This is a genomic window from Pedobacter antarcticus, from assembly GCF_900112985.1.
Classification (GTDB): domain Bacteria; phylum Bacteroidota; class Bacteroidia; order Sphingobacteriales; family Sphingobacteriaceae; genus Pedobacter; species Pedobacter antarcticus.
This window is the reverse complement of sequence record NZ_FONS01000009.1, coordinates 1-115,343: the sequence shown is the minus strand read 5'-3', so window position 1 is coordinate 115,343 and position 115,343 is coordinate 1. Positions and strand designations below refer to the sequence as shown.

General features: G+C 40.2%; 120 protein-coding genes and 2 tRNA genes. 55 read left to right on the top strand and 67 right to left on the bottom strand.

Going from position 1 to position 115,343, the window contains the following annotated elements; all coding sequences use genetic code 11:
- Positions 1–72: 72 nt before the first annotated feature.
- The 8 genes from BM192_RS16525 to BM192_RS16490 form a co-directional block, all read right to left on the bottom strand.
- Positions 73–636: a helix-turn-helix domain-containing protein gene (locus tag BM192_RS16525; protein ID WP_037438496.1), complete on the bottom strand. Its 564-nt coding sequence runs from the start codon at positions 634–636 to the stop codon at positions 73–75.
- Between the two features lie 106 nt (positions 637–742).
- Complete coding sequence (gene mobC / locus BM192_RS16520) at positions 743–2,737, bottom strand: conjugal transfer protein MobC (RefSeq protein ID WP_037438495.1); 1,995 nt, start codon at positions 2,735–2,737, stop codon at positions 743–745.
- 197 nt (positions 2,738–2,934) lie between these two features.
- A complete protein-coding gene (locus tag BM192_RS21300; RefSeq protein ID WP_002996045.1) occupies positions 2,935–3,141 on the bottom strand; it encodes a GDCCVxC domain-containing (seleno)protein in 207 nt (68 codons plus the stop codon).
- A 6-nt stretch (positions 3,142–3,147) separates the two neighbouring features.
- Positions 3,148–3,741 carry a mercuric transport protein MerTP gene (gene merTP / locus BM192_RS16510; protein WP_002978464.1) on the bottom strand — a complete coding sequence of 198 codons (594 nt, stop codon included), beginning with the start codon at positions 3,739–3,741 and terminating at the stop codon, positions 3,148–3,150.
- Positions 3,738–4,112 carry an ArsR/SmtB family transcription factor gene (locus BM192_RS16505; protein WP_002978466.1) on the bottom strand — a complete coding sequence of 125 codons (375 nt, stop codon included), beginning with the start codon at positions 4,110–4,112 and terminating at the stop codon, positions 3,738–3,740. Before BM192_RS16505 ends, merTP begins: the two co-directional genes overlap by 4 nt.
- A gap of 128 nt (positions 4,113–4,240) precedes the next feature.
- The gene (gene mobB, locus BM192_RS16500) at positions 4,241–5,521 is read right to left on the bottom strand and encodes a conjugal transfer protein MobB (RefSeq protein ID WP_074964052.1); all 1,281 of its coding nucleotides are present in this window, start codon (positions 5,519–5,521) and stop codon (positions 4,241–4,243) included.
- A 2-nt stretch (positions 5,522–5,523) separates the two neighbouring features.
- Positions 5,524–5,961 (bottom strand): conjugal transfer protein MobA, encoded by a 438-nt coding sequence (gene mobA, locus BM192_RS16495; protein ID WP_037438492.1) that lies wholly within the window; start codon positions 5,959–5,961, stop codon positions 5,524–5,526.
- A complete protein-coding gene (locus BM192_RS16490) occupies positions 5,945–6,223 on the bottom strand; it encodes a hypothetical protein (protein ID WP_037438490.1) in 279 nt (92 codons plus the stop codon). Before BM192_RS16490 ends, mobA begins: the two co-directional genes overlap by 17 nt.
- Before the next feature lie 455 nt (positions 6,224–6,678).
- On the opposite strand from BM192_RS16490, the gene BM192_RS16485 reads away from it, so the two are divergent.
- Genes BM192_RS16485 through BM192_RS16475 form a run of 3 tightly spaced genes read left to right on the top strand, consistent with a single transcriptional unit; the run spans position 6,679 to position 8,501 of the window.
- Entirely contained in the window at positions 6,679–7,446 is a 768-nt protein-coding gene (locus BM192_RS16485) for a ParA family protein (protein ID WP_037438489.1), read from the top strand.
- 12 nt (positions 7,447–7,458) lie between these two features.
- The gene (locus BM192_RS16480) at positions 7,459–7,863 is read left to right on the top strand and encodes a DUF3408 domain-containing protein (RefSeq protein WP_026706460.1); all 405 of its coding nucleotides are present in this window, start codon (positions 7,459–7,461) and stop codon (positions 7,861–7,863) included.
- 2 nt (positions 7,864–7,865) lie between these two features.
- On the top strand, positions 7,866–8,501 hold the full coding sequence (locus BM192_RS16475) for a hypothetical protein (RefSeq protein ID WP_037438487.1): 636 nt from the start codon (positions 7,866–7,868) through the stop codon (positions 8,499–8,501).
- Positions 8,502–8,561: 60 nt separating this feature from the next.
- On the opposite strand, the gene BM192_RS16470 is transcribed toward BM192_RS16475, so the two are convergent.
- From BM192_RS16470 to BM192_RS16460, 3 genes are all read right to left on the bottom strand, one after another.
- Positions 8,562–9,356, bottom strand: a complete 795-nt coding sequence (locus tag BM192_RS16470) for a cation efflux transmembrane domain-containing protein (protein WP_026706462.1) — start codon at positions 9,354–9,356, stop codon at positions 8,562–8,564.
- A 3-nt stretch (positions 9,357–9,359) separates the two neighbouring features.
- Positions 9,360–11,531 carry a TonB-dependent receptor gene (locus tag BM192_RS16465; protein WP_037438485.1) on the bottom strand — a complete coding sequence of 724 codons (2,172 nt, stop codon included), beginning with the start codon at positions 11,529–11,531 and terminating at the stop codon, positions 9,360–9,362.
- 85 nt (positions 11,532–11,616) lie between these two features.
- Positions 11,617–11,928 (bottom strand): hypothetical protein, encoded by a 312-nt coding sequence (locus tag BM192_RS16460; RefSeq protein ID WP_026706464.1) that lies wholly within the window; start codon positions 11,926–11,928, stop codon positions 11,617–11,619.
- A gap of 192 nt (positions 11,929–12,120) precedes the next feature.
- Here BM192_RS16460 and BM192_RS16455 point away from each other — a divergent pair, with 192 nt between their 5' ends.
- The 14 genes from BM192_RS16455 to BM192_RS16390 all read left to right on the top strand — a co-directional run bounded on the left by BM192_RS16455 (position 12,121) and on the right by BM192_RS16390 (position 22,806).
- On the top strand, positions 12,121–12,426 hold the full coding sequence (locus tag BM192_RS16455; protein ID WP_037438482.1) for a DUF4134 domain-containing protein: 306 nt from the start codon (positions 12,121–12,123) through the stop codon (positions 12,424–12,426).
- A gap of 11 nt (positions 12,427–12,437) precedes the next feature.
- Positions 12,438–12,770, top strand: coding sequence for a DUF4133 domain-containing protein (locus BM192_RS16450; protein ID WP_037438481.1), 333 nt, complete (start codon positions 12,438–12,440; stop codon positions 12,768–12,770).
- Complete coding sequence (locus BM192_RS16445) at positions 12,767–15,271, top strand: TraG family conjugative transposon ATPase (RefSeq protein WP_037438480.1); 2,505 nt, start codon at positions 12,767–12,769, stop codon at positions 15,269–15,271. Before BM192_RS16450 ends, BM192_RS16445 begins: the two co-directional genes overlap by 4 nt.
- Positions 15,272–15,299: 28 nt before the next feature.
- A complete protein-coding gene (locus BM192_RS16440) occupies positions 15,300–15,932 on the top strand; it encodes a DUF4141 domain-containing protein (protein WP_037438479.1) in 633 nt (210 codons plus the stop codon).
- A 2-nt stretch (positions 15,933–15,934) separates the two neighbouring features.
- Complete coding sequence (gene traJ / locus BM192_RS16435; RefSeq protein ID WP_037438478.1) at positions 15,935–16,930, top strand: conjugative transposon protein TraJ; 996 nt, start codon at positions 15,935–15,937, stop codon at positions 16,928–16,930.
- Between the two features lie 18 nt (positions 16,931–16,948).
- Positions 16,949–17,572 (top strand): conjugative transposon protein TraK, encoded by a 624-nt coding sequence (gene traK, locus BM192_RS16430; protein ID WP_037438477.1) that lies wholly within the window; start codon positions 16,949–16,951, stop codon positions 17,570–17,572.
- Positions 17,573–17,583: 11 nt separating this feature from the next.
- Complete coding sequence (locus BM192_RS16425; protein ID WP_037438476.1) at positions 17,584–18,012, top strand: hypothetical protein; 429 nt, start codon at positions 17,584–17,586, stop codon at positions 18,010–18,012.
- A gap of 23 nt (positions 18,013–18,035) precedes the next feature.
- Complete coding sequence (locus BM192_RS16420; protein ID WP_002978260.1) at positions 18,036–18,323, top strand: hypothetical protein; 288 nt, start codon at positions 18,036–18,038, stop codon at positions 18,321–18,323.
- The gene (traM, locus tag BM192_RS16415; RefSeq protein WP_037438475.1) at positions 18,310–19,659 is read left to right on the top strand and encodes a conjugative transposon protein TraM; all 1,350 of its coding nucleotides are present in this window, start codon (positions 18,310–18,312) and stop codon (positions 19,657–19,659) included. Before BM192_RS16420 ends, traM begins: the two co-directional genes overlap by 14 nt.
- Before the next feature lie 24 nt (positions 19,660–19,683).
- Positions 19,684–20,577 carry a conjugative transposon protein TraN gene (traN, locus tag BM192_RS16410; protein ID WP_037438474.1) on the top strand — a complete coding sequence of 298 codons (894 nt, stop codon included), beginning with the start codon at positions 19,684–19,686 and terminating at the stop codon, positions 20,575–20,577.
- A 20-nt stretch (positions 20,578–20,597) separates the two neighbouring features.
- Positions 20,598–21,158 carry a conjugal transfer protein TraO gene (locus tag BM192_RS16405; protein ID WP_037438473.1) on the top strand — a complete coding sequence of 187 codons (561 nt, stop codon included), beginning with the start codon at positions 20,598–20,600 and terminating at the stop codon, positions 21,156–21,158.
- A gap of 12 nt (positions 21,159–21,170) precedes the next feature.
- Entirely contained in the window at positions 21,171–21,620 is a 450-nt protein-coding gene (locus tag BM192_RS16400) for a DUF3872 domain-containing protein (protein WP_074964051.1), read from the top strand.
- Between the two features lie 102 nt (positions 21,621–21,722).
- Positions 21,723–21,995, top strand: coding sequence for a molybdenum ABC transporter permease (locus BM192_RS16395; protein WP_003002444.1), 273 nt, complete (start codon positions 21,723–21,725; stop codon positions 21,993–21,995).
- 10 nt (positions 21,996–22,005) lie between these two features.
- Positions 22,006–22,806: a TIGR02391 family protein gene (locus BM192_RS16390; protein ID WP_037438472.1), complete on the top strand. Its 801-nt coding sequence runs from the start codon at positions 22,006–22,008 to the stop codon at positions 22,804–22,806.
- Between the two features lie 39 nt (positions 22,807–22,845).
- Here BM192_RS16390 and BM192_RS16385 read toward each other — a convergent pair whose 3' ends face one another.
- Together BM192_RS16385 and BM192_RS16380 are read right to left on the bottom strand one after the other, a co-directional pair.
- Positions 22,846–25,398, bottom strand: a complete 2,553-nt coding sequence (locus BM192_RS16385; protein WP_234797577.1) for a phospholipase D-like domain-containing protein — start codon at positions 25,396–25,398, stop codon at positions 22,846–22,848.
- 98 nt (positions 25,399–25,496) lie between these two features.
- Positions 25,497–27,098, bottom strand: coding sequence for a hypothetical protein (locus BM192_RS16380; RefSeq protein ID WP_037438470.1), 1,602 nt, complete (start codon positions 27,096–27,098; stop codon positions 25,497–25,499).
- A 169-nt stretch (positions 27,099–27,267) separates the two neighbouring features.
- Here BM192_RS16380 and BM192_RS16375 point away from each other — a divergent pair, with 169 nt between their 5' ends.
- From BM192_RS16375 to BM192_RS16365, 3 genes are all read left to right on the top strand, one after another.
- Complete coding sequence (locus BM192_RS16375) at positions 27,268–27,546, top strand: helix-turn-helix domain-containing protein (protein WP_037438469.1); 279 nt, start codon at positions 27,268–27,270, stop codon at positions 27,544–27,546.
- Between the two features lie 13 nt (positions 27,547–27,559).
- Positions 27,560–27,859 carry a helix-turn-helix domain-containing protein gene (locus BM192_RS16370; protein WP_037438468.1) on the top strand — a complete coding sequence of 100 codons (300 nt, stop codon included), beginning with the start codon at positions 27,560–27,562 and terminating at the stop codon, positions 27,857–27,859.
- A gap of 272 nt (positions 27,860–28,131) precedes the next feature.
- A complete protein-coding gene (locus BM192_RS16365) occupies positions 28,132–28,521 on the top strand; it encodes a response regulator transcription factor (protein ID WP_037438467.1) in 390 nt (129 codons plus the stop codon).
- 11 nt (positions 28,522–28,532) lie between these two features.
- Here BM192_RS16365 and BM192_RS16360 read toward each other — a convergent pair whose 3' ends face one another.
- Both BM192_RS16360 and BM192_RS16355 read right to left on the bottom strand, forming a co-directional pair.
- Entirely contained in the window at positions 28,533–29,519 is a 987-nt protein-coding gene (locus BM192_RS16360) for a hypothetical protein (protein WP_037438466.1), read from the bottom strand.
- Positions 29,520–29,615: 96 nt separating this feature from the next.
- Positions 29,616–30,083 (bottom strand): DUF1905 domain-containing protein, encoded by a 468-nt coding sequence (locus BM192_RS16355; RefSeq protein ID WP_037438465.1) that lies wholly within the window; start codon positions 30,081–30,083, stop codon positions 29,616–29,618.
- Between the two features lie 200 nt (positions 30,084–30,283).
- On the opposite strand from BM192_RS16355, the gene BM192_RS16350 reads away from it, so the two are divergent.
- A complete protein-coding gene (locus tag BM192_RS16350) occupies positions 30,284–30,565 on the top strand; it encodes a transposase (RefSeq protein WP_262496547.1) in 282 nt (93 codons plus the stop codon).
- Positions 30,566–30,786: 221 nt separating this feature from the next.
- Positions 30,787–31,974, top strand: coding sequence for a Na+/H+ antiporter NhaA (nhaA, locus tag BM192_RS16345; protein ID WP_002978293.1), 1,188 nt, complete (start codon positions 30,787–30,789; stop codon positions 31,972–31,974).
- Between the two features lie 2 nt (positions 31,975–31,976).
- Here nhaA and arsB read toward each other — a convergent pair whose 3' ends face one another.
- The 20 genes from arsB to BM192_RS16250 all read right to left on the bottom strand — a co-directional run bounded on the left by arsB (position 31,977) and on the right by BM192_RS16250 (position 46,833).
- On the bottom strand, positions 31,977–33,017 hold the full coding sequence (arsB, locus tag BM192_RS16340; protein ID WP_002978295.1) for an ACR3 family arsenite efflux transporter: 1,041 nt from the start codon (positions 33,015–33,017) through the stop codon (positions 31,977–31,979).
- 2 nt (positions 33,018–33,019) lie between these two features.
- Positions 33,020–33,397, bottom strand: a complete 378-nt coding sequence (gene gcvH / locus BM192_RS16335) for a glycine cleavage system protein GcvH (RefSeq protein WP_002978297.1) — start codon at positions 33,395–33,397, stop codon at positions 33,020–33,022.
- Positions 33,398–33,413: 16 nt separating this feature from the next.
- Positions 33,414–34,187 (bottom strand): metallophosphoesterase family protein, encoded by a 774-nt coding sequence (locus BM192_RS16330; protein ID WP_002978299.1) that lies wholly within the window; start codon positions 34,185–34,187, stop codon positions 33,414–33,416.
- 43 nt (positions 34,188–34,230) lie between these two features.
- Entirely contained in the window at positions 34,231–35,358 is a 1,128-nt protein-coding gene (gene chrA, locus BM192_RS16325; protein WP_002978301.1) for a chromate efflux transporter, read from the bottom strand.
- The gene (locus BM192_RS16320; protein ID WP_002978304.1) at positions 35,348–35,779 is read right to left on the bottom strand and encodes a DoxX family protein; all 432 of its coding nucleotides are present in this window, start codon (positions 35,777–35,779) and stop codon (positions 35,348–35,350) included. The genes chrA and BM192_RS16320 overlap by 11 nt, the downstream gene beginning before the upstream one ends.
- 12 nt (positions 35,780–35,791) lie before the next feature.
- On the bottom strand, positions 35,792–36,265 hold the full coding sequence (locus BM192_RS16315) for a DUF6428 family protein (protein ID WP_002978305.1): 474 nt from the start codon (positions 36,263–36,265) through the stop codon (positions 35,792–35,794).
- 66 nt (positions 36,266–36,331) lie between these two features.
- Positions 36,332–36,661 carry an ArsR/SmtB family transcription factor gene (locus tag BM192_RS16310; RefSeq protein WP_002978307.1) on the bottom strand — a complete coding sequence of 110 codons (330 nt, stop codon included), beginning with the start codon at positions 36,659–36,661 and terminating at the stop codon, positions 36,332–36,334.
- Positions 36,662–36,772: 111 nt separating this feature from the next.
- Positions 36,773–38,308, bottom strand: a complete 1,536-nt coding sequence (locus tag BM192_RS16305; protein ID WP_002978310.1) for a SulP family inorganic anion transporter — start codon at positions 38,306–38,308, stop codon at positions 36,773–36,775.
- A 476-nt stretch (positions 38,309–38,784) separates the two neighbouring features.
- Positions 38,785–39,399 carry a PRTRC system ThiF family protein gene (locus BM192_RS16300; RefSeq protein WP_234797581.1) on the bottom strand — a complete coding sequence of 205 codons (615 nt, stop codon included), beginning with the start codon at positions 39,397–39,399 and terminating at the stop codon, positions 38,785–38,787.
- Entirely contained in the window at positions 39,327–39,593 is a 267-nt protein-coding gene (locus BM192_RS21160) for a ubiquitin-activating E1 family protein (protein WP_234797576.1), read from the bottom strand. Before BM192_RS21160 ends, BM192_RS16300 begins: the two co-directional genes overlap by 73 nt.
- Positions 39,593–40,315, bottom strand: coding sequence for a PRTRC system protein B (locus BM192_RS16295; RefSeq protein WP_037438463.1), 723 nt, complete (start codon positions 40,313–40,315; stop codon positions 39,593–39,595). Before BM192_RS16295 ends, BM192_RS21160 begins: the two co-directional genes overlap by 1 nt.
- Positions 40,312–41,478 carry a hypothetical protein gene (locus BM192_RS16290; protein ID WP_037438462.1) on the bottom strand — a complete coding sequence of 389 codons (1,167 nt, stop codon included), beginning with the start codon at positions 41,476–41,478 and terminating at the stop codon, positions 40,312–40,314. Before BM192_RS16290 ends, BM192_RS16295 begins: the two co-directional genes overlap by 4 nt.
- Positions 41,479–41,493: 15 nt before the next feature.
- Positions 41,494–41,712, bottom strand: a complete 219-nt coding sequence (locus BM192_RS16285; protein WP_037438461.1) for a PRTRC system protein C — start codon at positions 41,710–41,712, stop codon at positions 41,494–41,496.
- A gap of 27 nt (positions 41,713–41,739) precedes the next feature.
- Complete coding sequence (locus tag BM192_RS16280) at positions 41,740–42,342, bottom strand: PRTRC system protein E (protein ID WP_037438460.1); 603 nt, start codon at positions 42,340–42,342, stop codon at positions 41,740–41,742.
- Positions 42,343–42,354: 12 nt separating this feature from the next.
- On the bottom strand, positions 42,355–42,537 hold the full coding sequence (locus tag BM192_RS16275) for a hypothetical protein (protein ID WP_037438459.1): 183 nt from the start codon (positions 42,535–42,537) through the stop codon (positions 42,355–42,357).
- Positions 42,538–42,681: 144 nt separating this feature from the next.
- Complete coding sequence (locus BM192_RS21405; RefSeq protein WP_228459901.1) at positions 42,682–42,894, bottom strand: hypothetical protein; 213 nt, start codon at positions 42,892–42,894, stop codon at positions 42,682–42,684.
- A gap of 11 nt (positions 42,895–42,905) precedes the next feature.
- Complete coding sequence (locus BM192_RS16265; RefSeq protein WP_037438458.1) at positions 42,906–43,388, bottom strand: DUF1281 family ferredoxin-like fold protein; 483 nt, start codon at positions 43,386–43,388, stop codon at positions 42,906–42,908.
- 52 nt (positions 43,389–43,440) lie between these two features.
- On the bottom strand, positions 43,441–44,514 hold the full coding sequence (locus tag BM192_RS16260; RefSeq protein WP_037438457.1) for a DUF932 domain-containing protein: 1,074 nt from the start codon (positions 44,512–44,514) through the stop codon (positions 43,441–43,443).
- A gap of 43 nt (positions 44,515–44,557) precedes the next feature.
- On the bottom strand, positions 44,558–44,935 hold the full coding sequence (locus BM192_RS16255) for a single-stranded DNA-binding protein (RefSeq protein ID WP_037438456.1): 378 nt from the start codon (positions 44,933–44,935) through the stop codon (positions 44,558–44,560).
- A gap of 647 nt (positions 44,936–45,582) precedes the next feature.
- Positions 45,583–46,833, bottom strand: coding sequence for a site-specific integrase (locus tag BM192_RS16250; protein ID WP_037438455.1), 1,251 nt, complete (start codon positions 46,831–46,833; stop codon positions 45,583–45,585).
- A 277-nt stretch (positions 46,834–47,110) separates the two neighbouring features.
- On the opposite strand from BM192_RS16250, the gene BM192_RS16245 reads away from it, so the two are divergent.
- The 9 genes from BM192_RS16245 to BM192_RS16205 all read left to right on the top strand — a co-directional run bounded on the left by BM192_RS16245 (position 47,111) and on the right by BM192_RS16205 (position 53,751).
- Positions 47,111–47,497 (top strand): hypothetical protein, encoded by a 387-nt coding sequence (locus BM192_RS16245; protein ID WP_037438454.1) that lies wholly within the window; start codon positions 47,111–47,113, stop codon positions 47,495–47,497.
- A gap of 17 nt (positions 47,498–47,514) precedes the next feature.
- Positions 47,515–48,645 carry a F0F1 ATP synthase subunit A gene (gene atpB, locus BM192_RS16240; RefSeq protein ID WP_037438453.1) on the top strand — a complete coding sequence of 377 codons (1,131 nt, stop codon included), beginning with the start codon at positions 47,515–47,517 and terminating at the stop codon, positions 48,643–48,645.
- A gap of 34 nt (positions 48,646–48,679) precedes the next feature.
- The gene (atpE, locus tag BM192_RS16235; RefSeq protein ID WP_037438545.1) at positions 48,680–48,880 is read left to right on the top strand and encodes an ATP synthase F0 subunit C; all 201 of its coding nucleotides are present in this window, start codon (positions 48,680–48,682) and stop codon (positions 48,878–48,880) included.
- Positions 48,881–48,968: 88 nt separating this feature from the next.
- On the top strand, positions 48,969–49,463 hold the full coding sequence (atpF, locus tag BM192_RS16230; protein WP_037438452.1) for a F0F1 ATP synthase subunit B: 495 nt from the start codon (positions 48,969–48,971) through the stop codon (positions 49,461–49,463).
- A gap of 26 nt (positions 49,464–49,489) precedes the next feature.
- Positions 49,490–50,038, top strand: coding sequence for an ATP synthase F1 subunit delta (atpH, locus tag BM192_RS16225; protein WP_037438451.1), 549 nt, complete (start codon positions 49,490–49,492; stop codon positions 50,036–50,038).
- A gap of 44 nt (positions 50,039–50,082) precedes the next feature.
- On the top strand, positions 50,083–51,657 hold the full coding sequence (gene atpA, locus BM192_RS16220; RefSeq protein ID WP_037438450.1) for a F0F1 ATP synthase subunit alpha: 1,575 nt from the start codon (positions 50,083–50,085) through the stop codon (positions 51,655–51,657).
- A gap of 27 nt (positions 51,658–51,684) precedes the next feature.
- Positions 51,685–52,572, top strand: a complete 888-nt coding sequence (gene atpG / locus BM192_RS16215; RefSeq protein WP_037438449.1) for an ATP synthase F1 subunit gamma — start codon at positions 51,685–51,687, stop codon at positions 52,570–52,572.
- Between the two features lie 98 nt (positions 52,573–52,670).
- Positions 52,671–53,465 carry a 5'-nucleotidase, lipoprotein e(P4) family gene (locus BM192_RS16210; RefSeq protein WP_037438448.1) on the top strand — a complete coding sequence of 265 codons (795 nt, stop codon included), beginning with the start codon at positions 52,671–52,673 and terminating at the stop codon, positions 53,463–53,465.
- A 70-nt stretch (positions 53,466–53,535) separates the two neighbouring features.
- Entirely contained in the window at positions 53,536–53,751 is a 216-nt protein-coding gene (locus BM192_RS16205; RefSeq protein WP_037438447.1) for a hypothetical protein, read from the top strand.
- A gap of 124 nt (positions 53,752–53,875) precedes the next feature.
- Here BM192_RS16205 and ruvC read toward each other — a convergent pair whose 3' ends face one another.
- Entirely contained in the window at positions 53,876–54,439 is a 564-nt protein-coding gene (gene ruvC / locus BM192_RS16200; RefSeq protein ID WP_037438446.1) for a crossover junction endodeoxyribonuclease RuvC, read from the bottom strand.
- Positions 54,440–54,482: 43 nt separating this feature from the next.
- Here ruvC and BM192_RS16195 point away from each other — a divergent pair, with 43 nt between their 5' ends.
- From BM192_RS16195 to BM192_RS16160, 8 genes are all read left to right on the top strand, one after another.
- On the top strand, positions 54,483–55,460 hold the full coding sequence (locus tag BM192_RS16195) for a lysylphosphatidylglycerol synthase domain-containing protein (RefSeq protein WP_037438445.1): 978 nt from the start codon (positions 54,483–54,485) through the stop codon (positions 55,458–55,460).
- Positions 55,438–56,574 (top strand): glycosyltransferase family 2 protein, encoded by a 1,137-nt coding sequence (locus BM192_RS16190; RefSeq protein WP_037438444.1) that lies wholly within the window; start codon positions 55,438–55,440, stop codon positions 56,572–56,574. Before BM192_RS16195 ends, BM192_RS16190 begins: the two co-directional genes overlap by 23 nt.
- 18 nt (positions 56,575–56,592) lie before the next feature.
- Positions 56,593–57,204 (top strand): ribonuclease HII, encoded by a 612-nt coding sequence (locus BM192_RS16185; RefSeq protein ID WP_037438443.1) that lies wholly within the window; start codon positions 56,593–56,595, stop codon positions 57,202–57,204.
- Positions 57,205–57,329: 125 nt separating this feature from the next.
- A complete protein-coding gene (locus BM192_RS16180; RefSeq protein WP_037438442.1) occupies positions 57,330–57,890 on the top strand; it encodes a Panacea domain-containing protein in 561 nt (186 codons plus the stop codon).
- Entirely contained in the window at positions 57,890–58,345 is a 456-nt protein-coding gene (locus BM192_RS16175; protein WP_037438441.1) for a hypothetical protein, read from the top strand. The genes BM192_RS16180 and BM192_RS16175 overlap by 1 nt, the downstream gene beginning before the upstream one ends.
- Before the next feature lie 163 nt (positions 58,346–58,508).
- Positions 58,509–59,711 carry a glycosyltransferase family 4 protein gene (locus BM192_RS16170; RefSeq protein WP_037438543.1) on the top strand — a complete coding sequence of 401 codons (1,203 nt, stop codon included), beginning with the start codon at positions 58,509–58,511 and terminating at the stop codon, positions 59,709–59,711.
- Positions 59,712–59,753: 42 nt separating this feature from the next.
- Entirely contained in the window at positions 59,754–60,833 is a 1,080-nt protein-coding gene (gene gcvT / locus BM192_RS16165; protein ID WP_037438440.1) for a glycine cleavage system aminomethyltransferase GcvT, read from the top strand.
- A 33-nt stretch (positions 60,834–60,866) separates the two neighbouring features.
- The gene (locus BM192_RS16160) at positions 60,867–61,586 is read left to right on the top strand and encodes a 2-phosphosulfolactate phosphatase (protein WP_037438439.1); all 720 of its coding nucleotides are present in this window, start codon (positions 60,867–60,869) and stop codon (positions 61,584–61,586) included.
- Here BM192_RS16160 and BM192_RS16155 read toward each other — a convergent pair.
- Positions 61,583–62,386 (bottom strand): patatin-like phospholipase family protein, encoded by an 804-nt coding sequence (locus tag BM192_RS16155; protein ID WP_037438438.1) that lies wholly within the window; start codon positions 62,384–62,386, stop codon positions 61,583–61,585. The genes BM192_RS16160 and BM192_RS16155 overlap by 4 nt on opposite strands.
- A 319-nt stretch (positions 62,387–62,705) precedes the next feature.
- Here BM192_RS16155 and BM192_RS16150 point away from each other — a divergent pair, with 319 nt between their 5' ends.
- Both BM192_RS16150 and BM192_RS16145 read left to right on the top strand, forming a co-directional pair.
- Complete coding sequence (locus BM192_RS16150; RefSeq protein WP_234797575.1) at positions 62,706–63,368, top strand: outer membrane beta-barrel protein; 663 nt, start codon at positions 62,706–62,708, stop codon at positions 63,366–63,368.
- A gap of 10 nt (positions 63,369–63,378) precedes the next feature.
- Positions 63,379–65,019 (top strand): NAD+ synthase, encoded by a 1,641-nt coding sequence (locus tag BM192_RS16145; protein ID WP_037438436.1) that lies wholly within the window; start codon positions 63,379–63,381, stop codon positions 65,017–65,019.
- 78 nt (positions 65,020–65,097) lie between these two features.
- Here the strand turns inward: BM192_RS16145 and lnt are convergent, their stop codons facing one another.
- The 3 genes from lnt to rsmI form a co-directional block, all read right to left on the bottom strand.
- Positions 65,098–66,723 carry an apolipoprotein N-acyltransferase gene (lnt, locus tag BM192_RS16140; RefSeq protein ID WP_037438435.1) on the bottom strand — a complete coding sequence of 542 codons (1,626 nt, stop codon included), beginning with the start codon at positions 66,721–66,723 and terminating at the stop codon, positions 65,098–65,100.
- A 6-nt stretch (positions 66,724–66,729) separates the two neighbouring features.
- The gene (locus tag BM192_RS16135; protein WP_037438434.1) at positions 66,730–67,386 is read right to left on the bottom strand and encodes a PH domain-containing protein; all 657 of its coding nucleotides are present in this window, start codon (positions 67,384–67,386) and stop codon (positions 66,730–66,732) included.
- Between the two features lie 104 nt (positions 67,387–67,490).
- A complete protein-coding gene (gene rsmI, locus BM192_RS16130; protein ID WP_051759630.1) occupies positions 67,491–68,234 on the bottom strand; it encodes a 16S rRNA (cytidine(1402)-2'-O)-methyltransferase in 744 nt (247 codons plus the stop codon).
- A 31-nt stretch (positions 68,235–68,265) separates the two neighbouring features.
- Here rsmI and serS point away from each other — a divergent pair, with 31 nt between their 5' ends.
- Positions 68,266–69,537, top strand: coding sequence for a serine--tRNA ligase (gene serS / locus BM192_RS16125; protein ID WP_037438433.1), 1,272 nt, complete (start codon positions 68,266–68,268; stop codon positions 69,535–69,537).
- 49 nt (positions 69,538–69,586) lie between these two features.
- Here serS and BM192_RS16120 read toward each other — a convergent pair whose 3' ends face one another.
- The 7 genes from BM192_RS16120 to ileS all read right to left on the bottom strand — a co-directional run bounded on the left by BM192_RS16120 (position 69,587) and on the right by ileS (position 77,130).
- Positions 69,587–70,759, bottom strand: coding sequence for a serine hydrolase domain-containing protein (locus BM192_RS16120; protein WP_051759628.1), 1,173 nt, complete (start codon positions 70,757–70,759; stop codon positions 69,587–69,589).
- Positions 70,737–71,228 carry a nuclear transport factor 2 family protein gene (locus BM192_RS16115; RefSeq protein ID WP_051759627.1) on the bottom strand — a complete coding sequence of 164 codons (492 nt, stop codon included), beginning with the start codon at positions 71,226–71,228 and terminating at the stop codon, positions 70,737–70,739. The genes BM192_RS16120 and BM192_RS16115 overlap by 23 nt, the downstream gene beginning before the upstream one ends.
- A gap of 198 nt (positions 71,229–71,426) precedes the next feature.
- Positions 71,427–71,735, bottom strand: coding sequence for a seryl-tRNA synthetase (locus BM192_RS16110; protein WP_037438432.1), 309 nt, complete (start codon positions 71,733–71,735; stop codon positions 71,427–71,429).
- Between the two features lie 171 nt (positions 71,736–71,906).
- Positions 71,907–72,614 (bottom strand): SIMPL domain-containing protein, encoded by a 708-nt coding sequence (locus BM192_RS16105; protein ID WP_037438431.1) that lies wholly within the window; start codon positions 72,612–72,614, stop codon positions 71,907–71,909.
- A 129-nt stretch (positions 72,615–72,743) separates the two neighbouring features.
- Positions 72,744–73,346 (bottom strand): lipoprotein signal peptidase, encoded by a 603-nt coding sequence (locus BM192_RS16100; protein ID WP_037438430.1) that lies wholly within the window; start codon positions 73,344–73,346, stop codon positions 72,744–72,746.
- Entirely contained in the window at positions 73,346–73,729 is a 384-nt protein-coding gene (locus BM192_RS16095; protein ID WP_037438429.1) for a TraR/DksA family transcriptional regulator, read from the bottom strand. The genes BM192_RS16100 and BM192_RS16095 overlap by 1 nt, the downstream gene beginning before the upstream one ends.
- Positions 73,730–73,734: 5 nt before the next feature.
- Positions 73,735–77,130 carry an isoleucine--tRNA ligase gene (gene ileS / locus BM192_RS16090; protein ID WP_037438428.1) on the bottom strand — a complete coding sequence of 1,132 codons (3,396 nt, stop codon included), beginning with the start codon at positions 77,128–77,130 and terminating at the stop codon, positions 73,735–73,737.
- Between the two features lie 156 nt (positions 77,131–77,286).
- Here ileS and BM192_RS16085 point away from each other — a divergent pair, with 156 nt between their 5' ends.
- Entirely contained in the window at positions 77,287–77,544 is a 258-nt protein-coding gene (locus tag BM192_RS16085) for a hypothetical protein (RefSeq protein ID WP_037438427.1), read from the top strand.
- Positions 77,545–78,015: 471 nt separating this feature from the next.
- On the opposite strand, the gene BM192_RS16080 is transcribed toward BM192_RS16085, so the two are convergent.
- From BM192_RS16080 to BM192_RS16060, 5 genes are all read right to left on the bottom strand, one after another.
- Positions 78,016–79,701, bottom strand: coding sequence for a sodium:solute symporter family transporter (locus BM192_RS16080; protein ID WP_037438426.1), 1,686 nt, complete (start codon positions 79,699–79,701; stop codon positions 78,016–78,018).
- A 30-nt stretch (positions 79,702–79,731) separates the two neighbouring features.
- A complete protein-coding gene (araA, locus tag BM192_RS16075) occupies positions 79,732–81,234 on the bottom strand; it encodes an L-arabinose isomerase (protein ID WP_037438425.1) in 1,503 nt (500 codons plus the stop codon).
- Between the two features lie 10 nt (positions 81,235–81,244).
- Entirely contained in the window at positions 81,245–81,943 is a 699-nt protein-coding gene (gene araD / locus BM192_RS16070) for an L-ribulose-5-phosphate 4-epimerase AraD (RefSeq protein WP_037438424.1), read from the bottom strand.
- Positions 81,944–81,948: 5 nt separating this feature from the next.
- Positions 81,949–83,625, bottom strand: a complete 1,677-nt coding sequence (locus tag BM192_RS16065; RefSeq protein ID WP_037438534.1) for a ribulokinase — start codon at positions 83,623–83,625, stop codon at positions 81,949–81,951.
- Between the two features lie 234 nt (positions 83,626–83,859).
- Entirely contained in the window at positions 83,860–84,567 is a 708-nt protein-coding gene (locus BM192_RS16060; protein WP_037438423.1) for an NUDIX hydrolase, read from the bottom strand.
- Positions 84,568–84,714: 147 nt separating this feature from the next.
- On the opposite strand from BM192_RS16060, the gene BM192_RS16055 reads away from it, so the two are divergent.
- Both BM192_RS16055 and tkt read left to right on the top strand, forming a co-directional pair.
- Entirely contained in the window at positions 84,715–85,893 is a 1,179-nt protein-coding gene (locus BM192_RS16055) for an aldose epimerase family protein (RefSeq protein WP_081857463.1), read from the top strand.
- A gap of 59 nt (positions 85,894–85,952) precedes the next feature.
- On the top strand, positions 85,953–87,959 hold the full coding sequence (tkt, locus tag BM192_RS16050; protein WP_074964049.1) for a transketolase: 2,007 nt from the start codon (positions 85,953–85,955) through the stop codon (positions 87,957–87,959).
- 87 nt (positions 87,960–88,046) lie between these two features.
- Here the strand turns inward: tkt and BM192_RS16045 are convergent, their stop codons facing one another.
- The 5 genes from BM192_RS16045 to BM192_RS16025 all read right to left on the bottom strand — a co-directional run bounded on the left by BM192_RS16045 (position 88,047) and on the right by BM192_RS16025 (position 95,354).
- Positions 88,047–89,261: an efflux RND transporter periplasmic adaptor subunit gene (locus tag BM192_RS16045; RefSeq protein WP_037438038.1), complete on the bottom strand. Its 1,215-nt coding sequence runs from the start codon at positions 89,259–89,261 to the stop codon at positions 88,047–88,049.
- Positions 89,245–93,660, bottom strand: coding sequence for a CusA/CzcA family heavy metal efflux RND transporter (locus BM192_RS16040; RefSeq protein ID WP_037438044.1), 4,416 nt, complete (start codon positions 93,658–93,660; stop codon positions 89,245–89,247). Before BM192_RS16040 ends, BM192_RS16045 begins: the two co-directional genes overlap by 17 nt.
- An 83-nt stretch (positions 93,661–93,743) precedes the next feature.
- Positions 93,744–94,058: a DUF6660 family protein gene (locus tag BM192_RS16035; protein WP_051759522.1), complete on the bottom strand. Its 315-nt coding sequence runs from the start codon at positions 94,056–94,058 to the stop codon at positions 93,744–93,746.
- A 112-nt stretch (positions 94,059–94,170) separates the two neighbouring features.
- Entirely contained in the window at positions 94,171–95,046 is an 876-nt protein-coding gene (locus BM192_RS16030; protein ID WP_037438037.1) for a universal stress protein, read from the bottom strand.
- A 119-nt stretch (positions 95,047–95,165) separates the two neighbouring features.
- Entirely contained in the window at positions 95,166–95,354 is a 189-nt protein-coding gene (locus BM192_RS16025) for a hypothetical protein (RefSeq protein WP_037438036.1), read from the bottom strand.
- A 136-nt stretch (positions 95,355–95,490) separates the two neighbouring features.
- On the opposite strand from BM192_RS16025, the gene BM192_RS16020 reads away from it, so the two are divergent.
- Positions 95,491–97,383, top strand: a complete 1,893-nt coding sequence (locus tag BM192_RS16020) for a M1 family metallopeptidase (RefSeq protein WP_051759521.1) — start codon at positions 95,491–95,493, stop codon at positions 97,381–97,383.
- 46 nt (positions 97,384–97,429) lie between these two features.
- Here BM192_RS16020 and BM192_RS16015 read toward each other — a convergent pair.
- The 4 genes from BM192_RS16015 to BM192_RS16000 form a co-directional block, all read right to left on the bottom strand.
- Positions 97,430–97,504: transfer RNA gene (locus tag BM192_RS16015), tRNA-Val, on the bottom strand.
- A gap of 69 nt (positions 97,505–97,573) precedes the next feature.
- Positions 97,574–97,651: transfer RNA gene (locus tag BM192_RS16010), tRNA-Val, on the bottom strand.
- A 108-nt stretch (positions 97,652–97,759) separates the two neighbouring features.
- Positions 97,760–98,485: a DNA repair protein RecO gene (gene recO / locus BM192_RS16005; protein ID WP_037438035.1), complete on the bottom strand. Its 726-nt coding sequence runs from the start codon at positions 98,483–98,485 to the stop codon at positions 97,760–97,762.
- Entirely contained in the window at positions 98,475–98,834 is a 360-nt protein-coding gene (locus tag BM192_RS16000) for a diacylglycerol kinase (protein WP_037438034.1), read from the bottom strand. The genes recO and BM192_RS16000 overlap by 11 nt, the downstream gene beginning before the upstream one ends.
- Positions 98,835–99,004: 170 nt before the next feature.
- Here BM192_RS16000 and BM192_RS15995 point away from each other — a divergent pair, with 170 nt between their 5' ends.
- The 3 genes from BM192_RS15995 to rlmF all read left to right on the top strand — a co-directional run bounded on the left by BM192_RS15995 (position 99,005) and on the right by rlmF (position 102,284).
- Positions 99,005–100,414: a sugar MFS transporter gene (locus tag BM192_RS15995; protein ID WP_037438032.1), complete on the top strand. Its 1,410-nt coding sequence runs from the start codon at positions 99,005–99,007 to the stop codon at positions 100,412–100,414.
- A gap of 126 nt (positions 100,415–100,540) precedes the next feature.
- On the top strand, positions 100,541–101,293 hold the full coding sequence (locus BM192_RS15990; protein WP_037438030.1) for an SDR family NAD(P)-dependent oxidoreductase: 753 nt from the start codon (positions 100,541–100,543) through the stop codon (positions 101,291–101,293).
- 37 nt (positions 101,294–101,330) lie between these two features.
- Positions 101,331–102,284 (top strand): 23S rRNA (adenine(1618)-N(6))-methyltransferase RlmF, encoded by a 954-nt coding sequence (gene rlmF, locus BM192_RS15985; protein ID WP_037438029.1) that lies wholly within the window; start codon positions 101,331–101,333, stop codon positions 102,282–102,284.
- Here rlmF and BM192_RS15980 read toward each other — a convergent pair.
- Entirely contained in the window at positions 102,281–102,589 is a 309-nt protein-coding gene (locus BM192_RS15980; protein ID WP_037438028.1) for a hypothetical protein, read from the bottom strand. The genes rlmF and BM192_RS15980 overlap by 4 nt on opposite strands.
- A 79-nt stretch (positions 102,590–102,668) precedes the next feature.
- Between BM192_RS15980 and BM192_RS15975 the strand changes: the two genes are divergently transcribed.
- Positions 102,669–103,811 (top strand): putative sensor domain DACNV-containing protein, encoded by a 1,143-nt coding sequence (locus tag BM192_RS15975; protein ID WP_037438026.1) that lies wholly within the window; start codon positions 102,669–102,671, stop codon positions 103,809–103,811.
- Positions 103,812–103,927: 116 nt separating this feature from the next.
- On the opposite strand, the gene BM192_RS20975 is transcribed toward BM192_RS15975, so the two are convergent.
- Positions 103,928–104,086, bottom strand: coding sequence for a hypothetical protein (locus tag BM192_RS20975; RefSeq protein WP_157282749.1), 159 nt, complete (start codon positions 104,084–104,086; stop codon positions 103,928–103,930).
- A 338-nt stretch (positions 104,087–104,424) separates the two neighbouring features.
- Between BM192_RS20975 and BM192_RS15970 the strand changes: the two genes are divergently transcribed.
- Together BM192_RS15970 and BM192_RS15965 are read left to right on the top strand one after the other, a co-directional pair.
- Positions 104,425–104,760 (top strand): PadR family transcriptional regulator, encoded by a 336-nt coding sequence (locus tag BM192_RS15970; protein WP_037438025.1) that lies wholly within the window; start codon positions 104,425–104,427, stop codon positions 104,758–104,760.
- 53 nt (positions 104,761–104,813) lie between these two features.
- Positions 104,814–106,406, top strand: coding sequence for a PspC domain-containing protein (locus BM192_RS15965; RefSeq protein ID WP_037438024.1), 1,593 nt, complete (start codon positions 104,814–104,816; stop codon positions 106,404–106,406).
- A gap of 94 nt (positions 106,407–106,500) precedes the next feature.
- On the opposite strand, the gene BM192_RS15960 is transcribed toward BM192_RS15965, so the two are convergent.
- Entirely contained in the window at positions 106,501–109,221 is a 2,721-nt protein-coding gene (locus BM192_RS15960; RefSeq protein ID WP_074964047.1) for a hypothetical protein, read from the bottom strand.
- 197 nt (positions 109,222–109,418) lie between these two features.
- Positions 109,419–110,054 carry an NAD(P)H-dependent oxidoreductase gene (locus BM192_RS15955; protein WP_037438023.1) on the bottom strand — a complete coding sequence of 212 codons (636 nt, stop codon included), beginning with the start codon at positions 110,052–110,054 and terminating at the stop codon, positions 109,419–109,421.
- A gap of 302 nt (positions 110,055–110,356) precedes the next feature.
- Here BM192_RS15955 and BM192_RS15950 point away from each other — a divergent pair, with 302 nt between their 5' ends.
- The gene (locus tag BM192_RS15950) at positions 110,357–111,571 is read left to right on the top strand and encodes an OmpP1/FadL family transporter (RefSeq protein ID WP_037438022.1); all 1,215 of its coding nucleotides are present in this window, start codon (positions 110,357–110,359) and stop codon (positions 111,569–111,571) included.
- 24 nt (positions 111,572–111,595) lie between these two features.
- A complete protein-coding gene (locus tag BM192_RS15945) occupies positions 111,596–112,900 on the top strand; it encodes an SGNH/GDSL hydrolase family protein (RefSeq protein ID WP_037438021.1) in 1,305 nt (434 codons plus the stop codon).
- 96 nt (positions 112,901–112,996) lie between these two features.
- Here BM192_RS15945 and msrA read toward each other — a convergent pair whose 3' ends face one another.
- Positions 112,997–113,593, bottom strand: coding sequence for a peptide-methionine (S)-S-oxide reductase MsrA (msrA, locus tag BM192_RS15940; protein ID WP_037438019.1), 597 nt, complete (start codon positions 113,591–113,593; stop codon positions 112,997–112,999).
- 242 nt (positions 113,594–113,835) lie between these two features.
- On the opposite strand from msrA, the gene BM192_RS15935 reads away from it, so the two are divergent.
- Positions 113,836–114,798, top strand: a complete 963-nt coding sequence (locus BM192_RS15935) for an isopenicillin N synthase family dioxygenase (protein ID WP_037438018.1) — start codon at positions 113,836–113,838, stop codon at positions 114,796–114,798.
- A 276-nt stretch (positions 114,799–115,074) separates the two neighbouring features.
- On the opposite strand, the gene BM192_RS15930 is transcribed toward BM192_RS15935, so the two are convergent.
- A partial coding sequence (locus tag BM192_RS15930) for an integrase core domain-containing protein (protein ID WP_074964046.1) occupies positions 115,075–115,343 on the bottom strand: 269 nt, incomplete at its 5' end.

The window sequence follows — 115,343 nt, the reverse complement described above, 5'->3', positions numbered from 1 at the left end:
TAACAATACAAAATTGGCAATAACAAAGGGGATTTCTATTGTGAAATTATAGGATTGATTTGTAAGATTTACTTAAACCTTATCCAGTGGCTTGCGTTTGTCTTCCCGTATCTGTTTGAAATGGCTCGGCGTCAATCCTGTTACTTTCTTGAACTGGTTACTGAGGTAAGCCACGCTTGAATAATTCAGACGATCCGCAATTTCACTTAACGAAAGCTCATCATAAACCAAAAGTTCTTTTACTTTTTCTATCTTTTGGGCTATAAAGTATTTTTCTATTGTAGTTCCTTCTACTTCTGAAAAGAAGTTGGACAAGTAGTTGTAATCGTTGTGCAAGGCATTACTAAGTATATTAGAAAGATTGGTTTTAATTTCATTGTCCTGATGATGCACCAAATCAATGATAATGCTTTTTATCTTTTCAATCATACGACTTTTTTTGTCGTCGATGACTTCAAAGCCTAATGGGGCTAAAATTTTGACCAAAGTATCTTTTTCGGCAGGTGTAATTTCCTTGTCAAGGATAACTTCTCCCAGCTTAATATTTTTAGCATTTAAGCTCAGCTTATCCAATTCAGCTTGCACAACCATAATGCAGCGGTCGCATACCATATTTTTAATAAAGAGTGTCGTCATAATTTTTTGCTAACCATGTTTTATTAATTGATTAACAAAATTACAATTTAAAATTCTTACTTCGACCTTTGTAGATTTAATAGAATTATATTGAATTTAATCATCTCTACTGTACCAAATGCTGCAAATCTGGGTCGTTTTTGATACGCTCCAATTCCTTTTCGATAATCTGTACAATGTCTTGTTTTATCTGACGGTAATTGCTGTCAATATCCTGCTTCATTTTATCTTCTCCGTGTTCATCAACAAACGATAGGATTTCCGGTATCTTCTGATAGACTTTAGTTTCTGCGGCAACTTTTTCATTGTCCACTACAATTTCAGCGTGGAAAATCTTTTGGTCGATACGTTCATCAAAGTTATCTGATACAGATCCGACAAACATACCTTGTGTAAGCGTTGAAATTTTGGAAGCCGGAATAAGGCTATCTAACTGTGTGGAAATAGAGGTAGATTTATCATTCCTGTTAATCGTCATACTTTGGCGTTTCTGCAATACTTTTCCGAAACGTTCCGAAAGGCTTTTTGCCGTTTCGCCAACTACCTGCCCGGAGAAAATATTACCAACGGTATTTTGAATTACCTTACTTTCCTTGTCGCCATAATCCCTTGTTAATTGCGAAAAATCCTGAAAGCCCAAACATACAGCCACCTTATTACTTCTCGCTGTTGCGATAAGATTATCCAGTCCTCTAAAATATATCGTAGGCAACTCATCTATGATTACTGAACTCTTTAATTGTCCCTTTTTGTTGATGAGCTTTACAATTCTTGAATTGTATAAACCCAATGCTGCGGAATAGATATTTTGACGGTCAGGATTGTTACCAACGCACAAAATTTTAGGTTCTTTCGGGCTGTTGATGTCAAGTGAAAAGTCATCGCCAGTCATAACCCAATACAACTGCGGGCTAATCATTCTTGACAAAGGGATTTTTGCCGATGCAATCTGTCCCTGCAATTGGTCTTGTGCGCCACCTTGCCAGGCATCCATAAACGGAGAAAGATAGTTTTCCAAATCGGAATATGAGGTCAGAATGGTAAATACGTCCGAATACTTTTTATTCAGCAATTCAATGGCGTGCGGGAATGTACAATACTTACCATCCTCATAGATTTTCAGATACCAAATAATGGCAGCCAATAGGATAATTGGGCTTTCCACGAAAAAATCCCCTTGCTTCTGTATCCAGCTACGGTTGAGGTTCAGCATTATGGTGTAAGCCGCTTCGTAAGCGTCGGAAATGTCTGTCATAAAATCGGGATTGAGTGGATTGCACCTATGGCTCTTGCGTGGGTCATCGAAATTTATCACATAGAATTTTGGTTGAACTTTGTACTTATCCCGATGCTTCAATAAATGATTGTAGGCAATGGTGGAAAGGTCGTCAAATTTAAAATCATATATATACATACTAAAGCCTTTCTCAATCTGCTGCTTGATGTAGTTGTTTACGATGGCATAAGATTTACCGGAACCCGGAGTACCCAACACGATTGATGCCCTGAAAGGATTTACAATGTTTATCCAACCGTTGTTCCATTTGCCTTTGTAGTAAAATTTGGTGGGCAGGTTAACGGAATATTCATTTTCCATCAGCTTTGTTTCCTGTTGAAAGCTCTCGTTCTCGTTGTTGAAAACATCGTCCATTAAGTTGGTACGAAGCAAGCGGCTCATCCATACGCCCGCCATCAGCAAAGCAATATAACCTAACGAGATAGTAAGGATATACAGAAATGTGCCTATTACCGGAGATAGCTTTAACAACGGCGTGTTCAGAAAGAACAGCACAAAACCAACGCCCAAAGCCACGTAGATTTTAGCCCAGGTTATCTTCTCATTCTTTACGCCTTTCGTTCCCAAACAACTCAAAGCAAGCAAAACCAAAGCGAACGCCTTGGTATAAAGGGTATGTGAAAACAAGCCCGCCGTCCGGTCGAAATTGCCTAATATCTTGTTGATTATTTCCAACGTCCAACCACGTTCTAAAAAGAACCCGTAGCAGAACCAATAAAGGTGCATCAGCACCAAAAGAATACTGACTGCCCGCATAAAAGCCATTATTTTGGCTAAACCTCTTAAATCGTCTTCTCCCTGCATTCTTTTTTAGTTTTAATGTTCGGGCGTGAATTTAAAGGCTCTACACAGCGGCTATAAGAATGTGGCAGTCAATGGCGGTGCGTGGCAGTGTTTGGCGAAGTGATAAGAGTTGTAGCTTCTATGATCCTTTTGTATCGTAACATTTATGAAGCATCCAAATAAAAAATACTTTTAGTTGCTCTTCTGTTTTCTGTCCGTCAGCAACATTTTTTGTCCTGCTGAATTGGTGGACAAGGAACACTTCCGTAACTACAATAAACACAACAGTCTCCTTGTTTTGGTTTAAGAACTTGTTTGCATTTTTCACATTCGTAGAAATATTGGCAAGCGTCTGTCGGCATTGTTTCTTCTTTCTTGTGTCCGCAGTTGGGGCAAGTAATTGTTGATTGCAATATGATTTCCATTTGGTTTTATTTTTTGTCGGTTACAGAATATCCTGTTGAGTTAATTGCTTTTTCGACCTCAGAAATATTCGTTTTTGAGTTGTCAAATTCCACGATTGCGTTTCCTTTTTCGTATGAGGCGTTTGAACTTATTATTCCTGTCAATTTATTTACTTCGTGATTTACGTGTTCGCCACAACTTGCACAAGTCATTCCGCTAATCGTAAATTCTACTTTTTGAATATTGGATTTGTCCACCGCTATAATTTGCTTTTCTGTCTTTGGGTAGAAAATGCTTGAGTAGTATGGAAAGGCAAGCATTACGATTGCAAATGCTGTTACAATTCCTAAAAACATTTTTGACTGAATGAATTTTGGTTTTTCTTCTGTCTCACAATTGCAATCTATCTGCTTTTTGGGTTTCAACTTTTGATACCAAGCAAAACCAAGAACCAAAATTGTCAACCCGATAAAATAGGGTCGAAAAGGTTCAAGCCAAGAAAAAGTGGAAGCAAGACCGCTTGTTCCTGCAATAAGAGCCAATACTGGTGTGATGCAACAAAGAGAAGCTGCAATTGTAGTCAAAAGTCCTGCACCAATTAATTTTTTGTCAGTTTTCATATTGTTTCTAATATTTTGTTTTCGTCAAGTATTTTGAAAAATGGTTTCAGCATTTTTTCATACTCTTTAGTCAGTGAGTGAAAAATAGTTTGAGCTTCTCGTTCGGTTTCAATAAGTTTTCTGTCTTTGAGTTTCCGCAAGTGTTGTGAAACCGCTGAAATTGTCATACCAAGAATATCACTTATATCACAAACACAAAGTCGTTTTTCTTCATAAAGTAGAAAGAGTATTTTCAGTCTTACATTGTTTCCCGCTAATTCAAGTCCGTTCGATAAATAGTCAAAAGAACCGTTGAGTTCTGAAACTCGGTCTTTACAGCGGTTTATTTGTTTAATGTCTGCTTGTTGTCGTATGCAAGAATTATTGTCCATAGCACAAAGATAGTCAATTTGTTTATTTAAGCAATTACTTAAATACAACTCAAATTCTTTCAGAATTATAAAGTGACAGCTCAATAAATCTTTTTAAAAACAGATTTTTAATTCCAAAATCTGACCTCTTACAGTCTTCTTTTTTTTTTCTTCTTCATTTTGTTAGCAAAATCCTGTTCCTCGTAATCATCGCCCTGTGCTTCGGGTAACAAACCGCCAAATGCCTCAATCAAACCGTCTTCGTGTTTTTCAGTAGTATTCAGGAAGTCGAACAAATGGTGTGGTTCTTCCGCAGGAAGATCCGCATCATTTGATGTGGATAGTTTGGGTTGTAAAATAGCAGGTTCTTTAATATCGGGTTTGATATTATTGTTCCAATAATCATTAAAGGCATTGGCAGAAAGTTTCTTGCTCAAACGTGAACCGTTCCAAACCGTTTTAGAATTGTGGTCTATAAAAGTCATTCCGTAAATACGCCCTGTGTCATTTCTACGAACCACAACGTTAATGCCCTGTTCGCCTAACTGTTTTTTAAAAGCCTGTTCATCACTTGTGGTTTGCAGGGCAATAGTTACAACAGCTTTAATGGTTGGTTTTGTCGGGTGGTCTTTTAAATCCTCTTTGCATTTTGCAAAATGCAATTCCAAAGCCGGAAGCCCTGCATTTTTACCAAACAACGAAGCCTTGAACGGAAGCCCGGCTCTTTCGCCTTTTTCATTTAAAGGAATGTACAGTAAACCCTGCCGTAGTTGTCCCTGCAATTCGCCCTGCACTTTTTCGGTAGTAACATTGAACAGGGAAAGCAAAGCATTGTATTCGCCCAAAGTCTGAAATTTATAATAATTCGGCAGGTGGCGGACTACTGAAGCAATTTGACTTTTTACATCGCCTGCTTTGTAATCTACCGGACGGAAAACCTTATCATTCTGAGTGCGCTCTTTGTCTGTTGCAGGTATCAGCCCGTGTTGCCTTTCCAGTTCTCGGCATACATTCATTGACCGCATTTTCTCGAATTTGTCCGAAATCTTTTTGCCCTGCTCGTCCACGCAAACCGATACAATGTGTATATGGCTGCGGTCAATATCGGTATGCTTAAACACTACGAAAGGTTGTTCGCCGTAACCCATTTCCCGCATATACTGCTCCGCCATTTGCCGAAACCTGTCATCGCTAACCTTATCTTTCGGGTCGGGATTAAGCGAAATATGCAACGTATGTTTCTCGGTATTACGGTTGGCTATCAAATAAGGGGCAAAAGATTGTGCTAATTGTGCAACAGTATATGCTCCGTTTGACCTTTCGATTATCTTATTTGTGAACAGAATTTTTCCATTTTCATTCTCCACTTTCAGATTGTTATATGCCAATGCTCCGTACAAATTTTCGCTTCTGCCGATTTTCGCTATCATTTCTAAGACTGTTTTTTTAGATGTTTTGCTTCAAATTCTTCAGTTATCTGAATGATTTTTTGGCATAGCATCGCCATTTCAGCCGTCTGTTTTTCCAATTTGTAAAGGAACGCTGCGGCTTTTTTCTCGGAAAAATTCTTGTACAGCAGCTTTACAATCTGGTTATAGTTTACACCAACGGAGCGAAACTGACTGTGAAACGAGGTTAATCTCATATAAAAATCAACCGTTCCCTTGTCAATTTTAACCGATTTCATTTCTTTACTGAACAGCAGAGAAATGATAAACTTTGCTTTATTGGGCATTCCCGATGTTTCAAAAAGCGATAAAAGTTTGGCATTTTCTTCGTCTGTAAGACGGAAAACGTGGCGGTGGATGCTTGGGTCGGTCTTAGCTCTCCGTCCGCCCTTATTCTGTTTTTTGTTATTGTTCTCGTTCATCACTAATCCATTTTAAATCCACGCAAAACGCTGACTTCGGAAGACGTTTTTCAAGCTCCCAGTAGGGCAAGTTGTTTTGAGGCACTAACTCGGTTTCGAGTGCCTCAAAACACAACTTGCCGTGTTCTGTTGAACACAAAAATCCGTCCGCCAAAAAAGGCGGAACCGGATTAAATGTAACAGGGAAAAACGGCTCGATGCCGTTCCCGTTACCCTCCGATTTGTCAAAAGTGTTTTGCATAAATCCATTAATAAAAATCATTGTACAAAGTAAAGCCCTGTTTACGAAAGCATTGTATTGTATAACAGTGCCAAACACTGCCTTTGAACGCCAAACACTGCCACACCGCAATCAGAGGGCAAATCAATCGCTTTATTTGCCGTATAATTTTAGTGCAGGTAGTAAAAAATGTATCTAAACAAAGAAGAAAATAAGGTTTGTAAACAGGCAGTTTGGAATAAAAGCATAAGGTTTTAAAAGCATAAAACAATAAAAGTGTAAAAGCATAAAAGCATAAAAGCGGTAAAGCAATTTACCTGTTGCAAGGTTTGCCACTTGCCAAAGAATGTACCTGACAAGGCAAAAATGAAAGCAGATACCTGTGCAGGAAAGTACCCAAAAGGGAATGCAGGAATATAGGAATGAGGTAATAATCAGATAAACCAATATTCAATCCTGCAAAACAAATAAAGTGTGTAACAATAAATTTTTAAATAATGGAAACAACAAAGAAAACTTTAAAAATCAGCTTCTCCACCCAAAAAGGCGGTGTGGGAAAATCTACAATGACCACTTTGCTGGCAAGTGTACTTCACTACCGTTTGGGTTTTAATGTGCTGGTGATGGACTGCGACTTTCCGCAACACAGCCTGACCAATATGCGTGAACGGGATAAGAGAACCATAATGCAGAACGGCTACCATAAAAAAGCGGCAATGAAGCAGTTTCAAGCCATCAACAAAAAAGCATACCCGATTATTAAATGCAAAGCTGAAACAGCTTTGGAGAAAGCATCGGAATACAGAAGCCAGTCGGTGGTTGTACCGGATGTTATTTTCTTCGACCTGCCGGGAACTGCCAATACCAAAGGCGTACTGACTACCTTAAAAAAAATGGACTTTATCTTTTCGCCCATTACTGCCGACCGTTTGGTAGTGGAAAGTACATTGGGCTTTACCAAAGCCTTTCTCGGACTTCCCCAAACGGACGAGGGCAATCCCGAACAAGAGATGTGGCTGTTTTGGAACCAAGTGGACGGCAGGGAAAAAACAGGTTTGTATGATGCGTATCAAAGTGTCATCAAAGAACTCAACCTGCCTATAATGGAAACAAGAATAATGGATAGCAAGCGTTTCCGAAAGGAAACAGACGATACAGGTAGTTATGTATTCCGGTCAAGTTTGCTGCCTGCCGAACCACAGTTAATGAAAGCAACCAAAATGGATTTGTTTGTCGAGGAATTTTTAAAAATCACTCATCTATAAAAGCATTAAACTATGAGTTCAGATAACAAAAACAACGATTTTGAAAAGCCCAATGTTGATGAGGAATACCTTATGAACGTCATAAGCGGCGATGAGCCTGTTGCTCCACCGACCATTAACAAAAAGCAGGACGTACCAAAAGAAAACAAGCCCAGGGAAAAAGCCCGTAACAGTTTATCAAAGAAAGCGGACTATGAGGAAACGTTTTTGGTCAATCGGTTTCCGTCCGGTCGTAACGGCAAGGTCGTTTACATACGCCCTGAATACCACGAAAGATTGCTGCGTATTGTACAATTAACAAGGGAGGAAAGAACAACGCTCTACTCATACATTGACAATATTCTTGACCACCACTTCAAGGAGTTCGGGGAAGATATTACAGATTATTTCAACGACCATTTTAAACCCATTTTGTAGCTATGGAAATAGTAATTGTGATATGCCTGCTGATAGTCATTGTCCTGCTTTTACAAGATAAGATTGTCATTCATAAAAGGTCAAAACAAGAACCTCCGCAGAAGAAAGTCAATCCGAACCTGCCCGATATTATGGGGCAACCCAAACCTGTAGAACGCCTTTCAGTGCCAAACACTGCCAATGAACGCCAAATTGAGGAACCGGAGATAAACCCTGCTAATTTAGACATTGAATACGACGAAAATGAAAACGTAAGTGCTCAAATTCCGCAGGAAGAGCTGGACGAAGTTTTCAGAAATATGCCTGATTTGGAGGAAGAGGAAGAAGAATGGAACAGGTACGGAATGTCTGGTGGTGATAACGGTTTTGCCCAAGGGGTTACCTATGACGAACTAAGCTCCGTGGGGGTGTTGCTCCAAAAAGAAGAATTGGAACCAGCCCAAAAGGAAACAGCGATAGCGATAGTGCAAAAAATACAGGGGACTGAGTTATTCAACCTATTGGAAAATTCTATGGAAGATGCTTCCCGAAAAATAGCCGAGCTTTTGGATAGCACCCTTTCATCTGAAACGGAAGCCGGTTCTTCCACTTTGCGGAAAAGTGATTTGAGTGATTTTGACATTGGGGAGTTTGTGTAAAAAAATAGAAGATTTTAAATGAGCCTGAAATTTAGTTTTTCAGGCTCAATTTTTTCTCACTCATTTCGCCAACTTCAATATTCTGTATGCCCCCCTTGCCACAACTAAGAATACAATTGCTCCGATAATCAAATCGGGATAGCTTGAATTGAGCCAATGAACCAAAAGCCCTGCAACGATAACACCCGAATTGATAATAACATCGTTTGATGTAAAAATCATAGTTGCCTGTATGTGGGCTTCTTTGCTTTTGTTCTTTTGCAACAGGTAAAGACAAAATATATTTGCCATTAGTGCCAAAACAGAAACGATAATCATAGTTTGAAAATCGGGCATTTTTTCAAAGCCTAAAAAACGCCTGATAACTTCAACAAAACCAATAACAGCCAATAGGATTTGAAAGTACCCTGCAAATTTGGCGATGTTGTTTTTCCTTGCTATTGTTCCACCCACAGCGAATAAAGCCAAAGCATAAACGATACTGTCCGCAAGCATATCCAAACTATCAGCTACCAAACCCATTGAATTGGAAAAAATGCCAAACACCATTTCCAATCCAAAGAAAACGAAATTAATAATCAGTACAGTCCAAAGTAGTTTCCGTTGGTTATTATTTGTATCTGTTTCAAAAATTGCATTGCTTTCTTCAGTTGAAATCAATGTAGTATTCAGGTTTAGTGTTCCCAAAGCCGTTAAAATCGGGTCGGGATTTCCATTGTGATAAACGTTCAGCTTTCTGTTTGGAATATCAAACTCTAATGATTTTACCGTATCAAAGTTTTGCAGTTTCATACGGATTAACTGCTCCTCACTTGGGCAATCCATTTTTGTAATATTGAATATTGTTTTGTTCATCTTTTAAAGTTTAAATTTTATTCCTCCGTTAATTACAAATCCGTCCAATGGTGAATAAATATCTTTAAAAACAGGGTTGGTTATAGTACCTGTATAAATGTTATCAAAACGTGTCTGTCTTGTATCAAGGAAGTTTTCAAAGTTGATATATAAAGAAAATCTTTCCCAAATCTTTTCAGCCATAAAGCCACAGGTCCAATAATCGTTTCCTATTGTTCCGTCATTGAGCTTTTGCGGACTGAAATAATAGGCTTCTAAACCAATCTTCCATTTATCCTCAATTTCATACATCAGTACAGAGTTAATACGGTGTTTTGGGGTTAATGGATTTTCGGTAGTTGTTCCGTTTTCAATCAATCGGGTATCGGTAAAGGTGTAGCCCAGAAACAGTTTCAAATCATCATATCCTATTTTTACGTTGGTTTCTGTTCCTTTAGTATGAATGTAGCCCGATGAATTGATGAACTGATAAAGATTAGCAGATGGATTTTGAAGCAACAAAGGATTATCCAGATAAGTATAAAAAAACAATTGGTTTATGCTGAATGTCCAATCATCGCCTATATTAGTACGGTAGTTGATGTCTGCATTTGCTCCGTAGCTCCTTTCTAATTTATTGGTTTTATCGTTAATAGGCATTACGTTTTGATATTGTATGCGTTCGCTTTCTTCGGTAAAAATGGTTGGTGTTTTGTAGCCAAATCCGCCCCCGACACGTGAAGTCAATCCATTTGCAATCTTAAACAATGCCGATACTCTTGGCAAAAAAACAGCTCCATAATCAATCACATAATCCGTCCTTAAACCTGCTTCCAATTGAAGCCAATCGGTAGCCTTAAAAGAATTTTGAACGAAAGCCCCGAATGTGGTATGAGTATAATCCCTCAACGGAAATGCAGTAATCTGTTTTTCTTTAAAATTATCAGTCCAAATATTAACGCCTGTTACCCATTCCGATTTTTCTTTGCTGTGCGTATAGCTTGCTTCCGTAAAAGTAGCGGTCTGCGTTCCCTCAAATTCGTAATTCGGAATAGCCGTATTGCGGTTAAAATAACTTACGCTGTTTTTGAATTGTACAAAACTGTTTTCGTTTACAGTATGGTCAAAAACAAATTGAGTGGAATAACGCTGTGTTTTGTTTTCTTCAAAATATTGATGGGTGTTATCTCCTTTGCCTTTGATGTAGAGCATATCGCCACCCAAACGGTTTTCAATGGTGGTGTTAATACCAAAGTTCATTTTTGTTTTATCATTGAAGTAAACAAATAATTTAGGGTTCAGTACATACCTTTCAAATTGGGGAATTGCAGAAAGCCCGATTTTTGCAGGGTCGTAAGCTCCGTTGCGATTATGCGAAGCAAATATTGTCGTTCCGATTTTCTTAAACTTCTGTCCGTAAAAACCGTTGATGTCTAAACCTCTGCCTGATGTTCCGTTTAAATGAAAGCGTAAATCCCTTTCTTCCGTTGGTGTTTTGGAAATCAGATTGACCAGACCTGCTATTGCTCCACCACCATACAGCGTGGAAGTTGAACCTTTGATAACTTCCACCTGCTTTAAGTCAAGGGGTGGGATTTGCAACAAACCTAACCCACTTGAAGCACCCGAATAAATCGGGAAACCGTCTTTTAAGATTTGCGTATATCGTCCGTCAAGCCCTTGAATACGAATACTTGCGTTGGCACTTGTGGGCGATGTAGTTTGTACATGAATACCTGTACTCTCACTCAAAAGCATACGAATATCCCCTGCTTTCATATTGCCTTTTTCGTCCAATTCTTCACCTCCGATAAATTCAATTCTTGTAGGGATATTTTGGATAGTTCTTGTACTTCTTGTTGATGAAATAACGATTTCTTCCAAATCTTCCGATTGTTCAGAAAGTAGGATTTCAATCGGGGTTGTATCTTTTAACGGAAAATTAAAGCTGTCGGTACGTTGGGCAAAACCAACATAACTAAATTGAATTTCCTGCAAACCGTTTGGAATACCTGTTAATATGATTTGTCCGTTTTCATCTGAAGTTGTTGCGATTGTAGTTCCCGTAACCTGTGCGGTTACGCCCATTAAAAGCTCTTTTTTTTCACTGTCTTTAATTACAGCTTTGAACGTATTTTGTGCATATACACAAAGGTTTAGTGCCATAAAAAATGACAAAATGAGTATTTTTTTCATTGTAAAAATGATGCTTAATATGAATAAATGAATGATAGCGGTGCTATGCACCGCAGGTAATAAACTGTGCTGAAGGCACTACATATTAAACAAGCTGTGGGGGATGCCAAACGGAAAAGGGAAAATCAGAAACAGGCGGTGTTGGCATTGTTCCTAATTTTCTTTGGGGTTCTTTTACTGAATGTGTAACCGAAAAATGAAAAGTAATTAAAACAAATCCCGTACAGGTATTACAGCTAAAAAAAGGCGAACAACAACCCTTATTGCAATCTTGGTCTTCCTGTCCGTTTTGTCCTTGCTCGGTTGTATGCTCCTGCATACATTTATCCTCAATAAAAGTCGGTACTGCTGATAACAGCAATACATAAACGGCTAATATTAAAGATATAAATTTCATTTTGCGAAGATAGTAAATAAACATTGTCCAATAAATATATATATCCTCTTTTTTCCATCTCTATAACGCCACTCACCGCCAAACAATTCCACTGACTGCCACTTTGTTATAACGCCTTCATTTCTGAAACATCTTTGTCTTGAAAGCCCGCAAGGTGCGGGATAAACAGTAACAAATTAATGTGTTTCAATTATGGAAAAACAGAGAAAAAAAGTTTTGCTGGCAGCCGTAGCTATGCTGTCAGGAATTTATGCGTTCGCACAGGGAAACGGTTCGGCCGGTATCAACGAAGCTACCCAAATGGTAACAAGCTATTTCGACCCCGCAACCCAATTAATCTACGCCATCGGTGCGGTGGTTGGGCTCATAGGAGGCGTTAAGGTGTACAACAAATTCAGTTCGGGCGACCCCGACACATCGAAAACTGCGGCGAGCTGGTTCGGTGCGTGTATCTTCTTAATCGTGGCGGCTACCATCCTGCGTTCATTCTTCCTTTAATCCTTTGCTTTATGAACAGTTACAACATAAACAAAGGCATTGGCAGGACGGTAGAATTTAAAGGGTTGAAAGCACAATACCTATTCATTTTCGCAGGTGGGCTGCTCGGTACGCTTATCCTCGTGATGATACTGTATATGGCAGGCGTAAACTCTTACATCTGCCTGTTCCTCGGAGCAGGCGGAGCTTCGCTCATTGTATGGCAAACCTTTTCACTGAATAGGAAATATGGCGAACACGGATTGATGAAGATAACCGCCAATAAACGGCATCCCCGTTACATCATCTGTCGCAAGCCTGTACACCGCTATTTAAAATTCACTTCTAAACAGAATGCCGTATGAGAAATGTAGCAAAGACCACCACATTGGAAAGCAAGTTTCCTTTGCTGGCAGTAGAAAACAACTGCATTCTTTCCAAAGATGCAGACATTACCGCCTGTTTTGAAGTGCGTTTACCGGAACTATTTACGGTAGCCTCTGCGGAATATGAGGCCATTCATTCCGCCTGGCACAAAGCTATCAAGACTTTGCCGGATTTTACGATCATCCACAAACAGGATTGGTACATCAAAGAAAGTTACGCTCCCGATTTGGCAATAGAAGACCAGAGTTTTTTGGCTAAATCTTATCAACGCCATTTCAATGAGCGACCGTTTTTAAATCATTACTGCTATCTCTTTTTAACCAAGACAACCAAAGAGCGTATGCGTTTGCAAAGTAATTTTTCATCACTTTGCAAAGGTTCAATAATACCAAAGGAAATCAGGAACAAGGAAACGATACACCGTTTTATGGAAGCGGTGGCACAGTTTGAACGTATCGTAAACGATAGCGGTTTTGTAACCCTAAAACGCCTGACCGAAGAAGATATTATCGGTACGGACGAAAAACAGGGATTGCTGGAACAGTACCTTACCCTTTCGAGGGAAGCCGGAACACCGATGCAGGACATCGCACTCGGAACAGAAGAAGTCCGTATCGGGAACAAAAGGTTGAGCCTGCACACTTTATCCGATACTGACGATTTACCCGGAACGGTATCGGCTGATACCCGTTTTGAAAAGCTATCTACCGACCGTAGCGATTGCCGTTTGTCATTCGCCGCACCTGTGGGCTTGTTGTTAAACTGCAACCACATTTACAACCAATATTTATTTTTGGATAACAGCGAAGCCAATCTACAAAAGTTTGAGAAGTCCGCAAGGAATATGCACTCACTGGCTCGTTACAGCCGTGCCAACCAAATCAACAAAGAGTGGATAGAAAAGTACCTCAATGAAGCACATTCGTTTGGTCTATCTTCCGTAAGGGCACACTTCAACATTATGGCGTGGTCGGAAGACCCTACTGAACTGAAACAGTTGAAGAATGATTGCGGTAGTGCTTTGGCTTTAATGGAATGCAAGCCACGTCATAACACTACAGACGTAGCTACTTTGTATTGGGCAGGAATGCCGGGCAATGCTGGCGATTTTCCGAGTGAGGAAAGCTTTTACACGTTCATAGAGCCAGCTTTGTGCTTTTTTACAGAAGAAACCAATTACCATAATTCACCATCGCCATTCGGGATAAAAATGGCTGACCGATTAACGGGGAAGCCTATCCATTTGGATATTTCAGATTTGCCGATGAAACGTGGAATTATTACCAATCGTAATAAGTTCATACTCGGTCCATCAGGTTCTGGTAAATCTTTCTTCACAAACCATATGGTACGACAGTATTACGAACAAGGCGCTCACGTTTTGCTTGTTGACACTGGTAATTCTTATCAAGGATTATGCGAACTCATCAAAGGTAAAACCAAAGGCGAAGACGGTGTTTACTTCACCTATACCGAAGATAATCCGATTGCTTTTAATCCTTTCTATACCGATGATGGCGTGTTCGATATTGAGAAGCGTGAAAGTGTCAAGACTTTGATATTGACGCTTTGGAAACGTGATGATGAACCACCAACTCGCTCAGAAGAAGTAGCATTATCAAATGCTGTATCAGGCTATATCGAACGCATCAAACAAGAAGATGTTTACCCATCATTCAACGGCTTCTATGAGTATGTAAAAGGCGATTACCGAAAGGTACTCGAAGAAAAACAGGTAAGGGAGAAAGACTTTGACATTGCCAATTTCCTGAACGTACTCGAACCCTACTACAAAGGTGGTGAGTATGATTATCTGTTAAACTCTGATAAGCAGTTAGACTTGTTGAGTAAGCGTTTTATCGTATTTGAAATTGATGCGATTAAAGACCACAAAATCCTCTTTCCCATAGTTACCATTATCATTATGGAAGTCTTCATTAACAAGATGCGTAGGCTGAAAGGTATTCGCAAACTCATCTTAATTGAAGAGGCTTGGAAAGCGATTGCCAAAGAAGGAATGGCAGAATACATCAAGTACCTCTTTAAGACTGTTCGCAAATTCTTCGGAGAAGCGATTGTCGTAACGCAAGAGGTCGATGATATTATCCAATCGCCCATCGTCAAAGAAAGTATCATCAATAACTCTGACTGTAAAATCCTCTTAGATCAACGCAAGTATATGAACAAGTTCGATGATATACAGGCGATGTTGGGGCTTACAGATAAGGAAAAAGGGCAGGTACTTTCTATCAATATGAACAACGATGCAAGCCGACTTTACAAAGAGGTTTGGATAGGCTTAGGTGGTACGCACTCGGCAGTCTATGCCACCGAAGTTAGTTTGGAGGAATACCTTGCTTACACCACCGAAGAAACCGAAAAAATGGAAGTGATGCAGCTTGCTGCTGAACTGGACGGCAATGTAGAACTCGCCATCAAGCATATCGCAATGCAAAGGCGTGACAAAATAAATCAATAATCAATTAACATTTTAAAATTTAGAAGCAATGAAAAAAATCTTTTTTACAGTGTGTACGGCATTAATGCTCGCCGTAGCACCGTCAGCTAAAGCCCAATTTGTAGTAACTGACCCTGCAAATCTGGCATCAGGAATTATCAACAGTGCGAACGAAATCATACAGACTTCTTCCACCGTGAGCAATGTGGTAAAGAACTTCAACGAAGTGAAGAAAGTGTACGACCAGGGCAAGGAATATTACGATAAGCTGAAAGCTATCAACAACCTTGTGAAAGATGCCCGTAAAGTACAGCAAACCGTATTGTTGGTAGGCGATGTGTCCGAAATATATGTTCAGAACTTTGGAAAAATGATGAACGACCCCAATTTTACACCACAGGAATTGGTTGCAATCGGCAACGGTTATTCGGCACTGCTCAATGAAAGTACCGAACTGCTGAAAGAATTGAAGCAGATTATAACCTCGTCAAGTCTTTCCCTGAACGATAAAGAACGTATGGATGTAATTGACCGTGTGTACAAAGAAGTTAAGGATTACCACAGCCTTGTTCGCTACTACACGAATAAGAACATTTCTGTAAGCTATCTAAGAGCGAAAAAGAAAAACGACGCACAGAGAGTGCTTGAACTCTACGGAACTTCTAACCAAAAATACTGGTAAAAATGGAATGGGATAATCTTCACGAACTCCTTCGTTCACTTTACGATGATATGATGCCACTTGCTGGTGATATGGCGGCTGTGGCTAAAGGATTGGCTGGATTGGGTGCGTTGTTCTATGTAGCATTAAAGGTTTGGCAGGCTTTAAGCCGAGCCGAGCCTATCGATGTATTCCCGTTGTTGCGTCCGTTCGCTTTGGGGCTTTGCATAATGTTCTTCCCAACCATTGTGTTGGGAACCATTAATGCAGTATTAAGTCCGGTGGTTACAGGAACCCACGCCATACTCGAAGACCAGGTGCTTGATCTCAACAAACTGCAACAGCAGAAAGACCAATTAGAATACGAAGCAATGGTCAGAAATCCCGAAACCGCCTATATGGCATCAGACGAAGAGTTTGATAAAAAGCTGGATGAATTGGGCTGGTCGCCATCGGACGTTGGTACAATGGCAGGAATGTATATGGACAGGCAAGCCTACAAGATAGAGAAAGCAATAAAGGATTGGTTTCGCAATTTATTGGAAATACTCTTTCAGGCGGCGGCTTTAGTTATTGATACCATACGAACATTTTTCCTGATAGTCCTTTCGATACTGGGGCCAATAGCTTTTGCTATTTCCGTTTGGGACGGATTTCAGTCCACGCTCACTCAATGGATCACGAGGTATGTTAGTGTTTACCTGTGGCTTCCTGTTTCCGATTTGTTCAGTTCGATGTTGGCAAGAATACAATCCCTCATTTTAGAACGGGATATAGCAATGCTTGCCGATCCAACTTACATACCCGATACAAGCAATACGGTGTACATCATCTTTATGATTATCGGTATCGTTGGCTACTTCACAATTCCAACAGTAACAGGTTGGGTAATCCAAGCCGGAGGTGCAGGAAACTTTACTCGTAATGTAAATCAAACAGCGATGAAGGCAGGAAACCTTGCAGGTGCTGGTGCAGGATCTACAGTAGGAAACATTGGCGGTAAACTGATGAATAAATAACAATAAATCATTAAAAAAATGGAATTTAAAACGCTAAGAAATATCGAAAACAGCTTTAGGCAGATAAGATTATATGCCATTGTGTTTGCGGTTCTCTGCATTGGCGTGGTAGGATATGCCGTATGGCAGTCCTACCGTTTTGCAGAAGAACAACGCCAAAAAATCTATGTATTGGATAACGGAAAATCTTTAATGCTTGCCTTATCGCAGGATGCGAGCATCAACCGACCTGTAGAAGCAAGGGAACACGTCAGACGTTTTCACGAACTGTTCTTTACACTTGCTCCCGACAAAAACGCTATAGAAAGCAATATGAGCAGGGCATTCAATCTTGCCGACAAAAGTGCCTTCGACTACTATAAAGACTTATCGGAAAAAGGCTATTACAGTCGTATTATATCAGGAAATGTACAGCAACGCATCGAAGTAGATAGTGTGGTCTGCAATTTCGATACACATCCTTATGCGGTACGAACCTATGCAAAACAATTCATCATTCGGTCAAGCAATGTAACCAGACGTAACTTAATTACTTCCGGCTACCTAGTCAACTCCGTTCGCTCTGACAACAACCCACAAGGCTTCAATATCGAAAAATTTGCAGTCGTGGAAAACAGGGATATAGAAGTCATCGAACGCTAAAAAATAATCTTATGGAAGCATTATCAGATTTAAACACGTTCGCAAAAACCCTTACAGAAAAAGGATATAACGGCTATTTCCATACGCAGGGTGCGTATGCCGGAAAGTTGAAAGACAGTATCAGCGATTACCTTGAAAGCTGCCAAAAAGGTGCAGATACTTTGCCTAAACAAGACTTGTTGTTGACAGGCTACCTACAATGGTCGGGAGAAGACAAGCCAAGTGTAGAATGCAGTATGTGGGTAAATTATCTGAACGGCAAATTCTCACTCAACAGAATGGAGGTGGCAAGAAAAGACCAATTTGGGCAATTGCTAAAAAAATCGGAACTGACAAACCTCTCTTTAATAGTCGTACCCAATGCAGTTGAGGTAATTGCTTTGGTTAATGATGAACAAAAGCAAAATGTGGGTAAAATCTCCAAGCGGTTCAAGCTCTAACATCATCATAAAAAATTAAGAGTATGAAAAAACTAAGAGCAAATATGGATAGGTATTTTGATAAGCTCGACGAACGTTGGCAGGCATTGCCAGTGCGCAAGCAGCACCAATATACCCTGTACTTTTTTGTGGGATATCTACTGCTTACCGCAGGTGTAATTTTCAAAGTCTGGTACGATACCTCAAAGTCTGGAAACGATATGATCATAGAGCATATCGAAAATCCTGTCCTCAAAAAAAATGGAAGTCCTGCAAGATTGCAGGATAGTGTATCAACAATTTTAAAAAATCAAATTTATGAAAGAAAATGAGAACAAAAAATCGGTTGTTCGGGTAACGGAGGGGAACTCGACAGCAACTGCTGATGTGTTGCAAGACGGCACACAGAATAATAAGGAGAAGCTCAAAAAGCCCTTAATTTTCGGCTTAATGGCGATTGTTTTCGTGGGTTGTATGTACCTCATATTTAAACCATCCGAAGACAAAAAGACAATTGAAAATGTAGGGCTGAACGATGCGGTACCAGAGGCTACTGGAACTGGAATGCCTGCAGACAAAGGCAAGGCGTATGAACAGGAAATGCTCGAACGCAAAGAGCAGGAAAAACGCAATGCATTGGCTACACTTTCAGACTACTGGAATACAGAAGACAAAGAAGAGCCAACCGACGAACCGTTTAATGAAGAAGAGGAAAACAACAGCTTTGGCGGTAGTGGGAGAAATTCGGCAAGAAGCAGTAACCCTGCTTTGAACAGCTATCGAAATAGCCAAAGCGCATTGAGTTCCTTTTATCAAGATGATAACGCTGAAACAATGGAACTGCGTAAGCAGGTGGACGAATTGAAAGAAAAATTATCAGAAAAGGATGTGCCACCTGTGGCCACAGTTGATGACCAATTGAAGCTAATGGAGAAATCCTATGAAATGGCAGCAAAGTATCTGCCAAAAAATGCGAATACCGAAAATTCAACACCTGCTAATGGTGCTGTTCCGGATGCTATTAGTGCTATGGCTACTAACCAAAAAGAGCATTTTGTATCGTTCACATCAGCAAGAAAAAATACAGTATCAGCCCTTTACCGTGAACCATCGGACAGTGCTTTTTTAGCGGATTGGAGCGAAACAAAGAACCGTGGGTTTTATACCGCTGGCTCTTTGGAACAAATGGCACAACCCAAAAACAGTATCAAAGCCTGTGTACACGATGCCCAAACAGTAGTTGGCGAAACAGGTGTGCGTTTACGATTATTAGAGCCTGCAAAAACACCGAGCCGTACCATTCCAAAAGGAACGATTTTAACGGCTAATGCGAAATTTCAGGGAGGGCGTTTACAACTAAAAGTTACCTCGATAGAACTGGAGGGCAATATCATCCCGGTAGATATAACCATTTACGATTTGGACGGACAGCAAGGCTTGTACGTTCCGTATTCGCCGGAAATGAATGCCCTTACCGAAATGGCAGGCAATATGAGCCAAACTGGTGGAACGAGCGTAATGCTCACGCAGAATGCCGGACAGCAGGTTGCAGCAGATCTTAGTCGTGGCGTGGTACAGGGAATTTCGGGCTATTTTGCTAAAAAGGTAAGAACCCCAAAAGTTACGCTGAAAGCAGGACATCAAGTCTTCTTGGTATCTAAACAATAATGTTGAATTCAAACAAATAAAACAATGAAAAATATTTTAAAAACCTTTTGGGCTATTGCCCTCATACTCGGCTTTGCCGTACAATCTTTTGCACAAGACAGCATCAGAACTCCGCTTGCATTAGGCAAGATAGAACCGTATAAAATGGAAGTTACCTACGATAAAACTTCGCACTTGATTTTTCCGACCGCTATCCGTTATGTGGATTTGGGAAGCGAATATCTAATTGCAGGAAAAGCAGAAGATGCGGAAAACGTGTTGCGTGTAAAAGCAACGGTAAGGGATTTCGAACCTGAAACCAATTTTTCGGTCATTACGAATGACGGACGTTTTTACAGCTTTAATGTGTATTACAGTTCTTACCCGGAGGCAATGAGCTACGACCTACTTACAATGCAAAAGGCAGTGGATAAAGCCAATGGAAACGATGTGCTTTTTGAAGAATTGGGCAATAATTCGCCTTCACTAGCAGGCTTGCTATTAGAAACAATTTACAAAAATGATAATCGGATTGTAAAGCACATTGGGGCTAAGAGTTTCGGCATTCAGTTTATTCTCAAAGGCATTTATATCCACAACGGCAAATACTATTTCCATACGGAATTGAGAAATAAAACCAATGTGCCTTTCCAGATTGATTTTATCAATTTCAAAGTAGTAGATAAAAAGGTAGCCAAACGTACTGTGGTACAAGAACGCCCGATGATACCCCTCAGAACTTACAAGCCTTTGGACGAGATTGGCGGGAAACTAACCGAACAAAACGTGTTCCTGTTAGACCAATTTACCATTGCCGATGACAAGGTACTGTTGATTGAGATTTTCGAGAAGAACGGTGGCAGACATCAAACTTTGCAGGTAGAAAATTCGGATTTGATAAAAGCTCGTTTAATAAACGATATGCACCTAAAATTTTAATAACATTTTAATCCAATAATATGAAAAAGTATATCTATACCGTGATGCTCATCTTGATGGCCATCACGGTTACACAGGCACAAAGAATGCTCCCAAAACAGAAAGGACTGGAAGTAAGTACAGGTGTAGTATCCAACGATAAAATTGGCAATGATTATTACCTCAATATTGGAATGACCGTGAACGGTAAAAACGGGAACTATCAGCTTTGGGCATTGGAATACACCCACCAATACCACGACTACAAAGACCTCCGCATACCGCAGGAAACCTACACTTCCGAAGGCGGCTACAGTTTCTTCCTTTTGGGCGATACTCGTAAAAACATTACGCTGAACTTCGGAATAACAGGTGTTGTCGGTTATGAAAGCATCAATCGTGGCGAAGCGATGTTGTATGACGGAGCAAAGATTTTGAGCGAGGATAACTTCATCTACGGAGCTGGTGGACGGCTCACTCTTGAAACATATCTATCAGACCGTTTTGTGTTAATCCTGCAAGGACGCACAAAAGTATTTTGGGGTACAGACTTAGAGCAATTCCGACCATCCGCAGGTGTGGGATTAAGGTTTAATTTTTAAAAACTTAAAACAATGATAGCAATATTTAATAAATTCAGAATAGGATTAGTGCCGATATATGTAATGCTGGCAATCCTAACAGCTTCGGTAACTTTAGTATCTTGTAGTAAAGATGATGAACTCGAAATACAGAACGATTTTCCTTTCGAGGTAAACGTGATGCCAGTTCCAAAAGATGTAGCCAATGGACAAACGGTAGAAATACGCATTGCCATACAGCGAACAGGCAATTACAGCAACACACAGTATTTTCTTCGCTATTTCCAATTTGACGGACAAGGCACATTGCGGTATTACGATGAGCAACCATATTTACCGAACGATTTATACCCATTACCCACAGAGCAATTTCGGTTGTACTATACTTCAACATCTGCCGTTTCGCAATCCTTTGATGTTTGGATTTCGGACAGCTTTGGAAATGAAAAACAGATAAGTTTTCAGTTTAATAGTGCTGATTAAAAACAATGAAATCCTGCCACAAAAAGCAGGATTTCTCTTTTTAAGGGATATTAAAACTGTTTTTTTTTGTAAATTTAAAAAGTAGATTTTAAGTGTTTTGTTATGGTCGCATCATTGGTTATAGGAATAATATTTTTGATTGCAGGTTTAGGACTTCGCTATTGGCTTAACCGACGAAAGTTTTACAGGCGTGGTCCGATGGGAGCCGAAGGTTTTTCATCTTATGAAAGTTCGGTTTTCATTAAATTTATTGAAAAGGTTGGTAAATGGATAGCTTATGGATTGATTATATTTGGACTTTTATCACTTTGGGTTTATTCTCGTGAGAAAAAAGATAGGGAAATCCAAAACATGGAAATCCAGAAACAGAATTAATCATTTTTAAATGACAAAATCCTTTGATGACATAACCTTGCGAAATATATCTGACATTATATCAAATCTATTAACGCATACAAAAATCACAGAACATTTAGCTGGTGCTAATATTTCTCAATCGCAAATTGGTACAAACAAAACCGACAGACTTTTTTATGCATTAAAAGAAAAGCAAATACAAGACAATTGTGGAAATAATGTATTGGCATTTGTAGTTAGGTTATTAAATCCTAAAAGATATAATTCCGAAGACGAATTTGAAAGAGACAGAACAACTATCAATGAAAAATTAGTTTACGAAGGGATAGAAATTGATAAAACCGGACAACCCCGACTAGTTGAAAAAGCTAAAACCATTTCAGAAGCTAAAAGCAGGTCACTTAAAATCAAAGAAAAAGTACACGGTATCGGAGTTCATTCAGAAATTTTACCATACTGCGAAGCCGAATGGCTGAAAGAAAATTATTTTCACTCTATACTAGAAATCACAAAAAGTGTTGCGGAAAGACTTAGGCAGAAAAGTGGCTATACTTCAGATGGAGCAGATCTGGTTGATGATTGTTTTGCTTTAGGAAAAGACAAAAGACCTATGCTTGCTTTTAATATGCTGAATAATCCAAGCGAAGAAAGTGAGCATAAGGGTTTCGGCAACTTCTGTAAAGGATTTTTTTCTATGTACCGAAATCCAAAAGCGCATAACCCGAAAATATTAGAAGACACTCAACTTTCAGAAATGACTGAAGTATTGGTTGTAGCTACAATTATTCATAACAAACTTGATTACACTTATAAAACAGGACTTAAATAGCGCAAATCGGATAACCCAAAAGTTATCCGATTTTTTAACTTACAAATCGGTGCATATAAAAGATGAGAGTTTTAGAGGTAAATAAATTTCGTCTGGACTGTGTTTTATGTAATCTTCTTTATCATAGTCCCACATAAAGCCAGGTCTGATTAAAGTAAAATCGTTTGTTTTATTTACGTACTGAACGTAGCTATAACCCCAAGGCGATTTGTAAATAATTTGCCCGTTAACTGCTGATGTATCAAAGTTCTTATCTTCAATCTGTTCAATCACTTTTATAAACGAAGGACATAGTCTTTCGTAAAATATCTCTAAGTTTTTTTCAAATACTTTTGTTCTGTTTTTCAGCTCGGAAATTCTAATATTAATTTTGGATTTTAATTCTACAAAATTGCTATTGAAATCATCTACATTCCTACAACCTAAATAATGAAGTGCATTTAAAGCCATAGTAAAAAAGTAATGTAATTCATCATCTTTCCATCGATTGTTAATTAAGCAAACAATTGTATTTATGAGTGCCTCTTTTTTTAGTTCCTCGATTTTCTTTTTTGTATAGTCAAATTCATACGCTTTAAATCCGCTTCTTGCCAGCATCAAAAAGTCGCCAATTAAATTTAAACAACAATCCTTTACATTGTTATTGTCATAATCGTCTACAAATGGTAAATAACTGAAAAAATGGTGCGTGTCTTGTTCGTCATACTTTGCAGATTTCCCTCCGTATTCACTTATCAACTCAAGAGCGATTAAATATTTAGTCAAATCTGTAAGTGTAGGCCTATATGTTTTTGGTCGACTATTCCCATAGAGAATTTCTTGTTGGTAATTGTAAAGGTTATCAAAGTAGTTCATCAACTTTCTTTTTTCAGATTTAAGAATGACAAAAGAGAGGTTACGAACCGTTGCCACTTCTCCTTCCTCATTTCCATTTATGTTGCCTAAATCGTCTTCTTGCTCATCAATACTTATATCAGCTTGTTTATTTGTTGAATTTCCATTTAAATTGATGAACTTCAAAACATCTAAAACACGTAGGGAAAGAGAAGAGAGTAGAAGGTTTTTTTCAAATCCAGAATTTTCTATTGCTTTATAGGAAGAGAGATCGTAAAGTTTTTCAGGTTCTTTGTCATCATTCAGCTTTGTAAACGTGCTTCTCCTACTATCTAAAAAGCTGGCTCCTGTTTCATTTTCTGTTTCATCAAAGATTGCATAATGCAACAAGTCGAGAACTTTGCTCAGCTCTCCATTTTGGATTTCGCTATAAATTTTTTCAATTTCCTCTGTCTTTGGATTAGGATGCGTTTTTGCCAAGAGGAAATAATCTGAAATCAAAAGTTTATTAGAGATAATCTCTTCACTAATATTTGTCAATTGCACATATTGGAAAGTGCCTAATTCTAAATTGAGTTTTGTTTTTAGTTCTTTCTCATAATTTGAGAATGTTTTGGAATACAAAAATCGGTTTTGTTTATCGAAGAAAACAACCTTAAATTCATCGGTATAGGTGCCATTGGAATGAAGTATAAATTCATCATAAATCAACTCTGCCGATAGCAGTTGTAGTTTAAATTGATTATTCTCGATTATAGTTTCATAAATTGATTTACTTGTAGTCGTTGTAAATTCATCAAGGGTTTTACTATTGCTTGTTTTCAGTTTTATGCCTAATTGATTTAACAGTCCACCTTTTTCTGACTGAATAAGAAGTGAAACTTCTGCATTTGAATTTTTGCCCAATAATCCCAATCCTGCAGGTGTAATATTGGCACTACCGAACAAGCAAAACTCTTTTCCATTTTTTGTCTTGAAATGAATAATCTTCCCGTGAAGTTTTGATTTTGAGTTTCCAGATTTTGCATATTGGATTTTGCTTACGCCTGCATCACACCAATCGTAAAATGTAAACGCTTTGCTCACTTGCATTGCAGAAGGGATTAAACCACTTTCATCCAATATGACTTTTACTATGGCTGAAGGAAAAAGAGAATTAAGTTCTTGCAATACTTTCCCATTTTTGTCATAATATGGAGAAATGGTAGTTATTTCTACTACTTTCTCATTGCTAAGATGTTTTAAAAGTTCGTTCCAAATAGAAGTTGTTTCAGTATTAAACAGGAAAGCAACCTTCTCTTTTTGCGACGTTTCGAAAAATTGAAATGGTTTTGTCTTTGGCAATTCATTCAGCCATTTAGAATGTTCAAGTATCCATTTTGTAGTTTTTTCATTCATCTGTCCTTTAACTGACGATGAAAGAATTGATAGATAATCCCAAGCTGACGAAAAGACTGATGAATTTTCGGTTGAACGAATATCAAAATGAAATGCTCCCCAAATCTCATCATTGTTGCCATTTCCAGAATTTGTAAGGTTTCCAGAACCAACAATAAGCAATCCTTCTTTTTCACCAAACAACATCCAAATTTTTGGATGGAATACTGACTTTTGAAAAACAGGATAAAGTGAATAACCGGCAGAAAGTTGCATTTCTTCTCCTGTCGCTTGTTGCATTAACTCTGAATAATAATGTCCATCAATAAAAACGTTGATGTTTCTCACGCCACAAGAACGCAACCATTTCATTGCTTTCATTTCAAAAAAATAAAAGTCAAAGCTGAAGGTAGTAAGAATTGCAGAATGATATCTTCTGCTTCCTATCAATGTTAGTATGTTTTCTCTTTCTAGTATCATCAGTCAATCAAAAGTTTCTTATGTAATGGCGATAAAACCCTTTGGTCGTTGATTACCTGTAAATCAAACATTATGTTTTGCAAGGCGTTCATTCTTGGCGATGTGTTTCTTGGAGGAAATGTATCTATGAAACGGATGTATTGTTCCTCAATAAAAAATTTGTGAGTAGCCTGTGAGCCGTTGCCCATTTTTCTGAGTGCAACCATTGAGTGCCTGTAAATAATTTTGCGTAAAATAAATTGTTCAACAAAATCTTGAAGTGTATCGTTTTCTGCTGTGTGAACTGTCAAGATACCATCAACCATATTCCCATCCCTTTCTATCTTTTTTCTGCTCATAAATTCTTTCAATGGATGAAGTTGCTCTCTATTATTTTTGAATATTTGAAGCAAAAGAATAAAGCCATATTTTGCTACTATAACAGGGTCGTTTGTTCCATCAATTTCCTTTTTGATGTTTTCCTCATCTTCTGTGTCAGGGATTAACTCCAAAATTTCTGCAAGTGAACTTGTTGGCTCTGTAGCTTGCTTTAGCTCTTTGCATATTTCATTTGTAATACTGCTTGAAAATTTCTTTACAAACAATGGTAGATATTGGTCTTGTTGGAAATCGTAAAGATGTTGTAATACAGCCCAAAACATCGTGCCGCAACTGTACTGCCAATACTCATTTAATTGATAGCAGTACCAACCAATATTAGTTTCCGTTTCAGGATAACCATTTGTTCCCAATTTCTTTCGGTAACTTTCCAATAGAAATCTATACCAGTCGTAATTATTTTCATTTTTAACAGCTGTATTTAAGAGCGACAAAATTGTTTCCCTTCTGTGAAAAGTAAAACGTTCTTCCATTTCTTGACTTGGTTCGTCTTTGTCCAAAAGCATTTCCACATATAGTTGCCATTCGGCATTTTCTGTTTGTATCGTGTCAATCGCAAAATATTTTATCAGTTCTGAAATATCAGAGTGGTAAAGTTTTCCTTTTTTAATATTACTATAAAATAACTCTTTTATTTGTGGTGACAATGAAACTTCAAAAGCCTCGGCTAATTGTTCCCCAGAAACTTTTTGTCTTGGGTGTGGTTTACTAATGTTGTAAATAACATCTCCATCATCATTTATTGCTGTAATAATTAAGGAAAGTGCCTGCATTGCTCCGTAATAATATTGTCCGAATGCACCGGACGGATATTTCCAATAAACATTTTTATCGGTATTGTCCTTGTCTGCTCCTTCGGCTAAGTCAAAATAAGTTTCCTCAGCTGTATTTATTAGGTTTGAAGCAAAGTTACTTCCTGTTATCTGTTGAACTCCTTTACGCTCGCTTTGCATAATTATGGCAATCATCAATTCAGCTCTGCGGATAAAACGATATTGTTCTTTTGAGTTGCCTTTCTTCTCGGTCTTGAAATAGAAGTCTAAAAGCCAACAATAAAACCCATAATAACGGAGACGATTAGTCAAATTGGAAATTCCAGGCAACATAGTGGCGTAAGTCGCTTCTGAGGTTGTTTGAAGGCCTAACGGGTCAAGTCCAGTGATTAGATTTATTGATGCTCCCCAAAACGGATAATTTGAATTGCCTTTTTGTAATACTGCCATTTAAAATTAATTTATCAGTAACCTATATTCTTCAAATTTACAAAATAAACTATCTTGAAATTTATATCGTGGCGACAAATACTACCTTTCAACGACAATCAATACAACATTTTCCAAGCCTTTACAAATCCTTGATAAATTCGACTTCCACAGCAAAATTGAGCAAAAAATGGAAGTTATCGCAATACAAAAATCCGTATTGGACGGAATGAAAAATGAACTGAAAGCACTTTTGGAATTGACCGAAAATGCCACACTGAAATACACTTCAATTTTTAAAGAAGAAAAATGGCTCGATAACCAGGAAGTGTGCCTGATGATGGATATTACCAAACGGACTTTGCAGACCTACAAGGACAAAGGCTTATTGCCTTATTCCAAACTAAACCGGAAGAATTATTATAAACGCTCGGATGTACAGGCTTTGCTCGAAGCCCACCAACCTTAAAATACCAATGACAATGGATTTATTGACGAATGAGAATGAAGAAATCATTTCCCATCAAGAAATGATTTTGATGTTGAGAAACCGTATTGAAAGCATATTAAAAAACTATCGTCCTGTAATGAATGGAGAAATTTATTTGTCGGGCGAAGATGTATGCAAACTGTTACACATTAGCAAACGCACTTTACAGCAATATCGTGATGATAATATCCTGCCTTATATTCAGATTGGTGGCAAAATTATTTATAAGGAAACAGATTTGATGACAATATTGGAGCAGAATTATATCAATCACAAAACTAATTCAGACTAAGCTTTTTTGTTGCATTAATACATCTAATAGCAAGAGTTTAGTATCTTTGCTATGTAAAATATAGAAATACTTAAAGTGTTTTTGCTTTAAGTCCCACATTGAAAACTGGTAATTTTTAGACAACGGGACAATAAGGAAGAACGCTCATGCCATAGGCGTGGGCGCTCGCTTATTCGTTGTCGGGTATACCAGTGCCTCAATGTGCGGTAAGTGTAGTTGCCTGCGCTTTCTTTTTGTGCAGGGCTACATCAACTTTAAAAAAGTATGATGATATGAAAACTGGTACATCCCAACAAAAAATTACACTCGCCTTTATCAATGATAAAAGCCCAATTTTAGATTTCATTTGTAAAGACCTCATTGCTTCAGGAACTGAAGTCTTATTTCGTTCGGAAAGCATTGAAGATGGACTATCACAATTATCTTCATTAAATGAACTCCCAAAAATTTGTATTATCGACCTTGATTTTTACAACAAGAATGTTTTTGTTGAACTTCAAGAATTAAGAACAAAATATCCAACTATAAAACTTATTGCACATAGTGATATTGATGATGAGAAAGTGGGTAAATATCTTTTAGATATTGGTTTTTCAAGTTACTTGCTGATTGGTAATGATGCGGAATATTTTAGAAAAGTAATAGAAGCCGTTATCAATTAGGATAAAATTCACTAATTCTCATACAAAATACTAGCGATTTTTTTATCATTTAGTACAAACCTTATCTGCTCATATTTTTGAATAGGGAGCATATCCTGTTCTGTAGCTGGCGGAAAATATTTTATTCCAATAGTCACGTTGGGTAAACTAAAACTCCAAGATGACCTGATTTTAAAATTCTTACCACACAATTGTTGATCGGATGAGTTCAGATACTCTTTGAATTTTGAAAGCCCTTCGATTTCAAATAATGTTTTCCAGTTTTTACGAACTTCAAAAATGATATTTTCGTCAAGATTTTTCAGGATACTACTTTCATCGGAACTGTTAAAGGCGTTTATAAAATCTCTGATGATTTTTCGTGGTTGTTTTTGAATTTCTCTGATTTCTTTCTTTTTGTTTTCAAGATAAGTGCTAAAATCCTTGTCAACCAATTCAGATAACTTATAGTATCCTGAATGAAAAGCTTCTAATGGAGATTTGTATAATCTATCAAAAAATGTTGCTTCATCCGTTTCATTGGTTTTAAAATGATCCAGAAGCAAAAAACCTTTTTCTTCAGTAGCACTGTTAACACCATCTGCAATATTTACAAAGTAGTACTGCTCTTTATCTTCAAACAAGACTTTGATTTTAGGGTTGAACTTTTCAGGATTATTTACCGATGCTTTTACAAGATATTTCGTTTCATCCAAAGGATTTTCAATCCGTCTTCCCCAGCCATCAGTCGATAATTCTGATTGGTATCGGGATATTTGAACCCGTATTTCCTTCCGTCCTTTTTCAAGGTCGGTGGTAAATTCATATCCAGGAAAAGAATTGAGAATAGCCGTGTCTAATTCCCATTCCTCATAATCACTTGTAAAATTTATTTGATAGCTAAATTCATATTCCCGAATGTAAACCGGAAATTGGAACTTGTTACCGACGATTGTTTGCTCTAATAAGGTAATATCGGATTTCCTGTTTACGGTTATTGAGATTTCAGTTTCAATCATTTTGAAATTTATTTTTACTGACAGTTTTAAAGTAATGCCATTTTTTTGTTCAAACCATTGTGCTTGAGAGTAGAAAGGAAATCAAGTGAAGACTGCTTAATCATTGTCGTCACCCAATTGGTCAATGTATTTCAAAATTAGATTTACTTGTTTGTCCTCGGATTTTGTAGAGGATATTTTTTCAATAATTTTGATCCTATCTTCTTTTGGTAATTTATTGAACGATTTTAAAACACCCGAATTTCTAAAAGTATCTAATATTTCTTTTTCTGTAATCGGCTCCTTTGAAGTCAATAAGTAAAGTGTCACAGTTACAGTGTCGCCACCACTTTTGCTGATTGCTTTCCTGATTTTGTCATTAATTGAAATTAGCTTGTCTTGTCCTCCAATCGTAAACAAATTAATACTGTCAATTGTGTAGTTGTCAATTGTACCAGATACTTTCAATGAGCCCCATTTTCCTACGATATGTTTAGTGTTAGGTACTTGGATGTGATATGTCCAAGCACCTTTACCTGCTTCATATTTCAATTCGAGCTCCTTGTTCTTTACTAAGTATTTCATCTTTTATGACCTGTATTATAGCTTTACCGCTAACCCCTTAATTTAGAAAATTTGGGTATTTTGTTTAGGAATTAGTCTATTTGTTTTAAGGACAAATTTAATGAATTAGATGCTAGGGTTATGGCAAATATTCTATTATAAACCATCATTAATCAGGCGACGTTCTTTTGCTTCTCCTATGTTTGTATAATATAATCTAAGTGAAGAAGGGCGAGAGCAGATTTTGCTTTAAATCCAAGCGGGGTAATCGGAATTTAAGGAAAGTAATGCACTTTCCGGCACTGGCTGCAATCAGGACTGATGAAAGATTCAGAGATATTTTCTTAAGAATAGTTTCAAGGCATGGGATTAAAATGAAGGCTATAGTTGCCATCCAAAGGAAATTATTGGAATTGACATACATATTATGGAAAAGTAATGCCTATTATGATTCAGAATATGAACGCAAAATAATCTCATCAGAAGTTATAACATTACCATAATTAAGGAAATAGCCCCAACACAGTTCCTTACAATTTTAAAGTGTATTAGCTTACTAGCTATTATGTCAGGATTTTACATGCATAATTTTAATAGATCTTCACTACAAAGTGACACGGATTTATTACCCAAATTAAGCTTATTTCATAGATTTAGAACCCATCTATGAGGCAGAGTAAGTTAATATTGGTAAATTGCGATATTTAACTTTTACATTTAAAACATGAAGGATAAGATCAATTTAAATATTTTCAAAGACTTTGTTCAATCAAGTAATTTTGGAGGTTTCCTCCTTTTTTTATGCGTAGTGATTTCAATGATAGTGGCAAATACATCAATGGCCGTTCCGCTACAAAATTTATTGGACACAAAGCTGGGGTATGAAAATGAAGCCATACACCTCAATTATTCCGTAAGTATGTGGATCAACGACGGATTGATGGCAATCTTTTTTCTGTTGGTAGGTCTGGAAATTAAGAGAGAAATTGTTGAAGGAGAACTCTCTTCTCCTAAAAAAGCAATCTTGCCTATCCTTGCTGCTATCGGTGGAGCAGTTGTCCCCGCATTGATTTATTTATATTTTAATTCAGGAACCCCGACAGCTTCCGGCTGGGGTATTCCCATGGCTACCGATATTGCTTTTGCATTGGCCGTAATTTCGCTGTTAGACAAAAGAGTACCAACCAGTTTAAAAATATTTTTAGCGGCTTTGGCGATAGTGGATGACCTCATAGCTATTTTAGTAATTGCCATTTTCTATTCATCCGGAATTGAGTTAGGCTATCTAGGCTATGCCGGAATTGGAATACTAGTACTGATTTTGATGAACCGATTCAATATTAAGAATCCCTATCTATATCTAATACCAGGAGTGTTTATATGGTATTTTGTGCATCATTCTGGCATTCATGCCACTATAGCAGGTGTACTGGTAGCGATGACCTTGCCAACCAATGATACAGAAGTTGAATCTCCGTTAGAGAAACTAGAACATGCACTTGTAAAACCTGTTAACTTTCTAATTATTCCCATTTTTGCATTCGCCAATACAAATATTACAATTCATCAGGAAATGATAGAAGGACTGACTTCCCCTTTAGGTTTAGGTATTTCACTGGGATTGATTTTTGGTAAGCCCATTGGCATTGTTGTAACCTCTTTGATATGCTCTAAATTAGGGATAGGTCAACTTCCTGCAAACAGTAACTTTATTCACATTATTGGCTTAGGATTATTAGCTGGAATAGGTTTTACAATGTCCATATTTATATCTATGCTTTCATTTGACAATCAGGTTTTCATTGAAGAGGCCAAGCTATCTGTTTTAATAACATCACTCATTGCGGGTATAATAGGATATGTGATTTTGAATTTATCAAGTAGAAGAAAGAGTAAGAAGACTGAAATTTAAATTCAGTCTTTTTTACTATAATATTTCTCCTTTAGCCATAAACTTGCCTTTACCAATAATATCAGTACCGGAACTTCTACCAGTGGGCCGATAACACCCACAAATGCCTGTGGCGAATGAATGCCGAAAATCGATATTGCTACGGCTATTGCTAATTCAAAATTGTTTCCTGTGGCTGTAAATGCGATGGATGCGTTTTTGTCGTAAGGAACTTTAAGAGATTTATTGATAAAGAAGCTCACGAAAAACATCAACACAAAATAGATGATTAGCGGTATGGCTACTTTTACTACATCCATTGGTAATTCCAATATTTTATCGCCTTTCAAGCTGAACATTAATACTATCGTAAACAGTAAAGCGTACAAGGTAATTGGCGATATTGCGGGGACGAATTTTCGGTTATACCATTCTATACCTTTTGATTTTATAAGGAAGTAACGGCTTAAAAAACCTGCTAGGAATGGAATACCTAAATATATCAATACGCTTTCGGTAACATCTTTCATGGATACGCTTACATTGAAATTGGCTAATCCTAATTTTGCAGGTAATACGTTGATGAATAACCAAACTAAAAAGCTGTAAGTAAATATCTGGAAGATGCTGTTTAATGCAACTAACATAGCTGTATATTCTCTGTTTGCTTTAGCTAAGTCACTCCAGACGATGACCATGGCAATACATCTTGCCAAACCGATAAGAATTAAGCCTGTCATATAATCGGGTTCGTTACGTAAAAACAAAACCGCTAATCCAAACATCAATAGCGTGCCGATTACCCAATTGAGCAATAAGGATATGCCAATTACTTTTTTATCTCTAAATGCTTTGGGCAATAAGGAATAATCAACCTTTGCCAAGGGGGGGTACATCATTAATATCAATCCTATTGCCAATGGAATATTGGTAGTGCCAACAGATAAGCTGTTGGTAACATTAGAAATATTGGGAAAGAAATGACCCAAACCCACGCCAATTGCCATTGCAAGGAATATCCATAAAGTAAGGTATCTGTCTAAGAATTTTAATTTTGGTTGCATTGCTAATTTGTAAGTTCTTTATATTGGTTTGATGTCAATAAGTCTTCTAATTCTGTAATGTCTTTTATTTCAATTTTAATCAACCAACCGTCTTTATAAGGATGGTCGTTTATGAGTGTTGGTGCTTTCAAAAGTAGTTCGTTCGTTTCAGTGATTTTACCCGATACAGGCATAAATAAATCACTGACCGTTTTAACTGCTTCAACAGAGCCGAATACTTCGTCCTGCTGAAAACTATATCCAACGTTTGGTAAATCCGCATATACGATTTCGCCCAATTCACTTTGCGCAAATTCTGTAATGCCTATTGTACCTGTGTTGTCCTGTATGCTTATCCAGGTATGTTCTTTTGAATACTTTCTTTCGGTTGGAAATTCCATTTTTATAAATTTTAGATTAGTAACCTCTTCTTAAATTTTCTGCGTATTCGTTTGGTAAAATGCTTTCTTCAACTGCTTTTGCAGCCCTTTCAATATCATAATCAAAGCGTATAAATTCTACACTGATACTATCTTTGTCCAACACAGAACTGTTTTCATTAATCGTAAACATTACATAACCGCCTCTTACATCGCTGTCCTTCGGTTTACCAACCGAACCGATATTAATGGCGTGTCTGAAATGATTTTGACCGTCAATACCCGAATTTAAAACTCTGTGATAAGGTTTGTGTGTGTGTCCGAAGCACATAATGTCTGCATCGGCTTGCTCCATAATGCGAAGCATACTTTTTTCCTCACGGTCTTCAAAAAGATATTCGTTTATTTTTCTCGGACTTCCGTGTACCAAAAGCAAATTCAATTTATCTTCATTCAGTTGAAATTCTACTTTGATATGGGCTGGAAGTGTACGCAAATACGCTCTTTCTTCATCTTTCATCAAAGAATTTGTGAATGAAATAGAAATATTTCCGTTATCTTTTTCACTGTCTGTTTTGTAGGCACAACCGCATTCGTTGCTCATTCTGCCAATGCCAAAATCGTAATTTCCGGCAATGGTTGGTATTCTCCTTTTACGGATTTCGTTTACCACTTCGTTTGGCCAAATATTATAGCCCACCAAATCGCCCAAACAATAAATACTGTCTGGTTTTCTTTTTTCAACATCTTCAAAAAATGCTTCTAATGCAGGTAAATTGGCGTGAATATCACTGAATAATGCTATTTTCATTTTGTCTAATTTTTATTGTTTAAATATTTTGTTTAAGATAACTTTAGATAAGATTAAATAAATACCCTAATAATGCTCCTCCAATAACCACAAAGGCACTATTTATTTTTTTGAATTTGAAAACTACGATCGCACTTATCATTGCAATTAATATCGTCCGCCAATCAGTAATAGTTTCTTTGCCCATTGTAAGACAAATAGCGGCTATGATTGCAACAGATGCCACATTGACCGCATCGAGAAAAATGGACAGTCCTTTAGATTGGCGCATTTTTTTCATCAAGGGATTTAGCAATGCTACTAAAATAAACGACGGCAGAAAAATAGCAATCGTAGAAATAACTGCTCCGGATAGTCCGTTGATTTGATAGCCAATAAACGTAACTGAAGAAAAAACAGGACCTGGGGTAAACTGTCCAACAGCAATAGCATCCATTAATTGCTGCCGGGTGAGTAAGCCCGTTGCAACTAATTCCGTATCTAAAAAGGCGAAAAGAACATAACCGCTTCCGTAGAGGATAGCACCAATTTTCAGGAATATCCAAAATAATTTGGTATTTGTTTCAGACAGTAAGGGGCTTTGTGCGATTTGTAAGAATGCGAGCGGGATAAAACTTTGGAGCGTATTTTTTGTATCCTGAAGGTAATACAAGGCCATTGCCAGCAATCCCGCTCCAAACATCAAATAGATTTCACTAATGCCGAATAATGACAGTACCAAAACAAGAATACCTACAACCGCCAAGAATGTGGACTTTACTGATTTCTTTGCTAATGGAAAAACAGCTCCTATGATAATAGCGATGATTGCAGGTTTGATACCGTAAATAAAGGGCTGTACTTCGGGCAATTGTCCGTATTGCTGATACAACCATGCAAATATCCCGGTAATGAAAACCGCAGGTAAAATAAAGCATAACCCTGCAAAGATTAATCCTTTCCAACCGCCTTTGTCATAGCCGATGTGTATCGCCATTTCTGTACTGTTGGGGCCAGGAATGAGATTAGTAGCTCCCAACAAATCCAAAAAATGCTGTTCGCTCATCCATTTTCTTTTCACTACTACCTCCTGCTGCATCATAGCAATATGAGCCGCGGGACCTCCAAAACCAATAAAACCGAGCTTTAGAAAGAGTTTGGCAATTTCCTTTATTTGAATATCACGCTCCATTTCTCATTACGATTTTATCAATAGACCAATTACCTCCGCCTTTGATTAACAAAAACATACTTCCCAAAAGCATCGCCCAATCCGTACGGCTGCCGTGCAGCAATTCCCAAATACCCTCGCTAGCCAAAATAGATGTTTTGGTCGTGGCAATGGCAACCAGCATAATGATGATGAGCGGAATACTTGCTAACCTTGTAAGCAACCCCAGCAAAATAAACGCTCCGCAAAGGATTTCAAATATGCCTACAAAACTTCCAAAAAATTCAGGCGATGGCAAGCCAATTTTTTCAAACCGTCCCGCTCCACGAATGGCAGGAAACAGCAATTTTTGAATGCCCTCCGATAAAAAAACACCTCCAACAATCAGTCGGATTATGATTGTTGTCTTTGAATTATCTGTATGAATGATTTTTGAAAACATAAAAATTCAATTTTAACAACATCCGCCACCTGGAGTACAAGCATTAGCATTATTTACAGGCAGTTCTGCCAAATTTTTCTTTACTTTTTCGGAAGGAATACCGCAGGCATCTTGAGCCAAACAAGCTGTTGTTTTATTTTTCAGTACAAATGTATCTCCGTTGAAATCCAAATCATACTTACCAATCGTTTCGCTTTGGTATTCCACTTCAATTTCCGCATCTTCTATGCCCAATTTTTCTTCGGATAGCTTGATGATGTTTAATAGCTTAGCTGGCTTTAATTTGTGCTCGAAATCGTCTGCATTCCATAATTGGAAGTTTACAACTTTTTCCGAACGGATTACGCCACCACAGTCTATAAAGTTTTTAGTAATTTGTCCCACTTCGGTAACGTGGAAATGTTCTGGAACTAAGGTTCCGTTTTCTAATTGAAATCCAACATTTACTAATGTTGGCAGGATTTCTTTAATTTTTGATAGCTTCATATTTCTGATATTAACTCAATAAATGTTATATTGCAATGTTACGATGATTTGGTGTTAAAAAAAAGCTTAACAGCATTCTTTACTATTTACATTCTCGACAAAAAAGCTATTGAGTTCCTTCTTAATCTCATTCCAGACTGTTTCATTAATACAGTAACATACACTAGTTCCTTCTATATTTCCTTTAATGATACCAATATTTTTCAGCTCTTTCAAGTGTTGTGAAATTGTCGCTTGTGCCAATCCCAATTCTTCTACAAGATCATTACAGATGCAGGCATTTTGTTTAATGATATGTTGCAGTATAGCTATACGAGCAGGATGAGCCAGTGCCTTTAAAATACTAGCTAAATGGTTCTGCTGTTCTGTAAAAATTTCGGTTTTTGTGACACCCATCAGTTTTATAAAAATAAATATATCGCAATATTACGATAATAAATTTAAACAGCAATAATTTTTTTTAAAATTATTGCTGTAGTTGTAATATTAAACTTGGGTATTCCGATGCTATTTATTAGTCATTACTTTGTAGGTAGGATCTTCAATAATATTCACATCAATAACTGTTTCTGCATTTTTAAGTAATTGCCTGCAATCTTGGCTTAAATGACGTAAATGTAGTTTTTTACCTTCCTTGTGATACTTCTCCGTAATTTTATTTAAAGCTTCAATAGCAGACATATCAACTACTTTACTTTCCTTAAAATCAATTACAACTTCATTCGGGTCATTTAGTACGTCAAATTTTTCAATAAATGCGGCAGTAGAACCAAAGAAGAGCGGCCCAAAAATTTCGTAATGCTTTACACCATCTTCATCTACATATTTTCTTGCACGTATTCTTTTAGCACTCTCCCAGGCAAATACTAGAGCCGAAATGACTACACCAATCAAAACCGCTAAAGCTAAGTTGTGCAATACTATGGTTATAACTGCTACCAACATGCCAATAAAAATATCGTGTCGAGGCATTTTATTAATAATTCGAAAGCTGACCCACTCAAATGTACCTATAGCTACCATCATCATCACCCCGACTAATGCCGCCATTGGAATTTGCTCGATTACAGGACCAGCAACAAGAATGATCAATAAGATTGCTATGGCTGCAACTATTGAAGAAAGTCTGGCTCTTCCTCCAGCTCCTACATTCACTAAAGTCTGGGCAACCATTGCACATCCACCCATTCCTCCGAAGAAACCGTTGGTGATATTGGCTATACCTTGTGCGGCAGCCTCACGGTTAGATTGTCCTTTTGTGCCGGTTATTTCATCAACCATATTAAGCGTTAACAGACTTTCAATCAATCCAACCCCTGCCATTACCAAGGCATAAGGGAAAATAATTTTCAATGTTTCCAGAGTAAAAGGAATAGCAGGGATGTGAAATGAAGGTAAAGAGCCTCCTACAGAGGCGATATCAATAACTTTTTTAGTATCGATGCCGAAAAAATATACAATACCAAAGACAACTATTATTGCTACTAAAGATGCAGGAACCGCTTTTGTAAATTTTGGCAATATAAATACGATGGCTATAGTTAATAATGTCAATCCAGCCATTAGATAAAGCGCCGGCCCCTGCATCCAACCTTCTATCCCGTTTTCTACAACTTTAAATTGAGCTACCTGTGCCATGAAAATGATTACTGCAAGGCCGTTTAAAAAACCATACATTACTGGTTGTGGGATCAGGCGGACAAATTTACCCAGTTTAAAAATTCCTACTGAAAATTGCAGTACACCTGCTAATATAACCGCAGCAAAAAGATATTCCACACCGTGTGATGCTGCCAATGCGATAAGTACTACTACCGTTGCTCCGGCTCCCCCAGAAACCATTCCGGGTCTGCCTCCCAAAATTGCAGTAACAATACCCATTAAAAAAGCTGCATAAAGCCCTGTCAAAGGCGAAAGCCCTGCCAGAATAGCAAAGGATAAAGACTCAGGTATCATGGTCATAGCCACCGCAAGACCCGCAAGAATTTCGTTTTTGTAATTAATTTTCTGTTTGAAATCAAACAGATTAATAACTTTCTGCATAAAAAAGTATGTTTAAATATTAAAAATGTAAATAAAAAAGAGATGCACCAAAAGAAAAAACCTTTGGGTACGATAAAAAAGCCAATAAATTAAAATTGGGAAATATAACAGTTAGCCTAAGATCAAGGCGGAGTAACTTGGGATGATATTTGTACTGTTCTTTTCATTGAGTGGTGCAAAAGTACAATTTATAGTTATTGTACACAATTTAACACCAAAAAAACTAAAAAAAATTGTTTTACAACACAGAATCTTTTCTTTGGTCGCTGTGTGAAAAGAAAAGAAGTCATTACCAAAAACAAAAAATGGGATACTGAATATCCCACGCAAAAAACTCGCAACCTGTTTGGTAAAATGTAAGGAAATGGAATTGTGAGCCGGTGCATTTTTGCAAAGTGATTGCATCCGCTTTAAACCGCAAAAATGCGTTTCCGACCGTAGGGAGGAATTGCATTTTTGCCCGCCGATTTCGGCTTTTAGGCAACTTTTATCGGGTGGGTGCGGAAATCTTTCAGATTGTGAAAAAATCCTTTGTATTCAGTCATTCCCCTGCGAAACAAGTTCCATAACAAAGAACAACCCATTTGTGTAAGCGATGAATTGATAAACAAATCTTGGTGTTCCAACGCTTCAGCAAGTGAGCAACTTGGCGTGCTGTCCTCTTGTTCAGATTGCTTCAATAGTTCGCCAAATTCATCGGTAACAAATGGCAGGCTTGCCACCGTTTCGTACTTTTCAGAATTTGGTTGTTTTATCTCTCCGATGGTGGATAATATAACTTGCCCTGTGTGTTGGCTATTTCCAAAGTCAACCCAATATTTTGGCTCATCTTGATAGTGTCTGCGGTAGCTTATTTCTTTTAAAATTTCAGCAACGCCAAACCTTGCCTGTACGCCATCCACACAAGTAATGGTAATAACTGCCCTTGCTTCTTCGGGCAATCTGCCAAAATTATCTTTTTCAAATTTTACCGTTTCGGCTTTCCAATTTGTACCTGCCCAACGGTTGCATCGGTTGATTAAAGCAACGGATTTGTATAATCCTGTTTCACTTTCTGCAAAACGCTGTCTGCCCAAATTGGCACTTGTGATAACATCATCATCCCAAAGGCGGACACTTGTAACCCTGCGTGTTCCAATGCTATCAAACTTTCGTTTATTTCCATTAAGGCGGTCAATACTTTTGAACCTGTGCCACCTGCTCCGATAAGGTTTACCGAAATCGGATTGGTTGGATTGAGCAGGTAATTATCTGTAAAATGTACTGCTGTTTTTGCTGTATTCATCACAATAGATTTTTAAGGGTTTTATTGTTCTTTTTCAATACCTCTTTACGAAAGGGTTTATCTGTGTTGATAAGGTCTTTCCAAAGGGTTACAATGTTTTTTCTTGTCACGTTTTCGCATAATGAATGACTGAAATAGGAATTGAAAAAATAATGTTCCCACGCCTGTATAAATTCCTCAACCGAAGCCGAATTTTTGACGTCAATACCCACAGTACCCATACATACATTGCCTTTTTCGTAGATATTGAAGAAAGGTGCATAATGCAAAGGCGTTTTCTCGGTGGGTCTTCTGTCGTTTGCCAAAGCAAATACAGAAAGGCTGTTTTTGCTTGCCAACCAAAGCATTGGCGGTACTTGTGCTTTTCCGTTGGGTATGCCCAAACTGTCCACAAAATAAAGTTGTCTTTGCTTTGCTTTCGTGTACCATAATACCGTGGCTTTTTCAGCACTCGGATTGATATGCAGAATATTAGTGGGCAATATCCCTTTTGGTTTTAAAAAAGCTTGGTTCTTTTCATCATCGGTCTGTAAGGACTTAGCCAATACATTGGCTTCTTTTACAGTTAATGGATGCGCATTGATAGGTATTCCATTGTTGTCCATATCAAAATGCTCCACGAACATATCGGTATCTTTTCCATTGGCTTCGTAGAAAACTAAAGCAGATTTTGGATGGTACAATGTGCCGAAGTCTTTGGTTATGTCGTTTAAGGTGTTCATTTTTCTATCGTTTTGTATTCATATAATAATCCACTCAAATCATTCAATAAACCAAATAAACGGTTCTCAAAATCAAGGTTTGCTGTTGGTATTTCACTTCCGTCAAATCGCTTGGAAATAGTAGGTTCTGCCATTGCTCCGTACTCGTTAAATTCATTGTTGATGGTATCTGAAAGACTTTCGTACAACCAGCCTTTAGTATCTGCAATAAATGAAATGTATTTTTCCATTCCGATTATTTCATTCTCGTCATCATCATTATAAGGGTCTTCTTCGGATATTGGTGCGTTTCGGAAAATGCTTGCATTCGGATATTCAGTAAAAAGGTCAAACGCATTACAAGCCACTTGCCAGCATCCGTTATCGAACGCATCAGCAATTTTAAATCGGTTCAAACGCTGTTCAAATACCTTTAGATTGATACGGTTAAATAGCTTTTTTTCTATTTTATCGCCAATGTATTCGGCATTTCTCAATTCACGTTTGTTGGTTTCGGTTTCTGCCGTTTCCTCGTCTTGTTCCACCCAATCTGTCATCATTTCGTACAACCAATATAGATAACTTTCTTCCTGCCTGTAATACGGAATTTGAGCGATATGATACAGATAACTACATACCGATAGTAAAAGCTGTGCGGTCTTTTTACGCTTTGGGTCTTTGAGCATTTTAAAGAGTGGCACAACGGGAATGTAATACAAGGTTGTTCCTGTGTTGTATCGTTCCTCGCCTATAAAATAGGTTTTCCTGCTATCCTTTACCAATCTGAAACCATCCCAATTGCTGTTGGTACGCTTTACTTTGTTTTCCATATCCCACATAGCCAATGTTATATTGTAGGGAAACTTAAAACTGTTGGTCTGCATTGGTTCAATCCTGTAATGCTTGGCAAGTTTGGAAAGGGACTTGTAAAAATCCCTCTCCGTTTTCTGACAAGCCTGTACGGATGATGCCGTTTTTAGTTTGGGCAGAAACGTACACTTTAGAATACCATTGGTAGCATTGCTATTGGTACGGATTTCTGCTTGTCTTTCTGCACTTGGTTTGCGTCCTTTGGTCTTTGCATCAAATTGGCGAACTCGCCCAACTGTCGGTGCAATTGCCGTTGTCGTTTCTGTTCGGGTATGCTGATAGTTCCCGATATGATGTTGCGTTGCATAATTCATCGCTTTAATATTTGGTTAACCTTTCGTACCCATTACACTCTCAAACTTGTACTCGACTGCATCGTCTTTTATTTGTGGTGCAGATACTTTTGCCGTTGTCAAAATCGGGTACATATTGGCGTAAAAATTCATTACGGCTTCCACGCTCCAACGTGGTTCGGGGTCGGTCAGTCTGATGTCCTGTCCTTTATCTTTGAGTATAAACACTCGCTCTAATTGGGTTGCTAATAACATAACTTTCTAATTTTGGGGTTAACACTTTTATTCTTCTTCGTCCGCTTCATCAATAGGATAATCGTCCGCAACTGCTTCCGCTTGTAGAAGTTTGGGTTTTGTTTCGTCAATTGCTCCGAAAAGGCTCGGCGTGGCAAACTTGTCTGATAATGAGGTTTTGCGTTTGCGTATCTCGTCTGCTTTTTCGGGAAACTCCGTTATATCGGGAACTTTTATCCACGCTTCACGGAATTTGCCCTCTTTCTCCAACTCGTCCGCCTTTGCCATTGCATCTTTAAACTTCTTGTCTTTGACTTCTTTTTCTTTTTTCTCTTTTTCGGTTTTTGCTTTCTCGATTGCCGATTGTGCTTTGGCTTCATCAAGTTGCTTTTGAAATTTCTCCATATCCACCATTAAGCTCGATACCTTTTGTATAGGTGTGGTTATCTGCTCAAAAAATCCCTCGTCAAACTCCTGGGGTGTGGCGTTAAAGGTCAATGGTGGAATTAGGTTTTTTGCACTATCTCCGCATTGTTCGTTATTGAGCAATACTGTTACAATTAGGTTGCTTTCTATTCCTTTTGAAATGTTCAGTTGTAATACTCCTGTAAAGTCTAACTGCTGTATCTGATTGAAAAAATTGGTGTTCATCGTTCTAAAATTTTAATTGTTAATACTTTTTTCTTTTTTAAGTTTCTCGTGCATATCTGCCCAATATTCCTGTCTTTCCTTGTCTGTTTCTGTTGGTGGGTCGTGCTGATATTCTTTATACCAACCTGTTTGTTGAATAGCTTTTATGAGGTCGGTAACTTCAATCCAATTCCCTTTTTTATCTATGATTTTCATCGTACTTGGCTTTAAGTGTTATTTGCTGATTTCCGCTATTTGGTCAATCCTACCATAAATGATACTTCTAAGACTTGTTTTGTCGGGAGCGTTGTATTCTGCCCAACTGCCGTACTGCTTTACGATATAGGATTTTAAAACATCCTAGAAACCAAAACGATAACCCATAAGCGGGACGGCTCTTTTGAAATAGGCGTTTCGGTTTACTGCTTCGGCAAGCCAATTTTTTTCGGCTCGGTTCAACTTGTCGCCTTTGTTCAGTTTTTCCCTTAATAGGTAAACCTTTGCATTTTGCAGGGTTGCCAATTCGGGTACATCTTGGCGTACAAACTTTGTAGCTATTGTTCTTGTTTCCATTGCCTTTGGTTTTAAGTTTCTTGAATTTTAATTTTCCGCTCCAACAAGTTTTCTAATATCTCGTAATCGCTTTCGTAATCATTACCCTCAAAATGGTAGGTTTCGTTTTCTTCATCAAATTCGTATTGCTCAAAATCCACGTCTTCCAAATAAACATCTGTGAGTAGCTTGTCATAAAATGTTGCCCTGCCATATACAAGATTGCCCATTTCTTCATAGTCGTGTGTGAAATTCACTTCGTAATGCTCCGCTATCTTTTGAATGATTTCCATATTTGGTGACCACTTTGTTTCATATTGAAATTGTCCTTCATCGCCTTCATTCCAATAGATATTGAAGAAATAACCACCATTATCTTTAGAAATAAATTCGGGTAATTGTCCTTCTTCGATTTTTTCTTCCTTTTCCTTCATTGATTGAAAAAGTTCCTGTATTGCTGTGATTGTTTCGGGTTTCCCCTCGAATACAACTGTATTACTGCACCAATTTGCCATAACTTTTGTTTTTAGTAGGCTACCACCGATTAAAGCGGTAGCCTGTTGTTATTTAATTAAGGTTTAGGGTTTCTGCACCATCTAAAGCAAAACCATTACACAATTCAAATGCTTTCTGTGATTTGAGTTGAGCAGTGCCACCCAATACAATGCTCTGCAACTTGGCTTCATCATTCTTGTAATTTCTTACGTTCTGATAGTAACCTGTAACCGCATTATAAGCTCCGAACAATGTTCCTTTTGTCGTATCCATTTGTTGGGTGTCGCTTATCATTGCGTATGCAAAAGCATCTTCAACGGTGTTTTTGAACACGGTTGAAATTTCATCTTCCGCACCTTTTTTGATTAAATCAAAGGTTTCCTTATTCGGGCAAAGTGCCAATTGAATTAGCTTTTTAACCTCTCGGTCTGTTACCTTTACTTTTGCCCATTCATTGAAAATTCCCTCTAATTGGTTGCTCAATGTGTTGGCAAGTCCCATAATCTTGTGAGCGTTCTCGATACGTCCTTTTGCTCCCGAAGTGTGTTTGATACGGACAACATTGGTCATATTGCGTAATGAAGCGTTTAAGGTATTTTGGCAAACGATACGGATTGGTGTAAATGCGGCTGTGATACTTCCGCTACCATCATGCGAAGTGGTTAGGAAAATGTATTTTTCCGTAACATCATCGCCATTGCCTACACGGATATAGTCAGGCAGTTTGGCTGTGATAAAAATACGTTCTCCGTTGCCTAATGCTCCTGCGGTTTCGTACAGAATGCCCTCGCCACCACCTACAATAGCATCAAAGAAATTAAAGGCTTCACGGTTTTGTACGATATGGTAATCCTTGCCGACTACTCCCAATACCTTATTGTTATCGGTGCGAATGTTGGCGAAATAGTTAGGAACTTCTAATTCTCTACTGCCTATCTCTATACCGTTAGCCGTTTCGATAATGCCCGAACCTTTGGTAAAAAGTGGGGATTTTACGACTTCGTAATCTAACCCTGCGTGTTTGATAGCTTCCTCGCTTGTCGGGTATTGCTTCACGATTTGCCCCAAGTTGTGCCATGCTTTTTGTTGTACGCTAAAAAATGAATAACGTCCTGTTCTCTCGTTAAAATTGATATTATGTGCCATAATGTTAGAAATTTTGATGTTAAAAATGATTGAATGTTCTTGATTAAAATGGGAGGTCGTCTTCTGCCTTGCTATTGTTTGTGCTTGTGGTAGCTTGTGCCGTTTCCGATTTTTTGCCACCTCCGTGCAATTTGATTTGAGAGGTATGGAAATTCAGTCCTGCTCTTGGTTCTCCATCATTACCTGTCCACGCTCTTGTGCTTACTCGTCCCGATAGTTCTACCAAAGTACCTTTTGTGAGTAGCTTGGCTACATTCGGGGTTATCCAATAGGAGCAATCGAAATAGGTTGTTTGCTCTATGCGTTCGCCCTGTTTGTTACGGTAGCTGTCGTTGGTCGCTACTGAAAAGTTTACTACTTGTTTGTCCTGTGACGTTATGCGTACTTCCGCATCCCTTGTCAATCTTCCTGTGATGTTCATATTCTTTAATTTTTAGTTATTGATTTTGATTTTTTTTTGATTTATTCGGCAATGAGAGGAGGTGCTGTTTCGTTTCATTACCATTTCCAATGTTTTTAATCTTCATATCTGACATTTTTTTTTATTCGTTTAAAGAGCCGGAGTATGCTATGTTTCGTTTCACGAGCATAAAAGGTTCGTGTTTAGCATCACCAAGGTTTTGGAAAAAAATACTACCCAACGGGTGGAGATTATTTTCCAAACTTGCTTGACCTTTGTGATGCGTTAAGAACACGGAAATACCTTTGCTCTTGAAATGGGACAAAAAAGCATACGGGTCTTTGGATAAAATGAATGTGGAAGCCAAGAAGATGGCATTGAGAAATGGTTTTCAGTGAATTGAAATAACACTTCCAATTCGCTGAATTTTTAAAACACTTTTTTAAAGCGGTGGGTTATCAAAGCCACACTAGCAGAGGATTAGAAAATGTATTTGTGTGGGAGGCGTAGATGGCAACATTTTTTAATCTTCTGTTCCAGAAGTAGCCGAAAAGCTCTTTTACAGAAAGGGAATAGCAGAGCGAAGTAAATGTGCTTTGGCTATAAAATATGGGCATAAAAAAAGCAGAACCGTTAAGTTCTGCTAGTAATTATCAAATTGTGATTAACTATATAACCTGTAAAAACGCTTCTTCAATCTCCTTAAATTTAGGAGCTACTAAATCCATATCCTTACTAATCTTTTGGCTGGTAATTTTAGCATAAATCTGTGTAGTTGAAATGTTTTTATGTCCCATCATTTTGCTAAGGCTTTCAAGAGGTACGCCTTCGGTCAAAAACATCGTTCCAAATGTGTGTCTTGCGGTGTGAAAAGTTACTTTTTGTTCTGTAATAATTTCAGCTTTTTCAATTAATTTGCCAATGTGAGTATTGCAGGTTACATTAGTTGGAACTGGAAAGATAAACTCATTACGAGTGCTACCGAGGTATTTTTCTATAATACGTTTTGGGATTTCCATTAATCGAACATTAGAAGCAATATCTGATTTTTTTCTTCTGCTGATGATCCATTGATGGCCATCGAAGAAAGACTGAATATTGTTCCTTGTTAGTTTTTTAATATCCGCATAAGCAAGTCCGGTAAAACAACTGAAAATAAAAAGATCTTTCACAAGCTCATACCGTGGGTGGGGCGGTGCACACATCATCAGTTTTTCTACATCTTCTTTAAGAATATAACCCCTGTCGGTTTCTTCCATATTAATTTCATAATCTTGAAACGGATTATCACGTATCAAACCTTTTTTTATAGCCAATTCTACCAGACTTAGTACGGGCATCGTGTAAACCCAAACCGTATTATGTGTAGATTGTAAATCGTACCGAAGATAAAAATCGAATTCCCTAATAAAATCTCCAGTCAATTCCCGAAAGGCCATATCATCACGATGATAGCGTTCTTTGATAAAAGTGGTAAGATGATTATAAACCGTGATGTACTTGTTGTAGGTGCTTTGTGAACGTTCTTCCTTGTCAACTAATTTTTTAAAATCCTCATTTTTATCGTTAAAGACTTTTAGAATTGCATCATCCATTACACCAACACCCAAGAATGAGAGCTTTACTTTTTGGGAAGTAGCAAAGCCCTCGTGTTTCAGCATATCTTCATAAATTTTGTCGATACGCCCACGTATGTTATCCAACTTTTTATTAATATTTAAAGCTGTTGCGCTTTTGCCCTCAACTCTTCCATATTTTAGATCCCAATTGCTAGGGTCAATTTCTAACTTTGTCCCAAAAGTTTTAGGTGTTCCGTCAATGGTAATACGTGCCATAATTGGAGCATTACCATTTTTTTTCAGTTCGTTCTTTTTCAAGTAGAAAAGCAGTTTGAACGTTGATTTTTTTGTCTGCGTCATAACTCAAATGTTTAATGTTTAAAATTAATTTACATTGAGTTACAAGGAAATATAAAAATAAGTGCAAAACACTGAAATATAACCGTTTAAGCTATTAAGGAACCTCTATTAATCGGTAACGAATTAGTAACTTAACTTTGTCATTTCAAGCCCAAAACCTATCTGACACCGAGTTCCAAATAAAGACTACTTCTTTATAAAACATTGTATAGCAACGGATTTAATCGTTTTGCTTAACTTTGCTTTTTACTAATCTTTTTTATTAAAAATAATTATTTTGACACTCCCCCGATTTACTATCCTCTATCTGATCTATGGTCTCGTTCTGGCCGGGGTCGCTGCTGCTCTTCCATTTCTATTTCCGGATACCAGATTATTGGTAGATAAATTCTGGTTATTGTTCGGATTCCTCGGCGGGCTTACATATATCGCGTATTTAACTGCATATATCGGAATCAAAATGGACCCTCAGGCCGGTGTAGTGGCTATTATGGGTTCGATTGTACTCAAAATGATTTTTTCATTGGCTTTTGTGCTGATTTACAGCCTGAACAGCAAAGAAAAGGGGGTAGTTTTTGCACTCAACTTTTTTTCTTTATATTTATTGTTCAGCTTCTTTGAAATATACTCGCTGTTGTGTAACTTGCGCCACCAAAATAAATAGTAAAAATCTGCCAGTAAATGGATTGTAGCCACGTTTTTGATTTTAAAGTTAATAGGTTAACTGTTGTATTTGCGCTTTTTTTAGCGTTTTTCTTTGTAACACCGGTGTTATACGCACAGGAAGACACATCGAACGTAACAGCGACCGCTCATGCCGAACCAGAGGCAGAGAAGAAGTTTAATTTAGGGAAGTTTGCCCTGCACCATATTGCGGATTCGCATAGCTGGCATGTAATCGGAGATACCTATATCGGTCTTCCGGTAATGCTGTATACGAATACAGGTCTGGTTGTTTTCAATTCCAACGATTTCCATCATGATGATGAAGCGAAACTGGTTGTTGAAAAAGGTGGTCAGCGTTTCGTGAAATTGCATGAGAAAATTTATTATGCATCTGAAGCGGCAAATGAGCACGGTCAGTATGTAGAGGTAGATGAAAATCATCATTCTTTAAATAAACGTCCACTTGATTTCTCTATAACTAAAAACGTTTGTACACTGTTCATCTCTGTTTTGGTTATCCTTGCGGTATTCCTGAAAGTAGCCAACGGTTATAAAGTAAGAAAAGGTTTATCTCCGAAAGGATTGCAGTCTTGGATGGAGCCTATCATCTTGTTTGTACGTGATGATATCGCTAAGCCAAACCTGGGCCATAAATATGAAAGATTTATGCCTTACCTGTTAACTGTGTTTTTCTTTATCTGGTTTAACAATATGCTTGGTCTGATTCCTTTCCTTCCAGGAGGAGCCAACCTGACTGGTAATATTGCAGTAACGGTAGTTTTAGCTTCGATTACTTTAATCCTGATTCTGGTTAACGGTAACAAATATTACTGGAAACATATCTTCGCCCCGGACGTTCCATGGTGGTTGTATATTGTTCTGGTTCCGGTTGAGATTATCGGTATCTTTACTAAACCTATCGCTTTGGCTATTCGTTTATTTGCGAACATTACTGCAGGACACATTCTTGTGCTGGCGCTGATCGGATTGATCTTCGTTTTCAACTCGGTGTACGTATCCTTCGTATCTGTTCCTTTTGCCCTGTTCATTGGTGCTATCGAATTACTGGTTGCATTTATCCAGGCATTTATTTTTACCATTCTGTCTGCCCTGTTTATTGGTATGGCGATAGAAGAACACCACTAATTAGAATTTTTAACAATTAATATATATAATCATGATTACAGGAAGTATTGCTGCAATTGGTGCTGGATTAGCTGCTATCGGCGCAGGTGTTGGTATCGGAAAAATCGGTAGTTCAGCTATGGAAGGTATTGCCCGTCAACCGGAAGCTGCCTCTAAAATTCAAACTGCGATGTTAATCGCTGCTGCATTCGTTGAAGCAGTTGCGCTTTTCGCAGTAGTAGTTGCATTAGTGTAACTAAAAGATAATAGTATTGTACTTTGCAGGGTTGCTGCAAAGTACAATCTATCTAACAAGAAATTAGAATTAACCTATATATATTGAGATGGAATTATTAGTACCGGAAATTGGTTTAGTTGTTTTTCAAACAATAGCTTTTCTATTGTTGATGTTTATTTTAGCCAAATTCGCATGGAAACCTGTGCTGGCGGCTATTAAAGAACGCGAACAGACAATTGACGAAGCTTTGAACAAAGCTGAGCTGGCTAAGCAGGAAATGGTTCGTCTGGCTGCGCAAAATGAGGAATCCATGAAGGAAGCCCGTGCAGAAAGAGACCTGATCCTTAAAGAAGCTAAAAACCTTAAAGACACAATTGTTAATGAAGCAAGAGTTCAGGCACAGACTGAAGGCGCTAAATTAATCGAGAAAGCAAAAATTGAAATCGAGAATCAAAAGAAAGCTGCTTTAGCTGAATTGAAAAATCAGGTTTCTTCCCTGTCACTGGATATTGCTGAACGTGTATTGAGAAGCCAGTTAGCAGATCAAGCTAAACAACAGGATTTAGTTGCAGCACTGTTGAAAGACGTTGAATTGAACTAATTCCTTGCCATCAAATTAAAATGAACATGTCAGAAAATAAAGCAGCATCAAGATACGCCAAATCATTAATTGACCTTTCTACGGAGCAAAACTCTTTGGAAGAGATGAAGAATGATATGGTTTTGATTGAGCAGGTTATTGACCAGAATTCTGTTCTGGAGGCTATCCTGCAGAACCCGGTTATTCCATTGGATAAGAAATACGCTATCCTGAATGAAATCCTGAGTAAAAGTGTAAGTCCGATTACAAGTTCATTCCTTAAACTGATCGTTAATAAAGGACGTTCTGCCATTTTATTTGATACGACCAAAGCTTTCATCAGACAATACAATGTAATTAAAGGTATTGTAACTGCAGAAGTTTCTTCAGCTACACCGTTAACTCCGGAGAGCAAAGCAGAAATTGTAACTGTTGTGAAAAGGGAAACCGGTGCAAATGAAGTAATCGTCAACGAAAAAGTTAATGAAAAACTTATTGGTGGTTTTATTCTTAAAGTTGGTGATAAACAATTTGATGCCAGCATCGCTGGAAGTCTAAATAAATTAAAAAAGGAATTTGCCCAGGGTGTGGTTTAATTCCATTATTCAAACAAGAATTACAAAAGAAATAATATAAAATTATGGTAGAGGTAAGACCAGACGAAGTATCGGCAATTATCAGGCAACAATTGTCGGGCTTTAAATCAGAAGCCGAACTTGAAGAAGTTGGTACCGTATTACAAGTGGGTGATGGTATTGCCCGTGTTTATGGTTTAACTAAAGTTCAATCAGGTGAGCTAGTTGAATTTGAAAACGGCTTGCAGGGTATTGTTTTGAACCTTGAAGAAGATAACGTTGGTGTGGTACTTTTAGGCCCGTCAAGCAATATCAAAGAAGGGGATACGATTAAACGTACTAAGAAAATCGCCTCTATCAAAGTTGGTGAAGGTTTACTTGGCCGTGTTGTAAATACATTAGGTGAGCCGATCGACGGTAAGGGACCAATCATTGGTGAAACTTACGAAATGCCGATCGAGCGTAAAGCTCCGGGTGTAATTTACCGTCAGCCGGTTAATGAGCCATTACAAACTGGTATCAAAGCGATTGACGCGATGATTCCAATCGGCCGTGGTCAGCGTGAGCTGGTTATTGGTGACCGTCAAACTGGTAAAAGTGCCGTTTGTATTGATACCATTATCAACCAAAAAGAATTTTATGAAGCAGGTAACCCTGTTTTATGTATATATGTAGCTTGTGGTCAGAAAGCAAGTACAGTAGCAAACGTTGTACGTACTTTAGAAGAAAACGGTGCAATGGCTTATACTGTTGTTGTTTCTGCTTCTGCTGCTGATCCTGCTCCACTACAGTTCTACGCACCTTTCTCTGGTGCTGCTATTGGTGAGTACTTCCGCGATACAGGTCGTCCTGCACTGATTGTTTATGATGATTTGTCTAAACAAGCTGTAGCTTACCGTGAGGTTTCCCTGTTATTGCGTCGTCCACCAGGACGTGAGGCTTATCCGGGTGACGTGTTTTACCTGCACAGTCGTTTATTAGAGCGTGCGGCTAAAATTAACGCGAATGATGAGATCGCAAGAAACATGAACGATTTACCTGAATCCCTGAAAGGTATCGTTAAAGGTGGTGGTTCATTAACTGCTTTGCCTATTATCGAAACTCAGGCTGGTGACGTATCTGCATATATCCCAACTAACGTAATCTCCATTACTGACGGTCAGATCTTCCTGGAGTCTAACTTGTTTAACGCAGGTGTTCGTCCGGCGATCAACGTAGGTATTTCTGTATCACGTGTAGGTGGTAATGCACAGATTAAATCAATGAAAAAAGTTGCTGGTACTTTAAAACTAGATCAGGCACAATACCGTGAGTTAGAGGCTTTCTCTAAATTCGGATCTGATTTAGATGCTGCAACCAAATCTGTACTGGATAAAGGTTCAAGAAACGTGGAGATTTTAAAACAGGGACAATTCTCTCCAATGACTGTAGAGAAACAAGTCGCTATCATTTATATTGGTACTAAAAACCTGATGCGTTCTGTACCGGTTAACAAAATCAGAGCTTTTGAAGCAGAATACCTGCAACAACTGGAACAACGTCACCCACAAACATTAGCTGCTTTAAAAGCTGGTAAACTGGATGATACTATTACATCTGTATTGGAGACCGTAGCTAAAGAACTTTCACCTAATTACTAATAACAAAAGGAAGAAGATTAAAAAAGAATGGCTAATTTAAAAGAAGTAAGAATTCGTATATCATCGGTACAGTCTACCCAGCAGATTACCAAAGCCATGAAAATGGTTTCGGCAGCAAAACTGAAAAGGGCTACTAATGCGATTATACAGTTACGTCCTTATGCGACCAAGCTTAAGGAAATCTTAGGAAATCTTTCTGCCAACCTGGAAGGATCTTCATCGCCTTTTATTGAAGAACGTGAGCCGAACAAAGTACTGATCGTTGCTGTTTCATCTAACAGGGGACTGGCTGGTGCATTCAACATGAATGTTATCAAAACAACCAACAACCTGATAGCTGAGAAATACAGTAAACAATTTCAGAATGGTAATGTAAGCATTGTAGCTATTGGTAAAAAGACTCAGGATTTTTACGAGAAACGTAACTACAAAGTGATCGGTAACCACAATGAGGTTTACGCAGCCCTTACTTTTGAGAACGTAACCAAAATCACCGATATGATTATGGACGGCTTCAAACAAGGCAAATATGATCGTGTAGAATTGGTTTATAACCGCTTTAAAAACGCTGCCGTTCAAATTTTAACCACAGAACAATTGTTGCCTTTACCTAAAAATGAGCAGCCTGTTGTACAAACAAATGTACACCACCAAGTAGATTATATACTGGAACCTTCTCAGGAAGAAATTGTGAAGGAGTTAATTCCTAAATCAATTAAAATCCAGTTATATAAAGCTGTTCTTGATTCTCATGCTTCTGAGCATGGTGCAAGGATGACCTCAATGGATAAAGCAACTGAGAATGCGGGAGACCTGTTGAAAGCGTTAAAGCTTTCTTACAACCAGGCTCGTCAGGCTGCAATTACAACAGAGCTGACAGAAATTGTCAGTGGTGCAGCAGCACTGAACGGATAATAACCGTAAACATATTTTGGAAAAAGGGCTTCTTTATGGAGCCCTTTTTTTGTGCCCGTATAATTTCTTTATTTTTGCACCGGTAAAAGAATTACAATATGAAACAAATGCTTAGAATGGCAGCACTTGCCTGCTTTTTTCCTTTAACACTGGCAGCGCAACAAACAACAGTTGCTTCGCCCGCTAATGATTATGCAATTGCCGTGGCCTGGCAACAGCACTCAGGTGAGTTCAGGGCCTTGTCTTTTCAGGCATTTAACTTTGCAAGGTTATCGCTGGTAAACAGACTGACATCGGCCGATCCGGCTAAAAAGAATTGTGTCATTGTAGATATAGATGAAACCGTACTCGATAATTCACCTTTTCAAGGTCACGAAATACAAAAAGGGATTAGTTACAATTTGAAAGACTGGGGTGAATGGACCAGCCTGGGGGCGGCAGATACTATTCCGGGGGCTTTAAGCTTCCTGAAATTTGCAGCGGACAAACAGGTGGAAACATTCTATATCAGTAACCGTACAGCAGCTGAGCATGCAGGTACCCTAAAAAATCTCCAGAGACTGGGTTTTCCTAATGCAGATGAAGCGCATTTGCTGTTGAACACTGCAACTTCAGATAAAGAGCCCCGCAGACAGATCGTGCTGAAAGATTATAATATTTTACTGCTTTGTGGTGACAATCTGAGTGACTTTAGTAATGCGTTTTACCGCGAGGGCAAGGATACCCGGGAACAGGTAGATGCTGCATGGCAGGAGTTTGGTAATCATTTTATCGTTTTACCGAATCCGATGTACGGTGACTGGGAGAAAATTCTTTATAAAGGTTCGGGGTTAACAGAGGAAGAAAGATCCGCACAGCGTGTGCAGGGTTTGAAGGGGTATGAAATTAAATAATTCTCTTTTAATCATGCCGTTTTAAAAGAAATAATCTTAATTTTGCTAGCAAATTATAAAACACACAAAAATGGAGCAAACGCCAAAACACAATACTAAAAGCATGCAAAATGCAAATGAAACTTCAATATATAAATTATTGATAGTCGGTATCGTTGTCAGCATCGTGGGAGTTTATCTGCGTTTTGCAATGGATTCTACAATACTATCTTTGGTTTCCTGGATAATTTTATTCCTTGGTGCTTTTATCTGCTTCAAAGCGGTATTTAAAATTCTGAATTCTTAAGACAAAATACCGGTTTATAATTCCGGTCTTTATATTTATAAGAAAAGCCCCTGATCGTACTCGTTCAGGGGCTTTTTGCGTTTAAGCAGGTAATCCATTAATGATTACCTGCTTAAACGCTGAATTATTTAACTCTTTTCTGATTGTCTTTTGCAAAAGCTTCCCAGCCGGAATAGGATTTTCCGCTGCCGCTAGTACTCACTCGCTGAAAGGAATGACAGACTGCAACTGCAAGTCCGTCGGTTGCATCCAGGAATTCTGGTGTCTCCTTGAACTTGAGTAGTGTCTGCAGCATTGCAGCGACCTGCTCTTTACCGGCATTTCCATTTCCGGTAATGGACTGTTTAATTTTTCTGGGTGCGTATTCGAAGATTGGAATGTCTTTGGATAGCCCTGCCGCCATAGCAATACCTTGTGCACGTCCGAGTTTAAGCATAACCTGGATATTCTTCCCGTAGAAGGGTGCTTCCAGTGCCATAACATCTGGTTTGTATTGTTCTACAAGTCCTACAGTTTTGGCAAAGATCCTTTGTAATTTAAGGAAATGGTCGTCCAGATGGTCCATCCGTACAATTCCCATACTGATCAGTTCTATTTTGCTCCCCTTCTCCAGGATCACGCCGTACCCCATTACCGAAGTACCCGGATCGATCCCCATGATTACCCTTTCCTTTTTTCCAACCAACATACCGCAATATTAAGCATATTTGCATAATATAATTTAAAGCAATTTGATATCTAAGTATAAAACCATAGTCTCCACACTGCTCAAAGTTAGTATTGTCACCCTGGCGTTCTGGATGATCTATACCAAACTAAGTTCAAACAGTAACCTGAAAGACTTCAGAAAATTGATTGAAGCCATACCGCAGCCGGAAATTACGATGGTTTTGGGTATCGTTGTCTTTTTGATGCTCGTTAACTGGGGACTGGAAGCTTTGAAATGGCGCCGGCTAGTACGGCCGATCGAAAAGCTTAGCCTTTGGAGGTCGCTGGAATCTGTATTCTGCGGACTCACCTGGGCGGTGTTTACGCCGAACAGGATCGGGGAGTATGGAGGGAGGGTGTTTTTTCTCTCACCTAAACGCCGGATTATCGGGGTAGTGGCTATGGCCGTTGGCAATATTGGTCAGATGGTACTTACCAATATCTTCGGTGCCATTGCAATCTGTATATTCCTCTATCGTTTTGCAGATCTGGATTATCGGCTTGAATATGCGCTAATAGCGCTATCTACCATGTTTTGCCTGTTTTTTATTATCTTTTATTTTAATATCCGCTGGCTAAATGGTATTCTGCTGTCTATGCGGTTTACCCGTAAATACAAGAAGTTTTACAGTATCCTGGGGCGTTATCAGAAAAAGGAGCTGTTTAAGATTCTGTTGTTTTGCGTGGCTCGTTATTTGGTATTTAGCACGCAATATTTTATTCTTTTCTTCTGGCTGATTCCTGATTTGTATTATATGGATATTCTGATGATGACCTGTATCTTGTTCTTCGTGCAAAGTACTTTGCCTTCATTGGACTTGTTTGATATTGGTGTCAGAAGTGTAACGGCATCTTATTTCTTTAGCTATGTCACAGATCAGGATGTAGCTGTGATTGCCTGCACGGCAAGTATCTGGCTCATCAATATTATTATTCCTGCTATATTAGGCTCTTATTTTGTTTTTAAACTGAACTTTTTTGGAACTCTTAAACGTAATTAATACGATATCTGTTATTTTAACGCTGGTTTATCTGGTCGTTGTCTTTGGATTTATCCGGGGCTGGGGCAAGCTGATCAGTTTTAAACCGGCGGGTATAAAAGCCCGCACAATGGTTTCGGTAATAATCGCTGCGCGTAATGAAGCCGGCGGTATTAAACGAACTATAGAATGCTTGCTGGCACAGGATTACGATCCGGCGTTAACGGAGCTCATTTTTATTGATGACCATTCTACAGATCGTACGGCAGAGGTGGTCTTGTCTTATGCTTCCCGTGGCGTAAAGTTAATTTCCCTGAAAGCTGATGCTGCGACAAATTCTTATAAGAAAAAAGCTATCCAGACTGCTATAGGGCAGGCAAGTGGTACATTGATTATCACTACTGATGCGGACTGCCGGATGGGTAGCCGCTGGTTGAGTACTGTAGTAGCGTGCTATGAAGAAAAAGGTTATAAAATGATATCTTCTCCGGTGGTCTATGATGAGGAGCGTAGTTTCTTCGAACGTGCACAAAGCCTGGAGTTCCTCTACCTGATCGGGTTGGGTGCTTCCACGATCGGTAATAAAAAACCTTCGACTTGTAATGGTGCTAACCTGGCCTATGAAAAAGAAGCGTTCTATGCCGTTGGCGGCTTTCAGGGGATAGATGACCTGGCTTCTGGTGATGATGAGCTGTTGCTGCATAAAATGGCCGCTGCTGATGATAGTTCAATAGGGTTCCTTAAAAATAAGGACGCAATTGTCTATACCCATGCCAAACCTAATCTGCGGGAATTTCTGCAGCAGCGTAAACGCTGGGCATCTAAAAGTACCCGTTATAAGAATAAGTCTATTATTGTGCTTGGCGTATTTGTATGGCTGTTCAATCTCAGCATTCTGATTAACCTGATTACTGCACTGTTCATGCCGGAGTTCTGGCCGGTACTGGTCTGCCAGCTGCTCCTGAAGATTGGAATAGAATATTATTTCCTGCGGAGTGTCACTGCTTTTGCAGGCAGGACGTCTTTACTTAAATTATTACCGGTCCTCAATTTGTTCCATATTCTATATATCATTTACATCGGTATTGCTGGTAACTCGGGTAAGTACGAGTGGAAAAGCAGGATTGTCCGCTGATATTTTTAAATTTGCAACATGTTATTGAATTGTTTTCAAATAGAACACCTGGAAGCCGGTTGTGATGAAGCAGGCAGAGGTTGTCTTGCCGGACCTGTTTTTGCAGCTGCAGTTATTCTACCAGCCGATTTTATTGCCGGACAACTGAATGACTCCAAAAAACTCACGCATGCACAAAGGGCTGCGCTTCGTCCCTTAATCGAAAGAGAAGCATTAGCCTGGGCGGTTGCTTCTGTAGACAATATCGAGATCGATGAGATCAATATACTCAATGCCTCGTTTCTGGCCATGCACCGGGCTATCGAAAAGCTTCAGCTCAGACCTGGCTATTTAAGCATTGATGGTAACCGTTTTAAATCATTTCCACAAATTCCGCATAGTTGTATTGTAAAGGGAGACGGCAAATATTTAAATATTGCTGCTGCTTCTGTACTGGCCAAAACCCACCGCGACGAATACATGGAAAAGCTGCATCTGGAATATCCGATTTATGACTGGAAACAAAATAAAGGTTACCCCACCAGAGTACACCGCTCTGCAGCTCTGGAACACGGGCTTACGCCATATCACCGTCAAACATTTACTATTTCTTCACCAGACTTCTTTAGCTTTTCCGATAACGATGGGTAATAAACAGAATGGTGCATGAAATATTGGTTAAGACCTGATAAACAGTATTTCCGATTGACTTACGATAAAAGTATTTGCTAATTAGTTTAGTATTTTTATTCGGAAATATTAATTAACTTTGTATTATGCAGGCATTTAATGTAGATAAAGAGAAAACGCTTAACGCTGCGCTCCTTATTCTAAATAAACTTGGTAAGGCAGATTACCATAGGGTTTTTAAAATCTTGTATTTTGCTGAACAGCAACATCTAAAGAATTATGGTCAGCCGTTAACTGGTGACGTTTATCAGGCGATGCCTTACGGTCCCGTTCCGTCGTTTCTTTATGATATTTTTAAAGCTTCAGAAAATCAGAGTTCACCATTCCATGAGGCATTGGAGTTGTCAAAAGCTTTCACTGTAACCCGCAATGAAAAAATTCCTTACGTCACACCCAATCGCGAACCTGATATTGATGAATTATCAGAATCCAATATTGATGCGATTTTAACCTCAATTGATGAGAATCAGCAGTTGAGTTTTAGAGAGATTACCGATAAATCTCATGATTCGGCATGGGCTAAGGCGGAAAAATCCAGTGAAACAGAAATGTCTTATTTAGATATTGCAGAATCTGTTGAGACTGCGCCAGAAATGCTTCGTTATATTTTGCTCAATGCTGAGAATAATAATCTTAGAGTTTCTTAATGTCGCTTTCTGACTCTTTCCCAGCAAATTTTAGACAAGAATTTGTTCAGAGGAATCTTAAAATTGGTTCAGTTATCCGTTTATATGTCAGGGATACTAATCCTCCAAAACAGAAACGTTTTGTCTTAGTTGGACAGTCTTACGACAAATTAATTTTTGCAGCCATTTTTATAAATTCCGAAATAAATCCAAATGTATTTCCTACTCAGGAGCTTAGAGATTTAAACTTAGAATTAACTGCGAAGGACAGGCCTTATCTATCTCACGATTCTTATGCAGATTGCTCAAGTATATATAAACGAGATGCAGATTGGCTATTAACTATTATCGGTGAAGATCCAACAAAAATTATTGGAGAAGTCTCCGGGTTTGACCTAAAAGAGATAAGAGAAAAAATTAAGGCTGCTCGAACTATCACTCCGGCCATCAAGAAAACTTTTGGATTGTTTCTTTAAGTTCAGAGTTTATCGGAAGTTTTACGTGATGTCAACCTAAATTGGCATAAACAAGATGGTTATCGTTGTAAAATACACCATATCACCGTCAGACATTTACTATTTCTTCACCAGACTTCTTTAGCTTTTCCGAAAACGACAGATAATTTGTATTTTGATCGGATTGAAAGCACTAATTCTCAGTAACAGGGTTCCTTTTCCTCCAACCAGTGGTTATCCTATCGTTGTTTACAACACAATGAAAGGCTTATTAAATTTGGGGGCAGAGATTACTTTGTTCTGTATCAACCCAAATTCTCACCGTGTAGATGTGGATGATATTTATGATCCGGTGTTTGAACAGATCAAATTTCATTCTTTTGAACTGGATACGGAGGTTAATCTCTGGGACGCGTTTTTCAATATTTTCAGTAACGATTCTTATAATGTTTCCCGGTTTTATGATGACGATGCAGCTAAGATGTTAGAGAATCTGCTCCGGGAAACTGAGTTTGATGTAATACAGTTTGAGGGGCTCTTTGTTGTACCTTACCTGGATACTGTTAAGCAATATAGCAATGCCAAACTGATTTACCGGGCACATAATATAGTTTTTGATGTCTGGGAAAGACTGGCAAACAGCGAGCGGTTTACACCCCGGCGCCGATACCTGCAATTTCTTGCCCGCCGTCTCAAAACTTACGAAACTGAACAGTTTAACCGCTTCCACCGTATTTTTGCAATCAGTGAACCCGACCGGCATAATATTCTGCAGTTTGGTTGTGAAATACCCATAGATGTTTTCCCGGTTGCACTTGACTTTGAAAAATACCTTATTGATATATCCAAAACGAGCTTTCCAACATTATTCCATATTGGGGCGATGGACTGGCGGCCAAACAAAGAAGGATTGGAGTGGTTCATCGAAGAGATCTGGCCCGATATAGAAAAACTGAATTCTGAGCTCCGGTTTTATATTGCCGGAAAGCGGATACAGCGGCATTTCTATGAATATGATTCCGAAAATCTGGTGATAGAGGGTGAGGTCTTCGATGCCGTTGAATTCATGAATTCCAAAGCAATTATGATTGTGCCTTTGCTCTCGGGAAGTGGGATGCGGGTAAAGATCATCGAGGGAATGGCCATGAAGAAATGTATTATCGCAACCAGTTTCGCCGCAGAAGGGCTCAATTGTAAAAATGGTTATGACATCCTGATTGCCGATACGCCCGATGAATTCTACCGTTGTATTCTGCAATGTCTGACCCGGCCCAACCGCTGGCGGGAGCTGGGTGAAAATGCACGAAAAACTGTAGAGCGTGATCATGATCTGCGGGGTATTTCCAAAAGGATGCTGAATGTCTACACTCAATTAGTAAATGGATAAAAATTATGTACTTTTGCCCTCAATTTTTAAGAGTAAAAGCGCATGAAAAACACCGCATTAACAGATAAACACATTTCATTAGGAGCCAAAATGGTTCCATTTGCAGGATACAATATGCCCGTTCAATACGAGGGCATCAATGCAGAACATGCTACAGTCAGAAAAAGCGTAGGCGTATTTGACGTAAGTCATATGGGTGAATTCATTATTAAAGGTGACAATGCGCTGGATCTGATCCAAAGAGTTGTCAGCAATGATGCTTCTAAATTATATGACGGTAAAGTGCAATATGCTTACCTTCCGAATGAAAATGGCGGTATCGTAGATGATTTACTGGTTTACAGAATCGACGAGAAGACTTATATGCTGGTTGTGAATGCTTCGAATATTGAAAAAGACTGGAACTGGATCCAGAAGTTCAATACTGACGGGGTGGAAATGCACAATATCTCTGAAAAAACATCTTTATTGGCGGTACAAGGTCCGAAAGCTGCTGAGGCTTTACAGTCACTGACTGAAATTGACCTGGCCTCTATGGAGTATTATACTTTTACCAAAGGAAAGTTTGCAGGTGTTGATAATGTGGTCGTTTCTGCTACAGGTTATACTGGTGCAGGTGGTTTTGAAATTTACTGCGATAACGAGCATGCGGAAGCAGTTTGGGATGCTGTATTCCAAGCTGGTGCCGATTACCAGATTAAACCTATTGGTTTAGGTGCGAGGGATACATTGCGTCTGGAAATGGGTTTCTGTTTATATGGTAATGATATTGATGACACAACTTCGCCAATTGAAGCTGGTTTAGGCTGGGTAACTAAATTCACGAAAGAATTTACAAATTCTGCTGCGCTTAAAGCTGAAAAAGAAGCTGGTGTTAAACGCAAGCTAATTGGTTTTGAAATGATTGACCGTGGTATTCCGCGTCATGACTATGAGATTGTTGATGCACAGGGAAATGTAATCGGTAAGGTAACTTCCGGTACGCAATCTCCATCCCTGCAAAAAGCAATCGGTATTGGTTACGTAAATAAAGATCAGGCGAAAGAAGGCAATGAGATTTTTATCAGCATCAGAAATAATGCGATTAAAGCCAAAGTTGTAAAATTCCCTTTTTATAAATAATTAATTATTGCAAATAGCTGCCTCCCTCTTTTTATGCAAAGAAATATTGAAGTCTGCCTGACACCTGCCCTGATCGGTCTATATGATATCACAGAAAGTATAGTTGTGGTGATTGACATTTTAAGAGCTACCTCTTCGATTGTCTATGGGATCGAAAATGGTGCCACCTCCATTATTCCGGTGGCCCAGGTGGAGGAATGTCTGAGTTATGCAGATCAAGGCTATTTATTGGCAGCGGAGCGAAACGGAGAAGTTGTCCCGGGTTACGACTTTGGCAATTCTCCGTTTTCCTATACTGCAGAAAAAGTATCCGGTAAAACTGTTGTCTTAACGACAACTAATGGTACCAAAGCTCTGCAACTTGCCCGGCCGAATGCGAGTCAGGTGGTTATCGGAGCCTTCCTGAACCTGGATGCGCTGTGCGAATGGCTAAAAACACAGGATAAAAACGTGCTTTTGCTATGCGCGGGATGGAAAGATCAGTTTAATTTAGAGGATACTGTTTTTGCTGGTGCAGTGGTTAGTGCATTAAGGGACACTTTCAGCATGGCAGATGATGCAAGTGTTGCAGCAGCAGATCTTTATCAGTTAGCTAAGGACGATTTGAGAGCCTTTATTGGGAAATCGTCCCATTCTCACAGAATGGCAGCCTTAAATATAGAAAAGGACGTAGCGTTCTGCCTTCAGCTGAATACCTGCCAGGCAATACCTGTACTGGAAGGTGAGCGTCTGGTGCGGTTGAAAACGGTCTAATTCTTCGTTTTACTTCTATTCATATTATTAAGCAGCTGCTTGAAACCCAGGTCCTGCTGAATGGTCTTTAGCGTTTCTTCATAGGCGAGCCAGTAAATAGTTTCTGCTTTTTTCATATCGAAAGTGCTGATTTCGCCCATTCCTTTGGGCTCAATCATGAGGTCACAATATCCTGCTTTGCGCTCCATATCTTTATTGACAGACATCATACCGGTTCTGGTCATGAGTTTACGCAGATTGGTAATCTCACCGACTGGTTTAAGGTGGTTGCAGGAAGAGCCAATAATAAAGTCACAATCTTCGAGCAGGGGTTCCACAGGAAAGTTATTTAATATCGCACCATCCACGTACATCTGTCCATCAATCATAATTGGTTTAAAAATCCCCGGAATACAGCTGGAAGCTTGAATTGCACGAATTAAAGGGCCTTCACTAAAATATACGAGTTTACCTTCGCTGAAATTGGTTGTGGCAATAGTCAGCGGAATCTTTAATTTCTCTATCCGGTCTTCGGGAAAAAATGTTTTGAGCAGCTCAGAGGTATGTTCAATATTAATCAGTCCGAGTGTCCCTAATGTTAAAGCGGGGCGAATAAAGCGCAGTAATTTGGTTTCCATAAAGATATAAAGTGCTTCTTCGGGGTCTATGCCTGCCGCATAAAATGCACCTACTATAGAACCTGCACTCGTGCCGCTGATATGGCTGAAGGTAATGCCCGAATTAATTAATGCTTTTAATACACCGAGATGGGCAATTCCCCTGATACCTCCTCCGGATAATACAATTCCTACTTTAGTCATATCTGCTCTCTTTTCTTGCTGCTTTTATTCTTGTTAATTCTTCATTACTATCAGGATACTGCTATTGTCAATGGTGTATCCTGATTTTCATTAGTAAGCTATTTATGACACGGAATAATGTTTGTAACTGGTTTATTCCCCCGTCTGCCCGAAATAAATGACAGGACAAATAGAAAAAATAGATAGATTTGAACTCTATTAACGTTATTCATGACTAACAAATATAATCAGAACGTTGCGGAAACCTCAATAGCATCCGGCTAAAATGTAAGCATCCGCATCCTGATTATTACAAAATCTTAAATATTGTAAATTACACATGATGAAAAAATTACTGACTATCCTTTTATTTTCCCTTCTTGGTAGCGGCGTATTTGCACAAAATTTTACGGGTCCGGATTATGGTTTCCGTTTAGGTCTTACTGCCCACCCGAATTTCGGCTGGTATAAGCCAGAAACTGGTAAAAGTAACGGGGTTAATGTAGGGTTTGCCTACGGTATGATGGCCGACTTCAATTTTGCAGAGAATTATAGTATCGCTACCGGTATTACAATAACCACAATCAACGGCAGGACAACGGAAGTTGGGAGAAACACCGCTTTTGCCGACGGTTCTCAAAACAGGTTATTCGACCTGAAATATATGATGCAGTATGTGGAGGTTCCGTTGACAGTTAAATTAAAAACTGATAAAATGGGAGAGTCACGCTGGTATGGACAGTTTGGTTTGTCGAACGATTTTAAAACTAAATCCCGCATGGATACCAGACCGGATCCTGTCGATAAAAGAGAAATAAATCAGGGAACAAAATTCTACCGTGCTGGTTTAATCATTGGTGGTGGTTTGGAATATGATATCGCAAACCATACGAGCGTCGTGATCGGATTAACTTTTAATAACGGATTTACGAATATAACTTCTGACAGTAACCGTTCTGTAAAGAACCATTATTTCGGACTTAATTTAGGGATGTTTTTCTAAGTAGCAAATCATGAATATTACCCTTGCACAGCTCAACTACCACATTGGTAATTTTGAGCAGAATACAAAATCAATTATAGAGCAGATCAGCGCTGCTAAAGCAGAGGGTTCAGACCTGGTTGTTTTTGCGGAACTTGCTGTTTGCGGTTACCCGCCCCGGGATTTCCTTGAATTCGAGGAATTTATTAGTCTTTGTGAAGCTGCAGCTACGCAAATAGCCGCTGAGTGTATGGGGATTGCCTGCATTATTGGATTGCCGGTTAAGAATGTGCAGCCTGCTGGTAAGGATCTTTATAATGCAGCTTATTTTATTGAAGATGGCAAGGTTAAAGCTATTGTTAAAAAGGCTTTGCTGCCTAATTACGATGTTTTTGATGAATACCGGTATTTTGAGCCGGCTACTGAATTTGACTGTATCGAATACAAAGGTTACAGAATAGCGCTTACGATTTGTGAAGATCTCTGGAATATTAATAATAATCCTTTATATATCTCTAATCCGATGGATGAGCTGATTCTACAACAGCCAGACCTAATGATTAATATTGCAGCTTCTCCGTTCTCTTATCTTCACGATGAGGAAAGAAGGCAGGTACTGTCAGATAATGCAGCAAGGTATAAATTGCCGCTGTTATACGTCAACCAGGTGGGTGCACAGACAGAGCTGATTTTTGACGGCGGTTCTATGGCCTATGACAGTCAGGGGCAATTGCTGGATGAAATGCCTTATTTTGAAACTGCTTCCCGAACTTACCGTTTTGACGGAAAAGGTTTTCCTGATTTAAAACCGGTAGCACACCAGCCTGTAAGTGATATTGCACAAATCCATGATGCGCTGGTAATTGGTATTCAGGATTATTTCCGCAAATCTGGTTTCAGTAAAGCAGTACTGGGTCTTTCTGGTGGAATTGATTCTGCGATCGTATGTGCGCTAGCCTGCAGGGCACTGGGACCCGAAAATGTAATGGCTGTTTTAATGCCTTCTAAATATTCTACGGATCATTCGATTAAAGATGCGCTGGATCTGGTAGAAAACTTTGGGTGTATGCACCAGATCATTCCGATTAAGGAGGCAGCCGACGCATTCGACCTAATGCTGGCACCTGCTTTTCAGGGTTTACCTTTTAACCTGACGGAAGAAAATATCCAGGCCAGAACCAGAGGTGTAGTCGTAATGGCTATGTCTAACAAGTTTGGTTATATCCTGCTGAATACATCTAATAAAAGTGAATGTGCAGTTGGCTATGGTACTCTATATGGTGACATGTGCGGCGCAATTGGTGTCATCGGTGATGTTTATAAAACGCAAATCTTTGAGCTGGCCCGTTATATTAATAAGGATAGGGAGTTTATTCCTGAAAATACGATAGTTAAGCCGCCTTCTGCTGAGCTTAGACCTGATCAGAAGGATTCAGATAGTCTCCCTGATTATGATACGCTGGATGCGATCCTTTATCAGTTTATTGAACTGCGTAAGACGTCTGCCGCAATTATTGAACAGGGGTATGACGCAGAATTGGTCAGAAAGGTTATAAAAATGGTAAATGGTGCAGAGTTTAAACGCTACCAGACCCCACCCATCTTAAGGGTGTCTCCAAAGGCTTTCGGACAAGGCAGAAGAATGCCTCTTGTCGGGAAATATCTTCCTTAAACCGGAATTAAATTTACGAAAAAAGCTCATCAGCAAACCATTATGGAATGTCGATGAGCTTTTCTTATTAAGGGTGTTTTATGCTTTTTTTCTACTGAATGCTTTCAAGGGAATCAATAGTGCCAGCCCGATGCCGCAAAGGCTGAGCAGCTGAGCGATGATATCTCCGCTTTTGGTATAAAAGGTGAGCTGGTCGTTCAGATTCACATCCATCTTCAGCGCATCTCTTTTCCACCATCCTGATTGTTTAACAACGTCCCCGCGCTGATCAATAAAACCTGAAATACCAGTGTTAGCAGAGCGGACTACCCAGCGGCGGGTTTCTATCGCTCTTAGTTTGGCATACAGGAAATGCTGATCTTTTCCGGAAGTATTTCCCCACCAGCCATCATTAGTGATAATCGCAATAAGCTGCGCACCGTCTTTAACGGATTGACCGATCCAGCTACCCCAAAGTGATTCATAACAGATAACAGGGCTTACGCCTACGCCACTCTGTGAATAAAAAACGCCAGGATCGTCCTGCCATCCCCAGCCGGATACTGTCCCGCCCAGGCCTGCGAATACAGGGGAAAGGAACGATAATAATTTAGGGAAAGGCATTTTCTCAACACCAGGAACCAATTTGGATTTATGATAAAACTGCACATTCGGGGAATTCTCTAACTGTACAGCAGTATTAAAATGATCGTAATAACGTCCGCTGTTTGGATCCAGGGATGATGAAATAGTTTTTTGCTCGTTATAAAAACGCATGGTTTCCATCCCGGTTATCAGGGTACCGTTTTTATACCGGTTTAGAAACTGCTGTAAGCTGTGGAACTCACGGCTGTCTCTGATCTTCTCTTCGTCAACATAGCTAGGGAGTGCCGTCTCTGGCCAGATGAAATATTCTGTATTGACCTGCGCAACTGAATCGGATAATTTAGTTAAGATATCTAGCTGGTTGGCCGTGGACATACCACCCATTTTCTCATAGGGGTCTATATTGGGTTGTACCACAACAACATTGACCGGCATCGGTTTTTCCTGGTAATTGTAATATTTGGCCAGTGAAATTCCTACTGGGATTAATACGAGCAGCAACCAGCCAAGTCCAGTCCTGATTTTCAGGTAACCGGTATTTTGCTGATAACTTTTCCAGGCTTCAAAAGCGAGAATATTACTCAGAATGATCCATACGGAACCGCCATACACACCGGTAGTTTCATACCATTGTGCAAGCTGATGCATTCCTGCGAGTCCATTACCCAGAGTCATCCAGGGGAAGGCAAGGTCCCAGGATGCATGGAGATATTCCATACTTACCCAAAAGCTGACCAACCCGAAATATGCTAGTTTTGGGCTGGCTGTAACTAATTTAAGGCGGTAGAACAACCAAAAGGCAAAGGTCATCAATAGGGCACCCAAACCATAGGGAATGAGTGACACCAGAAGGGCTACCACAGGATTGTTATAAGCACTTATGGCGTTATATACCCAGTAAATGCAGGCTGTATTCCAAACCAGAAAAGTTAATCCTGCTGTCAGGAAAACCTGCTTTCCTTTTTTCGGGCCTGGTTCTGACATAATCCTGCTGATTGCTATAAACAGGGGAACCAGGGCAACTAATAATAAAGGGGTCGTGTAGGGAATTGGTGGCCAGGCCAGCCAAAGTAGAAAAGCACTGGATAGTGCCAGTGCATAATTTGATTTTATCTTCATCAGAGACTATAGATCAGCTAAAATACTTGCTTTCTTGGCTTCGTATTCTTCCTGGGTGATCAGTTGTTTATCGTAAAGTGTTTTGAGTTTTCGGAGTTTCAGCGTGGTTTCATCTTCTGGTTCCGGGGCAGGTTCAGGAGCTGGGATGTAAACTACGGGTTCTGGTTCCGGAATACTTTCCTGTACCGGAATTTCTGTGATAACCAGCGGTTGCTGTGGTTGCTGCTGCTGTGCGGCACGTCTTTCTTCCAGTTCTGTATTTCGCTGCTGTTCTTTAAAAGCCTCAAGCTGCTCGTAGGCGGCCTGGTAAAGTTTACGTGCCTGTACTTTTGGGATGTATTCTGTAATGATATTCTCTCCGTGCTGCGGTACACAAATGAACTTAGAACCGAAGAGTTCTTCTTTAAAGGACACTTCTTTAATGCTTTTCCAGGAAATATCCTTGAAGTTCATAGTGATACCGAAATTAGCTGGTTCACAATAAAAGATCCTTTTATTACTTACTACGATGCAGTCGGGAAGCAAGTTTACTGCTGGTTTTTTCTGTACAGCCAGATAAAGAAGTTCTTCGCCGGTAACCAGCATATCACTCAGTTTGCCTAATACTTTTTCAACAGCTTTAGGATCTTGCTCATCATTTAAAAATCTTTCGGTTATATTCATTTTATACCTTTTTATCTGTTTACCCTGTTTTTAATTTGTTTACCTGTTGTCCCATTCGGAAATTTGATTCTTCAGGGAATTCTCTGCAAAGGCTTTTCTGGATCTTAATCTTCGTCTTCTTCGGGCTGATCTTTACGGTAACTTCTTTTCTCCTTTTTCTGAGGCTCCCTGCCAGCGACACAAATTACGAATTCACCCTTTAAGATATTGTTTTCGAAATGTGATTTTATTTCAAGAATCGTACCTCTTACTGTTTCTTCATACATTTTTGTCAGTTCCCGGCTCACGGATGCCTGGCGGTCTTCACCAAAATAAGTACAGAATTCTTCCAGAGTCTTTAGCAGGCGGTGCGGGCTTTCGTATAAGATGATAGTCCTTTCTTCTGCAGCGAGTTTAGTCAGTTTAGTTTGTCTTCCTTTTTTAACTGGCAGGAACCCTTCAAAAACAAAGGAATCAGTCGGCAGGCCTGAATTAACCAGTGCAGGGACGAATGCTGTTGCGCCAGGCAGGCATTCTATTGGTAAATCGTGCTTGAGAACTTCCCGTACGAGGAAAAAACCGGGATCAGAGATTGCCGGCGTCCCCGCATCTGAGATCAGGGCTACTTGTTTACCTTCCTTCAGAAAACGTATAATTTCAGCAGTAGCCTGGTGTTCATTGTGCTGATGATGGGAGTAGGCTTTCTTGTCTATTCCGAAATGTTTTAGCAGTGGTGCGCTTGTCCTGGTGTCTTCTGCCAGGATCACATCAGCTTCTTTCAGGATACGTATTGCTCTGAATGTCATGTCTTCCAGGTTCCCGATCGGTGTCGGTACCAGAAATAGTTTGCCGCCTGTGGTATTCTCCAAAACTTGTTATATTTGCTGAAAAAAATAAATAATGCTGCAAGTTAACTATATCCGCGAAAATAGAGAGAAAGTTTTAGAACGCTTAAGCGTGCGTAATTTCAAACAGCCAGAGCTGGTTGATGAAATTATCAGAATTGATGAAGAACGCAGACAAACTCAAACTTCACTGGATAACCTATCTGCTATTGCAAATTCAAGCGCCAAACAAATTGGTGAACTGATGCGTAATGGTAAGAAAGAGGAGGCAGAAGCGATTAAACAAACTACATCAGCTAACAAGGAACAGATTAAACAGCTGTCAGAGCAATTGTTAGCGGCCGAACAGCAGTTGCATCAGGCTCTGGTTCAGTTACCTAACCTTCCAGCTGAAGCTGTGCCTGCAGGCACTACGCCGGAAGAAAATGAAGTTGTTTATACACACGGAAGCCCTGCTGTATTACACGAAGGTGCTGTTCCGCACTGGGAACTGACGGCTAAATATGATATTATAGATTTCGAACTTGGTACTAAAATAGCCGGCGCAGGATTCCCGGTTTATAAAGGAAAGGGAGCACGTCTGCAAAGAGCGCTGATTAACTTCTTCCTGGACCGCGCGACGGAAAGTGGATACCGCGAAATGCAGGTACCTTTAATGGTAAACGAAGCTTCTGGTTTCGGCACCGGACAATTACCGGACAAAGAGGGGCAGATGTATCACGTAACTGAAGATAATCTGTACCTGATCCCTACTGCGGAGGTTCCTGTCACTAATTTGTACAGGGACGTTATTCTAAAAGAGGAAGATCTGCCAGTCAAGAACACGGCTTATACACCATGTTTCCGCAGAGAGGCTGGTTCTTATGGTGCACATGTGCGCGGATTAAACAGGCTGCACCAGTTTGATAAGGTGGAGCTGGTACAAATCGTTCATCCTGAGCAATCTTACGCAGTATTGGAAGAGATGAGCCTGTATGTGCAATCCTTATTAAAGGAGCTTGGACTGCATTATCGTGTATTACGTCTTTGTGGTGGTGATATGGGCTTTACTTCTGCTATGACTTATGATATGGAAGTGTGGAGCGCTGCACAGCAACGCTGGCTTGAGGTTTCTTCTGTATCTAATTTTGAGACTTATCAGACGAACAGACTTAAGTTGAGATATAAAGGTCATACGGGTAAAACTCAATTGGCACACACGCTCAATGGAAGTGCATTGGCTTTACCACGTATTGTCGCTGCTATTCTGGAAAACTGTCAGACACCGGAAGGTATCATACTGCCGGAAGTATTGGCTGCATATACAGGATTCGACAGAATTGATTAATAATCACTCCTAGTTTAAAGGGCATTCATTTTTGGTGAATGCCCTTTTTTTATTTAGAGACCGCCAGCTTTCCGGTATTACCGAAGCGTTCTGCGGATTCTGCATAAACACCTTTTTTGAAAAAAGCTTCAAGTTTTTCGTTGAATTCCCCACCATGGTTTGAATTAGCAAAAAATACATAACCGTCTTTACGCTCCATATTTATCCGGTAATAGGATTGGAAATTTCCATTATCTCCGCGATGGTTATTATCTGGTGTAGTTAAACCTGGTCTGACGGATAGACCAAGACACCAGGCTGTGTCGCCGTCATGATCTGCAGGATCAGAGAGTACGACCTGAGCTTTAAAGAATTCTTCTATGCTTTGACGGGAAAGGCCCGAGTCATTCATGAGTGCTGTCAGAAATTTAGCATACGTAAGGGCCTCTGTATGTAAACCTCCGGCCGCACCAAACCAAGTTGAGTCCTGGCCGACTATCGAAGCTGGCCAGTTGTCGCGTGCCTTCTCATCGACATAACCTGTAACTTTGTGTTTGGTAATGAAAGGGTTGGTGCTAAACCAGGCATATGGTAAACCCATAGGTGCCGAGACTTCCCGCTGGAATAATTTATCGAGTGTCTGCAGACTATTTTTAGTTAATTGTGCAATAACCTTGGCCAGATAATAATAGCCTTCTCCGGAATAAGAAAACTCTGTTCCCGGTTTAAATTTTAAATACAAGTCCCCTTTTGGGATATTTCTGCTACTATCGGCGAAATTGCGCGTTCGCCAATTTGGAAACCCTGCAGTATGGCTCAATACCATACGTGCCGTGATTAATTTATAACGTTCGTCGTATGCAATATCAGGATAGGGCAGATAGGTGTGTAAAGGTGTATCCAGACTCAGAATGCCCTTATCTACGAGTCTGAGTACAAAATATGTGAACATAGTTTTAGATAAGGACGCGGCCTCAAAAATGGATGATTTGTTTATCCGTGTATGTTTAGCCAAATTGGCGCTGCCAATTGCACGGTGAAATACAATTTTCCCATCATTGATTACTGCTATGGATAAGCCAGGAACTGCGCCTGAATCTATTTGTTGTTTTAGAAACTCATCCATTGCCTTCTCTGAAACATAAGTTCCATTTAATGTTCTGATTTGCGTGTAAGCATTTGTCCATAATAGGAGCAAAAGGATCAATGTGAAACCTGTTCTAATCATTGCTGACGTTCTCATGGCCATAACTGATTACCCGGGCAAGTTTCCACAAACCGTCTTTAAATTCCCAAACCTGTACAAATTTGTATGTTCCGCTGATCTTTTCCTCCTGGCCTTTATTGGTATGGTAAAAACGATGGGTGCCGATTTCAACTGCTCCATATCCTTTTAGCGGGTGTACTTCAAGACTGCTTTTTATAAGCTCACGGCGAATGTGGTTACCTCTTTCACACATTTCTTTAATAGATAACATTTCATTGGCAGCTCCTTTTGTGAAGCCCCCCAGATCATGGTAAAATTCCAGGTCGTCTTTTATAAACTTCCGGTATGTAATGCTGTCACAGTTATTGAAGGCCTGAAACATCAGGCTGTCTGCTTTAAAAATTTCCTGATATAAAGGGGTCTCTGCAGTTTTATTCTGTTGAGAAAAGCCTGCATGTGCGCAAAGCGTCAATAGGCCAAGCATAATGGTTTTACGGATCATCATCGATAAGTTTTTGTAATGTTTGATGAGCCTATGCCAATCCAAATGCCATGATAGAATACCCTTATCAGGGGTTCTTAAATGCGGATTTTGCGCTTGAAGTGTTCATTAATGAACATATAGATGTCCGTTAATATTCGATGTAAAATAGAAAAGGCGTTCAATAACTGAACGCCTTTTATTATAAGTTTTTGGTGATTCTTACAGAACCAGGATCAGTACCAGGATGATAATGATAATAGCACCCACAGAAAGATAAACACCTCCGCCTAAAGCACGGGCCTGATGTTTCATTTCCTTAAGTTCTTTACGCAGTTCTTTTTTCTCTGCTTTGGAAAGATTAGACTTATCCATGGATTTAATTTCTTCCACACGATTTGTAATTCTTTCTAATTTTGCCTTCTGCTCGACGGTCATTTCTACCTTATCTTTAGTAGTCGCAGCAGAAACTGTGTTGACACTGATACCTAACATGAAAATCAGCGTAAGGGAGTAAATTAATTTTTTCATAGTTCTAAATTTTTGATTGGAGATGATTGTTATTTCTGGATAACAAAAAACCTACCAATTTCCTGGTAGGTTCTTTTTAAGGGTGATAAACATCCTTTTTCAATCATTATACTGATTCTATTGCTACTATAACCCCGATTTATCTGAAGGGAGTGTAGTTTACAATAGGCATTATTTAATTTCGAATACAGTATTCATCTGGTAGTTTAATTTGATTTTTTTGAAGTCAATATCCGGGGATACCATTCCACCAGAAGAATCTTCAGCCATTGATTTCATCATCATTGGGCTTGAACGGTAGTTCATCTGTGGAAATGACTCATTATTGATCTCCTGGATGTCTAGTGGCGCACCAAGCTGAGAACCTATTGCTTCAACCAGATATTGAGCTTTCTCCTTAGCGTTCTGTAATGCTTTAATTTTTAATTCCTTTTTTAGTGCTTCTATTTTGGAGTAATCAAAGCTTTCAATGTTAGTATAAGCAATGCCTTTTGGGTCAATCGCTGCCATTAGCTGGTTCCATTTGTTCAGGTCAGTTACTTTTAGTCGGTATTGTTTACTTACTAAAAAGTCAGGGTTTTTCTTTTTCTCAGCAATTGTGTTATAGCTGGATAAATTATTGATCATCAGGTTTTCCGATGGAATCCCCGCTTTTTGTACGGCATTAAAAAGCTGTGTTTCTAATTCGTTAATTTCAACTTTTTTCTTGCTGTTTCCATCTTTAAGATACTCCTTAAGTGAGATGCTCAGGTAGATGATATCCGGGGTAACTTCGGTCTCAGCAGTACCGTTGACAGATATTTTCTTACGTAAATCGGCTTGCGCCAGAGCATTGAAACTGAAAAGGGCAACGATAGCCAGGGTTAATAATTTTTTCATGATACTAATTTTTGTGTGTTTAATGAATAGATGTAAAAATCGTGCCGTTTCCATAACACTAGATTTAAATTCACAAAAAAAGCTATCCTACAGGAGGATAGCTTTAGTCTATAAGTGTTTTTAGTGTGTTTAGTCTTCCAGTAATTCGTTGTTAGGACCAATTTCTTCTGTGACTTCTTCCTTGAAGTAAGTTTTTTGAAAAATCAGGATTGTAACTACACCAATAAATATGGCGGAATCAGCAATATTGAATACCGGACGGAAAAAGATGTATTCTTCGCCTCCCCAGATTGGAACCCATTTGGGAAATACACCCTCCATTAAGGGGAAGTAGAGCATATCTACTACCCGTCCGTGGAATAGTGTAGCATAATCATAGATCCTTCCGTAAAACACAGAATCTATAATGTTGCCTAATGCACCTGAAAAGATCAGTGCCACATTTAGGATGAGCCCTCTGTGGTACTTATGTTTAATCATATAATGAAGCCCGTAACCAATACCTGCAACGGCTAAAATACGGAAGAGTGACAAGGCAAGTTTTCCGAACTCCCCGCCAAACTCCATACCGAATGCCATACCGTTATTCTCTGTGAAATGGATAATAAACCAGTTGCCGAGAATTTTATATTCCTGCCCGATAAACATATTGGTTTTAATCCACGTCTTTGAAAGCTGATCAATCAAAACCACAAGTAATATCAGAAGTATCGGTTTAGTATAGCCTTTCATTATGCTTGTTTCAATTTAGCTTCCATACTTAAAGTTGCATGTGGAACTGCACGTAATCTTTCTTTCTGAATCAGTTTGCCGGTTTCGCGGCAAATACCATAAGTTTTATTCTCGATGCGTACCAATGCAGCTTCCAAATTCTCGATGAATTTTTTCTGACGGGCAGCAAGCTGGTTCAATTGTTCTTTCTCTAAAGTAGCAGATCCATCTTCAAGCGTTTTGTAAGTTCCAGAGGTATCTTCAGTTCCATTGGAATTAGGGCTGCTTAAGGAATTGGTCAAAGACAAGAATTCTTCCCTCGCCATGCGTAATTTTTCCTGGATCAATTCTTTGAACTCCTGAAGCTCCTGGTCTGAGTAGCGTGTTTTCGTTGGTTTTTCCATAGTAATTATTGTTTTGCAATCAAAATTTGTAGTTCAACATCATCGATCACTATTTTGTTTCCTCCATCCAGAGCAGTCTGTAGTGAAATGTTATCGGCAAGAATTTCCGCGCAAATGTAGTCTTTATTCTTTTCTACTGCAGTACTTATCAATGAATGCTGTTGTAAACTTACTGTAATGCGGTCTGTAACTTCAAAATTAAGCTCTTTTCTCAGGTTCTGAATTCTGTTAATCAGTTCCCTTGACAAGCCTTCTTCTTTAAGCTCTCCGGTAATGGTAACATCAAGTGCAACCGTCAGGCTGCCCAGGTTAGTTACCTGCCATCCGGGAATATCCTCCGCGATAATTTCTACGTCTTCCAGCAGGATTTCATAGCTGGTTCCAGGGACTTTAAATAAGCCATCCTTTTCAAAGACAGCCAGTTCTTCCGGGCTCAAAGCAGTTAGCAGAGCCGCTACAGTTTTCATATCCTTACCAACTTTCGGGCCTAAAGCCTTGAAATTTGGTTTTAACTTCTTTTTAATAAATCCGGCAGTGTCGGTAATGAATTCAATGTCTTTGATATTTGTCTCGGAGAGAATGATATCTTTCACCTTTTCAACTTTTTGCTCAAAACCTTTATCCAATACAGGAATCAGGATCTTGGCTAATGGTTGACGTACGTTAATACTCATCTTCTTTCTCAATGAAAGTACCATTGAAGAGATCTGTTGTGCAAGTTCCATTCTTTCGTTCAGGTCCTGGTCGATCAGTGTGGTGTTGCCAGATTCCCATAGGCTCAAATGAACAGATTGTTCTGCAGTAACAGCCTTACCTACTGATAGGTTCTGGTATAACCAGTCTGCAAAGAATGGTGCTACGGGAGACATTAGCTGAGAAATGCGTACCAAACAAGTATACAGCGTTTCATAAGCTGCTTTCTTATCGTCTGTCATTTCACCTTTCCAGAAACGACGGCGTGATAAACGGATATACCAGTTACTCAAATGCTCATCTACAAAAGTCTGGATTGCTCTGGCTGCTCTTGTTGGTTCATATGTTGCGTAGCTCTCGTCAACTTCATTGATCAGCTTTTGCAGTAGAGAAAGAATCCATCGATCTAATTCACTACGGTCTTGAACAGGTGTCTCATTTTCCGGATCGATTTCGAATTTGTCGATATTTGCATACAGTGCAAAGAAGGCATAGGTGTTATATAAAGTACCGAAGAATTTTCTTCTTACTTCGTCCAGGCCTTCTGTGTTAAACTTCAGGTTGTCCCAGGGAGAAGCATTACTGATCATATACCAGCGTGTGGCATCTGCACTGTAAGTGTCAATCGTATGGAATGGATCTACACCATTGCCGAGACGTTTAGACATTTTATTGCCGTTTTTATCCAGTACGAGACCGTTAGAAACAACATTTTTATACGCGATTCCACCGTTACCCACACGAGCATTCACGGCTTTAATTTCTTCACTGGTTTCGCTCAACATCACTGCTATAGCATGTAAGGTGAAGAACCAACCACGCGTTTGATCTACACCTTCTGCAATGAAATCTGCAGGATATGAATTTTCAAACTCTTCTGCATTTTCAAACGGATAATGCCACTGTGCATAAGGCATAGCTCCACTGTCAAACCAAACGTCAATCAGGTCTGCCTCACGGAACATACGTTCACCTTTTTCTGATTTCAGGATCACATCATCTACAAAAGGACGGTGCATATCTTTCAATTCAAAAGCGGCATCCATAAACCCAGCCTCAACAGCCATTTTAATTTCAGCATTCAGCTCTGCAATTGAACCGATACATTTCTCTTCCGTTCCATCCTGAGTTCTCCATATTGGAAGCGGTGTACCCCAGTAGCGTGAACGGGAAAGGTTCCAGTCTACCAAATTTTCCAGCCAGTTCCCAAAACGGCCTGTACCGGTAGCTTCAGGTTTCCAATTGATGGTTTTATTCAATGCCACCATTTTCTCCTTTACCGCAGTCGTTTTAATAAACCAGCTGTCCAGTGGATAATAGAGGATCGGTTTATCAGTTCTCCAGCAATGTGGATAACTGTGTTCGTATTTTTTAACGTCGAAGGCTTTATTATCTTCTTTCAGCTTAATCGCGATTAATACATCGGTCGGTTTGAAATCGGATGCCTGACGCTCTTCGTCTGTATAATATTCCTCCTTGACATATTTCCCAGCGAAATCTGTTACTTCGTCTACGAATTTACCTAGTTTATTCACTAACGGAAGTTCATTGCCTTGCTCGTCTTTCACCATAACTGCCGGTACGCCATTCTCTTTGGCAACCCGGAAATCGTCTGCTCCGAAAACAGAGGCAATGTGTACGATACCTGTACCGTCTTCTGTGGTTACATAATCTGCGGGAATTACACGGAATGCTTTTTCTTCCAGTTCCGGATTAGTTACATAATCCAGTAACTGATGATATTTCAGGCCACAAAGATCTTTACCCGTAAATTCAGCTGTAACTGTCCAGGGGATCAGTTTATCGCCTCCTTTATAGGCCGTAAAATCAAGGTCTTTCGCATCAGCTTTGAAATGTTTGGCAAGTAGATCTTTTGCGAGCACCAGGCTAACGGGTTTGAAGGTATAAGGGTTGAAAGTTGCCACTTTAATATAAGCAATTTTCTCACCTACTGCCAGTGCACCGTTGGATGGTAAAGTCCATGGTGTAGTTGTCCAGGCGATAATCGCTGTTTCTTCCTGCTCATTACTGAACAGAACTGACATCAGTGGATGTTCCTGATCTTTTTTAATAAAGAACTGTGCCGTGATCGAAGTGTCTTTCAACATTTTGTAGGTTCCTGGCTGATTAAGCTCATGAGAGCTCAGGCCAGTACCTGCAGCCGGGGAATAAGGCTGTACGGTATATCCTTTATAAAGCAGTCCTTTATTGTAAAATGTCTTTAAGATCCACCACAGTGATTCGATATACTCATTTTCATAAGTGATATATGGTTTTTCCAGGTCTACCCAGTAACCCATCTTTTCAGTCAGGTCATTCCAGATATCTGTATAACGCATAACTTCTTCACGGCAGGCAGCGTTATAAGCTTCCACAGTGATTTTAGTACCGATGTCTACCTTTGTAATACCTAGTTTCTTTTCAACAGCAAGTTCGATTGGTAAACCATGCGTATCCCATCCGCCTTTACGTTTCACCTGGAAACCTTTCAGGGTCTTGTAACGGCAAAAGATATCTTTAATAGCACGGGCCATAACGTGGTGGATACCAGGCATGCCGTTTGCGGAAGGCGGACCTTCATAAAAAGTAAATGGGTTAGCTTTAGAGCGGGTAGAAATACTCTTCTCAAAGATATTTTCCGCTTTCCAAAATTCCAGTATCTCTTTACCTATTTTAGGCAGTTCTAATTGTTTAAATTCCCTATACATCAATCCAGTATCTTAAAAAAATAAGGATGCAAAGTTACGTATTAAGAATGAAAAATAGTAGAAGTGTCAAGAATTACATTGGAACTCAGATTCTTCAGCTAGTTTGATTTTTGATATATATATTTACTGCCAGAAATTAACCTCAACACCTGCATCATGATCAAAACAATGAAACTTCAAAAAGCTTTAATTGCTATTTTATTGGCTGTTGTGGCTCTTGTGACATATTTAATGAGCGATGAGGATAGTAGCTGGAGTAAATACCTGCTTGAACTTTCAGGTTTTTTGTTCATGCTAGGAGGGTTCCTCTTTCTTTATCCAATCTTGTTTTCACGTAAGGATAAAGAAGGCTGTGTGGAACTTGACCCTGAAGTTCCGGTACAGGCTGAAGAAAAACAGAATTTACAAGAATAATGTAAACCTGTTCTAAAATATATAGAATTTCAATTAAAAATAAAGGCTCCGGAATAAATCCGGAGCCTTTATTTTTAATTTTCACAATTAGTTCTTTAGGCCATAGCAATGTTTGAACTTAAGATCTGCCTAACCTTAACCATGTTGTTCATTCCTGAAATAAGTATACCGGTTAGCTTGCTTTACGCTAAAAGGCTATTGAGCCGGTATTGACAGGGTATTCAGTCGGTAATTGGGTATATCAACACCGACTCAACACCGTATCAATACCCTATCAACACCGTTTTAACCTTTAACGATATCCGAATGTGAATGCAGATTCCATACTTTCTCAACGAAATAAAAAAGAGCCCGGTGGAATACCGAGCTCTTGCACAAAAAACTTAATTTTCTAATCTGTCCAACTTTTGGGGTTTACTTCAATGATACAGGCTCTTTTTTATTTCGTTGAAATTTTGACAGTTTGAGCCTTTACCAGAATTTTACGTAAAGGGCAGTGATGATTAAAAGCGTAAGGATAATCAATGCCATGGTTGAAGGTTTAACTTTAAACATGGATTTGTCCAGTTCAAATGCTTTCGGATTAATTTTAGGTCCTGCAAAACTCATCACAATCATAATCAGCATTGTGAAGCCGAACGATAATCCCATACAGATGTGAAAAGGAATTTCATAACCGCCGTTTCCATTCGGATATGCAGTGTAGAGTATATTTTCATTACCCATCACCGCAGGGGCAAACTCGTTGAAAAACACAGAGAAAATGAAACCCGCAAGGACGCCGGCAATAGCCGCAGAACCAGTAGTTCTTTTCCAGAACATTCCTAAAAAGAACATAGCAAATACACCTGGGCTGATAAATCCTGTATATTTCTGTATATAGGTGAATCCACCCACACCGCCAATGCCCAGGACGTCATTCCAAGTGAAAAGTATTGCCAGAATCAGCCCCGCAAATACGGTAGTCCTTCCCACCAATACAAGTTCTTTTTCATTCGCATCTTTTTTGAAATACTTTGAATATACGTCTAATGTGAAGATGGTTGAGATACTGTTTACCTTTCCGGCAAGAGAAGCTACGATAGCAGCTGTAAGTGCTGCCACAGACAGTCCTTTCAGTCCGGTAGGGAGGAACGTGAGTACTGCAGAATATGCACCGTCCTTGCCGCCTATCAGCTGCGGGAGATGGCCGCCTTTGTAAAGAACATATGCAGCTATACCTGGAAGCATCACTATTAAGGGCATTAATAATTTAAGTAACCCTGCGAACAGAATTCCCGTTCTTGCAGTATGCAGATCGGCACCCAGCGCGCGTTGTGTAATATACTGATTGCAGCCCCAGTAATTTAGATTGATGATCCAGATTCCTGCAACATAAGAAGCCAGTCCGGGGAACGTCAGGTATTTGCTGATCTCGTTTTGTGTCGATTCTGCAGTAGGCTTTGGAATAATCATTTTAAAATGCTCCGGAGCTTGTTCCATCAGCACATTAAAACCAGCAATTGCATTGCTGCCCACGCCGAATTTCTCACCAACTACTGTTAATGCGATATAAGTGGTAACTAATCCGCCCAGAATCAGAACGCCCACCTGGATTACGTCTGTGTACGCCACTACTTTCATTCCTCCTAATGAAATAAACAGTGCGAAGACAGCCAGTGCAATCATAATGATATGCAGATAACCTCCTCCTGTCAGGCCATTAATGGCGACTGCACCGAGATAAAGAATGGACGTCAGGTTAACAAAGACATACAAAAATAACCAGAAAATAGCCATAATTAAGGCTACGGATTCATTATACCGGGTCTGGAGAAATTGTGGCATGGTATAAATCTTATTTTTGAGGTAGACCGGGATAAACCAGACAGCCACAATAATTAGGGCAATGGCTGCAATCCACTCATAGGCAGCTACAGCAATACCAAGGAAAAATCCTTCGCCACTCATACCGATGAATTGCTCAGCCGATATATTGGATGCTATTAGTGAAGCTCCGATAGCCCACCACGTTAATGTGCCTTCAGCCAGGAAGAATGCTTTCGCATCCTGTTCATCTTTTTTCCTTTTATGGTATATCGAGTAGCCGTATCCTGATACAACCAGAAAGTAGATAATGAAGACCACATAATCTGCAGTCACTAAACTATTGCTCATAAAGTATATTTGGTTAGGTAATTCCTGGATTTATCTGTTTAACTGGTAATAGGCATCATTCCATCTAAGGTCATTCTGCAGTTGCTGAATTTGCGTATGGTTATCGATACCAACGTATTCAATGCCCGCCATGCCCGCGAAATCGGTTAGGTGTTCTGCAGTCAGGTTTTCGCTATAGCAGGTATGGTGTGCACCTCCGGCGTAAATCCACGCTGCGCACCCCGTTTTCATATCGGGTTGTGGTTTCCACAATACTCTGGCAACCGGCAGTTTTGGCAATTCATGCTCCTGCTGGACGCCATCAACTACATTTACGAGCATTCGGAACCTGTTACCCATATCTACTATAGAAGCATTTAATGCCGGACCATTCTCTGCGTTAAAGATCAGTCTTACCGGATCTGCTTTCCCGCCTATCCCCAATGGATGAACTTCACATTTGATCGGTCCTTTAGCTAATGCAGCATCAACTTCGAGCATGTGTGAGCCCAGGACAAAAGAGTTGCCGGGTTCAAAATGGTAAGTGTAATCTTCCATGAAAGCATTCGCACCTTTAAGACCACTGCCCATTACTTTCATGGTTCTGACTAGTGCTGCCGTTTTCCAGTCTCCCTCACCGGCAAAGCCATAACCTTCACTCATTAAACGCTGTACTGCAATTCCAGGTAATTGGCTAATGCCATACAAATCCTCGAAAGTGTCGGAGAATCCCTTGAAATTTCCGTCTTGCAGGAAGTTACGCAGACCTATTTCAATCTTGGCCGCTTCACGTAAAGAAGCATGCTGTGCAGCTCCTTTTTGCAGGTTTACAGCCAGTTCATAGGAGTCGGCATATTCTTTAACCAGACGGTCAATATCTGCATCTGAGGTCTGGTTTATAACTTTAACAAGATCGCCGATCCCATAAGTATTTACGGAGTAGCCAAACTTAATCTCTGCCTCAACCTTATCGCCCTCAGTTACCGCAACGTTACGCATGTTATCACCAAAACGTGCAAATTTTGCTCCCTGGAGGTCTGCCCATCCAGCCGCAGCCCGAAGCCATGCACCTACACCTGCCCGTAATTCCGGATCTTCCCAGTGACCTGCAACTACTTTTCTGTTAATGCGCATTCTGGACATGATAAAACCGAATTCGCGATCTCCATGCGCACTTTGATTCAGATTCATAAAGTCCATATCCATCGTGCTCCATGGAATATCACGGTTAAACTGGGTATGCAGGTGTAAAAGTGGTTTTTGCAATATTTTTAACCCGCCTATCCACATTTTAGCCGGTGAAAATGTATGCATCCAGGCAATAATGCCTATGCAGTTTTCTGATTGATTGGCCTGTTGACAGACCTCATAAATTTCCTCATGTGTCTTAACAGTTGGTTTAAACACAATTTTTACGGGTATTTCCGATGCGTCATTAAGCGCGGCTGCAATTTTCATGGAATGTTCAGCAACTTGTCTCAGTGTTTCCTCACCGTATAAATGCTGGCTTCCTGTAATGAACCAGGCTTCTGATTGTTTAAGATTTATAGTCATCTGATTTTTTTTATTGGCCGTAGTATGAGTCCGAGCCGTGTTTTCTTTCGTAATGTTTTTTAATTAATGCTGCTTTCATTGGCTGAACAGCAGGGTTTATCTGCATAGTGAGAAAAGCCATTCTGGCCAGTTCTTCTACAACAGCGCTATTGTAAACGGCTTTCTCTACAGTGCTACCCCAGGTAAAAGGGGCGTGGTTACCCACTAGAATCATTTCCGTTTCCTTATAGTTCAGTCCTGAAATTTCCAGGTGTTCCATAATCTGGAAGCCAGTCTCATATTCATAATTACCACTGATTTTTTTATCATCCATCGGCGGCGCGCAGGGTACTGCAAGTGTCGTGTGGTCAGCATGAGTGGTGCCAAAGACCGGGATTGGTTCCAATGCCTGGGCCCAGGCTGTTCCGTAAGTAGAATGGGTATGAACAATTCCGCCTACTTCCGACCAGTGCTTATAAAGTACGGCATGTGTCTGCGTATCTGAAGAGGGACGTAGATTCCCTTCGACAGTTTGACCGTCAAAATCTACGATAACCATTTTTTCCGGTGACAATTCTGAATAAGGAACCCCGCTTGGTTTAATCGCAAAAACTCCTTTTTTCCGGTCTGCGGCACTGGCATTTCCAAAAGTAAAAAGTACTAGTCCAAAGGCTGGCAACTGCATATTCGCTGCATAGGCCTCTTCCCTGATATCTTCGTAGTTATTCATTTGATTTAAGGTTGATGTTGTTCAATAAAATTTCCCAAAGCCAGATACTGACCAAATCTGGACTCATAATACCCCACCTTTTCTGGTTCTGGTTCATAGACTGCGTCGAATCCACTTCCCATGCCCTTCATCGCCTCTTCCACAGTGGGATAAATCCCGGCAACTACTGCGGCAAATATGGCGGCGCCTAATGCGCAGGTATGTTCGAACTGATGAATGCGTATTGGCATATTGAGAACATTAGCCATCATCTGCATAATATAAGGTGACTTCTTCGCCACACCGCCGATGCCTATAATTCCCTTTACGGGGATACCTTCGCTGGTAAAACGATCTACAATGTTTTTGGCACCGAAACAGGTGGCTTCCGCTAGTGCACGGAACATTCGGAGCGCATCGGTGCCCAGATCCAGGTTAATCAGTGCACCTTTTAATTCCTGATTGGCATCTGGTGTCCTTCTTCCGTTAAACCAGTCCAGACCAAGCTCATCGTCAGCAGATAATGGCAGTAGCGCAGCCTGTCTGCTTAATTCAGGAATTAGCCGGTCAGTCAATTCCTGTTCCAGTGCAGCAGCAGTTGCCGCATCGATCAAGGTTGATTGCGCAAGCAGGTTTTTTAATGGCCATGACAATAGTTGTCGGAACCAGGCATAAGTATCACCGAAAGCCGATTGCCCTGCCTCCAGACCTGTCATTCCGGGAATCACAGATCCATTGACCTGGCCGCAGATACCGTGGATAAGTTTACCGTTGATATCAGCCGCAGGGGCGACAAGAATATCACAGGTTGATGTACCCATTACCTTACTGAGATGATAAGGTTCGATTTGCCCACCAACAGCACCCATGTGTGCATCAAAAGCGCCTACGCCGACCTGAACTGCAGTGTGCAGGCCTAGCTTTTCTGCCCATTCTTCTGAAAGGGTACCGGCAGAGATATCGGAAGTATATGTTTCTTTGAATAATCTTGAGGTGAAGCCATTTAATAGGGGATCCAGTGAACTGAAAAATTCTTCAGGTGGCAGTCCCCCAAATTCCTCTGCCCAAAGTGCTTTGTGTCCTGCAGCACAGCGACTTCTTTTCATGCTGGTTACGCTGGTTCCTCCGGTTAGCAGAAAAGGGATCCAATCACAATGTTCTACCCAGGAATAGCAAGCTTCACGAACCGCTGCGTCTGCGCGTAAGGTACGGAGCAGTTTTGCCCAGAACCATTCCGAGGAATAAATGCCGCCGCAATAGGAGAGGTAATTTGTATCAAATTTGACTGCATGCGCATTGATTTGTGCAGCTTCTTTAACAGCAGTATGGTCTTTCCATAGTACGAACATAGCATGAGGATTATCTTCAAATCCTGGTAATAATGCGAGTGGGACCCCGGCTTCGTTCACTGCTACGGGTGTCGATCCGGTTGTATCTACTGCAATAGCCCGTACGGCCGAGGCAATATCCTTTTCTTCCGCCTGTGCCAGACATGATTTTATCGTATAGATGAGTCCTTCCGTATAATCCAGCGGATGCTGGCGAAACTGGTTGCCGGAGGGGTCACAATATAAACCCTGTTTCCAGCGGGGATAGTTGAATACCGAAGAAGCAATTTCTTTTCCGTTCGTTGCGTTGATCAGGACGGAACGGACAGAATCTGAACCGTAGTCAACCCCGATAACATATTGGTCTGTTTTCATCAGTTTTATAATTTGGTTAGCTAATGGATATACCATCAGATTTATAAATGTCTAATTAACGTTTATTTATTTGGTAAACGAAATTATTTGAGAAAAAAGCAGATAATTTTTTTTCAGTGTCGCAAGAGAAATGCGGCGGACTGGTAATCAAAACTTGTCTGATTACTGTTTCAGGAAAGATTATGGGATGAAATGACGAAAAAAGAAATGGCCGGCGATTGCCGGCCATAAAGATTAACTAATCAGGTTTTCCGGATTAGGAATGAAATTCAGAAAAGCCTGGAACTTGGCTTTATATTTTTTCTTGTCTAGTTTGAAATAGAAAGCACCTTTTTTAGAGTTAGATTTATCTTTCTCTTCCAGCTTGATCAGCAGGCCTGTAGAAGTTAGTTTACGTATAAAATTACGGTTGTCAATTTTCGTATTGTATACGCCTTCGTATAAACTTTGCAGCTGCGGGATAGTGAATTTGCGCGGTAACAGCTCAAATAACAGCGGGTGGAGTGCAGCTTTATACCTGATTTTCTGTTTGGCAATTTCCACCATTTCATCATGATCAAAGATCAGCTTCGGCATTTCGTTAATCAGAAACCATTCGGCATGGTACTGGTCACTGAGTTGTGTCTCATATTTATGAATATCAATTAAAGCAAAATAGGCTACAGAAACTACACGTTCCATCGGGTCACGGTCTGGACGGCCAAAAGCATGTAGTTGTTCCAGATAAACTCCGTCCAGTCCGGTCAACTGAAGCAGAATCTTGTTGGCTGCCTCATCCATGCCTTCGTCGGGATTAATGAAACCACCCATCAGACTCCATTTATCTTGCTCGGGTGCAAAGCCCCTTTTGATCAGCAGGATTTTTAAATGTTCACCATCGAAACCGAAGATGATACAATCTATAGCAACAAGTATGCGTTTTTTATTCGTAGCGTCGGTCATTAGTGGTGTTTTAGGCTAATTAGATATAATGACTAAATTTGATATTAATAATTTTTACGCAAAATATGAAGAATTTATATTAATTGTTGTTATGACAGTTAATATAAATTTGACTAATTTGCTTTTGCTAAATATAAACATGTAATTATGAAATTGAACCGTTACGTCTTTCCTGCAGTGGTATTATTTGCAGGATTATCTACTGCCTGTACTTCTGAACCCGCTAAGCAATCAGCGGTAGACTCGCTGAACCATAGTTCTGCTGCAGTAGCTCTGCCCGATTCGCTGGCTTTTCAGGGAAAATATAATGAACAGGCAACTCATTTATACGTATTAAAAAATAAAAGTGGCGATGAAGCCGCAATTACCAATTATGGTGGCCGGGTAGTGTCGCTGCTTGTAAAAGATAATAAAGATCAACTCGTCGACGTAGTCCTGGGCCATGATGCTATCGGACCTTACCAGGAACAACCGGAATCTTATTATGGCGCCCTGATCGGCAGATATGGGAACCGTATAGCAAAAGGGAAATTCACCCTCAATGGTAAGAGCTATCAGCTGCAGGTAAATAATGGCTTAAACTCATTGCATGGTGGAACTGATGGTTACCAGGCCAAAGTTTGGACCGGCGTGCAGGTAGATCCGCAAACCCTGGAACTTAGTTATACGTCCAAAGATGGCGAAGGCGGTTATCCTGGTAATTTACAGGTTAAAGTTACCTATACGCTACAGGATGATCATTCTTTAAAGATCGCTTATGAAGCAAAAACAGATAAAGCCACGCCAGTTAATCTCACTAATCATTCCTTTTTTAATCTGAACGGCGCTGGTGATCCATCGGTATTGGACCATATCGTTCAATTAAATGCTGATGAATATACACCTGTTGATACCGCTCTGATACCAACCGGCAAGCTGGCTAAAGTTGTGGGTACACCTTTCGATTTCACCAAACCAACGCCAATAGGAGAGCGGATTGATGCAGACGATGCTCAGCTTAAAAATGGTAAAGGATATGATCACAATTTTGTATTGAGAAAAGGGGCAGGTCTGAAGCAGGCCGCGATAGTAAGCAGCCCAAAAACAGGGATCGAAATGGAAGTGCTTACCGACGAGCCAGGCGTACAGTTCTACACCGGAAACTTTATGACGGGTGAAAAAGATAATGGAAAAGGAAAAGGCCGTTACGGATACCGTTCTGCTTTCTGTCTGGAAACACAGCATTTCCCGGATTCACCGAATCAGGCATCATTTCCCTCTACCATTTTAGAGCCAGGTAAAACACTTAATTCCACAACTGTCTATAAGTTTTCTGTCAAAAAATAAACCTTAGAAAACAAAACAGCGCGAATGTGATTGTTTAATTGTACACCTAATTATTTGATATGGAGTCAGAAAACAACTTAGAACAACAAGCGGTCGATACGATTCGCGTGTTATCAATAGATGCAGTGCAGAAGGCTAATTCCGGTCACCCCGGAATGCCTATGGGAGCTGCGCCAATGGGTCATGTGCTGTATGCACATACGATGAATTATAATCCTGGAAACCCTGAATGGGCAAACAGGGATAGGTTTATCCTTTCTGCTGGTCATGGCTGTATGTTGCAGTATAGCTTATTGCACCTAACCGGATTTGATGTCAGCATAGATGATCTGAAAAATTTCAGGCAGCTGCACAGTAAAACTGCCGGACACCCCGAACATGGATTGATCGATGGTGTGGATGTCACGACCGGTCCGCTTGGGCAGGGGTTTGCTAATGGAGTCGGTTTTGCCATTGCGCAGAAGCATTTGGCTGCCCGGTATAATAAACCAGGCTTCCCGATTTTTAACTATAAAATATACGCCATTTGCAGCGATGGAGATATGATGGAGGGAGTAACTTCGGAAGCAGCATCGCTTGCCGGGCATCTTGAGCTCGGTAACCTGATTTATCTGTATGATGACAACCATATATCCATTGAAGGCGATACAGCAATATCTTTTAATGAGGATGTCGCTAAAAGATTTGAGGCTTATAACTGGCATGTTCAGGTGGTGGAGGATGGAAATGATCTGACAGCTATTCAGAATGCGGTTCGTAATGCACAACTCGAGACACAGAAACCATCCCTGATTAAAGTCCGTACACAGATCGCTTATGGTAGTCCGAATAAAGTAAATACTGCCGGAGCACATGGTTCGCCCCTTGGTCCTGATGAAATTAAACTGGTCAAAGAAGGTTTCGGTTTTGACCCTGAATCCTTTTTTGAAGTTTCTGCTGAAGTTGCAGATTTTTATAAAAAAGCTGGAGACAAAGGTAAAACGACTAATCAGAAATGGGATGAACTCTTTGCTGCCTATGAACAGGAATTTCCCGACCTGGCTGCTGAGTATACACTTGCCAGAAAAAAACAGTTGCCGGAAGGTTGGAAGGATCAGCTTCCTGTATTTGAACCATCCAAAGATAAAATGGCTACCCGTGTAGCCTCAGGAAAAGTTTTGAATGCGATTGCTGATAAGCTGCCGGGATTAATTGGTGGCGCGGCTGATCTTGCACCGTCCACTGAGACATTATTGAAGAAATTCACCAGCTTTAGCAGCGAAGACAGGGGCGGGAGGAATCTTCATTTTGGAATCCGGGAGCACGCTATGGGGTCGGCACTTGTGGGTATGGCACTAACCGACGGTGTAATTCCATACGGAGCTACATTTCTAATATTCTCTGAATATATGCGTCCTCCGATCAGGCTGGCCGCCATTATGAAGATCAGACCTATATTTATCTATACACACGATAGTATAGGTTTAGGAGAGGATGGCACAACTCACCAGCCTGTTGAGCAATTAATCGCATTACGAGCAATTCCCAATATTACTTTAATCAGGCCTGCAGATGCAAATGAAACTGCACAAGCATGGAAGGTTGCGCTGGAACATAATGATGGTCCGGTGGTACTGGTCTTAACCCGTCAGGGTCTTCCCGTCTTGGATCAGCAGAAATATGGAAAAGCAGAAGGATTGGAAAAAGGAGCTTATATTCTTTCTGAAGCATCTGCCGAGGCGAAACTGATACTGATTGCTACAGGTTCCGAAGTTGCGCTTATATTGGAAGCACAACAAGATTTGGAAGCTGCCGGAATTCCTGTTAGAGTAGTAAGCATGCCTTCCTGGGAGTTATTTGAAAAGCAGGATGCTGCTTATAGGGAGTCCGTTTTTCCGAAAAATATCCGTAAAAGACTCGCCGTTGAGACCGGTTCCCCTTTAGGCTGGCATAAATATGTTACAGATGAAGGAGATATCCTGGCTATGCATACCTTTGGTGAATCTGCTCCGGCAGAGGATCTGTATAAGGAATTTGGTTTTACAAAAGAGAATGTGATCAACAAAGCGAAAGCACTGCTGGATTAACCATTCGTAATAAGGTGAAAGGCGCTGAGACAAAATCTCAGCGCCTTTTTTAATTATATATCTTTGTTAAGATAGCTACCTCACCCATTAGTGAGAATCACTGCCGCCGGTAATTTTTGAAAGCAGATAAAATGCACCTTTAGTTGCGATCCTTGCATCTTCAGAAAGCGTTTCAAGCGGACTGATCTGGATAAAGCCCAGTTCGGCAGTGCCCGTTTTCACTTCAAGTTTTCTGAAATGAACTTCTTTCGAACCTGCTTTAGTTTCGCGCTTACCTTGATCCTCTTTCTGATGATTATCAACTACAAAAATATATTCACGTCCTGCCGATCTAACTACAGCATCCTGTGGAACGGCTGTGGTGTGCTCTTGCCCGATATTAATTAATGCGGTTACATACATCCCCGGAATAAGATTCTTTCCTGCCTGATTATCTATAACAGCATGGACAGTTACGCCCTTACTTTCATCTTCAAAAGATTTGTTGATACCGGTAATACGACCCGTTACCTGCTGATCATCCTGATTAGTAAGCTGAAAGTTTACTTCCTGACCATTTTTAACTTTCATCAGATCCTTTTCGAACACAATCAGGTCACAATGAATCTTGGAATTATCAACAACTTCCATTACTGAAGTGCCAGGCTGAATAAAAGAGCCGGTATTTGCAGTGATCTTCCCGATGGTACCCGAGATTGGAGAACGCAGTGGAAAACCATGTTTCATTTTTCCTGCAGAAACCTCTCCCGGAGAAATACCTAGCTGGCGTAATTGATTTTCAATTGCAGCAATACCAGACTTTTCAGATAAGTAGGCCGCTTCTGCAGACTGAAAGAATTTGCCGGTACCCGCCCCAGCCTGACGCAACTGCTTTTGCCGCTCATATTCGGCAGACGTATAACTAAAACTGTTTTTTGCAGAAAGGTAGTCCTGCTGTATTTTTAGCAGGTCTTGATTCTCAATACTGGCAAGGAACTGTCCCTTACGCACTTGTTCGCCTTCCAGCACAGAGATATTACTGATTATCCCACCTGATAATACACTTACATTTGCCCTGTTTTGCGGCGGAACTGCAAGCTGTCCGTTCGCTTTGACTACGGTATGTAGGTTTTTCATAGACACAGTGCCTAGTTTTATGCCAACAGCTTTCATCTGCGCTTCATTCAGCGCTATTTCTTCTTCCTCATGCCCATGTTCTTCATGAGAAGCTTCTGCATTTTCTCCTTTTCCCTGTTGACAGCTTTGCAGTAAGAGGAAGGGAACGAAAAGCAGGAGCAGGGTGACTTTAATTAGATGCTTCATTTTTTTCTCCTTTTAAATAGTGTAACTGAATAACCGATTGATTGCTGCGGTCTGCGGCTTCCAGATAAGACAGTCTTGTCTGGACCACTGCAGACAGATGTTGCACATATTCCATGTATCCGATTTCTCCCAAACGGAAAGATACCTGGGCAATACGCAGCTGTTCCTCTGCCTGAAGTAGGCCCTCAGATAAGTACCATGCCAGCTCTTTGGCAGAAAGTTGGGCTTGTTCCTGCTCCTGTACATATTTGAGTTCCAGCAGCGACCTGTCTTGCTCCAGTGTTTGCATGGCAACCTGCAGTGCAATTTTCTCACTACTAATCTTTGATTTGCCTGCTTTAAACCAAAGTGGGACTGCAATTCCTGCCTGGAAGCCTGCTATCCTGGTCCCTGGAAAATAGGTTCTGGATATATTAGCCGGGTTAAAGCCTGAAATAAGCATTTGCTGGCTGTAGCCGACATTAAAATCGGGCATAAGCCTGGCCTTTTCTACTTTTATTTTTCCAGATATGACCTCAATCTGCTGTTGTGCATACAGCAGCTGCGGATTATTGCTTAAGACTTCCTTACTGACAGATTTGTATTGTAATAAAGGTAAACCTGCAGCCGGCAGTCTGATTGATAAAGATTTGCCTGTCAACTGTTCCAGAATACGCTGCTGCTGATCTTTGGCAGCGATAGTTCTCATTAATAACAATCGGATTTCCTGATATTTTTGTTTTGCCGTCATCAATTCCAGGCTGGAGGTCTCACCCGTTTTAAATCTGGAAGCCGCCTTTTCCCGAAAATCCTGGTAGATACTATCCTGATAATTTAGCAAGCGGATAGTTTCCAGCTCATGCAGCAGACTGTAATATGCCTGGGTAATTGCTTTGCGCACTTCCATTGTCGTCATTTTGCCGGCGTTAACAGCAAGACCCGTCTGACTTTCCAATAGTTTATGCTGACTGGTATATAATCCTGGCCATGAAAATTCCTGGCTGATGCTAATCGCATTGTCATTGTTTCCGCCGCCAGTTGGGTCTTGACTGAGAGTGAATACAGTTTTAGGGAGGTCGGTTCCGGAACCTTGCAGGGCTTTGGCCTGTTCAATGGTTAAACCGGCCTGCTTAAGCTGCCGGTTACCGGTTGCGGCATCTTCCAGCAGCTGGTTTAGCTGCGTATCCGCAGCTAGTTCTGTCTGTACAGGTTTAGAGCGGAAATCCTGTGCCTGAATTGTGCCCGTACCTGCCAGCACAAGAAATAATACTGCCAGGGTTTTACCTGTTTTACCCAGCCCTTTACTCTCGTCTTTTCCGCTGAACAGGATATAAAGGCAAGGTAGAACGAATAGTGTCAGAAAGGTAGCCATTAACAGTCCTCCGATAACTACTGTGGCCAGTGGGCGTTGTACTTCTGCTCCTGCACTACCTGATAAAGCCATAGGCAGGAAGCCAAACGAGGCTACGGCTGCGGTCATTAAGACAGGTCTAAGTCGAATCTTCGTACCTTCCAATACCCGCTCGTAAATATCGGCTACACCCTCTGCTTTCAATTGGTTGAAAGAACCGATCAATACAATTCCATTTAGTACTGCGACGCCAAAAAGAGCGATAAAGCCAACTCCTGCTGAGATGCTGAAAGGCATATCCCGCAGGTGCAATGCAACAATACCGCCCATTGCGGCAAGAGGAACGGCGGTAAAAATCAGCAGACTTTGTTTCACCGAACGGAAAGTCAGGTAAAGTAAGGCAAGAATTAAAAGCAAGGCGGCAGGAACTGCAAGTGATAACTTTTGCTTGGCTGCCTGGAGGTTTTGGAACTGGCCACCATAGGTAATGAAGTATCCAGTTGGCAGCTTCACTTTCTGATCAATCAGCGTTCTAATTTCTTTCACTGTACTCTCTACATCCCGGCCACTAATATTAAAACCTACGAAGATCCGGCGTTTGCCATCCTCGCGACTCACTTGAGCCGGAGCTTCCTTGAAGCCGATATCTGCTACCTGGCTTAGCGGGATGCGATGTCCGGAGGGCAGCGGAATCAGCAGGTTTTCTACATCGGTAATATTATTCCGGAGTTCCTCTTGCAGCCTTACGACCAGATCAAACCTTTTCTCCCCCTCAAAAACAACTCCGGAGACGCTCCCGGCAAATGCAGTTCGCAGGATCATATTCACATCGCTGATATTCAATCCATACTGGGCAATCTTATTCCGGTTATAGTTAACCGTAATCTGGGGCAGGCCACTTACTTTTTCGATATAAGGCTCTGATACACCTTTTACAGGTGCGATAAGTTTAGAAATTTGTTCTGCCTGGACAGCCAGAACATCCAGATCTTCCCCAAAAATTTTAATAGCAACATCCTGGCGGATTCCAGTCATGAGCTCGTTAAAACGCATTTGCATTGGCTGAGTAATTTCTACTTGAATTCCAGGAATCAGTTCAAGCTCTTCCTCCATCTTTTCCATCATCTCGTTGCGCGTCTTTGCAGAAGTCCAATCTGATTTAGGTAGCATAGACAACATCATATCGCCCCTTTCCAGTGGCATAGGATCTGTCGGAATCTCCGAACTTCCGATCCGGGTAACCGCTTGTTTAACCTCGGGGAACTTAGCTTTCAGTAAGGCCTCTGCTTTGCCAAACGTACTTACGACTTCGGATAATGAGGTACCCTGCATCATCGAAATTTCTACGGTCAGATCGCCTTCTTCCAGAACAGGAATAAATTCGCCGCCCATCCGGCTGAAAAACCAGATTGACAAGACGAAAAGCACTAAAGTAATCGAAACGATAAAGGTTCGGATACGCAGAACTTTAACTAATGCGTTGTGGTAATACCGCTGTAAATGGACTATCATACGATCAGACCAGCTCTCCTTATGTACGGTGTTTTTGCTGAGAAACAAGGCGCTCATCATTGGTACATAGGTAAGTGAGAGGATAAATGCTCCTAAAATGGCGAATACGACAGTTTCAGCCATGGGACGGAACATTTTACCTTCTATGCCCATCAGGGCAAATAGCGGCAGATAAACAATCAGAATAATCAGTTCACCAAAAGAAGCGCTGGTTCTTATTCTGGAAGACGCCTGATAGACCTCTTCATCCATTTCTTTTTGTGTAAGCCTGATTTTTCCGCTTTCATTTTTTCGGGTGCTTAGACGGAAGACTATAGCTTCAACGATAATGACTGCGCCATCCACGATTAACCCAAAATCTATAGCACCAAGACTCATCAGGTTCCCGGATACACCGAAGAGCCGCATCATAGCGAAAGCAAAAAGCATGGCGAGCGGAATAACAGAGGCAACTACAAGTCCTGCCCGCAGATTACCCAATAACAAAACCAGAACCAGGATCACAATCAGCGCGCCCTCCATCAGATTGGTTTTTACGGTGCTCATGGCACGGCCGACTAACTCCGTCCGGTCAATGATCGGTTCAATAACGACACCTTCGGGAAGTGATTTCTGGATTTGTGCCATACGGGTTTTTACAGCCTTAATGACATCATTAAAGTTTTCACCCTTCAGCATTAAAGTAACCCCTGCTACTGCTTCACCTTCCCCATTCCGGGTAACCGCGCCATAACGGGTGGCGCTTCCAAACTGAACTTTAGCAATATCACGGATTAAAACCGGCCTGCCGGCAATATTCCTGACGACAATACTTCCGATTTCCTCCAGGGAAGCAACCTGACCGGTGCCGCGGATGAAATACACATTATTCTGCTGTTCAATATAGGAGCCGCCCGTGTTTTCGTTGTTCTTTTCCAGTGCGGTGAATATCTCTGGAATGGTCAGGCCCATTGCATTTAGCTTGTCATTGTCAAGCGCAACTTCATATTGCTTCACAAAGCCGCCCCAACCGCTTACTTCGGCTACGCCCGGTGTTCCTGCCAGCTGGGTTCTCACCAGCCAATCCTGCAGGGTACGCAGATCGGTCGCACTATATTTTCCCTCGTAGCCCTTTTTAGTGTGGAGGACATATTGGTAAATCTCTCCCAATCCCGTAGTTATGGGAGCCAAGATGGTCTTGGCGAGAGCTGGCGGAATATTGGCCTCCGCCTCTTTTAATTGTTCATTGACCTGTTGACGTGCCCAGTAGATATCAGTTTCATCCTTAAAAACAAGGGTGATTACAGAGATTCCTGAGCGGGAAACAGATCTTTTTTCCAGTATGCCCGGAATATTGGCCATGGAAAGTTCGATAGGAGCGGTAATATATTGTTCTACTTCCTGTGCACCCAGGCTTGGTGCCTGGGATATAATCTGTACCTGGTTATTGGTAATATCCGGCTGTGCATCTATCGGTAAATGATAGATAGAATAAATGCCCCAAAGGATGAGTCCAAAGGTCATTAGCCCGATAGCTACCTTGTTCCTGATAGAGAACGAGATAATACGGTCAAACATAAAAATGGTTATAATAGCAGCCAGAAGGGCTGCAATAAGCAAAAAATAACAAGATAAGCCAATGAATTGGCTGGATTAGATGCTTAGGCTATTTGCGGCGGCTGCCAGACGGGCATACTGATTTCGATATATTTTCCTGCCTGGTAAGGACGTGTATTAGTCTGGTGTTCCTTCACCGGAGTAGAAGTGAGGCTCATAATTTTCGCAATACTGGACGTTGCACAGCAGGTGCAGTTGCAAAAGGGAGAACAGTGATCTGCAGATAAGGCGTTTTCATGGTTTTGCACAGCGACCTTGAGGGTTACTTCTATGCCTGAGGGTACAGGTTGCTCATCGGCACAAGGCACGAAATTCAGCAAGCTGACCATCATTAAACAGAAAAGTGCAATTATCCGCATAAAACAATATTTATGAGCTGTTTATATTCAGCACGACAAATATATCTGATTTAAGCCGGAATGCTAAAATACGATTGTCTTTTAACTGTCAGATACTGTATTTTGTTTTAACTTAAAAAACAGGTAGATGAATTGCCGGGTCTGGATAAACTAATAAAGGTAACCTGGTCTCGCTGGCAAATTTGCTGGTGTCGCTCTTTCCAAAGAGATTTTCCAGGAAAGTTTTTTGTCTATGTACCATCACCAGAATATGGCAGCTTACTTCTGTAGATAACCAGCTTAGTCCTTCTTGTAAATGCTCTTCTTCTACACTGCGGTAGTATACTTTTGGATAATTGATATGTGTAGCTACCTCTTCCAGAAAATTTCTCACCTGTTCACCTGGTTTGGCGTTTACTGTTAAAGGGGCATGAATGTGTGCCAGCATGATTTCTGCTTTAGTATGTGTAGCCAATGTCGCGAGGGAAGAAATTACGGCAATATCACTGTGGCTTAAATCTGTGGCAAAACCGATTTTACAAAGTTTGCTATAAACGGCATGCTCAGGCACTATCAGCACAGGTCTGTTGGTGCCTTCCATTACGGCCGCCATATGATTTCCCCCGATCAGGCCTGATAATCCTTTTTTGTGACTGCCCATTACCAGCATCAGGTTATTGCGGTCTGTGAATAATTTATCGAGTTGAAGAAACAGGGGGCCATCCTGGAACTGGTAAGTGATTTTCGGTTTATAGGTGGTGTCAGTCAGCGTAAGCAACGTTTCCAGTTTCTTCGCCTGTAAAGTAAGTTCACTGATAGCACTTTCTCTGAATTCATCATAAACTTCCGGCGGCCAGGCCACCGGCATCCCCATGCTTTCTGCGACCGGCAGTTCAAAAGCATGAAACAATAATAAATCCGCGTGAATAGAAGCAGCCATATGCAAGGCGTAGATTGCTGCATTTTCTGATCTTGGAGAGAAATCGGTGAGTACGGTCAATGTTTTCATGATTGCTGTATTTTAGCAGGTGCATATCCGCTGAGACGTGCTACCATACTATAAAGTTATAAAACAGCATTTGTTTGTTGTTGATTTCTGTCAGTAATATAAGTGATGCTGATCAGGTTTTATTCCTGATCAGCGGATTCCTCATCCTTTTTGATAATTAGGGAACTTCCGTTAAACACTTCTCTGTTTGATCCTGTACCTGTTGTATCTGGAAGAGCCTCTTCAGCCTGTTCTTTAACAAGTTTATCAAACTGACTTGTTGGGTTCACATCTTCCTGATTTTGTTGTGCGTTCTTTTCTTCTTCCATAATAACTCTTTTAACATTTATGATCTCGATGTGTTTCAAATTTTTAAAAACCAGTGAAAGAGCTAAAACATTATTATCGGGATAATCCTGCTGAATGTTTAGTTTTATACCAGGTTCAATTAAAATCTTATGAATTATGAATAACAGCAATAGGAGTCGTGTTTTTGTTGCCGGATTGCCGTTGTTGCTGCTCTTTTTTGTTACGGGTTATGGCGCGGTCTCCCAAACTGTACTGCCTATTCCACCAAACATATCTTCAGCTTATAAAAAAGGCACGAGAGATTTATCCGGTGCCGCCGGTAAAAAATACTGGCAAAATAGTGCAGATTATCAGTTAAAGATTGAATTTGATCCAGCCAGCCGTTTGTTGAAAGGAAAAGTAGAAATCGATTATATGAATAATAGTCCGGATACCTTGCGGCAACTGGTTTTTAAACTCTATCCGAATTTATATCAGAAAGAGGCGATGCGGACCGTTCCGGTTTCTGCAAAAGATTTGACCAGTGGCGTGAAGATCGATGCTGTTACGATTAATAACCAGACGCAGGACAGTACAAAGCGGAGTATCAGAAGTACAAATATGTATGTGCGGGGTGTGAAAATACCTCCTCATGAAAAGGTACATGTAGAAATTGATTACAACTATATTTTAAACGAAGGCTCTTTTGTCAGGACAGGCCAAGTTGAGCCGGGCGCCTTTTTTATCGCTTATTCTTTCCCGCGCATAGCAGTTTATGATGATATAGACGGCTGGAATGAATATCCCTATACCGGGCGGGTCGAGTTTTATAATGATTATTGTAATTTCAATGCAGAGATTACCGTGCCCGGAGATTATCAGGTATGGGCGACAGGCGAGCTGCAGAATACAAATGACGTTTATTCGGAGAAAACTGCAGCACGCATAGCCGAATCTGGAAAGAGCGGCGAAATTCTTGATATTACTACGGTACAGGATCTTAAATCCGGTATGGTGACCAGAAAAAATAAGACTAATACCTGGAAGTTTAAGGCCAGCCATGTAACTGATCTGGCATTTGCAATAAGTAATCATTATGTGTGGAAAGCGTCGAGCCTGGTCGTCGACCCGGTTACGCAGAGACGTACAACCGTGAATACGGTGTTTAATCCAGAACATAAAGTTTTTGAACCGGTAATTAATTATGCCCACAAAACTGTCGCTGCAATGAGCTATCAGTTTCCGGCTCTGCCTTTCCCTTATCCCCATATTACGATATTCGAAGGTTTAGATGCCATGGAGTATCCGATGATGGTAAATAATTTGCCTTTTGAAGATAAACAGGAAGTCATTCAATTTACTATGCATGAGATATTTCACACACTGTTCCCTTTTTATGTCGGAGTAAACGAGACAAAATATTCTTTTATGGACGAAGGCTGGGCTACGCTATCTGAGTTTCTGCTCTATCCTATGGTTGATACCGGTCAGTTTAAGCACGATATCAGTGATATCAATAAGTATTCGGGCACTGAGGAAGATCTGCCGCTAATGACACTTACTTCTCAGCTTTCCGGTAAGGCGAGGTATATGGACAAAGATCTGAAACCAGCCCTGGGGCTCCATTATCTGAAGGAAATGCTCGGGGATAAAATATTCCTTAAAGGACTGAGACACTATATTAAAGAGTGGGCAGGAAAACATCCGACACCTTATGATTTTTTCTATACGATGAATACCGGTACTGGCGTAAATCTGGACTGGTTTTGGAAAAGCTGGTATTTTGAAAAAGGAGTTCCTGACCTGGCTATTAGTAAAGTTAGTAGTAAGGGCGCCAGTCATAAAGTCGTTGTTGGTAATGTAGGTACATCACCAATACCCATACATCTCACTGTTTTATTTAAAGACGGAACTACCCAAATTCTTAATGCCAGTATAGCCTGCTGGAAGGATGGTAAGCGAAGTGTCACTTTTAATTTCTCTGCAAAAAAGCAATTGAAACGAATTGTGCTGGGTGATAATTTTGATGCCGACGTCAATCCGCTCGATAATATGTGGGAGGCCAGATAAAAACCAGGCATAAAAAAAACCTTTCAGATTCTGAAAGGTTTTTTTGTGGGAGATACTGGGTTCGAACCAGTGACCCCCTGCTTGTAAGGCAGGTGCTCTGAACCAGCTGAGCTAATCTCCCTTTGGTTCTGCCATTTATTATACAGGACCGGCTGTCCTGATTTAAATAATTACCTTTCGGTTATTTATTTGGTGGGAGATACTGGGTTCGAACCAGTGACCCCCTGCTTGTAAGGCAGGTGCTCTGAACCAGCTGAGCTAATCTCCCCTTGGTTCTGCTCTTTGCGCCTTTTGGCTAGCTGAGCAAGCTATTCCCCGTTGTTGGGAGTGCAAATATACACCTCTAATTTAAAACACCAAAACTTTTTTAATATTTTTAAGAGAGAACATCTTCCAGGATTTGATGAGATTTAATTTCTCCAAAAGAAGCAGTATGTAAGTTGTAGTAAACCAGTATTTTATCAAGGATAATTCTCCGGGTGGCATTATCTATTTTTATCTCATTTAAATTTTCGAAAGAGGTTGTGAAAAGCTGAATAAACAGTAAAGCCTCCTTTTTCTGAATAAAATACGGGTGTAAAGGAGGGAGGGATTTAAATTCACCTTCTTGTAGGTCGAAGTAACTTTGATCTGTTTTATGCTCCATACTTGGCGCGAAACCAAGAAACCTGGTCAATTTCAATAAAAAAGCGAGGTGAAAACTCGGATTTGCCTGTGCCGTTTCATCAATCCAGCACAATGAGTTAAAGATGTAATTAAATAAATGCTCATCTGCATGCTGTTGCCGGATACTTTTATACAGCACTTCATTCAGGAATATGATCATTGCACTTTTAATCAGATCATAAGGGATGCTGCGGAATACCGGGGTAGGCAGCAGTTCTGAAATCCGCTGAATCCCGATATTGGGCTTATGGTACACGACCAGATCCGCCAGATGAAGAGATTGAAGCATATTCATCCTGATCTTTGCTTTCGGTTTTTTCACGCCGTTGATCATATAAGACTGGATACCGAATTTCTCCGTGAACATTTGTACCACCACACTGGTTTCGCTGTAAAGTGTCGTTTTTAGTACTATTCCACGCGTCTTATACAACATAGCAGATGATTTTTGGAATGAAAATAACCGCACCTGTCAGGATTGCAATAACAGCAGCTATCAGTACAGCGCCGGCAGCTATATCCTTTACACGCCCGGCTTTCTCGTTGTAATCCGGAGATACCAGGTTAACCAGAACCTCAATTGCTGTGTTCATGAGTTCTGTACAGAGTACTAAGCCACTTACTAATATTACCGAGAACCATTCAGCCGTACTGATTTTCAGAAACCAGCCAGCTAAAATAATTGCAGCTGCTGCAAAAAGATGAAATCTGAAGTTAAGCTGGGTGCGGACGGTATAAGCAATTCCGGAGAATGCATAGCCAAAACCTTTGATGAATTTGTGCATAGCATAAATATTGGTCAAACATATAAATTAATAAGCATATTTGCTATATGAGATGAATAGGTCATTTTGTACCTTGTGCCTCCAATTATAGAAGCCTGAAGCACGTTTAGAAAGCTCCGTTCTTCTTAATTAATATTAAATAATTATCAATTTCAACGATTCAATCCAATATGGAAAGTAAGTTAGCCGAAAAAAAACCAAGCTCTGTTATCCCAATGATTACTATGACCCTGCTGTTCTTTATGTGGGGATTTATTACCTGCATGAATGATATACTTATTCCGCATCTGAAACAGCAGTTTCAATTGAATTTCCAGCAGTCCATGCTGGTTCAGTTTGCTTTCTTTGGCGCTTACTTTATCGGATCAGTAATCTATTTTATGATCTCTTATTATAAAGGTGACCCTGTTAATAAAGTAGGTTATAAAAAAGGAATTATTGCCGGCGTGTTATTATCGGCAGTAGGTTGCTGTCTTTTCTACCCTGCGGCATCATTCTCTGTTTACGGTATTTTTCTAACGGCTTTGTTCGTTCTAGGACTGGGCTTTACTATTTTGCAGATTACCGCAAACGCTTATGTTACGCTTCTTGGAGATGAAGAAGGTGCGTCCAGCAGATTAAACCTTACGCAAGCTTTCAATTCATTCGGAACTACAATCGCTCCGGTACTTGGTGGTCACCTGATTTTTACGCTGTTCACTCAGAACGGACAGGTTACTGCAGATTCTACGCGAATTCCCTACCTTATTTTCGCAGGTATCCTGGTTTTACTAGCTATAGTGATCAGCCAGGTTAAATTGCCTTCGTTCAGTACTGATGCAGAAGAAGAAAGAGGATTGGGTGCTTTAAAATTCCCTCAACTGAAATTAGGTGTCGTAGGTATCTTCTGTTATGTAGGTGCCGAGGTTGGTATCGGAAGTTTATTAATTGCATTTATGGAGAAACCCGATACAATGGGCCTGCCAGAAGTTGTTAGTAAAAACTATCTCGCTTTATTCTGGGGGGGTGCTATGATTGGTCGTTTCCTGGGCGCGATTTCATTAAGTAATCTGGCACAGGCTAAAAAGATACTTTATATGATAGTCGCGGCAGCGGTAGTTTACCTGGTTATTTTTAGCATCGTCGACCTCACTTTTGCACAGACGAGTTTCTTCCTTGTATTTATCGTATTAAATATCCTGGCATTCTTTGTAGGCCGCTCTGCACCTGCACGCACATTGGTGTTGTTTGCCGTAGTTAACGTGATCTTACTACTTGTTTCTATTTTTAGTAAAGGTGAGATGGCAGTGTATCCAATTTTAGGTATTGGATTATTCAATTCGATTATGTTCTCTAATATCTATACCCTTTCTATTGCCGGATTAGGTAAATATGTGAGTCAGGGATCTTCGTTACTGGTAATGGCTATTTTAGGTGGTGCAATCTTACCTTTGGTACAAGGAAGTCTTGCCGATTCTGCCGGTATACAGGATTCCTTCTTTATTCCTGTTGCCTGCTATATTTACATCCTGATCTTTGGATTATACTGTATGAAAAAGGTTAAAGTAGACCCCGATCTGAAAGTGAATGTAAACCATTAAAAAGTTATATAGCGGAAACGCGTGAGAAGAGCCTGGTCAATGAAAGTTGAACAGGCTCTTCTGTTTTATGGAACCTTTCGAACTCTAATTTGTTATTCTTTTAGAATACAATCATAATTAAGATCCATGAAATTATTAGAGAATAAAGTAGCTATAGTTACAGGTGCTGCCTCCGGTATCGGAGAAGCCGTCGCCCATATTTTTGCTGAGGCTGGCGCCAAGGTTGTTGTATCTGATGTCGACCAGGAAAATGGAGAACGCGTTGTCGCAGAACTTAAGTCGCAGGGGGCAGATGCAATTTTTGTGCAGGCTGATACCTCAAAGCCAGAAGACAATGAAAAATTAGTTAAAATTACAATCGAACAGTTCGGTGCATTACATATCGCTGTAAACAACGCCGGTATCGGTGGACCTGCAGCCCGGACAGGAGAGTATCCGGTTGACGGCTGGGATAAGGTAATTGCCATTAATCTCTCCGGCGTCTTCTATGGCCTGAGATATCAGATTCCGGCAATGCTCGAGCACGGAGGCGGAAGTATCATTAACATGGCTTCCATCTTAGGGCAGGTGGGCACCAAGTTATCAGGTGCCTATGTAGCGGCCAAGCATGGAGTTGTAGGTTTAACAAAATCTGCTGCGCTGGAATATGGAGAGCAGAATATCAGGGTCAACTCCGTAGGCCCCGGATATATCCGGACCCCATTAATCACTAAACACCTCACTCCGGAGCAAATGGATAATCTGGTGCAGCTGCATCCGGTTGGCCGCCTGGGTGAATCCAAAGAAATTGCAGAGCTCGTATTATGGCTTGCTTCAGATAAAGCTTCCTTCGTTACAGGAGCTTATTATGCAGCAGATGGCGGATATCTTGCCCAATAAATAAGATTAACGCTTACCTTTGGGTAAGCGTTATTTTATGTCTATTGAAAAAAACTCCCTCCATCCTAGAAATCTTCACCGTTCCAGGTATGATTTTCCAGAATTAATTCAAACCTCTCCTGAGTTGGAGAAGTACGTTTCAGAAAATCCTTATGGCGATCTATCTATAAATTTTTCTGATCCTGAAGCTGTCAAAATGCTGAACAAATCTTTGCTTATGCATTTTTATGGATTGCAGGAATGGGATATCCCTGCAAACTATTTGTGTCCACCGATTCCGGGAAGGGCCGATTACATTCATTATCTGGCAGATCTGCTTGCTGCACTAAATGGGGGTGAAGTCCCTCGCGGTAAACAAATCAAAATATTGGATATCGGTACAGGTGCGAACTGTATTTATCCTATCATTGGGCATCAAGTGTATGGATGGTCATTTACGGGAACAGATATAGATAAAAAAGCTATTCATTCAGCCGAAAATATTGCCGCTTTAAATCCAGTATTGCAGCATGATTTAAACTTCAGACTGCAGCATTATCCTTCCGCTATCTTCAAGGGAATCTTTAAACCTGGAGAACTGTTTGATCTTACCCTTTGTAATCCACCTTTTCACGCGTCGGCAGAAGAAGCATTGGCGGGGTCTAAAAGAAAGGTGCAAAATCTGAGTAAAGGCAAGAAAACTGTGCCTGTATTAAATTTTGGTGGTCAGCAATCAGAACTTTGGTGCAAAGGCGGTGAGTTGGAATTTGTCCGTAATATGATTACCGAAAGCAAAGAATACGCAAATCAGTGCTGTATGTTTAGTTCCCTGGTGTCAAAAAGCGCGAACCTTCCACCTTTATATGCCGCTTTGGAAAGAGCAGGGGCGACAAGGGTTGAAACGGTTTCGATGTCACAAGGGCAGAAACAAAGCAGATTTATAGCCTGGACATTTCTTAACGATCCAGAATTGGAGGACTGGCGTGTAAAAAGGCTGACTAAAAAAAGTTAGTGAAAGAGTAATACCTTCACCTGTTTTCCGTTTAATTTACCGATCACTGCATCGGTTTCAATATCCCTAAACTCCAATGGGGATTTTTTATTATATTTCAGAATCAGGTTACAGTAAATATGGGCACATTTCATCCAGTTTTGGGCAAGCAGTACGTTCTTCCACAGATTGGATCTGAGCCAAACGGTTTGTCCTTCGATACGCACAAATTCCTTTTCCTGAAGCTGGAGCATAGTATCGATGATTTTTGCATGTTGTGCGGCCTGATTAGGCGACTCCTGTACTTTTTTATTGGCGTAGATCATGTTTATAATGCTGAAATGACTTGCTGATCCGGTAAAACTAAAAATTTTGAAGCACAAATTAATATCTTAACTTTAAACCATGTTCGATAAAACCACGTATCAGGCCGCCAGAATTATTGCTCCTAAAGTAGAAGCTATTTTTGCGCAGCACCTCGCGAAAGCCAGGGATAACGGGGAAGAAGATCTGGCTCCGCTGCCCTCCGCACAAATTGTCGAGACTATAATTGATGTGACTTTCTGGGCCAGTATCCGGAAAGAAGAGGGACATTCTCCTAAAATATCCCTTGCTTTTCTATCTCCCGCGCAGGCGGGAAATCCCTTGTTGTTTAAACAGCGGCTTCCGCTTAATCCTGCGGTACTAACTAAAATAGCACCCGGAGTGGAACGTGCTGGTATCCATATTGGAATCTGGGAGGAAGAAGGTGAGTTATTCATCTGGGGAACCACCACAAGTATTCCTAATTTTTGTTTTGTTCTTGACGTTTCGGAACCAGCTTTGCTGGTTATTAAGCACCGCAGAATATATGGATTCGGTAAATTTACGAACCTTGCGGTACTTAAAGGAGATCAGATTAAAATTGTAGATACTAACTCTGCTAATGTTCCGGACAGCCCGCCTATGCTGCTCTCCCTGCTTGACCTTACTGCGCCATCGTATTGGAATGATACCGTTAATGTATTGATCCAGCTCGCCGTATCTATGAGGTCGCACCAGCGTGGAGGCACTTTACTGGTTGTACCGGGCGATAATAATAATTGGTTGCAATCTATCATCAAGCCAATCCAATACGGGGTTCAGCCGGCTTTTGGCGGACTGTCAAACTTGCTGAGGCAGGATCGTAAGGAAGCAAGTCAGATCTTTTGGCAGACGGCACTTAAAAGAGAAGTGGAACATCTGGCAGGACTTACTGCAGTAGACGGCGCGACAGTGATTACTTCGGATTATGAACTGCTCGCGTTTGGTGCTAAAATCGGGCGGGCAAAAGGAAAGGAACCAGTGGAGGAACTATCCTTTATGGAGCCAATTGCCGGCGGTGATGCTGTCCTTATTCATCCAGCCAAAGTTGGCGGAACGAGACATTTATCTGCCGCTCAGTTTATTCACGATCAGAATGGTGCAATTGCGCTGGTGGCTTCACAGGATGGGCACTTCACCATTTACTCCTGGTCTACCCTGCAGAGCCGCGTTCAGGCACATCGTATTGACACGTTACTACTTTAAAATATGTTTTGTGTCCATTTAATCTTAATGGACTGAAAATAAGACACAAAAAAAGCGTTTGGGTCTCCAAACGCTTAAAAAAAATAAGTACTATATCTTAAGACTTATGTCCCGTTTCAGGAAAATAAAATGGCTCCGGCAATCACTCCCAGGAATAATAGAAGCATAACTATCCGGTCTGCATTGATCCATTGTTTCTTGGTTAATGCAGCTTTTTCTGCTGATCGGTCCTTTCTGGCTAAAGGGGGAAATAATAAACTTAATTTCACTAACATAAGCGAATTCTTAAAGGTACAATCAAGAATAAACAAACTGTGCGCCAAAATCTTTGAATCTGCTAAGATGTTGATATTTAAATTTTTCTATGACATTCCTGTTATTTCCAGCTCTTAATTTCCTTAAATATCATTCTTCAATTCAGTAATTTTTCTCTAATATTTCTTAATTCGGATTTAAAAAAAGGATTTTTCTAATGTAATTTCCATGATTTTTAATCAAATGAGTTATTGATTCAAATTTTATTTCACTGATTATCAAATAATTGTATTTATATTTTGTATTCATATAGTACTATGTATTGCATATTACTATACAAAGCATATATCTTTGTATTATGATTGCAGAAAATACACAAACACAAATGCGCAAGGGCATACTTGAATATTGTGTGCTCCTGATTATCTCAAAAGGAGAGATATACGCCTCGGACATTATCGCAGAATTAAGAGCTGCCAAGCTGTTGGTTGTGGAAGGAACGCTTTACCCATTATTAACACGACTGAAAAACAATGGCTTACTCAGCTATAACTGGGTAGAATCGACTTCCGGACCTCCGAGAAAGTACTATGTACTAACACCCGAGGGCACGGCAATACTCGGGCAGTTGGATGGGACATGGCAGGAGCTCTCGTTTGCTATTGATCACGCAAAAAATGCTTCACTATCCTAAGCCCCCATAGATAACAGGCTAAACATTAATAAGACATAAACAAATATATTCCGATGAAGAAGACATTAAATATTAATATAGGGAACTCCATTATTCACATCGAGGAGGATGCCTATGAAATACTCACACAATATCTGATCGCTGTTAAGCAGCATTTTGGGAAAAGTGCTGACGATTTTGAGATTGTAAAAGATATTGAGAACAGAATCGCAGAAATGTTTGCCGATATTTTGCAGGCACAGCACAAACAAGTTATTCAAAAAGAAGACGTCGAAGTCGTAACTGGTTTAATGGGGTCCGTAAGTGATTTCGGAGATGCTGAAGAGGAAGAACAACCTGTATTTACTGCTGACAAAGAAGAAAGACCTGTTTTTGGCGAACGCAGGATCTATAGAGATACAGAAGATGCGATGATTTCAGGTGTCTGTTCCGGCTTAAGTTATTATCTCAAAATAGACGTTAGTATATTAAGGGTAATCGCTGTGATCACTGCTTTGATGGGAGGATCCGGCATATTAGCTTATCTGATTCTCTGGATTACGATCCCTAAGGCACATAGCCGATCGGAAAGAATGGCAATGAAAGGTGAAGCCGTTAATCTGAAAGGGTTCAAAAGGAATTTTGACCAGGAAATGGCCCAGTTGAAGGATAATCTGCAACACGCCAATGCACATATCCAGCCAATGGTTAAACGTTCGGGTACGTTTATCACCGAATTTATTGAGGTCATGGACATTTTCCTGAAAGGTACTGGAAAGAAATTACTTCAGATTATTGCGATCTTGATTATGATTTTCAGTTCAATTGCCTTTCTGGCGACAATAGGGGCACTGGCTGCATCTATGGGGTTTTGGAACACTGGATTGAATAGCTTCTTTCCTTTTACTTTAGTTGATGCTGCTGAAATTAATAATTTACTGCTGGCTGTGTTTGTGGTAATTGCCATTCCATTACTGGCGCTGATTCTATTTGCGGTACGGGTAGCTTTTAATACCGTTTCAATTCCTAAAGCACTCTCCTTCGGAATGCTGATTATCTGGCTTGCCGGGTTGTCTTTCACCATATTTTATGTAGCCAGAACCACGACAGAATTTAAGGACACTGCGGCTTTTACCCGAAATTATGAGTTGAAGAGCTATCCTGAATTTACCTTGAAAATGGACACCCGCATGTTTTTTAGCAAAGAAGACAGTTTACGTTACCATCTGGATACGACCGAAAAAGCAGGAGCTGTGGTTAGAAGTCTGGAAGAGAGTCCTTTTACTTTACCAAAGAATGTATCCTTAACGATTGAAAGAAGTGAAAGCGGTAAGCCGGAGCTGATTCGGAATTACAGCTCCAAGGGAAGGAGCTTCGAGCAGGCATTAAACCTGGCTAAGCAGATCCGTTATGATTTTACACAGCAGGACTCTCTGCTGCAATTTAGTCCTGAACTGCAGTTAATGCAAAAAGCAAATTGGAGAGATCAACAGGTAGAATTGATCTTGCGTCTGCCGGAAGGTACAAGAGTAAAAATAGATCCTGAAATGGATCGCTATCTCCGTAATTATTCTTTATGGGAATGCCGTGACGATGAAGATCATTCCGGTACTGAATATTATTACAAAGGTATAATCACCGCTGAGGGGTTGAGGTGCCAGAACTAAGTCATGTTGTTCTATCCATAAAAAAAATTACCCCCAATAAGTGTTTAGCTTTTTGGGGGTAATCAGAAACTGCCTTTTATTATTACCGGCTTACTTATTTAACCGTATACCTGTAGATAAATCTACCAGGGTTTCCATTTTTATCCAGGCCTTCAATTACTGCACGGTAAGTACCTTTACCATCGGCATTATAGAATTCAACTACTGTGTCTCCAGCTTCGGTGGTCTGAATTTTAGGATTCCAGTAAATAGTTGTTCTCAGATCATTACCCGTGTAGGAACTCGTTTGTGTCGTATACTTCGGTGCGTAAAACTCTCTCACTTTGGTGTAACCTCTTGGAATAAACTTCAGGGTATTGTTTTCCGGTAGCATTTTTTTCAAGTCTGATAATGACATATTAGATTTCGGGGCTTTCTTGGTATTAATTACCAGGATACCATTGGCATTATAATTCTTAAAGGTAATTCCCAACTGGTCTCTCAAAAAGATCTCGACAGATTCTACCTCACCAGGCATTACAGAGCTTAAGTTAATGGCATCTACAGGAGCACCGTTAATAAATATTTGAACCGGTGTTCTGTTTCCTTGCTGATAGTCGCGGTTAACATAGAATTTGTCTATGTCAAAAGTCAGGCCCAGTGCCATTGTTTTTAAACAGGTGAGCAGGTCATTACAGTCTTTAAATCTTTCCCCGTCAATCTGGTGGTCGGGAACGGAGCTTAAACCACTTAATGCAGGGTGATCTGAATGACTTGGTTTTTTAACTGTGGCGCCTGTAATCTGAACTTCTTTCAGTGTACGCAGGTTACTATATTGTTTTTTACTATTATCCAGATAGGTTGATAATGTACTGTCAATATTCATTACTTCAGTAGCCACGTCAGGATTGCCGGACACTTCCGGGAAAGCCTGTTCGTCCAGCATGATCATCAGATTACTGCCATTGGCGCTGTATTTGGCATTTAAGAGTAACTCCAGACCATCCTCGAAAACGAGGTTTTTGAAATTAAATATACCTGAATTAGTAGTTAACGTTTCTGCTGAGACACTTCTTCCCGGCCCCGTTAATCTCAATGCACCCTTTTTCACAGGCATACCAGTTCTATCTCTTAAAATACCACTTACGTTTATACCTTGCTCAGGAAGATAAGTTGTCTGTGGAAAACGATTGGCGAGGATATCTTTATAAGAGAAACGGCGATACCCTTGTGTTAGCATTAGTATATCTAACTCTGCCCGTTTTTTTGCATCCGTTTTTATAAAATAATAATTTGGGCGCTCAACAAACCCCTGGAGATCTGAGGTAAGTAATAACGAACTCACAATAGTGGTTTCTGTATTTTCATCAACAGGAACTTTTTGCTGATCGACTACACTCAGCGAGAAATCACCGGCAAGGTTCTGCGTTGAATCTTTGGCTGAGATGGTCATTTTTACCTTTTGTCTGACTTTATAAGAAGGCAGATCAGATTTCATTGAAAGCTTCATCGCATTCTGATGCAGAATGAAAATCATTCGCTCGCTTATGGGGTCGCCTGTTGAGGAGAATAAGGTTAGCTGTATAATACCTGAAGGGAATTTTTCAGCAGGAATTTTAGCTGCGGTTACCTGTGTTTGCAGTTTAGATTGTGCAGCATAGTAAACACGGCCTCCGTTCTGAGCCACTATATATAACCCTTTTCCCTGGTTTGCCTGGAAATAGGCATCGTTGGCGACAATTTTAAAATTGACTACATCCGGACTTGTATTCACAGCCTGCAGGGTAATTCCTGATGTACTTGATTTTGGAAGTTCTACTACTTTTTTAGTGCCGTCTTTAAAGGTAATAGCGGCTTTATAGGTTCTTCCCTTTTCTGTATTGAGATAAAAAGACCCCATGCCCAGATGAGTTGAGTTAAAAGTTGCGAGTTGATTTCCACTTTCATCAGTTACTATCCCTGTGGCATCTATACCCAGACCATTTGGATTAACGGCTTTAAAAGCCATTTGTGTGGGAACACCTTCTATAAGTTCTCCGCCTTCAGGGAAAAACTGAATATCATTGGCCCCGGTTTTGGGTTTCATGACAAATGTGTTAGAAGCATTGTCTGTATCGTTAATTTTCAGATCGGTAACCAGATTAGCTTTCGTAATAACCTGGTTCTTTTTAGCCGGTATTGAGATCTTAAGTACACCGTTTTGGTCTGTAACTCCCCGCCCTCTGCCGATAACTTCATAATTGGAGGTTACTGACCAGCTGACAGGTTTACCGGCCATGGCAATTTTATCTAAATTTTTGTACTGAATCTGCGCATCTATAGTCTGCCCCTTGTCACTCTGGCTTGACTTATAATTAAAGTGTGTAATCACCTTTTTGTCAATAGCTTCTCCTATAGGAATTGTCTTATGAAAATAATAGTCAGAACTAGAGTTATACATCCATTGTGTATAAGCTCTGACGTAGTAATTTCCCTGCTTAAAGTTAGTCATGTCCAACTCCAGGCTACCGAATGCAACGCTGTTGTTCACCGGAAGCTTTAAAGATTTAACCAGTGAATCCTGACTATTCAATACATCGACATAAACGATTTTACTTAGTGCTGATGGCAGGTTCTGGTCGAAAGTAAGGTAGGCTTTAAAGAACAAGGTATCTGCAACGCTGTAATAAGGTTTATCAAAATGCAGGTATACCTTTTCTGCCGGATATTGCTCTGCAATCATTTTAGACTTGTCCAGTATGTTTTTTAGAATCGTCGTATCCTGCTGTGCAGATGCCTGATAACCGAGAGAAAGGAAAAGTATAAATAAGGCAAAGGAGGTTTTAAAGTATTTCATGAATGGCTTAATAATACAGATTTAACCGGACTAAGATATTGATTAATGTAAGAGCATCCTTATCAGTCCGGTATGTTTAACATATTTTTACAATATACAAATTCCTTAAATAAGAAAAAGGAGCCCTTTAAAGGCTCCTCTTTTCCAATTAACGTCTGAATTATGCCATTGTATTTCCAGGCTGGGATTCTTTTAGCTTAAGAAAAATGAATTACAAAATCTTCCATCGGCGTACGTACTTTTTTCAGTTTTACCAACCAATCACCTTCAGGATCGCGGTAACCTAATGGCAATAATGTAACACTGCGTAGTCCTTTGGACTCCAGACCTAATAACTTGTCCAGTTCCGGACCATTAAATCCTTCCATTGGTGTTGCATCTACTTCCAGTAAAGCTGCTTGCGCAATGGCCATCCCGAATCCGATATAGGCCTGCCTCGCTGCATGCTGGAAATTCTCTTCCGGGGTTCTGACGGTGTAGGTCGAAGTTAGCATGACCTCATAATCACCAGGAGTTTCATCGGGTAAACCACGTTCCTGGTTGGCATGGGAGAATACGCCACGGATCCGCTCTTCTGTATAATTATCCCATGCTGCGAAAATTAGCAGGTGGGAAGAATCTACAATTTGCGCCTGACCAAATGCAATTGGCTGGATCTGAGCTTTCAGAGCAGGGTTGGTTACAACAATTACGCGGAACGGCTGTAGACCTGAAGACGTTGGAGCCAGGTGAGCTGCTTCTAAAATCTGGTCTACCTTATCCTGGCTAACTTTTTCGCCATTCATTTTTTTTGTTGCATAACGCCAGTTAAGGGCGTTTGAGAATGTAGTCATATTAATAATTTTTTGAGTTCTAGTGTAGCAGTTTGGCTTGTTAAGCTAACGGTGTTAACAAATGTATGCATGTTATATTAATCGATAGAATTCATTTTCTGATTTTACTTTCTAATGATAGTTCCAAAAATAAATGTGATGGAACATTTGGATCATGGAGGATTTTTTATTAAACTCGTAATACTATGCATGCATAACGTATACGATGGCTTTGCAAAATCATTTTTAAGTTTCTGATGAAACAAAACAGCTGAATTTTAGCTTTATACATCATCAGCAATTCATTTTAACTCTAACCAAATATGAAAAAGATTCTACTAAGTGTGCTGCTTGTTCTACCTGTTTTGGGTTTCGCACAATCCTTTCAGGTCAACTTGCAGGGACAGAAACAAACTGCAATGGGCGGGGCAGGAACGGGCGTCGCCATGGACGAAGCAGCTGTATTCTTTAATCCGGGGGCTGTCTCCTTTCTGGAGAAAAATGGAGTTCAGGCGGGTATAAGTCCGCTGTATCTCAAAACGGCCTTTCGTGAAAACGGTTCTAATATAACAGAGTATAATAAGGATAAGATCGCTACACCGATCATGGGGTATGCTGTGTTTGGTAACCCTCAGGGCCGGATAAGGTTTGGATTGGGTATTTACACACCATTTGGTGGTGCGATGCACTGGAAGGAAGACTGGACGGGTAAATACGCAATTACCTCTTTGGATTTACAGGCTATTTACGTGCAGCCTACAATTAGTATAAAAATTACAGATCAGATCGGTATTGGTGGTGGTCTGGTTTATTCGATGGGAAAGGTCGATTTGCGTAGGGCAGTTCCGCTGACATTGAATGACGGTAGACAGGGAGATGTTAAATTAAAGGGTGATTCCCATGATTTTGGCTGGAACGCTGGTATTTATATTAAAACGATTTCTGGAGTTTCTATTGGTATAACCCACCGTTCGCAGGTTACTGCGAATGTGAAAGACGGTGATGCAACTTTTAACGTACCCGATGCACTACGGTCATCTTTCCCGACAAAGTTCAGTGCGGCCTTACCTTTACCAGCTACAACTTCAATCGGGTTAGGATTTTACCCGTCTGCGAAAACAACGATTGCTGTCGATGCAAACTGGGTGCACTGGAATAAATATAAAGAGCTCGCCTTTATCTATAATAATAATGACAGAATCGAGAACACGGTATCTCCGAGAAACTATCATGATGCTGCCGCACTTCGCGTGGGTATTGAAAATCAGGCGACATCGAAACTTGCATTACGGGCGGGTGTAGGTTATGCCTTTACACCGGTAGGCAAGGGTTATGTCACCCCGGAGGTTCCGGATGCAAACCGTATTCTGCTGAGTGCAGGTCTGGGTTATAAAGCGTCTGAAAGATTCCAGATTGATTTTTCTTTCCTGTATGAAAACGTGAAAGCAAGAAATGAAACCAACATTGAAACAGGCTTAAGCGGTGAATTTAAAACAGTCGCGTATATCCCTGGTATCTCTTTATCTTATAAATGGTAGTTAATCTCTTCAGCAATAAATAACATGAAATCGAATATTATATATCAAAGTATATTTGCAGTAGCGCTGCTTTCGCTGGCATCCTGCAAACCGGAATTGAAAACGGTTACTCCAACTCAGGGCAATGCGGACTTCAGCCGTTATATAGCCGTGGGAAATTCTCTGACTTCTGGATTTGCAGACGGCGGCTTATACCTGGATGGGCAGAAAAATTCGTTTCCTGGCATGATAGCCACACAGATGAAAACGGTTGGCGGGGGAGAATTTTATACACCATTCTTTACCGACGCACAGGCTGATGGTACAGGTTATAAAAAGTTGTCTTCCTTTACCGCAGCCGGCGATCCTGTAATAACAGATGTAGCCGCTCAGGCCGTTAGGGATGTGATTACTATTCCTGATTTTGGAAAGGTCACCCTGATGACTAAGTATTCCGGCGAAATTAACAATTATGGGGTTCCGGGTATAAAACTGGGCCAGATCACTTATAAGCCTTACGGTAACCTGAATGGATATTTCGAACGCCTCCTTCCGGGAAACTCTCCGACTAATAACACAGCATACATTGATTTCGTAACAGAAAAACCATTTACATTTTTTAGCCTTTGGCTTGGAAATAACGATATCCTGGGTTATGCGACTACGGGTGGTGCTTCACCTGCAGACCAGCCTACCGATAAAGCAACATTCACTGCGCTATATAATTTAGCTGCCAGCAGAATGACTGCAAACGGTGCAAAAGGTGTTGTCGCAACTATTCCAGACGTATTGAGCACACCTTATTTTACAACAGTAACACTGGCTGCTTTGCTAAAAGGTGTACAGGCGAGTGCTCCGACAGTAACATCTCTATATATTAAGACGGGAGCAGGAGATGTCAGGCCGGCAACTGCTAAAGATTATTTCATTCTTCCCTTCTCTTCAGCAGGCCTTCTGGGGAAACCAAACGGATCGGGTATTCCGTATGGTTTACATCCTTTAAATCCAATAGAAAGTCAATATGTACTGGACGAGGCAGAAGCTGCTAAAGTAGCCGATTATGTTACTTACTATAACCAAACCATTAAATCTGTTGCTGCGGCCAAGCAGCTGGCGGTTGTTGATACCTATGCGATCTTTAAAGAATACGCTGCCGGTAAAATGGTAAATGGCGCAGAGGTAAGTGCTGCTTATATTACAGGTAATATTTTCTCCCTGGATGGCATCCATCTAACCCCACTAGGTTATGCGATCGTAGCTAATGAATTTATAAGATCTATTAATAAAACTTATGCGTCTGGTATCCCGATTGTTGATGTAACGAAATACAGAGGAGTTAAGTTTCCTTAGTTTGTAAATCTTTGACAGATGACAATAAAAAAGAGGGCTTGCATGCAAGCCCTCTTTTTTATTGTCTGTATGATATGCTTATTGTTGTTCGAAGGCTTACTTTTTGAGTTTTGCTTTGAAGATTTTTTCCAGCTTTTCTATTTTCGGCTGAACAACCAGACGGCAGTAAGGTTGATTAGAGTTCTTAGCGAAATAATCCTGATGATAGCTTTCCGCAACATAAAACGGTTGTGCCTTTGCGATCTCAGTAACTACAGGTTTACCAAATGCCATCGTCTTGTTTAGCTCTGCTTTGTATTTTTCTGCAGTTGCTTTTTGCTCAGGACTGTTATAGAAGACTACAGAACGGTATTGTGTACCAACATCTGCTCCCTGACGGTTTAGCGTTGTAGGATCATGGCTCTTCCAGAATATTTCGAGCAGTTCATCATATTTGATTTTCGCCGGATTAAAAGTTACTTCGATTACCTCCGCATGTCCGGTGGTACCAGTGCACACATCTTCGTAGGATGGGTTTGGTATAGCACCCCCTTCATAACCGGAACGTACTGCAGTCACGCCGTCGAGGCGATCAAAAAGAGCTTCCGAACACCAAAAACAACCCATGCCGAAAGTGGCTTTCTGTGTTTTACTCTGCGCATCTGCGCCTTCGAAAGCTAAGAGAATAAGAATCATGGTGGCTAAATATTTCATGTGAATAGGAGTTATACGATAATAAACGATTTTTACTGATTTATACGTACATATTCGTCATCTGGTTTCCTAGAATGGCTTAATCGTCTTAAATTGACAATTACCTGATAAAATCAAAATTAGTGGTTGAAATGTTAATAACTTAAATTCCTGTTTGTAAATCAAATACGGGACTTTAATGTTGAAAACTGATATTTATCCACAATTCTTTTTTAATTTCGTTTCTATTCAAAAACATACCTATGAGTACACCATATATTCCAACCCTTGATCTGGGATCCTATATTAACGGAACATCGCAGGAGCGTAAAAATTTTTCCGACGAACTTGGCCGGGCATTTAATGATTCTGGTTTTGTAACCATTACAAACCATGGGCTAAGCCAGGAACTGATTGATCAGTTATATGAGCAGATTAAGGCTGCATTTAGTTTGTCGCCTGCGCAAAAAGCACAATATGAAAAGCCGGAGCTTGCAGGACAACGGGGTTATACAAGCCCGGGTAAGGAGACTGCAAAAGGTGCGAAAACTGCAGACTTGAAAGAATTCTGGCAAATTGGCCAGACCGTTACTGACGGTGATCCGGTAAAAGCTCAATATCCGGATAACGAAGTATTGGCAGAGCTCCCGGAATTTAACTCAATTACCACGGAAATTTATAAAAAACTGGAAGATAACGGTAAGCATCTGCTTTCTGCAATTGCAACCTATTTGGAACTGCCTGTAGATTATTTTGACCAGCATGTACATAATGGAAATTCAATTCTCCGCGGTATTCATTATTTTCCGATTGAGAATCCAGATGCAATTGCTCCTGACGCAGTTCGGGCAGGCGCACACGAAGATATCAATCTAATTACGTTGTTAATCGGTGCCAGTGCAGATGGATTGGAAGTTTTAACAAGAAGTAATGAATGGTTGCCGATTAAAGCCCATCATTCCGATATCGTGGTTAACGTAGGTGATATGCTGCAGCGCCTAACTAATAACAAGTTGCGTTCTACGACGCACCGTGTGGTTAATCCTCCGCGTGAGCTTATGAAAACTTCTCGTTTTTCTGTGCCATTCTTTTTGCATCCCCGTTCAGATATGGATCTGACCAGTTTGGATTCATGTATTGACGAAGCACATCCTAAGGTTTATACTGATATGACTGCAGGTGAATATCTTGATGAAAGACTCAGAGAGATAGGACTTAAAAAATAAAAAATTGCTTAAACTATATTAGAGCCGGGCTTTTAAAAGAGTCCGGCTTTTTGCTTTAATAGACTTATGGTTTATAATTACACGCTATTTAACATGCATTACCCACGAGACCCTACTGATATTTGCAATGGTGTGGGTACTTAGTGAACAAACCCGAGCAAGACCCGAATGAAACCAAAAGATGATATAACTATTGTCTTATCCTGAAATGGCTATACAGTTTACTGAATTAATTTTAGATAGACTATACACGCAAATTTGTTATTCCTGTATCAATTATACAAGTTGCTTTTCATTTGGTTTGCACCATTTAGGTTTCCATCTTTTTTTCAATGGCCCGTGTTTCAGGTGTGCCTGCTCTGGAGTTAGATAATCACAACTAGCATGGGGCCTTAATTGATTATAGGTTTGGATATTTTCTCTTATCTTTTGGGTAGTTTCCCTAAAACCAACTTTTGAGCTATGCAAATCAAATTCTGATTTTAGTATCCCGTTTACCCTTTCTGCAATGGCATTTTCATAAGGACTTCCATTCTCGGTCATAC

Bases quoted from the DNA above. Each gene is read 5' to 3' on its own strand.
- chrA (WP_002978301.1), bottom strand. From the start codon at position 35,358: ATGGAGCGTGATATTCAAATAAAGGAAATTGCCAAACTCTTTCTAAAG.
- serS (WP_037438433.1), top strand. From the start codon at position 68,266: ATGCTGCAAGTTAACTATATCCGCGAAAATAGAGAGAAAGTTTTAGAA.
- BM192_RS16100 (WP_037438430.1), bottom strand. From the start codon at position 73,346: ATGAAAGGCTATACTAAACCGATACTTCTGATATTACTTGTGGTTTTG.
- BM192_RS16145 (WP_037438436.1), top strand. From the start codon at position 63,379: ATGAATATTACCCTTGCACAGCTCAACTACCACATTGGTAATTTTGAG.
- arsB (WP_002978295.1), bottom strand. From the start codon at position 33,017: ATGCAACCAAAATTAAAATTCTTAGACAGATACCTTACTTTATGGATA.
- BM192_RS16475 (WP_037438487.1), top strand. From the start codon at position 7,866: ATGGAAATAGTAATTGTGATATGCCTGCTGATAGTCATTGTCCTGCTT.
- BM192_RS16275 (WP_037438459.1), bottom strand. From the start codon at position 42,537: ATGAAAATCATAGATAAAAAAGGGAATTGGATTGAAGTTACCGACCTC.
- BM192_RS21160 (WP_234797576.1), bottom strand. From the start codon at position 39,593: ATGAATACAGCAAAAACAGCAGTACATTTTACAGATAATTACCTGCTC.
- traN (WP_037438474.1), top strand. From the start codon at position 19,684: ATGAAAAATATTTTAAAAACCTTTTGGGCTATTGCCCTCATACTCGGC.
- BM192_RS16055 (WP_081857463.1), top strand. From the start codon at position 84,715: ATGAAATTGAACCGTTACGTCTTTCCTGCAGTGGTATTATTTGCAGGA.
- BM192_RS16320 (WP_002978304.1), bottom strand. From the start codon at position 35,779: ATGTTTTCAAAAATCATTCATACAGATAATTCAAAGACAACAATCATA.
- BM192_RS16460 (WP_026706464.1), bottom strand. From the start codon at position 11,928: ATGAAATTTATATCTTTAATATTAGCCGTTTATGTATTGCTGTTATCA.
- BM192_RS16330 (WP_002978299.1), bottom strand. From the start codon at position 34,187: ATGAAAATAGCATTATTCAGTGATATTCACGCCAATTTACCTGCATTA.
- BM192_RS21405 (WP_228459901.1), bottom strand. From the start codon at position 42,894: ATGGAAACAAGAACAATAGCTACAAAGTTTGTACGCCAAGATGTACCC.
- BM192_RS16525 (WP_037438496.1), bottom strand. From the start codon at position 636: ATGACGACACTCTTTATTAAAAATATGGTATGCGACCGCTGCATTATG.
- BM192_RS16425 (WP_037438476.1), top strand. From the start codon at position 17,584: ATGGAAGCATTATCAGATTTAAACACGTTCGCAAAAACCCTTACAGAA.
- BM192_RS15960 (WP_074964047.1), bottom strand. From the start codon at position 109,221: ATGAAATACTTTAAAACCTCCTTTGCCTTATTTATACTTTTCCTTTCT.
- gcvT (WP_037438440.1), top strand. From the start codon at position 59,754: ATGAAAAACACCGCATTAACAGATAAACACATTTCATTAGGAGCCAAA.
- BM192_RS16185 (WP_037438443.1), top strand. From the start codon at position 56,593: ATGTTATTGAATTGTTTTCAAATAGAACACCTGGAAGCCGGTTGTGAT.
- BM192_RS16305 (WP_002978310.1), bottom strand. From the start codon at position 38,308: ATGCAGAAAGTTATTAATCTGTTTGATTTCAAACAGAAAATTAATTAC.
- BM192_RS16465 (WP_037438485.1), bottom strand. From the start codon at position 11,531: ATGAAAAAAATACTCATTTTGTCATTTTTTATGGCACTAAACCTTTGT.
- BM192_RS15970 (WP_037438025.1), top strand. From the start codon at position 104,425: ATGATTGCAGAAAATACACAAACACAAATGCGCAAGGGCATACTTGAA.
- atpG (WP_037438449.1), top strand. From the start codon at position 51,685: ATGGCTAATTTAAAAGAAGTAAGAATTCGTATATCATCGGTACAGTCT.
- BM192_RS15965 (WP_037438024.1), top strand. From the start codon at position 104,814: ATGAAGAAGACATTAAATATTAATATAGGGAACTCCATTATTCACATC.
- BM192_RS16295 (WP_037438463.1), bottom strand. From the start codon at position 40,315: ATGAACACCTTAAACGACATAACCAAAGACTTCGGCACATTGTACCAT.
- mobC (WP_037438495.1), bottom strand. From the start codon at position 2,737: ATGCAGGGAGAAGACGATTTAAGAGGTTTAGCCAAAATAATGGCTTTT.
- nhaA (WP_002978293.1), top strand. From the start codon at position 30,787: ATGAAGGATAAGATCAATTTAAATATTTTCAAAGACTTTGTTCAATCA.
- BM192_RS16205 (WP_037438447.1), top strand. From the start codon at position 53,536: ATGGAGCAAACGCCAAAACACAATACTAAAAGCATGCAAAATGCAAAT.
- BM192_RS16135 (WP_037438434.1), bottom strand. From the start codon at position 67,386: ATGAATATAACCGAAAGATTTTTAAATGATGAGCAAGATCCTAAAGCT.
- BM192_RS16505 (WP_002978466.1), bottom strand. From the start codon at position 4,112: ATGGACAATAATTCTTGCATACGACAACAAGCAGACATTAAACAAATA.
- mobB (WP_074964052.1), bottom strand. From the start codon at position 5,521: ATGATAGCGAAAATCGGCAGAAGCGAAAATTTGTACGGAGCATTGGCA.
- BM192_RS16110 (WP_037438432.1), bottom strand. From the start codon at position 71,735: ATGAAAAAATTAATTTACTCCCTTACGCTGATTTTCATGTTAGGTATC.
- BM192_RS15980 (WP_037438028.1), bottom strand. From the start codon at position 102,589: ATGATCTACGCCAATAAAAAAGTACAGGAGTCGCCTAATCAGGCCGCA.
- BM192_RS16445 (WP_037438480.1), top strand. From the start codon at position 12,767: ATGAGAAATGTAGCAAAGACCACCACATTGGAAAGCAAGTTTCCTTTG.
- BM192_RS16395 (WP_003002444.1), top strand. From the start codon at position 21,723: ATGGTCGCATCATTGGTTATAGGAATAATATTTTTGATTGCAGGTTTA.
- atpB (WP_037438453.1), top strand. From the start codon at position 47,515: ATGGATTGTAGCCACGTTTTTGATTTTAAAGTTAATAGGTTAACTGTT.
- traK (WP_037438477.1), top strand. From the start codon at position 16,949: ATGGAATTTAAAACGCTAAGAAATATCGAAAACAGCTTTAGGCAGATA.
- BM192_RS16400 (WP_074964051.1), top strand. From the start codon at position 21,171: ATGATAGCAATATTTAATAAATTCAGAATAGGATTAGTGCCGATATAT.
- BM192_RS16160 (WP_037438439.1), top strand. From the start codon at position 60,867: ATGCAAAGAAATATTGAAGTCTGCCTGACACCTGCCCTGATCGGTCTA.
- BM192_RS16370 (WP_037438468.1), top strand. From the start codon at position 27,560: ATGGATTTATTGACGAATGAGAATGAAGAAATCATTTCCCATCAAGAA.
- traJ (WP_037438478.1), top strand. From the start codon at position 15,935: ATGGAATGGGATAATCTTCACGAACTCCTTCGTTCACTTTACGATGAT.
- BM192_RS15995 (WP_037438032.1), top strand. From the start codon at position 99,005: ATGGAAAGTAAGTTAGCCGAAAAAAAACCAAGCTCTGTTATCCCAATG.
- BM192_RS16440 (WP_037438479.1), top strand. From the start codon at position 15,300: ATGAAAAAAATCTTTTTTACAGTGTGTACGGCATTAATGCTCGCCGTA.
- BM192_RS16260 (WP_037438457.1), bottom strand. From the start codon at position 44,514: ATGGCACATAATATCAATTTTAACGAGAGAACAGGACGTTATTCATTT.
- ruvC (WP_037438446.1), bottom strand. From the start codon at position 54,439: ATGTTGGTTGGAAAAAAGGAAAGGGTAATCATGGGGATCGATCCGGGT.
- rlmF (WP_037438029.1), top strand. From the start codon at position 101,331: ATGTCTATTGAAAAAAACTCCCTCCATCCTAGAAATCTTCACCGTTCC.
- BM192_RS16000 (WP_037438034.1), bottom strand. From the start codon at position 98,834: ATGCACAAATTCATCAAAGGTTTTGGCTATGCATTCTCCGGAATTGCT.
- BM192_RS16265 (WP_037438458.1), bottom strand. From the start codon at position 43,388: ATGGCAAATTGGTGCAGTAATACAGTTGTATTCGAGGGGAAACCCGAA.
- BM192_RS16385 (WP_234797577.1), bottom strand. From the start codon at position 25,398: ATGAAAGCAATGAAATGGTTGCGTTCTTGTGGCGTGAGAAACATCAAC.
- lnt (WP_037438435.1), bottom strand. From the start codon at position 66,723: ATGAAGATAAAATCAAATTATGCACTGGCACTATCCAGTGCTTTTCTA.
- tkt (WP_074964049.1), top strand. From the start codon at position 85,953: ATGGAGTCAGAAAACAACTTAGAACAACAAGCGGTCGATACGATTCGC.
- BM192_RS16020 (WP_051759521.1), top strand. From the start codon at position 95,491: ATGAATAACAGCAATAGGAGTCGTGTTTTTGTTGCCGGATTGCCGTTG.
- BM192_RS16470 (WP_026706462.1), bottom strand. From the start codon at position 9,356: ATGAACAAAACAATATTCAATATTACAAAAATGGATTGCCCAAGTGAG.
- recO (WP_037438035.1), bottom strand. From the start codon at position 98,485: ATGTTGTATAAGACGCGTGGAATAGTACTAAAAACGACACTTTACAGC.
- BM192_RS16405 (WP_037438473.1), top strand. From the start codon at position 20,598: ATGAAAAAGTATATCTATACCGTGATGCTCATCTTGATGGCCATCACG.
- BM192_RS16480 (WP_026706460.1), top strand. From the start codon at position 7,459: ATGAGTTCAGATAACAAAAACAACGATTTTGAAAAGCCCAATGTTGAT.
- BM192_RS16375 (WP_037438469.1), top strand. From the start codon at position 27,268: ATGGAAGTTATCGCAATACAAAAATCCGTATTGGACGGAATGAAAAAT.
- msrA (WP_037438019.1), bottom strand. From the start codon at position 113,593: ATGAAATATTTAGCCACCATGATTCTTATTCTCTTAGCTTTCGAAGGC.
- BM192_RS15975 (WP_037438026.1), top strand. From the start codon at position 102,669: ATGTTCGATAAAACCACGTATCAGGCCGCCAGAATTATTGCTCCTAAA.
- BM192_RS16060 (WP_037438423.1), bottom strand. From the start codon at position 84,567: ATGACCGACGCTACGAATAAAAAACGCATACTTGTTGCTATAGATTGT.
- BM192_RS16040 (WP_037438044.1), bottom strand. From the start codon at position 93,660: ATGTTTGACCGTATTATCTCGTTCTCTATCAGGAACAAGGTAGCTATC.
- BM192_RS16455 (WP_037438482.1), top strand. From the start codon at position 12,121: ATGGAAAAACAGAGAAAAAAAGTTTTGCTGGCAGCCGTAGCTATGCTG.
- araA (WP_037438425.1), bottom strand. From the start codon at position 81,234: ATGACTATAAATCTTAAACAATCAGAAGCCTGGTTCATTACAGGAAGC.
- gcvH (WP_002978297.1), bottom strand. From the start codon at position 33,397: ATGGAATTTCCAACCGAAAGAAAGTATTCAAAAGAACATACCTGGATA.
- BM192_RS16115 (WP_051759627.1), bottom strand. From the start codon at position 71,228: ATGATGATCCGTAAAACCATTATGCTTGGCCTATTGACGCTTTGCGCA.
- BM192_RS16450 (WP_037438481.1), top strand. From the start codon at position 12,438: ATGAACAGTTACAACATAAACAAAGGCATTGGCAGGACGGTAGAATTT.
- traM (WP_037438475.1), top strand. From the start codon at position 18,310: ATGAAAGAAAATGAGAACAAAAAATCGGTTGTTCGGGTAACGGAGGGG.
- BM192_RS16210 (WP_037438448.1), top strand. From the start codon at position 52,671: ATGAAACAAATGCTTAGAATGGCAGCACTTGCCTGCTTTTTTCCTTTA.
- BM192_RS16355 (WP_037438465.1), bottom strand. From the start codon at position 30,083: ATGAAATACTTAGTAAAGAACAAGGAGCTCGAATTGAAATATGAAGCA.
- merTP (WP_002978464.1), bottom strand. From the start codon at position 3,741: ATGAAAACTGACAAAAAATTAATTGGTGCAGGACTTTTGACTACAATT.
- BM192_RS16285 (WP_037438461.1), bottom strand. From the start codon at position 41,712: ATGTTATTAGCAACCCAATTAGAGCGAGTGTTTATACTCAAAGATAAA.
- BM192_RS16255 (WP_037438456.1), bottom strand. From the start codon at position 44,935: ATGAACATCACAGGAAGATTGACAAGGGATGCGGAAGTACGCATAACG.
- BM192_RS16315 (WP_002978305.1), bottom strand. From the start codon at position 36,265: ATGAAGCTATCAAAAATTAAAGAAATCCTGCCAACATTAGTAAATGTT.
- BM192_RS16250 (WP_037438455.1), bottom strand. From the start codon at position 46,833: ATGACGCAGACAAAAAAATCAACGTTCAAACTGCTTTTCTACTTGAAA.
- BM192_RS15950 (WP_037438022.1), top strand. From the start codon at position 110,357: ATGAAAAAGATTCTACTAAGTGTGCTGCTTGTTCTACCTGTTTTGGGT.
- BM192_RS16155 (WP_037438438.1), bottom strand. From the start codon at position 62,386: ATGACTAAAGTAGGAATTGTATTATCCGGAGGAGGTATCAGGGGAATT.
- BM192_RS16175 (WP_037438441.1), top strand. From the start codon at position 57,890: ATGTCGCTTTCTGACTCTTTCCCAGCAAATTTTAGACAAGAATTTGTT.
- BM192_RS16085 (WP_037438427.1), top strand. From the start codon at position 77,287: ATGATCAAAACAATGAAACTTCAAAAAGCTTTAATTGCTATTTTATTG.
- BM192_RS16120 (WP_051759628.1), bottom strand. From the start codon at position 70,759: ATGAGAACGTCAGCAATGATTAGAACAGGTTTCACATTGATCCTTTTG.
- atpF (WP_037438452.1), top strand. From the start codon at position 48,969: ATGGAATTATTAGTACCGGAAATTGGTTTAGTTGTTTTTCAAACAATA.
- BM192_RS16065 (WP_037438534.1), bottom strand. From the start codon at position 83,625: ATGAAAACAGACCAATATGTTATCGGGGTTGACTACGGTTCAGATTCT.
- BM192_RS16025 (WP_037438036.1), bottom strand. From the start codon at position 95,354: ATGGAAGAAGAAAAGAACGCACAACAAAATCAGGAAGATGTGAACCCA.
- BM192_RS16030 (WP_037438037.1), bottom strand. From the start codon at position 95,046: ATGAAAACATTGACCGTACTCACCGATTTCTCTCCAAGATCAGAAAAT.
- atpA (WP_037438450.1), top strand. From the start codon at position 50,083: ATGGTAGAGGTAAGACCAGACGAAGTATCGGCAATTATCAGGCAACAA.
- BM192_RS16280 (WP_037438460.1), bottom strand. From the start codon at position 42,342: ATGAACACCAATTTTTTCAATCAGATACAGCAGTTAGACTTTACAGGA.
- BM192_RS16420 (WP_002978260.1), top strand. From the start codon at position 18,036: ATGAAAAAACTAAGAGCAAATATGGATAGGTATTTTGATAAGCTCGAC.
- BM192_RS21300 (WP_002996045.1), bottom strand. From the start codon at position 3,141: ATGGAAATCATATTGCAATCAACAATTACTTGCCCCAACTGCGGACAC.
- BM192_RS16360 (WP_037438466.1), bottom strand. From the start codon at position 29,519: ATGATTGAAACTGAAATCTCAATAACCGTAAACAGGAAATCCGATATT.
- BM192_RS16035 (WP_051759522.1), bottom strand. From the start codon at position 94,058: ATGCGGATAATTGCACTTTTCTGTTTAATGATGGTCAGCTTGCTGAAT.
- BM192_RS16150 (WP_234797575.1), top strand. From the start codon at position 62,706: ATGATGAAAAAATTACTGACTATCCTTTTATTTTCCCTTCTTGGTAGC.
- BM192_RS15945 (WP_037438021.1), top strand. From the start codon at position 111,596: ATGAAATCGAATATTATATATCAAAGTATATTTGCAGTAGCGCTGCTT.
- BM192_RS16105 (WP_037438431.1), bottom strand. From the start codon at position 72,614: ATGAAAAAATTATTAACCCTGGCTATCGTTGCCCTTTTCAGTTTCAAT.
- BM192_RS16365 (WP_037438467.1), top strand. From the start codon at position 28,132: ATGAAAACTGGTACATCCCAACAAAAAATTACACTCGCCTTTATCAAT.
- BM192_RS16080 (WP_037438426.1), bottom strand. From the start codon at position 79,701: ATGAGCAATAGTTTAGTGACTGCAGATTATGTGGTCTTCATTATCTAC.
- ileS (WP_037438428.1), bottom strand. From the start codon at position 77,130: ATGTATAGGGAATTTAAACAATTAGAACTGCCTAAAATAGGTAAAGAG.
- BM192_RS16490 (WP_037438490.1), bottom strand. From the start codon at position 6,223: ATGATTTTTATTAATGGATTTATGCAAAACACTTTTGACAAATCGGAG.
- BM192_RS16095 (WP_037438429.1), bottom strand. From the start codon at position 73,729: ATGGAAAAACCAACGAAAACACGCTACTCAGACCAGGAGCTTCAGGAG.
- mobA (WP_037438492.1), bottom strand. From the start codon at position 5,961: ATGAACGAGAACAATAACAAAAAACAGAATAAGGGCGGACGGAGAGCT.
- araD (WP_037438424.1), bottom strand. From the start codon at position 81,943: ATGAATAACTACGAAGATATCAGGGAAGAGGCCTATGCAGCGAATATG.
- BM192_RS16485 (WP_037438489.1), top strand. From the start codon at position 6,679: ATGGAAACAACAAAGAAAACTTTAAAAATCAGCTTCTCCACCCAAAAA.
- BM192_RS15935 (WP_037438018.1), top strand. From the start codon at position 113,836: ATGAGTACACCATATATTCCAACCCTTGATCTGGGATCCTATATTAAC.
- BM192_RS20975 (WP_157282749.1), bottom strand. From the start codon at position 104,086: ATGTTAGTGAAATTAAGTTTATTATTTCCCCCTTTAGCCAGAAAGGAC.
- BM192_RS16390 (WP_037438472.1), top strand. From the start codon at position 22,006: ATGACAAAATCCTTTGATGACATAACCTTGCGAAATATATCTGACATT.
- BM192_RS16380 (WP_037438470.1), bottom strand. From the start codon at position 27,098: ATGGCAGTATTACAAAAAGGCAATTCAAATTATCCGTTTTGGGGAGCA.
- BM192_RS16310 (WP_002978307.1), bottom strand. From the start codon at position 36,661: ATGGGTGTCACAAAAACCGAAATTTTTACAGAACAGCAGAACCATTTA.
- BM192_RS16045 (WP_037438038.1), bottom strand. From the start codon at position 89,261: ATGAAGCATCTAATTAAAGTCACCCTGCTCCTGCTTTTCGTTCCCTTC.
- BM192_RS15990 (WP_037438030.1), top strand. From the start codon at position 100,541: ATGAAATTATTAGAGAATAAAGTAGCTATAGTTACAGGTGCTGCCTCC.
- BM192_RS15955 (WP_037438023.1), bottom strand. From the start codon at position 110,054: ATGACTACATTCTCAAACGCCCTTAACTGGCGTTATGCAACAAAAAAA.
- BM192_RS16180 (WP_037438442.1), top strand. From the start codon at position 57,330: ATGCAGGCATTTAATGTAGATAAAGAGAAAACGCTTAACGCTGCGCTC.
- atpH (WP_037438451.1), top strand. From the start codon at position 49,490: ATGTCAGAAAATAAAGCAGCATCAAGATACGCCAAATCATTAATTGAC.
- BM192_RS16290 (WP_037438462.1), bottom strand. From the start codon at position 41,478: ATGAATTATGCAACGCAACATCATATCGGGAACTATCAGCATACCCGA.